Source organism: Celeribacter ethanolicus, from assembly GCF_002407265.1.
Lineage (GTDB): Bacteria > Pseudomonadota > Alphaproteobacteria > Rhodobacterales > Rhodobacteraceae > Celeribacter > Celeribacter ethanolicus.
In genome coordinates, this window is sequence record NZ_CP022196.1 from 3,775,842 (window position 1) to 3,884,511 (window position 108,670).

The 108,670-nt window shown below is 62.3% G+C and carries 117 protein-coding genes, 4 tRNA genes, 1 other RNA gene and 1 riboswitch (2 of these 123 only partly in view); of the genes, 67 read left to right on the plus strand and 55 right to left on the minus strand.

From position 1 onward, the window contains the following. The 3 genes from CEW89_RS18565 to CEW89_RS18575 all read left to right on the plus strand — a co-directional run. Positions 1–503, plus strand: the 3' portion of a protein-coding gene (locus tag CEW89_RS18565) for an SOS response-associated peptidase (RefSeq protein ID WP_096806906.1). It extends 175 nt beyond the left edge of the window; 503 of the gene's 678 nt are visible here — the last part of the coding sequence; its start codon lies off the left edge, out of view; its stop codon occupies positions 501–503. Further along, positions 500–916, plus strand: coding sequence for a PaaI family thioesterase (locus CEW89_RS18570; RefSeq protein WP_238379770.1), 417 nt, complete (start codon positions 500–502; stop codon positions 914–916). Before CEW89_RS18565 ends, CEW89_RS18570 begins: the two co-directional genes overlap by 4 nt. 82 nt (positions 917–998) lie before the next feature. Next, positions 999–1,205 carry a YgaP family membrane protein gene (locus CEW89_RS18575; protein WP_096806907.1) on the plus strand — a complete coding sequence of 69 codons (207 nt, stop codon included), beginning with the start codon at positions 999–1,001 and terminating at the stop codon, positions 1,203–1,205. Positions 1,206–1,341: 136 nt separating this feature from the next. On the opposite strand, the gene CEW89_RS18580 is transcribed toward CEW89_RS18575, so the two are convergent. After that, positions 1,342–1,415, minus strand: a tRNA-Gly gene (locus CEW89_RS18580). A gap of 194 nt (positions 1,416–1,609) precedes the next feature. Between CEW89_RS18580 and CEW89_RS18585 the strand changes: the two genes are divergently transcribed. Next, positions 1,610–2,758 carry a cytochrome-c peroxidase gene (locus tag CEW89_RS18585; protein ID WP_198403457.1) on the plus strand — a complete coding sequence of 383 codons (1,149 nt, stop codon included), beginning with the start codon at positions 1,610–1,612 and terminating at the stop codon, positions 2,756–2,758. Positions 2,759–2,808: 50 nt separating this feature from the next. Here the strand turns inward: CEW89_RS18585 and CEW89_RS18590 are convergent, their stop codons facing one another. The 10 genes from CEW89_RS18590 to CEW89_RS18635 all read right to left on the minus strand — a co-directional run bounded on the left by CEW89_RS18590 (position 2,809) and on the right by CEW89_RS18635 (position 11,091). Then, the gene (locus tag CEW89_RS18590; RefSeq protein ID WP_096806909.1) at positions 2,809–3,249 is read right to left on the minus strand and encodes a c-type cytochrome; all 441 of its coding nucleotides are present in this window, start codon (positions 3,247–3,249) and stop codon (positions 2,809–2,811) included. Positions 3,250–3,297: 48 nt separating this feature from the next. Beyond that, entirely contained in the window at positions 3,298–3,567 is a 270-nt protein-coding gene (locus tag CEW89_RS20965; protein ID WP_157779925.1) for a hypothetical protein, read from the minus strand. Between the two features lie 176 nt (positions 3,568–3,743). Further along, a complete protein-coding gene (locus CEW89_RS18600) occupies positions 3,744–4,295 on the minus strand; it encodes a maleylpyruvate isomerase N-terminal domain-containing protein (RefSeq protein WP_096806911.1) in 552 nt (183 codons plus the stop codon). Beyond that, a complete protein-coding gene (locus tag CEW89_RS18605) occupies positions 4,295–5,398 on the minus strand; it encodes a cupin domain-containing protein (protein WP_066708444.1) in 1,104 nt (367 codons plus the stop codon). The genes CEW89_RS18600 and CEW89_RS18605 overlap by 1 nt, the downstream gene beginning before the upstream one ends. 29 nt (positions 5,399–5,427) lie before the next feature. Next, positions 5,428–6,075, minus strand: coding sequence for a maleylacetoacetate isomerase (maiA, locus tag CEW89_RS18610; RefSeq protein ID WP_096806912.1), 648 nt, complete (start codon positions 6,073–6,075; stop codon positions 5,428–5,430). A 13-nt stretch (positions 6,076–6,088) separates the two neighbouring features. Beyond that, complete coding sequence (locus CEW89_RS18615) at positions 6,089–6,787, minus strand: fumarylacetoacetate hydrolase family protein (protein WP_096806913.1); 699 nt, start codon at positions 6,785–6,787, stop codon at positions 6,089–6,091. Positions 6,788–6,822: 35 nt separating this feature from the next. Next, the gene (locus CEW89_RS18620) at positions 6,823–8,043 is read right to left on the minus strand and encodes a 3-hydroxybenzoate 6-monooxygenase (RefSeq protein WP_096806914.1); all 1,221 of its coding nucleotides are present in this window, start codon (positions 8,041–8,043) and stop codon (positions 6,823–6,825) included. Between the two features lie 17 nt (positions 8,044–8,060). Then, positions 8,061–9,467, minus strand: coding sequence for a TRAP transporter large permease (locus CEW89_RS18625; protein WP_096806915.1), 1,407 nt, complete (start codon positions 9,465–9,467; stop codon positions 8,061–8,063). Continuing rightward, positions 9,460–9,957: a TRAP transporter small permease gene (locus CEW89_RS18630; RefSeq protein ID WP_096806916.1), complete on the minus strand. Its 498-nt coding sequence runs from the start codon at positions 9,955–9,957 to the stop codon at positions 9,460–9,462. The genes CEW89_RS18625 and CEW89_RS18630 overlap by 8 nt, the downstream gene beginning before the upstream one ends. Positions 9,958–10,050: 93 nt before the next feature. Then, positions 10,051–11,091 (minus strand): TRAP transporter substrate-binding protein, encoded by a 1,041-nt coding sequence (locus CEW89_RS18635; protein WP_096806917.1) that lies wholly within the window; start codon positions 11,089–11,091, stop codon positions 10,051–10,053. A gap of 164 nt (positions 11,092–11,255) precedes the next feature. Here CEW89_RS18635 and CEW89_RS18640 point away from each other — a divergent pair, with 164 nt between their 5' ends. The 10 genes from CEW89_RS18640 (at position 11,256) to CEW89_RS18685 (ending at position 21,242) form a co-directional block, all read left to right on the plus strand. After that, complete coding sequence (locus CEW89_RS18640) at positions 11,256–11,726, plus strand: MarR family winged helix-turn-helix transcriptional regulator (RefSeq protein ID WP_066708462.1); 471 nt, start codon at positions 11,256–11,258, stop codon at positions 11,724–11,726. A 185-nt stretch (positions 11,727–11,911) separates the two neighbouring features. Beyond that, positions 11,912–12,676, plus strand: coding sequence for an SDR family NAD(P)-dependent oxidoreductase (locus CEW89_RS18645; protein ID WP_096806918.1), 765 nt, complete (start codon positions 11,912–11,914; stop codon positions 12,674–12,676). Between the two features lie 12 nt (positions 12,677–12,688). After that, positions 12,689–13,456, plus strand: coding sequence for a crotonase/enoyl-CoA hydratase family protein (locus CEW89_RS18650; RefSeq protein WP_096806919.1), 768 nt, complete (start codon positions 12,689–12,691; stop codon positions 13,454–13,456). A 101-nt stretch (positions 13,457–13,557) separates the two neighbouring features. Beyond that, the gene (locus CEW89_RS18655; protein WP_244906102.1) at positions 13,558–14,601 is read left to right on the plus strand and encodes a TRAP transporter substrate-binding protein; all 1,044 of its coding nucleotides are present in this window, start codon (positions 13,558–13,560) and stop codon (positions 14,599–14,601) included. Positions 14,602–14,604: 3 nt separating this feature from the next. Next, positions 14,605–15,144: a TRAP transporter small permease gene (locus CEW89_RS18660; protein ID WP_096806920.1), complete on the plus strand. Its 540-nt coding sequence runs from the start codon at positions 14,605–14,607 to the stop codon at positions 15,142–15,144. Next, complete coding sequence (locus tag CEW89_RS18665; protein WP_066708474.1) at positions 15,144–16,466, plus strand: TRAP transporter large permease; 1,323 nt, start codon at positions 15,144–15,146, stop codon at positions 16,464–16,466. The genes CEW89_RS18660 and CEW89_RS18665 overlap by 1 nt, the downstream gene beginning before the upstream one ends. Positions 16,467–16,476: 10 nt before the next feature. Further along, positions 16,477–16,926 carry a MarR family winged helix-turn-helix transcriptional regulator gene (locus CEW89_RS18670; protein ID WP_066708477.1) on the plus strand — a complete coding sequence of 150 codons (450 nt, stop codon included), beginning with the start codon at positions 16,477–16,479 and terminating at the stop codon, positions 16,924–16,926. Positions 16,927–16,993: 67 nt separating this feature from the next. Continuing rightward, positions 16,994–18,808, plus strand: coding sequence for a feruloyl-CoA synthase (locus CEW89_RS18675; protein WP_096806921.1), 1,815 nt, complete (start codon positions 16,994–16,996; stop codon positions 18,806–18,808). An 11-nt stretch (positions 18,809–18,819) separates the two neighbouring features. Continuing rightward, positions 18,820–19,695: an amidohydrolase family protein gene (locus CEW89_RS18680; protein WP_096806922.1), complete on the plus strand. Its 876-nt coding sequence runs from the start codon at positions 18,820–18,822 to the stop codon at positions 19,693–19,695. Next, positions 19,692–21,242, plus strand: a complete 1,551-nt coding sequence (locus CEW89_RS18685; protein ID WP_096806923.1) for an acyl-CoA dehydrogenase family protein — start codon at positions 19,692–19,694, stop codon at positions 21,240–21,242. Before CEW89_RS18680 ends, CEW89_RS18685 begins: the two co-directional genes overlap by 4 nt. On the opposite strand, the gene CEW89_RS18690 is transcribed toward CEW89_RS18685, so the two are convergent. Further along, positions 21,239–22,093 carry a helix-turn-helix domain-containing protein gene (locus CEW89_RS18690; RefSeq protein ID WP_096807302.1) on the minus strand — a complete coding sequence of 285 codons (855 nt, stop codon included), beginning with the start codon at positions 22,091–22,093 and terminating at the stop codon, positions 21,239–21,241. The two genes, CEW89_RS18685 and CEW89_RS18690, sit on opposite strands and share 4 nt — an antisense overlap. Positions 22,094–22,181: 88 nt before the next feature. On the opposite strand from CEW89_RS18690, the gene pobA reads away from it, so the two are divergent. Beyond that, positions 22,182–23,357, plus strand: coding sequence for a 4-hydroxybenzoate 3-monooxygenase (pobA, locus tag CEW89_RS18695; RefSeq protein ID WP_096806924.1), 1,176 nt, complete (start codon positions 22,182–22,184; stop codon positions 23,355–23,357). 20 nt (positions 23,358–23,377) lie between these two features. Here pobA and CEW89_RS18700 read toward each other — a convergent pair whose 3' ends face one another. From CEW89_RS18700 to pcaD, 5 genes are all read right to left on the minus strand, one after another. Beyond that, complete coding sequence (locus tag CEW89_RS18700; RefSeq protein WP_096806925.1) at positions 23,378–24,433, minus strand: 3-carboxy-cis,cis-muconate cycloisomerase; 1,056 nt, start codon at positions 24,431–24,433, stop codon at positions 23,378–23,380. Between the two features lie 69 nt (positions 24,434–24,502). Beyond that, positions 24,503–25,108, minus strand: a complete 606-nt coding sequence (pcaG, locus tag CEW89_RS18705) for a protocatechuate 3,4-dioxygenase subunit alpha (RefSeq protein ID WP_096806926.1) — start codon at positions 25,106–25,108, stop codon at positions 24,503–24,505. Position 25,109: 1 nt separating this feature from the next. Continuing rightward, positions 25,110–25,850, minus strand: coding sequence for a protocatechuate 3,4-dioxygenase subunit beta (gene pcaH / locus CEW89_RS18710; RefSeq protein WP_198403458.1), 741 nt, complete (start codon positions 25,848–25,850; stop codon positions 25,110–25,112). Next, positions 25,847–26,227: a 4-carboxymuconolactone decarboxylase gene (gene pcaC, locus CEW89_RS18715; protein WP_066708508.1), complete on the minus strand. Its 381-nt coding sequence runs from the start codon at positions 26,225–26,227 to the stop codon at positions 25,847–25,849. The genes pcaH and pcaC overlap by 4 nt, the downstream gene beginning before the upstream one ends. Next, positions 26,224–27,006, minus strand: coding sequence for a 3-oxoadipate enol-lactonase (gene pcaD / locus CEW89_RS18720; RefSeq protein ID WP_096806927.1), 783 nt, complete (start codon positions 27,004–27,006; stop codon positions 26,224–26,226). Before pcaD ends, pcaC begins: the two co-directional genes overlap by 4 nt. 78 nt (positions 27,007–27,084) lie before the next feature. Between pcaD and CEW89_RS18725 the strand changes: the two genes are divergently transcribed. Then, a complete protein-coding gene (locus CEW89_RS18725; protein WP_096806928.1) occupies positions 27,085–28,002 on the plus strand; it encodes a LysR substrate-binding domain-containing protein in 918 nt (305 codons plus the stop codon). Positions 28,003–28,010: 8 nt separating this feature from the next. Here CEW89_RS18725 and pcaF read toward each other — a convergent pair whose 3' ends face one another. Genes pcaF through CEW89_RS18740 form a run of 3 tightly spaced genes read right to left on the minus strand, consistent with a single transcriptional unit; the run spans position 28,011 to position 30,621 of the window. Further along, positions 28,011–29,210 (minus strand): 3-oxoadipyl-CoA thiolase, encoded by a 1,200-nt coding sequence (pcaF, locus tag CEW89_RS18730; protein WP_096806929.1) that lies wholly within the window; start codon positions 29,208–29,210, stop codon positions 28,011–28,013. Further along, positions 29,210–29,902 carry a 3-oxoacid CoA-transferase subunit B gene (locus CEW89_RS18735; protein WP_096806930.1) on the minus strand — a complete coding sequence of 231 codons (693 nt, stop codon included), beginning with the start codon at positions 29,900–29,902 and terminating at the stop codon, positions 29,210–29,212. The genes pcaF and CEW89_RS18735 overlap by 1 nt, the downstream gene beginning before the upstream one ends. Continuing rightward, complete coding sequence (locus CEW89_RS18740) at positions 29,902–30,621, minus strand: 3-oxoacid CoA-transferase subunit A (RefSeq protein WP_096806931.1); 720 nt, start codon at positions 30,619–30,621, stop codon at positions 29,902–29,904. Before CEW89_RS18740 ends, CEW89_RS18735 begins: the two co-directional genes overlap by 1 nt. Before the next feature lie 105 nt (positions 30,622–30,726). Here CEW89_RS18740 and CEW89_RS18745 point away from each other — a divergent pair, with 105 nt between their 5' ends. Then, a complete protein-coding gene (locus tag CEW89_RS18745) occupies positions 30,727–31,497 on the plus strand; it encodes an IclR family transcriptional regulator domain-containing protein (protein ID WP_096807303.1) in 771 nt (256 codons plus the stop codon). Positions 31,498–31,505: 8 nt separating this feature from the next. Here the strand turns inward: CEW89_RS18745 and CEW89_RS18750 are convergent, their stop codons facing one another. The 6 genes from CEW89_RS18750 to CEW89_RS18775 all read right to left on the minus strand — a co-directional run bounded on the left by CEW89_RS18750 (position 31,506) and on the right by CEW89_RS18775 (position 36,672). Further along, a complete protein-coding gene (locus tag CEW89_RS18750) occupies positions 31,506–32,099 on the minus strand; it encodes an energy-coupling factor transporter transmembrane component T family protein (RefSeq protein WP_096806932.1) in 594 nt (197 codons plus the stop codon). Continuing rightward, complete coding sequence (locus CEW89_RS18755) at positions 32,093–32,770, minus strand: energy-coupling factor ABC transporter ATP-binding protein (protein WP_066708528.1); 678 nt, start codon at positions 32,768–32,770, stop codon at positions 32,093–32,095. The genes CEW89_RS18750 and CEW89_RS18755 overlap by 7 nt, the downstream gene beginning before the upstream one ends. A gap of 2 nt (positions 32,771–32,772) precedes the next feature. Continuing rightward, positions 32,773–33,321: a biotin transporter BioY gene (locus CEW89_RS18760; protein ID WP_096806933.1), complete on the minus strand. Its 549-nt coding sequence runs from the start codon at positions 33,319–33,321 to the stop codon at positions 32,773–32,775. Positions 33,322–33,531: 210 nt separating this feature from the next. Continuing rightward, on the minus strand, positions 33,532–34,782 hold the full coding sequence (arsJ, locus tag CEW89_RS18765; RefSeq protein WP_096806934.1) for an organoarsenical effux MFS transporter ArsJ: 1,251 nt from the start codon (positions 34,780–34,782) through the stop codon (positions 33,532–33,534). Next, positions 34,782–35,816: an ArsJ-associated glyceraldehyde-3-phosphate dehydrogenase gene (locus CEW89_RS18770; RefSeq protein ID WP_096806935.1), complete on the minus strand. Its 1,035-nt coding sequence runs from the start codon at positions 35,814–35,816 to the stop codon at positions 34,782–34,784. The genes arsJ and CEW89_RS18770 overlap by 1 nt, the downstream gene beginning before the upstream one ends. Then, entirely contained in the window at positions 35,809–36,672 is an 864-nt protein-coding gene (locus CEW89_RS18775; RefSeq protein WP_244906103.1) for an arsenate reductase/protein-tyrosine-phosphatase family protein, read from the minus strand. The genes CEW89_RS18770 and CEW89_RS18775 overlap by 8 nt, the downstream gene beginning before the upstream one ends. 195 nt (positions 36,673–36,867) lie before the next feature. Between CEW89_RS18775 and cydD the strand changes: the two genes are divergently transcribed. The 10 genes from cydD to CEW89_RS18825 all read left to right on the plus strand — a co-directional run bounded on the left by cydD (position 36,868) and on the right by CEW89_RS18825 (position 47,847). Further along, positions 36,868–38,571, plus strand: coding sequence for a thiol reductant ABC exporter subunit CydD (gene cydD, locus CEW89_RS18780; RefSeq protein WP_096806937.1), 1,704 nt, complete (start codon positions 36,868–36,870; stop codon positions 38,569–38,571). Next, a complete protein-coding gene (locus CEW89_RS18785; protein WP_096806938.1) occupies positions 38,564–40,246 on the plus strand; it encodes an amino acid ABC transporter ATP-binding/permease protein in 1,683 nt (560 codons plus the stop codon). Before cydD ends, CEW89_RS18785 begins: the two co-directional genes overlap by 8 nt. Positions 40,247–40,410: 164 nt before the next feature. Next, positions 40,411–42,012 (plus strand): cytochrome ubiquinol oxidase subunit I, encoded by a 1,602-nt coding sequence (locus CEW89_RS18790; RefSeq protein WP_066708551.1) that lies wholly within the window; start codon positions 40,411–40,413, stop codon positions 42,010–42,012. Positions 42,013–42,018: 6 nt separating this feature from the next. Beyond that, entirely contained in the window at positions 42,019–43,182 is a 1,164-nt protein-coding gene (gene cydB, locus CEW89_RS18795) for a cytochrome d ubiquinol oxidase subunit II (protein WP_066708553.1), read from the plus strand. A gap of 14 nt (positions 43,183–43,196) precedes the next feature. After that, the gene (gene cydX / locus CEW89_RS18800; protein ID WP_066708555.1) at positions 43,197–43,319 is read left to right on the plus strand and encodes a cytochrome bd-I oxidase subunit CydX; all 123 of its coding nucleotides are present in this window, start codon (positions 43,197–43,199) and stop codon (positions 43,317–43,319) included. A 154-nt stretch (positions 43,320–43,473) separates the two neighbouring features. Then, a complete protein-coding gene (locus CEW89_RS18805; RefSeq protein WP_096806939.1) occupies positions 43,474–44,790 on the plus strand; it encodes an NAD(P)/FAD-dependent oxidoreductase in 1,317 nt (438 codons plus the stop codon). A 12-nt stretch (positions 44,791–44,802) separates the two neighbouring features. Then, on the plus strand, positions 44,803–45,165 hold the full coding sequence (locus CEW89_RS18810) for a DUF5368 domain-containing protein (protein WP_096806940.1): 363 nt from the start codon (positions 44,803–44,805) through the stop codon (positions 45,163–45,165). A gap of 226 nt (positions 45,166–45,391) precedes the next feature. Beyond that, the gene (locus tag CEW89_RS18815; protein WP_096806941.1) at positions 45,392–46,132 is read left to right on the plus strand and encodes a glycosyltransferase family 2 protein; all 741 of its coding nucleotides are present in this window, start codon (positions 45,392–45,394) and stop codon (positions 46,130–46,132) included. A 4-nt stretch (positions 46,133–46,136) separates the two neighbouring features. After that, complete coding sequence (locus CEW89_RS18820; RefSeq protein WP_066708563.1) at positions 46,137–46,451, plus strand: lipid-A-disaccharide synthase N-terminal domain-containing protein; 315 nt, start codon at positions 46,137–46,139, stop codon at positions 46,449–46,451. Beyond that, the gene (locus CEW89_RS18825) at positions 46,417–47,847 is read left to right on the plus strand and encodes an ArnT family glycosyltransferase (RefSeq protein ID WP_096806942.1); all 1,431 of its coding nucleotides are present in this window, start codon (positions 46,417–46,419) and stop codon (positions 47,845–47,847) included. Before CEW89_RS18820 ends, CEW89_RS18825 begins: the two co-directional genes overlap by 35 nt. A 75-nt stretch (positions 47,848–47,922) precedes the next feature. Here CEW89_RS18825 and CEW89_RS18830 read toward each other — a convergent pair whose 3' ends face one another. Continuing rightward, positions 47,923–48,612 (minus strand): sugar transferase, encoded by a 690-nt coding sequence (locus tag CEW89_RS18830; RefSeq protein ID WP_096806943.1) that lies wholly within the window; start codon positions 48,610–48,612, stop codon positions 47,923–47,925. A gap of 557 nt (positions 48,613–49,169) precedes the next feature. Between CEW89_RS18830 and CEW89_RS18835 the strand changes: the two genes are divergently transcribed. Then, the gene (locus CEW89_RS18835; protein WP_096806944.1) at positions 49,170–50,156 is read left to right on the plus strand and encodes an efflux RND transporter periplasmic adaptor subunit; all 987 of its coding nucleotides are present in this window, start codon (positions 49,170–49,172) and stop codon (positions 50,154–50,156) included. Next, positions 50,149–53,430: an efflux RND transporter permease subunit gene (locus tag CEW89_RS18840; protein WP_096806945.1), complete on the plus strand. Its 3,282-nt coding sequence runs from the start codon at positions 50,149–50,151 to the stop codon at positions 53,428–53,430. Before CEW89_RS18835 ends, CEW89_RS18840 begins: the two co-directional genes overlap by 8 nt. Before the next feature lie 91 nt (positions 53,431–53,521). On the opposite strand, the gene CEW89_RS18845 is transcribed toward CEW89_RS18840, so the two are convergent. Both CEW89_RS18845 and CEW89_RS18850 read right to left on the minus strand, forming a co-directional pair. Continuing rightward, positions 53,522–55,591 (minus strand): methyl-accepting chemotaxis protein, encoded by a 2,070-nt coding sequence (locus tag CEW89_RS18845; RefSeq protein ID WP_096806946.1) that lies wholly within the window; start codon positions 55,589–55,591, stop codon positions 53,522–53,524. Between the two features lie 141 nt (positions 55,592–55,732). Then, positions 55,733–57,919, minus strand: coding sequence for an NADP-dependent isocitrate dehydrogenase (locus CEW89_RS18850; protein ID WP_096806947.1), 2,187 nt, complete (start codon positions 57,917–57,919; stop codon positions 55,733–55,735). A gap of 305 nt (positions 57,920–58,224) precedes the next feature. On the opposite strand from CEW89_RS18850, the gene CEW89_RS18855 reads away from it, so the two are divergent. From CEW89_RS18855 to CEW89_RS18870, 4 genes are read left to right on the plus strand one after another with little or no spacing between them, the layout of a single operon-like run. Beyond that, positions 58,225–59,649: a circularly permuted type 2 ATP-grasp protein gene (locus CEW89_RS18855; RefSeq protein WP_096806948.1), complete on the plus strand. Its 1,425-nt coding sequence runs from the start codon at positions 58,225–58,227 to the stop codon at positions 59,647–59,649. A 10-nt stretch (positions 59,650–59,659) separates the two neighbouring features. Then, positions 59,660–60,601 carry an alpha-E domain-containing protein gene (locus tag CEW89_RS18860; RefSeq protein ID WP_066708707.1) on the plus strand — a complete coding sequence of 314 codons (942 nt, stop codon included), beginning with the start codon at positions 59,660–59,662 and terminating at the stop codon, positions 60,599–60,601. Between the two features lie 5 nt (positions 60,602–60,606). Continuing rightward, a complete protein-coding gene (locus CEW89_RS18865; protein WP_096806949.1) occupies positions 60,607–61,428 on the plus strand; it encodes a transglutaminase family protein in 822 nt (273 codons plus the stop codon). Between the two features lie 15 nt (positions 61,429–61,443). Next, the gene (locus tag CEW89_RS18870) at positions 61,444–62,175 is read left to right on the plus strand and encodes a proteasome-type protease (RefSeq protein WP_096806950.1); all 732 of its coding nucleotides are present in this window, start codon (positions 61,444–61,446) and stop codon (positions 62,173–62,175) included. Here CEW89_RS18870 and tsaD read toward each other — a convergent pair. From tsaD to CEW89_RS18905, 7 genes are all read right to left on the minus strand, one after another. Continuing rightward, positions 62,172–63,164 (minus strand): tRNA (adenosine(37)-N6)-threonylcarbamoyltransferase complex transferase subunit TsaD, encoded by a 993-nt coding sequence (gene tsaD, locus CEW89_RS18875; RefSeq protein WP_066708579.1) that lies wholly within the window; start codon positions 63,162–63,164, stop codon positions 62,172–62,174. The two genes, CEW89_RS18870 and tsaD, sit on opposite strands and share 4 nt — an antisense overlap. Beyond that, the gene (locus CEW89_RS18880) at positions 63,161–63,754 is read right to left on the minus strand and encodes an L-threonylcarbamoyladenylate synthase (RefSeq protein WP_096806951.1); all 594 of its coding nucleotides are present in this window, start codon (positions 63,752–63,754) and stop codon (positions 63,161–63,163) included. Before CEW89_RS18880 ends, tsaD begins: the two co-directional genes overlap by 4 nt. Beyond that, entirely contained in the window at positions 63,751–64,350 is a 600-nt protein-coding gene (locus CEW89_RS18885; protein WP_096806952.1) for a hypothetical protein, read from the minus strand. The genes CEW89_RS18880 and CEW89_RS18885 overlap by 4 nt, the downstream gene beginning before the upstream one ends. Continuing rightward, a complete protein-coding gene (tsaE, locus tag CEW89_RS18890) occupies positions 64,344–64,805 on the minus strand; it encodes a tRNA (adenosine(37)-N6)-threonylcarbamoyltransferase complex ATPase subunit type 1 TsaE (protein WP_157779926.1) in 462 nt (153 codons plus the stop codon). The genes CEW89_RS18885 and tsaE overlap by 7 nt, the downstream gene beginning before the upstream one ends. 64 nt (positions 64,806–64,869) lie before the next feature. After that, positions 64,870–65,310 (minus strand): D-aminoacyl-tRNA deacylase, encoded by a 441-nt coding sequence (gene dtd, locus CEW89_RS18895; protein ID WP_096806954.1) that lies wholly within the window; start codon positions 65,308–65,310, stop codon positions 64,870–64,872. After that, complete coding sequence (locus CEW89_RS18900) at positions 65,307–66,236, minus strand: carbohydrate kinase family protein (RefSeq protein WP_096806955.1); 930 nt, start codon at positions 66,234–66,236, stop codon at positions 65,307–65,309. Before CEW89_RS18900 ends, dtd begins: the two co-directional genes overlap by 4 nt. 69 nt (positions 66,237–66,305) lie before the next feature. Further along, on the minus strand, positions 66,306–67,427 hold the full coding sequence (locus CEW89_RS18905) for a TFIIB-type zinc ribbon-containing protein (protein ID WP_096806956.1): 1,122 nt from the start codon (positions 67,425–67,427) through the stop codon (positions 66,306–66,308). Positions 67,428–67,519: 92 nt separating this feature from the next. On the opposite strand from CEW89_RS18905, the gene CEW89_RS18910 reads away from it, so the two are divergent. Then, positions 67,520–67,921, plus strand: coding sequence for a CZB domain-containing protein (locus CEW89_RS18910; protein ID WP_096806957.1), 402 nt, complete (start codon positions 67,520–67,522; stop codon positions 67,919–67,921). Between the two features lie 41 nt (positions 67,922–67,962). Here the strand turns inward: CEW89_RS18910 and CEW89_RS18915 are convergent, their stop codons facing one another. The 8 genes from CEW89_RS18915 to CEW89_RS18950 all read right to left on the minus strand — a co-directional run bounded on the left by CEW89_RS18915 (position 67,963) and on the right by CEW89_RS18950 (position 75,414). After that, a complete protein-coding gene (locus CEW89_RS18915) occupies positions 67,963–68,439 on the minus strand; it encodes a hypothetical protein (RefSeq protein WP_096806958.1) in 477 nt (158 codons plus the stop codon). A gap of 6 nt (positions 68,440–68,445) precedes the next feature. Then, entirely contained in the window at positions 68,446–69,561 is a 1,116-nt protein-coding gene (locus CEW89_RS18920; RefSeq protein ID WP_096806959.1) for an SPFH domain-containing protein, read from the minus strand. Positions 69,562–69,573: 12 nt separating this feature from the next. Further along, positions 69,574–69,951, minus strand: coding sequence for a lysozyme inhibitor LprI family protein (locus tag CEW89_RS18925; protein WP_081423958.1), 378 nt, complete (start codon positions 69,949–69,951; stop codon positions 69,574–69,576). Positions 69,952–69,987: 36 nt separating this feature from the next. After that, positions 69,988–70,941 (minus strand): DUF2927 domain-containing protein, encoded by a 954-nt coding sequence (locus CEW89_RS18930; RefSeq protein ID WP_096806960.1) that lies wholly within the window; start codon positions 70,939–70,941, stop codon positions 69,988–69,990. Then, positions 70,938–72,119 carry a toxic anion resistance protein gene (locus CEW89_RS18935; RefSeq protein ID WP_096806961.1) on the minus strand — a complete coding sequence of 394 codons (1,182 nt, stop codon included), beginning with the start codon at positions 72,117–72,119 and terminating at the stop codon, positions 70,938–70,940. The genes CEW89_RS18930 and CEW89_RS18935 overlap by 4 nt, the downstream gene beginning before the upstream one ends. A 17-nt stretch (positions 72,120–72,136) precedes the next feature. Then, positions 72,137–73,048: a 5-bromo-4-chloroindolyl phosphate hydrolysis family protein gene (locus CEW89_RS18940; protein ID WP_096806962.1), complete on the minus strand. Its 912-nt coding sequence runs from the start codon at positions 73,046–73,048 to the stop codon at positions 72,137–72,139. A 196-nt stretch (positions 73,049–73,244) separates the two neighbouring features. Then, positions 73,245–74,675: a pseudouridine synthase gene (locus tag CEW89_RS18945; protein WP_096806963.1), complete on the minus strand. Its 1,431-nt coding sequence runs from the start codon at positions 74,673–74,675 to the stop codon at positions 73,245–73,247. 118 nt (positions 74,676–74,793) lie between these two features. Next, the gene (locus CEW89_RS18950; protein WP_096806964.1) at positions 74,794–75,414 is read right to left on the minus strand and encodes an OmpW/AlkL family protein; all 621 of its coding nucleotides are present in this window, start codon (positions 75,412–75,414) and stop codon (positions 74,794–74,796) included. 210 nt (positions 75,415–75,624) lie between these two features. Between CEW89_RS18950 and CEW89_RS18955 the strand changes: the two genes are divergently transcribed. The 6 genes from CEW89_RS18955 (at position 75,625) to CEW89_RS18980 (ending at position 78,432) form a co-directional block, all read left to right on the plus strand. Further along, positions 75,625–76,074, plus strand: coding sequence for a nucleoside deaminase (locus tag CEW89_RS18955; protein ID WP_096806965.1), 450 nt, complete (start codon positions 75,625–75,627; stop codon positions 76,072–76,074). A gap of 115 nt (positions 76,075–76,189) precedes the next feature. Next, positions 76,190–76,597: an EF-hand domain-containing protein gene (locus CEW89_RS18960; RefSeq protein WP_096806966.1), complete on the plus strand. Its 408-nt coding sequence runs from the start codon at positions 76,190–76,192 to the stop codon at positions 76,595–76,597. A gap of 83 nt (positions 76,598–76,680) precedes the next feature. Beyond that, on the plus strand, positions 76,681–76,995 hold the full coding sequence (locus CEW89_RS18965) for a hypothetical protein (protein WP_096806967.1): 315 nt from the start codon (positions 76,681–76,683) through the stop codon (positions 76,993–76,995). A gap of 128 nt (positions 76,996–77,123) precedes the next feature. Further along, on the plus strand, positions 77,124–77,678 hold the full coding sequence (locus CEW89_RS18970) for an RNA polymerase sigma factor (protein WP_096806968.1): 555 nt from the start codon (positions 77,124–77,126) through the stop codon (positions 77,676–77,678). Between the two features lie 2 nt (positions 77,679–77,680). Next, on the plus strand, positions 77,681–78,016 hold the full coding sequence (locus CEW89_RS18975; protein WP_096806969.1) for a hypothetical protein: 336 nt from the start codon (positions 77,681–77,683) through the stop codon (positions 78,014–78,016). Continuing rightward, on the plus strand, positions 78,016–78,432 hold the full coding sequence (locus tag CEW89_RS18980; protein WP_157779927.1) for a hypothetical protein: 417 nt from the start codon (positions 78,016–78,018) through the stop codon (positions 78,430–78,432). Before CEW89_RS18975 ends, CEW89_RS18980 begins: the two co-directional genes overlap by 1 nt. On the opposite strand, the gene CEW89_RS18985 is transcribed toward CEW89_RS18980, so the two are convergent. Continuing rightward, a complete protein-coding gene (locus CEW89_RS18985) occupies positions 78,433–79,137 on the minus strand; it encodes a metal-dependent hydrolase (protein WP_096806971.1) in 705 nt (234 codons plus the stop codon). A 52-nt stretch (positions 79,138–79,189) separates the two neighbouring features. Between CEW89_RS18985 and CEW89_RS18990 the strand changes: the two genes are divergently transcribed. The 7 genes from CEW89_RS18990 (at position 79,190) to CEW89_RS19020 (ending at position 84,498) form a co-directional block, all read left to right on the plus strand. After that, positions 79,190–79,840, plus strand: coding sequence for a ceramidase domain-containing protein (locus tag CEW89_RS18990; RefSeq protein ID WP_096806972.1), 651 nt, complete (start codon positions 79,190–79,192; stop codon positions 79,838–79,840). A 37-nt stretch (positions 79,841–79,877) separates the two neighbouring features. Next, positions 79,878–80,165, plus strand: a complete 288-nt coding sequence (gene gatC, locus CEW89_RS18995) for an Asp-tRNA(Asn)/Glu-tRNA(Gln) amidotransferase subunit GatC (protein WP_096806973.1) — start codon at positions 79,878–79,880, stop codon at positions 80,163–80,165. 96 nt (positions 80,166–80,261) lie between these two features. After that, positions 80,262–81,752, plus strand: a complete 1,491-nt coding sequence (gene gatA, locus CEW89_RS19000; RefSeq protein WP_096806974.1) for an Asp-tRNA(Asn)/Glu-tRNA(Gln) amidotransferase subunit GatA — start codon at positions 80,262–80,264, stop codon at positions 81,750–81,752. A 34-nt stretch (positions 81,753–81,786) separates the two neighbouring features. After that, positions 81,787–82,503 carry an excalibur calcium-binding domain-containing protein gene (locus CEW89_RS19005; protein ID WP_096806975.1) on the plus strand — a complete coding sequence of 239 codons (717 nt, stop codon included), beginning with the start codon at positions 81,787–81,789 and terminating at the stop codon, positions 82,501–82,503. Positions 82,504–82,509: 6 nt separating this feature from the next. Further along, positions 82,510–83,202, plus strand: a complete 693-nt coding sequence (locus tag CEW89_RS19010; protein WP_096806976.1) for an N-acetylmuramoyl-L-alanine amidase — start codon at positions 82,510–82,512, stop codon at positions 83,200–83,202. A gap of 13 nt (positions 83,203–83,215) precedes the next feature. Beyond that, positions 83,216–83,617, plus strand: an RNA gene (gene rnpB, locus CEW89_RS19015) — RNase P RNA component class A. A gap of 170 nt (positions 83,618–83,787) precedes the next feature. Beyond that, positions 83,788–84,498 (plus strand): DUF533 domain-containing protein, encoded by a 711-nt coding sequence (locus tag CEW89_RS19020; RefSeq protein WP_066708663.1) that lies wholly within the window; start codon positions 83,788–83,790, stop codon positions 84,496–84,498. Positions 84,499–84,565: 67 nt separating this feature from the next. On the opposite strand, the gene CEW89_RS19025 is transcribed toward CEW89_RS19020, so the two are convergent. Then, entirely contained in the window at positions 84,566–85,453 is an 888-nt protein-coding gene (locus CEW89_RS19025) for a DMT family transporter (RefSeq protein ID WP_066708666.1), read from the minus strand. A gap of 76 nt (positions 85,454–85,529) precedes the next feature. Then, positions 85,530–85,702: riboswitch (FMN riboswitch) on the minus strand. Positions 85,703–85,921: 219 nt separating this feature from the next. On the opposite strand from CEW89_RS19025, the gene rpmG reads away from it, so the two are divergent. Beyond that, positions 85,922–86,089 (plus strand): 50S ribosomal protein L33, encoded by a 168-nt coding sequence (gene rpmG, locus CEW89_RS19030; RefSeq protein WP_009572866.1) that lies wholly within the window; start codon positions 85,922–85,924, stop codon positions 86,087–86,089. Between the two features lie 123 nt (positions 86,090–86,212). Beyond that, positions 86,213–86,833 (plus strand): GNAT family N-acetyltransferase, encoded by a 621-nt coding sequence (locus tag CEW89_RS19035; protein ID WP_096806977.1) that lies wholly within the window; start codon positions 86,213–86,215, stop codon positions 86,831–86,833. 4 nt (positions 86,834–86,837) lie between these two features. On the opposite strand, the gene CEW89_RS19040 is transcribed toward CEW89_RS19035, so the two are convergent. The 3 genes from CEW89_RS19040 to CEW89_RS19050 all read right to left on the minus strand — a co-directional run bounded on the left by CEW89_RS19040 (position 86,838) and on the right by CEW89_RS19050 (position 88,565). Then, positions 86,838–87,263, minus strand: coding sequence for an EamA family transporter (locus tag CEW89_RS19040; RefSeq protein ID WP_096806978.1), 426 nt, complete (start codon positions 87,261–87,263; stop codon positions 86,838–86,840). Positions 87,264–87,334: 71 nt separating this feature from the next. Continuing rightward, positions 87,335–88,072, minus strand: a complete 738-nt coding sequence (locus CEW89_RS19045; protein ID WP_066708672.1) for a Bax inhibitor-1/YccA family protein — start codon at positions 88,070–88,072, stop codon at positions 87,335–87,337. 280 nt (positions 88,073–88,352) lie between these two features. After that, complete coding sequence (locus CEW89_RS19050) at positions 88,353–88,565, minus strand: YjiS-like domain-containing protein (RefSeq protein WP_244906104.1); 213 nt, start codon at positions 88,563–88,565, stop codon at positions 88,353–88,355. A gap of 123 nt (positions 88,566–88,688) precedes the next feature. Here CEW89_RS19050 and CEW89_RS19055 point away from each other — a divergent pair, with 123 nt between their 5' ends. Both CEW89_RS19055 and CEW89_RS19060 read left to right on the plus strand, forming a co-directional pair. Beyond that, positions 88,689–89,567 (plus strand): LysR family transcriptional regulator, encoded by an 879-nt coding sequence (locus tag CEW89_RS19055; RefSeq protein WP_096806979.1) that lies wholly within the window; start codon positions 88,689–88,691, stop codon positions 89,565–89,567. Between the two features lie 94 nt (positions 89,568–89,661). After that, positions 89,662–90,042 carry a hypothetical protein gene (locus tag CEW89_RS19060; protein WP_096806980.1) on the plus strand — a complete coding sequence of 127 codons (381 nt, stop codon included), beginning with the start codon at positions 89,662–89,664 and terminating at the stop codon, positions 90,040–90,042. A 168-nt stretch (positions 90,043–90,210) separates the two neighbouring features. On the opposite strand, the gene CEW89_RS19065 is transcribed toward CEW89_RS19060, so the two are convergent. Beyond that, positions 90,211–91,170, minus strand: coding sequence for an NADPH:quinone oxidoreductase family protein (locus CEW89_RS19065; RefSeq protein ID WP_096807305.1), 960 nt, complete (start codon positions 91,168–91,170; stop codon positions 90,211–90,213). A gap of 372 nt (positions 91,171–91,542) precedes the next feature. Between CEW89_RS19065 and CEW89_RS19070 the strand changes: the two genes are divergently transcribed. From CEW89_RS19070 to CEW89_RS19085, 4 genes are all read left to right on the plus strand, one after another. After that, the gene (locus CEW89_RS19070) at positions 91,543–91,926 is read left to right on the plus strand and encodes a helix-turn-helix domain-containing protein (protein WP_066705813.1); all 384 of its coding nucleotides are present in this window, start codon (positions 91,543–91,545) and stop codon (positions 91,924–91,926) included. Positions 91,927–92,134: 208 nt separating this feature from the next. Continuing rightward, positions 92,135–92,944 carry a histidinol-phosphatase gene (gene hisN / locus CEW89_RS19075; protein WP_066705811.1) on the plus strand — a complete coding sequence of 270 codons (810 nt, stop codon included), beginning with the start codon at positions 92,135–92,137 and terminating at the stop codon, positions 92,942–92,944. 40 nt (positions 92,945–92,984) lie between these two features. Beyond that, complete coding sequence (locus CEW89_RS19080) at positions 92,985–94,325, plus strand: 8-oxoguanine deaminase (protein ID WP_096806981.1); 1,341 nt, start codon at positions 92,985–92,987, stop codon at positions 94,323–94,325. An 11-nt stretch (positions 94,326–94,336) separates the two neighbouring features. Further along, positions 94,337–94,837, plus strand: a complete 501-nt coding sequence (locus CEW89_RS19085) for a CAP domain-containing protein (RefSeq protein WP_096806982.1) — start codon at positions 94,337–94,339, stop codon at positions 94,835–94,837. Here CEW89_RS19085 and guaD read toward each other — a convergent pair whose 3' ends face one another. After that, a complete protein-coding gene (gene guaD, locus CEW89_RS19090) occupies positions 94,838–96,130 on the minus strand; it encodes a guanine deaminase (protein WP_096806983.1) in 1,293 nt (430 codons plus the stop codon). 137 nt (positions 96,131–96,267) lie between these two features. Here guaD and mgtE point away from each other — a divergent pair, with 137 nt between their 5' ends. The 6 genes from mgtE to CEW89_RS19120 all read left to right on the plus strand — a co-directional run bounded on the left by mgtE (position 96,268) and on the right by CEW89_RS19120 (position 102,719). Continuing rightward, positions 96,268–97,659 (plus strand): magnesium transporter, encoded by a 1,392-nt coding sequence (gene mgtE, locus CEW89_RS19095; protein ID WP_066705803.1) that lies wholly within the window; start codon positions 96,268–96,270, stop codon positions 97,657–97,659. Then, on the plus strand, positions 97,656–98,222 hold the full coding sequence (locus CEW89_RS19100) for a 5-formyltetrahydrofolate cyclo-ligase (protein ID WP_066705801.1): 567 nt from the start codon (positions 97,656–97,658) through the stop codon (positions 98,220–98,222). The genes mgtE and CEW89_RS19100 overlap by 4 nt, the downstream gene beginning before the upstream one ends. 36 nt (positions 98,223–98,258) lie before the next feature. Next, complete coding sequence (locus tag CEW89_RS19105; RefSeq protein ID WP_096806984.1) at positions 98,259–99,029, plus strand: HpcH/HpaI aldolase family protein; 771 nt, start codon at positions 98,259–98,261, stop codon at positions 99,027–99,029. An 80-nt stretch (positions 99,030–99,109) separates the two neighbouring features. After that, positions 99,110–99,922, plus strand: a complete 813-nt coding sequence (locus CEW89_RS19110) for a TIGR00282 family metallophosphoesterase (RefSeq protein WP_096807306.1) — start codon at positions 99,110–99,112, stop codon at positions 99,920–99,922. A 137-nt stretch (positions 99,923–100,059) separates the two neighbouring features. Next, positions 100,060–101,841 (plus strand): SLC13 family permease, encoded by a 1,782-nt coding sequence (locus CEW89_RS19115; protein WP_096806985.1) that lies wholly within the window; start codon positions 100,060–100,062, stop codon positions 101,839–101,841. A gap of 137 nt (positions 101,842–101,978) precedes the next feature. Then, entirely contained in the window at positions 101,979–102,719 is a 741-nt protein-coding gene (locus tag CEW89_RS19120; protein ID WP_066705797.1) for a YebC/PmpR family DNA-binding transcriptional regulator, read from the plus strand. 46 nt (positions 102,720–102,765) lie between these two features. Here CEW89_RS19120 and CEW89_RS19125 read toward each other — a convergent pair whose 3' ends face one another. After that, positions 102,766–103,647, minus strand: a complete 882-nt coding sequence (locus tag CEW89_RS19125) for a LysR family transcriptional regulator ArgP (protein WP_096807307.1) — start codon at positions 103,645–103,647, stop codon at positions 102,766–102,768. 75 nt (positions 103,648–103,722) lie between these two features. Here CEW89_RS19125 and CEW89_RS19130 point away from each other — a divergent pair, with 75 nt between their 5' ends. Then, on the plus strand, positions 103,723–104,328 hold the full coding sequence (locus CEW89_RS19130) for a LysE/ArgO family amino acid transporter (protein WP_198403459.1): 606 nt from the start codon (positions 103,723–103,725) through the stop codon (positions 104,326–104,328). On the opposite strand, the gene CEW89_RS19135 is transcribed toward CEW89_RS19130, so the two are convergent. Next, on the minus strand, positions 104,325–105,206 hold the full coding sequence (locus CEW89_RS19135; protein ID WP_066705796.1) for a DMT family transporter: 882 nt from the start codon (positions 105,204–105,206) through the stop codon (positions 104,325–104,327). The two genes, CEW89_RS19130 and CEW89_RS19135, sit on opposite strands and share 4 nt — an antisense overlap. Positions 105,207–105,390: 184 nt before the next feature. On the opposite strand from CEW89_RS19135, the gene CEW89_RS19140 reads away from it, so the two are divergent. The 5 genes from CEW89_RS19140 to CEW89_RS19160 all read left to right on the plus strand — a co-directional run bounded on the left by CEW89_RS19140 (position 105,391) and on the right by CEW89_RS19160 (position 107,007). Further along, positions 105,391–105,633: an HP1242/YdcH family protein gene (locus CEW89_RS19140; protein ID WP_096806986.1), complete on the plus strand. Its 243-nt coding sequence runs from the start codon at positions 105,391–105,393 to the stop codon at positions 105,631–105,633. Between the two features lie 234 nt (positions 105,634–105,867). Next, complete coding sequence (locus CEW89_RS19145; protein WP_066705874.1) at positions 105,868–106,509, plus strand: thermonuclease family protein; 642 nt, start codon at positions 105,868–105,870, stop codon at positions 106,507–106,509. Positions 106,510–106,572: 63 nt separating this feature from the next. Further along, positions 106,573–106,648: transfer RNA gene (locus CEW89_RS19150), tRNA-Val, on the plus strand. Between the two features lie 159 nt (positions 106,649–106,807). Further along, positions 106,808–106,884, plus strand: a tRNA-Asp gene (locus CEW89_RS19155). A gap of 46 nt (positions 106,885–106,930) precedes the next feature. Then, a tRNA-Asp gene (locus CEW89_RS19160) sits at positions 106,931–107,007 on the plus strand. A gap of 113 nt (positions 107,008–107,120) precedes the next feature. On the opposite strand, the gene CEW89_RS19165 is transcribed toward CEW89_RS19160, so the two are convergent. Both CEW89_RS19165 and CEW89_RS19170 read right to left on the minus strand, forming a co-directional pair. Further along, positions 107,121–108,518, minus strand: a complete 1,398-nt coding sequence (locus CEW89_RS19165; RefSeq protein ID WP_096806987.1) for a helix-turn-helix domain-containing protein — start codon at positions 108,516–108,518, stop codon at positions 107,121–107,123. A gap of 74 nt (positions 108,519–108,592) precedes the next feature. After that, positions 108,593–108,670: the final stretch of a multidrug effflux MFS transporter gene (locus tag CEW89_RS19170; RefSeq protein ID WP_096806988.1), read on the minus strand. 1,167 nt of this gene lie beyond the right edge of the window; the window shows 78 of its 1,245 coding nt (coding positions 1,168–1,245); the start codon falls outside the window, past its right edge; the stop codon is at positions 108,593–108,595.

Here is a 108,670-nt window from a genome sequence, read left to right on the forward strand (position 1 = left end):
TGCGCTGGGGCTTCATGCCGCGTTGGTATAAATCGCCCTCGGACGGGCCGCTGCTGATCAACGCCCGCGCCGAGACGCTGGCCGAGAAGCCGGCCTTTCGCGAGGCCTGCCGTCAGCGCCGTTGCCTGATCCCGGCAGACGGATTCTATGAGTGGTTCCGGCCTGAGGGCGGTGAAAAACTGCCGTGGTATATCCAACCTGCGGGGGAGGGGCCGATGGTTTTTGCCGGCATCTGGCAGGACTGGGAACAGAATGGCGAGCGGCTGTCCACCTGCGCCATGGTGACGACGGAGGCCACGGGTCGCATGGCGGAGATTCATCACCGTATTCCGGTCATCTTGCCACCGGAGCACTGGGGTAAATGGCTGGGCGAAGAGGGGCACGGGGCGGCGCGCCTGATGCAGCCCGCACCGGACGAGACCTTGCGATTCCACCGCGTCGGTAAGGCGGTGAATTCCAACCGGGCCAGTGGTCCAGACCTGATCGAGGAGATCGACGCATGAGCTATGACATGGACAACCCGGCCAGTTGGGAGGCGCTGTCGCTTGCCGCGCAGCACATCGGCATGGAGATGACCCATTGGGGGCCGGATGTGGCGCGGATGGAGATCGAGCTGCAAGACATCCACAAGAACCGTCACGGCATTCCCCATGGCGGCTATTACGCCATGATGCTCGATACGGCGATGGGCTATGCCGGGGCGTTCACGGGCGATCCGGAGGTGAAGAAAATGACCATGACTCTCAACATGAGCATCAATTACCTGTCGCGCCCGAAAGGCACACGGCTGATCGCCTCCGGCAAGCGCATCGGCGGCGGCGCCAAGACGTTTTTCACCGAGGGCATCATCGTCGACGAGACCGGCGAAGTGATCGCCACCGGGCAGGGCACCTTTCGGGTCCGTTCGGGTGTGTGAGCCACATTCATAATCTTGAATTTAATCGCGAGATTTGCTACATCTGTCGCAAATCTGACATCCCATTCACGGAGAAACCTCAATGTCCATCGACCGCGCTATGTTCCGCTTTGCCGGCGTCATGGTTCTGATCAGCGTCGTGCTGACCCAGTTCGTCAGCCCCTATTTCGTCTGGTTCACCGTTTTCATCGGTGCCAACCTGCTGCAATCCTCCTTCACCGGCTGGTGCCCGGCGGCCAAGATCATGGCCAAACTCGGCCTTCCGGCAGGCTGTGCCTTCGAGAAGTGATCTCGGGTGGAAAAGACCTGAAAAGCGGGGTCCTTCGGGGCCCCGTTTTGTTTTGAGTCTTTGTGCCATCAGAAAGCCGCAGATTCGCGCAGAAAGATGCGGCATCAGGTCAAAGGCGTTTGAATATGGGGGGATTTGGAGCGGGCGGCGGGAATCGAACCCGCGTCATTAGCTTGGAAGGCTAAGGTCTTACCACTACACAACGCCCGCGCAGTTGCGCCCTGTGTTTAGGCGAAGGAAAATGGAGCGTCAAGTGCTCAAGACAGCCATGAAAGGGCCCGAGCCGGATGGTGTGGCGGGATCACGATTTTGGCGCGGGGCTTGACTTCGGTCAAATTCCCGATTGAAAAGCTCGGGTAAAGCCGTCCTGACTCCTCACGCGCTTTGGAAAGCTGCCTATGCCGATGACAAAAACACGCTCGCTCCAAACTCTCGCCCTGCCAATTCTCTGCGCCCTGCTGAGCTCGCCGGTTGCGGGGAAGGCCGAAGACCTCGCCACGCTCGAAGGGCTGGGCGAGGCGCTGTTCTTCGACGAGAACCTGTCACAGAACCGCACGCAATCCTGTTCGACCTGTCACGATCCGGAGCATGCCTTCGCCGATCCGCGCGGTATGGCCTCGCCGGGGGATGATGGCGTGTCTCTGGGTGACCGCAACGCGCCGACCGCCACCTATGCGCATTTTGCACCGATGTTCGAAAAGCTCGACGAGGGCGTCTATCGTGGCGGTCAGTTCCATGACGGGCGCGCCGCGACGCTCGCCGATCAGGCCGGTGGGCCGCCGCTTAATCCGATTGAGATGGGCATGCCCGATGCGGCTTCTGTTGTGGCGCGCCTTGAGGAAAACCCCGCCTATGTCGTGGCTTTCAAGGATCTCTTCGGAGACGAGATTTTCACCGACAGCGATGCAGCCTATGCGGCGATGACCAAGGCGATTGCCGCTTTCGAGGAGACTGATCTGTTCTCGCCCTTCGACAGCAAATACGACCGCTATCTGCGCGGCGAGGCGGAGCTGACGCGCGAGGAGATGCTGGGTGAGACGCTGTTTTTCTCGCAGCAGTTCACCAATTGCAACCTCTGCCATCAGCTCAAGCCGCAAGCCGGGGCGGAGGGCGAGACCTTCACCAATTACGAATATCACAACATCGGCGTGCCGGAGAATGGCGATCTGCGCGATATGAACGGCGTCGGGCGCGGGCACCCGGACCTCGGATTGGCGCAGAATGGCATGCTGACCGACACGACGGGGCTTGAGGGCAAGATCAAGGTGCCGACGCTGCGCAACGTGGCGGTGACCGGCCCCTATATGCACAACGGCGTGTTTCAGGACCTGCGCACGGTCGTGCTGTTCTACAACACCTACAACACCAAATCCGAGGCGCGGATGATCAACCCGGAGATCGGCGAACGCTTTGGCCTGCCGGAGGTGCCGGAGAATATCTCGATGGAAGAGCTGACCACCGGTCCGGCGCTTGAGGATCGGGAGATCGACGCGCTCGTGGCCTTCATGAAGACCCTGACGGATGCGCGCTACGAGCATTTGCTTGAGGAATGAGCCTGCCCGGGGCGCGACGGCATCGCCGTCCCCCGGGCAAGCCACTTGCTTTACTGGATGCCGTTGGCGCGTTGCACTTCCCGGACATAGGCGACAATCGCTTTCAGATCGCCCTCTGTCAGCCCCTCTTGCGGCGGCATGTCGCCAAAACGCCAGTGATGCGCCTGCACCCCGCGCTGGGCGGCCATGACAAAGGCCATGTCACCGTGGTGCGAAGGTTCGTAAATCACATGGACGAGCGGCGGGCCGGAGCCTTCGACCCCTGCGCCATTGACACCGTGGCAGGCGGCGCAGGTGGCATCGAAGGCGCGTTTGCCGATCTGTGCATTCGTCGAAAGGCTGTCCGGCAAGATCACCGCGACGAGCGGGGCACCCGCGGCGGGGCGCGAGGACGAGGCGGAGGGGGCCGGTTCGGCGGACGGTTTGAACCCGAGATAGGCGCCCGTGGCCAGCACTGCGGCGGCGGCCACAGGCAGGATGATTTTCTTCATGGATGTTTCCGTATCGGTTCTGGGCGCAGCTGCGCCTTGAAAAAAAGGTCAGACGAAAGTGGAACCGGGACGGGGAGGGGGAAGGTCGAGCGCAGGCGCATAGGGCAGGAACCCTGCAATCGTCGGCGATGGAAAGCCTGCGGCATAGATGGTGCGAGAGAGGGAGGGCGGCTCTGTGCCGCTGACCGCGCACAAAAGGCAGGCGGCATGGGCGCAGAAGAGATGGCCCGCAGCCCCGGCGGTGTTCATTCCCGGGCAAGGGCAGCAGTCCGTGTGGTCATGCGACATGGCCGAGGCCACCGTCTGTGTCGGGGACATTGCCTGCTCGGCCTCCCTCCCCGGAACGGAGAGAAAGGTCATGGACCACAGAAGCAAAAGGATCAGAACCCGACGCATGATGTCCCCGATGTCGTGTGGGGCACTCTGAGCAAACGGGCCTTGTCGGTCAATCGGCTTTTGCGTGCCCGGCCCTGTGTCTCGGGCCGGGGAAGGGTTTAGCGCAGGCGCTCGGGCATGTCCTTGAGCCGCGGGCCATTGCCGAGGTCCATTGCGCCTTGCCAGATGCCTTTCGCCCGCATCAGGGGCAGGGCGCGGGGCGTGGTTTTGCTGCCGTCGATCAGCCTCATCTCCCTGTCCCATTGCGCCTCGGTCAGATCGCGAAAGCAGACGTTGAGATGCACTTCGGAATGCTGGAACAGATGCCGGAGCGCACGGGCCGGAAGCGTTGCCGCCAGATCGAGCGTCGGCAATTCCTCGGGCCGTTCCAGCACCTCGCCCTTGACCAAAGCCTCCAGAGCCAGCGCCTGATACCGGGCTTCATAGCTCACCCGCACTACCACATGGGCGCGGGTCAGGCCGGAGATCGCGGCAGGCTCATAGAGCGCCTCGTCGGTAAGCTCCATCAGCTTGCGCGCGAAATAGGCCGTACCGCGCCGGGCGAGCAACAGGTCCTCGGCGGGCGCGTTGGGGGCGTCGAACCGCGCCCCCTTGCCCAGACGCGCTTTCAAAGCCTCGCGGGCGGCCAGATCCGTCTCGGTGAGGGACATTACTGCCCCTCGACCATCTGACGCATGAAGCCGAGGCGTTCCATGATTGGCGCATCCGAGAAGCGGAACAGGTCGAACTGCGTCTCGGCCTGCAAGGACCACGGCACCCAGCTCGGCACCACGAACATGTCGCCTTTCTCCAGCTTGTGCGTCACGCCGTTCATCACGACCGCGCCTTTGCCTTCGAACACCTGGAAGACGGTGGAGCCGACCTCGTTGCGCGTCGCGGTTTCAACGCCCGCCCGCAGGCGATGGAATTCGCAGCGGATCGTCGGCATCACATCGCCGCCGGTGGTCGGGTTGACGTAGCGGATGGCGGCATGGCCCATCTCGACGGTGGCGGGCTGGCCCTCGTCTTCCAGCAAAAGCTGTTCGGTCAGGGCGCGGTCGGTGAATTCCCAGCGATAGGCACCGATCGGCGAAGACACGGTGTTCTGCAACTGCGACAGCGGGCGCAGGCCCGGATGGCACCAAAGACGCTCGCCACGGGAGAAATCCGGGGTGGCGTTGTCGGTCACACGGTCGGAACCGAACTCGAAGAACCCGACATCCATCTGTTGCGAGAACGGAATGTCGAGGCCGTCGATCCACGCCATCGGCTCGTTGGCGATGTTGTGGTGGCCGTGGAAGTTCCAGCCCGGCGTCAGCAACAGATCCCCGCGCGACATGCGCACCGGATCGCCGTTGACGACGGTCCAGACACCTTCGCCCTCGACGACGAAGCGGAAGGCGTTTTGCGAGTGGCGGTGCTCCGGCGCGTTCTCGCCCGGGCAAAGATACTGGATCGCGGCCCAGAGCGTCGGCGAGACATAGGCATGGCCGCCGAGACCGGGGTTCGCAAGACCGATGGCGCGGCGTTCCCCGCCACGGCCCACCGGCACGAGTTCCCCGGATTTTTCCGCCAGCGGCAGAAGATCGGCCCAACGCCAGACATGCGGCACGGCCTTGGATTTGGGCGTCATCGGCATCAGGTCGCCGAGTTGCGTCCAGAGCGGGATCAGGCTTTCGTCCTCGAACCCTTTGTAAAGGGCGCGCAGTTCCGGGGTGTCCTCCGGCTGCATGCCATGTTCGATGGTGTCGTGGCTGCGATCTTCGGTCAGCATCGTGAAATTCCTCCGGGATAGGGGCCGCCTCAGGCGGTGTCGGGTTGATTGGGCGGTGCGGCTTTCGTGAAGGCCGGGAGCTTGTCGAGTTCGGCGTAAATGCGCGAAATCACCGGCCAGTTTTCCAGCGGCACGCCAAAGCGTTTGTTGTTCCAGATCTGCGCATAGAGGCAGCAATCGGCCATGGTCGGCGTGTCGCCGTGGCAATAAAGCCCGGTGTCTTTCGAGGCGGAAAGTTCGGCCTCCAGCGCGTCGAAGGTGATGGTGACCCAATGGGTGAACCACTCCTTCTGCGCCTCTTCATCGGCACCGAACTGATCGCGCAAACGGAACAAAACGCGCAGGTTGTTGAGCGGGTGGATTTCCAGCGCGATCATGTAAGACAGCGCGCGGACACGGGCACGGCCATCGGCATCGGCGGGCAAAAGCGCGGGCTCCGGGTGGGTCTCCTCCAGCCATTCCATGATGGCGAGAGATTGTGTCAGATAGCTGCCGTCCTCGCGCTCAAGGGTGGGGACCAGCCCCTGCGGGTTCTTCGCCAGATACTCCGGCGTCCGCGTTTCCCCGGTGCGCAGCACATAGGGAATATAGTCATAGTCCAGCCCCTTGAGGTTCAACGCGGCACGGAGCCGCGTTGAGGTGGAGGACCGGAAGAAGTTGTGCAACTTCAAGGTCATCGGATCAGGCCTCTCAGGCTTCGCGTTTGCCGATCGGGGTCTCGATTTTGCCGAGACCTTCGATTTCGACCACGCAGGTGTCGCCTTCGACCAGCGCACCCACGCCCGCGGGCGTGCCGGTCATGATCAGATCGCCCGGCTGGAGCGTCATCGAATGCGACAGGATGGAGATGATTTCCGGCACCGACCAGATGAGTTCGTTCAGATCGGCGTCCTGTTTGACTTCGCCGTTGACCGTGAGCTTGATCGAGCCCTTGTCCGGGTGGCCGACTTTCTCGACCGGGAATACCGGACCGATGACGGCAGAGCGGTCGAACGCCTTGCCCCAGTCCCACGGACGGCCTTGCTCGCGCGCTTTGAGTTGCAGGTCGCGACGGGTCAGGTCGTTGCCGACGGCATAGCCCCACACATGGGACAGGCTGTCTTCTTCGGAGATGTTCTTGCCACCTTTTCCAATCACGGCCACGAGTTCGGCTTCGTAGTGGAAGTTCTCGGTCTCGGGCGGGTAGGCGACCACTTCGCCACTGTCCACCACGGCGTCCGCCGGTTTTGTGAAGAAGAAGGGCGGATCGCGATCCGGGTCCTTGCCCATCTCGCGGGCGTGGGCGGCGTAGTTGCGACCGACGCAGAAGATGCGGCGGACCGGCAGGCGGTCGTCAGTGCCGTCGACGGCCACGGAGGCCTGCGGGGCGGGGGGGAAGACATAGGACATGTGGGTTCCTTTTTGCGTTTCTTCGAAAGGGGAGGTTATTCGGCGGCGGTTTGCAGCGCGGCGTTCACAGTCGTGTCGTCGAGGCCGGTGGAGCCATAGAGCCAGGAGAGCTGGTCGTACCATTCATCCGGCGACATGCCCGACATGACGTGGTTGCGCACGGCGGCTTTCGCGTCGTCCGGGTGGTAGATGTATTCGCCGATGAGGCGGGAATTCATCTGAACGCGGGCGGTGCGGACCTTGCGCATTTCCTGATAGATTTGCAGCGCGCGTTCTACGTTCTCGCCGTAATGCTCAATGCAATGGGACATGGCGACGGCGTCTTCCATCGCCATACAGGCGCCTTGGGCAAAGTATTGCAGCATCGGGTGGGCAGCATCGCCCAAAAGCGCCACGCGGTTGTCGACCCAGTTGGAAATCGGATCGCGGTCGCAGAGCACCCAGAGTTTCCAGTCGGAGCCATGTTCGATGACCTGACGGGCCTTCGGGTGGATGTGCTCAAAGCCCTGCGCGACCTCTTCTTTGCTGACCGGACGGCCTGCAATCGCTTCTTGGACGTCGCGGTGGTAGGTCACGACGAGGTTGAAGACTTTCCAGCCCTTGAGCGGGTAGTGCACGATGTGACATTTCGGACCGGCCCAAAGCGTCGCCGCGTTCCAGCGCAGGTCTTCGGGCATTTGCTCGGTCGGGATCACGGAGCGGTAGGTGGTATGGCCGGAAATGCGCGGCTCGCCGTCGCCGATCATCTGGCCACGGATCGGGGAGCGCAGACCTTCGGCGCCGATCAGGAAGGAGCCTTTGATCGGATCGCGGTCTTTCACCTTGAGCGTCACGGAGGTGCCATCCTGCTCATAGCCTTCCACGACGTGAGAGGTGCGAATATCCACCAGCGGGTTGTCTTCGCAATATTTCAGGAGAACGCCATGCAGATCGGCGCGGTGCACCACGGCATAGGGGTTTTTGAAGCGCTCGCGGAACGGTTCGTCCAGCGGAATGGAGGTGATATCCTCGGCGGTTTGCGCATCCATGAGACGCAGCTTGTCGATATAGACCGCTTTCTCGCGGGCCTCGTCGCCAATGCCCAGATAGTCGAAGCAATGGAAGGCGTTCGGGCCGATCTGGATGCCGGCACCGATCTCGCCAAGCGCCGGTGCCTGTTCGACGACGATGGAGCGATGGCCCTTGCGCGCCAGACCACAGGCCGCCGCCAGACCGCCGATGCCGCCGCCTGCGATGATGATGGGAAGATCAGACATGAAAGTGTCTCCTTATGTCAGCCGCCAATGAGGCGTGGAATGGTGAGGGTGAGGGCGGGGATGAAAATGATCAGGCCCACACGGATGACCTCGGAGCCGAGGAAGGGCATGACACCGCGGAAGACGGTGGACATGGGCGTGTCCTTGGCGAGCGAGGAGATGATAAAGACGTTGAGGCCCACGGGCGGGGTGATCAGCCCAAGCTCGACGACAATGAGGGCGAGGATGCCGAACCAGATTTTCAGATCCTCGTTGGTCATGCCAAAGGCGGCCATGTCGGCGGTGACATATTCGCCGCCATTCATCGCGATCAGCGTCGGCCAGAAGAACGGCACCACCACGAGGATCATCGCGAGGCTTTCCATGAAACAGCCGAGGATCACGAAGGCCACGAGCATCAGGATCAGCACCAGCATCGGGTCCATGCCCGAGTTCGCCGCCCATTCGGACAGCGCCTGCGGCAGGCCGGAGCGGGTGAAGAAGCCCTTGAGCACTTCGGCGCCGAACAGGATCAGGTAGATCATGCCCGACGTGATCGCGGTGGCGTGGAGCGCGCGCTTCATGCCGTCCCAGTTCAGCCCTTCGCCGGTGCGCGCCCGCAGGATGAACCCGTAGATCGCGATCAGGAACACGCCGATGGAGGCGGCGGGGGTGGGGGTGAAAAGACCGAAACCGAGGCCGAGGATGATCGCGCCGAAGATGGCGATCACGGGGACGAGGCGTTTGAGCGCGCGGTTGCGCTCTTCGCGTTCCATCGGGCGCGGTTCGGGGGCCAGAGACGGGTTCACCCGCACCAGAATGGCGATCACGCCGATGAAGGACAACACGGCCAGAAGACCCGGCAGAACAGCGGCCTGGAACATCTTGAGGATCGAACCCTCAACGATGATCGCATAGATCACCAGCGCCACGGACGGCGGGATCAGGATGCCGAGCGTGCCGCCTGCTGCCAGTGCGCCCGCAGAGAGGCGGTCCTTGTAGCCAAGCGCCTTGAGCTCCGGCAGGGCCACTTTGCCCATGGTCGCAGCGGTTGCGAGCGAGGAGCCGCAGACCGCGCCAAATCCGCCGCAGGCCGCAATCGCCGCCATGGCCACGCCGCCTCTGAGACGCGACAGCAGGGCTTCGAGACCTTTGAACAGGTCCGACGAGAGCCGCGCCTCGGCGGCGATGTAGCCCATCAGAACGAAGAGCGGCACGACCGAGAGGTCATAGCTTGCGACGTTCTCCCACAAGAGCGTCTTGAACTGCCGGATATAGGGCACAAACCGGACATAGGGCAGGGCCAGAGACAGCGCATAGGTGCCGCCGATGCCGACGATGATCATCGCGATGCCGACGGGCATGCGCAGGATCAGAAGGCCGAAAAGAATGACGAGGCCAACAACTCCAATTTGGATGGGCCCGATGGTGATGAGATCAAGCATAGCGTGCGTCTCCGAACATCTGGCTGACGGACACGATGGCCCAAAGGATCATGGCGGCGATGCCGGGGATGTAGAACGGCCAGATCGGCCAGCCCAGCACACCGGCCTCGACGGCGTCGGAGCGCACTTCCAGCATGCCCTGCACCATCCACCAGGCGAGAAACAGCGCGACACCGGCGGTGAGCGTGAGCCACATGCGGTCCAGAAGCCATTTCACCGGCATCGGTGCATTGGCGACGAAAAGATCGACGGCCACATGGCCGCGCGAGGCTTGGGTGAAGGGAAAGAACATCAGAGCTGCGCCGGAAATGGCGAGCTGAACGAAATCTTCATAGCCGGGAAGGCCGGAGACATTGAGGCCAAACGGGCCGACGATACGATCGAGAATGAAAGCGCCTGTGTTCGTGGTGGTGACCAGAACGATGACAAAGAGGATGGCGCCTCCAAGCATGGCAAAGAAATCTGCCAGACGCGTGACAACAGCGTACATAGCATGCCTCCCGGTATTGGGTGCGTGTTTCGGGGTTATGGGGGAGAGACGGGTGCGACCCGCCTCTCCGGTCCTGGACGACTCTGAGGGTCGTTATTCGGTATGCGCCGCAGCGATCGCGGCACGTGCGGCGTCGACAAGACCAGCGCCGTCGATGCCTTTCGCCGTGACCTCATCGACCCAGCGCGCGACAACCTGTTCACCAGCGGTGTTGAACTTTGCGGCTTCTTCGGCGGAGAAGACATTGCGGGTCACACCGGCTGCGTCGAGCGCCGAGGTGCCGTCCTCTTCGAAACCTTCCCACATCGCGCCGATCTCGGCAGCGACATTCATGCCGGAATTGGCGTCGATCACCGCTTTCAGATCGTCGGGCAGGTCTTCGTAAACGTCCTTGTTCATCGCCACCATGAAGACGGCGGTGCCGAAACGGTCGCCGTCCGGAAGCTCGGCGGTGTATTTGTCGAGTTCCTGAAGTTTCAGCGCAGGCACGATCTCATAGGTGGTCATCGCGCCGTCGATCACGCCCTTGGACATGGCTTCGGGCACGGCCGGAACCGGCAGGCTCACCGGCTCTGCGCCGAGTGCTTCGATCAGCCAGGCGCCGGTTCGACCCGGTGTGCGCAGCTTCATGCCCGCGACGTCCTCGAAGGTGGTGACTTCCTTGCTGCCGGAATGGATCAGGTTGCCGTCATTGGCGTGGAGGAACAGGACGTGAATGTCTTTGAAATCCTCGGCCAGAAGATCGAGCGAAGCGTTAAGCGCAATGGTCGTGTCGGTGGCGGAGCCTTTGTGCACGGTCGGCAGTTCGAACACTTCGGTGCGCGGGAACACGCCCGGCGTATAGCCCAGAAGCGTCCAGACGATGTCGGCGGTGCCATCGCGGACCTGACCGTAAAGCTCGCCCGGTTTGCCGCCCATCGACATCGACGGGTAAATCTGAACGTCGATGCGACCATCGCTGTCGGCTTTGACCTTCTCGGCCCAGGGTTCGAGCATCACCTTATGGGCGTTGGACACCGGCGGTAGGAAATGGTGCAGGATCAGCGTGACATCCTGTGCGAAAGCGGACGTTGCGGTCACGGTGGCGATGGTTGCGGCGGCGATGGTGCCGAACAATTTGGCCTTAAGATTCATGTGAGCTCCTCCATTTGTCTCCGGGCGCACTCCCGTTGCGCCACAATAATGTGTATACTTACTATTGATCTGAGTCAATTCTGTAAGCATGCTTATTATTGACCTGTGTCACGGAGTTAAGGCATTGGGGAGAAATGCGCCGCAGGGGCAGGGAAAGGACACACATGGCACTCGAAATTCACAACATGGCGGGACATCTGATTCGTCGTCTGAATCAGATTTCCATGTCCGTCTTTACCGAGCGGATGAAGGCGCAGGGGCAGACCATGACGTCAGTGCAATTCGCCGCCCTGAACGCGATCCGCGCCCATCCGGGCATTGAGCAGGCGCGTCTGGCCGAATTGATCGCCTATGACCGGGCGACCATCGGCGGTGTGCTTGATCGACTCGAGGGGAAGGGGCTGATCCTGCGGTCGGTTTGCGAAACGGACCGGCGGGCGCGGCTCGTGTCCTTGACGGAGGTGGGGCAGGCGCTGCTCGATGAGATGATCCCGGTGGTGCGCGGATTTCAGGACGAGATCCTCTCTGGCCTGACACCCGAAGAGCGCGAAGACTTCCTGCGGCTTGCGGCAAAGGCCGCGGACGGGGGCAATCACCTGTCGCGCGCACCGCTGATTCTCGAAAAGAAAGTCTGATCTCCGCTGCTGCATCGCAGCGCACCCGACCCGATATGCCCGTGCCTTTTGGTGCGGGCTTTTTGTTTTTCGGGGAATTCCTGCGCGCCCGGTGTGTTGCATCTGCGAGATAGATCACCTATTTAATTGTTCATTGACAGAACAATTATCCTGCGACATGTTTCTCTCAAACGGGAGGAACATTCATGAAGATCGAAGGGCTTGTCGCAGCCGTCACCGGCGCGGGCAGCGGGCTCGGTTTCGCGACGGCAAAGCGTCTGGCGGAACAGGGGGCAAAAGTTGCCGTTCTCGACCTGTCGGGCGCATCCGCAGCGCGCGGCGCAGGTGAAATCGGCGGCCAAGGCTATGCCGTAGACGTCAGCGATCCGGCGGCGGTCGAGGCCACATTCGCACAGATCGAAGCAGAGATGGGCACGCCCCGCATAGTGGTGTCCTGCGCCGGGATCGGCACGGCGGCGCGTATCCTGCCGCGCGACGGCTCGCTCACCATCGACACATTCGCCAAGGCGCTGAACGTCAATCTTCTGGGCACTTACGCGGTGATGAACATCGCGGCGCGGGCCATGGCCAAGGCCGATCCGGTGGACGAAGACGGCGCGCGCGGTGTGATCGTCAACACCTCGTCTGTGGCCTTCGAAGACGGCCAGATCGGGCAGGCGGCCTATTCCGCCTCGAAAGGCGGCGTGGCCTCGATGACTTTGCCCGCAGCGCGCGAGTTGGCCCGGTTCGGCATTCGCGTCATGGCGATTGCGCCGGGTCTGTTCGAAACCGCGATGAGCGCAGGCCTTCCCGACGACATCCGCGCCGATATTCTGCAAAACGTGCCCTATCCCTCGCGGATGGGCGACCCGGATGAATATGCCCGCCTTGTGCAGGCCATCGTCGAAAACCCGATGCTGAACGGGACCATCATTCGCCTCGACGCCGCCGCGCGTATGCCGATCAAATAAGAGACCAAGACAATGACCAGCGAGATCCTCAAAATCGAGATCGAAGGGCCGATTGCCACCCTGACCATGAACCGCCCCGGCAAGCGCAACGCAATGTGCGACGAGTTGCTCGACGCCATCGACGGCTTTTTCTCCGCGCCCCCGGAAGGCGTGCGCGTGGTGATCCTGACCGGCACCGAGGGGCATTATTGCTCGGGCCTCGATCTGTCCGAACATGTTGCCCGCAATGCCGAGGGCACCATGCGCCACTCGCGCAACTGGCATTCCGTGATGGAGAAAATCCAGTTCGGCGGCCTGCCGGTGATCTCCGCCATGTTCGGCGCCGTCATCGGCGGCGGGCTTGAAATGGCCTCCGCGACCCATGTGCGCATCGCCGAGCCCTCGACCATCTTCCAACTGCCCGAGGGGATGCGTGGCATCTTTGTCGGCGGCGGTGCGACCGTCCGTGTGGGGCGTATCCTTGGAGCGGACCGGATGTGCGAGATGATGCTCACCGGGCGCAAATACAATGCCGACGAGGGGCTGGCGCTGGGGCTCACGCATTATGCCGTGGGCGAAGGCGAGGCGATGGCTCTGGCGCGCGATCTGGCGGCCAAGATCGCCAGGAACGCCACCCTGTCGAATTACATGATGATCCAGGCGATCAGCCGGATCGAGGATATGGCGAAGGCCGACGGTCTGTTCATGGAAAGCATGTGCGCCGCCGTGTCGCAAACCAGTGCCGATGCCGAAGAGGGGCTCAAGGCCTTCTTGGAAAAACGCACGCCGGTCTTCCGTTAACCGGTCTTTCGGTGACGTGCGTGGCGGTGAGGAGGCCGCCCGCACCAACAAAAAACAAGACCCGTAACACGGGCGCATGTCATGATTTGGGAGGATTACACATGACGACGATGACACGCCGCACGGCGCTGGCCACCATGGGCGCGGCTCTCGCGACCCCGGCCTTTCTCAAAAAAGCCCACGCCGCCGAGGTGACGCTGCGCGTGGCCCACTTCCTGCCGGGCGTTGCGCCGATGCAGACCCGGTTCTTCGATGTCTGGGCCAAGGAAATCTCCGACGCCTCGAATGGTGCGATCGAATTTCAGATGTTCCCCTCGATGCAGCTCGGCGGCAAACCGCCCCAGCTCGCCGATCAGGCGCGCCAAGGCATCGCGGACATCTCCTGGACCCTGCCGGTCTATACGCCGGATCGTTTCCCGGTGGCCGAAACCTTCGCGCTGCCGTTCATGGTGACGAATGCCGAAAAGACCTCCGTCGCGATGGATCAGCTCATGCAGGAGTTCGGCCAGAACGAATACAAGGGGCTGAAACCCTTGGCCTTCCACACCCATGACGGTGGCAAATTCCACACCCGTGGTCAGAAGATCAACACGGTCGAGGACCTCAAGGGTCTCAAACTCCGCGCGCCCAATCAGGCGACCGGCGAGATGCTGACGCTGATGGGCGCCGAAACCGTGTTCTTCCCGGTGACCGAGATGGTTGTGGGCCTGTCGAACGGTGTGATCGACGGCTGCTGTCTGCCCTATGAGGTGGTGCCGGCTTTCAAATTGCAGGAACTGACGTCCGTGACCAACGAACCCGAAGCGGGCGGGCGCGGCGTCTATTGCAACACCTTTGCCCTCGTCATGAACGAGCGCAAATATGAGGGCCTGTCCGACGATCTGCGCAAGGTGATTGACGATCATTCCGGCCCCGATCTGTCCCGCCGTCTCGGCGCGCAGTTCGATGAGTTCGAGGCTTTTGGTCGTTCGGTCGTCGAGAAGCAGGGTAACGAGATCCACACCATCCCGGCGGCGGAAATCGAGAAATGGCGCGAGATGGCCCAGCCGATCTACGACACTTGGGTCGAAAAGCTGAACAAAGCGGGTCACGACGGTGCGGCCATCGTGGCGCGCGCCAACGAACTTCTCGACGCGCAGGGCTGAGCCATGGCCGAGCGGCTTCATAACGACGACGAGCAGGGGGAGCACCCCCCCCTGTTTCTTCTCCTCCGCGCGGTCTGCCTGACCTCGGCGGGGATCGGCGGCGCGGTGATTTTTGCCGCTTCTCTGACCGTTACCCTCTCGGTCGTGATGCGCAACCTCGGGTTTGGCGGCATTCGCGGCGATTTCGAGCTGGTGGAACTGGCCTGCGCCGCCTGCGCCTCGCTGTTCCTGCCGCTCTGCCAATTCAACAAGGGCCATGTCATGGTCGATCTCTTCACTCTCTGGTTGAAACCCATCACCCAACGCCGCTTCGATGGCGTCTGGACCCTGATCTTTGCCGCCTGCTGGGCATTCGTCACATGGCGTCTCTCGCTGGGTATGGCGGAGATGCATGACTATGGCGACCGCACGATGCTTTTGCGCGCGCCCGTCTGGATGGTCTACCTGCCCGCGATCTTTGGCATGGGTCTCTCCGCCGTGGTTGCTTTGCTGCAATCCCTGCCGATGATGAGCGGCGCGTTTCGCGCGCTGGAGGTGCGCTGATGGAGCCTTTGACGATTGCCATTATCATGGTCGTGGCCCTTCTGGCGCTGATCTTCGCGCGGATGCCGATTGCGCTGGGCATGGGGCTTGTGGGGGCGGTGGGCTATGTCACTCTTGCCTCGCCTTGGGCTTTGATGGCCTATTTCAATACGGCCTGGGTCGACAAGTTCATGTCCTATGAACTGGCCATCGTGCCTTTGTTCATCCTCATGGGGCATCTTGCCACCCGCTCCGGCATCTCGGCTGCGATCTTCGCCGCGTCGAACGCCTGGATCGGCCATTTGCGCGGCGGGCTTGCGATGGCCTCTGTGGCGGGCTGTGCGATGTTCGGCTCCATTTCGGGGTCGTCTCTGGCGACCGCCTCGACCATGGCCCGTGTGGCGCTGCCGGAGATGCGCAAGCATGGCTACTCGGGCGCTCTGGCCTCCGGCTCTCTGGCGGCGGGCGGCACGCTCGGCATCCTGATCCCGCCCTCCGTAGTGCTGATCATCTACGCGCTGCTGACCGAACAGAACATCGTCAAACTGTTCCTCGCGGCCACTATCCCCGGCACGCTTGCGGTCATCGGATTTTGCATCGCCATCGCGGTCTATGTCCGCCTTTTTCCCGAAGAAGGCCCGACCCACGAACCCGCGAGCTTTGCCCAACGGATGAAGGCGCTCAAAGACATCTGGCATGTCGTCGCGATCTTCATCGTCGTGCTGGGCGGCATCTACGGCGGGTTCTTTACACCGGCCGAGGGGGCCTCCGTCGGTGTCGTCCTGATGCTCGTGACCGGGCTTCTGACCAAGGGGCTGAACGCCCGCGCCATCCTCGATTGCCTGATCGACACTGCGGGCTCGACCGCGATGATCTTTGCCATCGTCTTCGGCGCGGATATTTTCAACGTGGCGCTCGCTCTGTCGCAAATGCCCGCCGATGTCGCCGCCTATTTCGGGCAGGCCGATGTGGCCCCGATCGTGATCCTTCTGGGTATCATCCTGTTCTACCTGATCATGGGCTGCGTCATGGACAGCCTCTCGATGATCCTTTTGACCGTCCCGGTGTTCTTCCCCACCATCATGGCGCTCGATTTCGGCCTGATGCCGGAACAACAGGCCATGTGGTTCGGCATCATCTCTCTGGTGGTGGTCGAGGTCGGGCTGATCACGCCGCCGGTGGGCATGAACCTCTTCGTCATCTCCTCGATGGCCAGGGACATCCCGACGGCACAGATCTTTCGCGGCACCATGCCCTTCATCGTGGCGGAGGCCTTCCGGATCGTCATTCTGGTGAGCTTCCCCGTGCTGAGCTATTGGCTTGTGGATCTGGTGGCGAACTGAGGACAGACACATGAGCAAAATCGACAAGGATACGGTGATCACGGATCAGAAGCTGCGGCAATTCGTGGGCTACACGATGAAGCGCGCCTTTCTGACCGTGCGGGAGGATCTGGCAACGGTTCTGGAGCCGCTTGGGTTGCGGATGACCTCGTTTTCCGCGCTCGCGATCATTCACGAAAACCCCGACATCTCCCAGAGCCGCCTCGCCGAGGCGCTTTATATCGAACGCTCCGGCGTGGTGGTTCTGGTGGACGAGTTGGAGAGCGCCGATCTGATCGAGCGCGGACGTGTGGAGGGCGACCGGCGGCAATATGCGCTGCGCACCACGGAGGCGGGCGAGGCGAAATGGCAGGAGGCGGAGCGCGCCGTGCAGGCGCATGAGGATGCTCTGCTCCGGGATCTGACACCGGAAGAGCGCAGCACGCTGCGCGCGCTTCTGCGACGGGTCCGGCGAAGGTAACGGCCGCCCGCGCGGAGGAGCGCGGCAGGCCAGGAGACAAGGGCCGCAAAGGCCAAGGGAGGAACGCATGAAAGATACGATCACGGGGCTGACCATTGCGCCCCATTCGGTTCGGATGGAGCGGCGCGCGGAGGATTTCATCCTGACGTCCAACATCCCGCTCGATCCGGTCGTCGACCACACCGGCGTGTGGTTAGAGAAATGGGCCGTCGAGCGCCCCGATGCCGTTTTCCTCGCCGAACGCTCCGGCGCGGGCTGGCGCGAGCTGGGCTATGCCGAGGTGCTCGCACAGATCAAAGCCATCGCTTCGTCTCTCGCCGCGCGCGGTCTAAATGAGGCGACGCCGATCCTGATCATGTCCGGCAATTCGGTCGATCACGCGCTGATCTCCTTCGCCGCGCAATGGGCGGGCGTGCCCACCGTGCCTCTGGCCGAACAATATTCCCTGATCGAAGAAGCGCATTTCCGTCTGCAATACGCGATCAACAAGACGAAGCCCAAAATGGCCTTCGTCGACGATGCCGCGCGCTATGCCAAGGCGCTTGCCCTTCCCGATCTCGACGGGATCGAAATCGTGGCCTCTCTCCCGGAGGGCGCGCCACGCCCGGTTACCCCCCTGTCCGAGCTTCTCAAGGGGGATGCGGGCGTGGACCTGTCTGCCGTGCACGCATCGGTCGGCCCGGATACGCTGGCGAAAATCCTTTTCACCTCCGGCTCTTCGTCCGATCCGAAAGGCGTGATGACCACCCAGCGCATGATGTGTGCCAATCAGGCGCAAATGGCCTCCGTTCTGCCCTTCACCAAAGAACGCCCGCCACGCATCGTCGACTGGCTGCCTTGGAACCACGTGTTCGGCGGCTCGCACAACGTCAACATGATGCTCCTGCATGGCGGCTCCTTCTACATCGACAACGGCAAGCCGACGAAGGCGCTGTTCCAGCACACGATCGACAACATCACCGACAAGCCGGGCAATTTCGCCTTCAACGTGCCGGTGGGTTTCTCGATGCTGGTGCATGAGATGGAACACAACATGGCGCTGCGTGAGGCCTATTTCAAAGACCTCGACATGCTGTTCTATGCCGGCGCGTCGCTGCCGCAAGACATTTGGACCCGGCTCGAAGAAATGGCGATGGAAGTGCGCGGGCGTCTGCCCCTGATGATCTCGTCTTGGGGCCTCACCGAGACCGCGCCCGCCAACGTCATGGTGCACGAACATATCGGCCGCTCCGGCGTCATCGGCGTGCCGATCCCCGGTGTTGAGGTGAAACTCATCCCCGACGCCGACATGCGCTGCGAGATCCGCGTGCGTGGCCCAAATGTCATGCCCGGCTATCTCAACGATCCGGAGAAGAGCGCCGAGGCCTTTGACGACGAAGGGTTTTTCATCACCGGCGATGCGGTGAAATTCCTCGATGCCGATGATCCTGATCGGGGCCTCGTCTTCGACGGCCGCGTGTCCGAGGATTTCAAATTGCTGACCGGCACATGGGTGCAGGCGGGCAAGCTGCGTCTCGATGCTTTGGAGGCTCTGCGCGGTCTCGTGCTCGACGTCGTGGTCTGTGGTCACGACCGGGGTGAAATCGGCCTTTTCGTCTTCCCACGCCCGGATCACGTCCATGGCGACAACTGCTCCGAGGGGGCCGTGATCGACGAACATCTTCAGGCCGAGATTCACCACGTCTTGCGCAAAATGGCCCGCGCCGCCTCCGGCTCCGCCAAGCGCATTGCCCGCGCCATCATTCTCGCCGAGCCGCCCTCCGTCAAAGACGGGGAGATCACCGACAAGGGCTCGATCAACACCCGCAAGGTCATCACCCGCCGCGCTGATCTTCTCGAACGTCTCTACGACAACGAAGATCCGGCCCTCATCCGCGTGTAAGGAATTGAAATATGGTAGATTTCTCCAAAGTCAGAGCGATTGATTTTCACACCCATGCCGAAGAGGCCTGTGGCTGTCACCACGATGACGGCTATGACGATCTGCAATCCGCGATGGCGAAATATTTCGGCGCACCCTGGTCGCACCCGCCCACCATCGACGAAACCGCCGCGCACTACCGCGAGAAAAATATCGCCGCCGTGATCTTCCCGGTCGATGCCGAACGCGAAACCGGCTATCGCCGCTACAACAACTATGAGGTCGCCGAGGCCTGCGCCAAACATTCGGACATCCTCATTCCCTTCGCCTCCATCGACCCGGCCAAGGGCAAATTGGGCGCGCGCGAGGCGCGCGATCTGGTCGAGAACCACGGCATTCAGGGCTTTAAATTCCACCCGACGATGCAAGGCTTCTACCCCAACGACCGTTCGGCCTATGTGCTCTACGAGGCCATCGCCGAGGCCGGCAAGCCCGCGCTGTTTCACACCGGCCAGACCGGCGTCGGATCGGGCATGAAGGGCGGCAACGGCATGCGGCTCAAATATTCGAACCCGATGTATATGGACGACTTGGCGGTGGATTTTCCCGACATGCCGATCATCCTCGCCCACCCGTCCTTCCCGTGGCAGGAAGAGGCCCTGTCGGTCGCGACCCACAAGCCCAATGTCTATATAGACCTCTCCGGCTGGTCGCCGAAATACTTCCCGCCGATCCTCGTGCGCTATGCCAACACGATGCTGAAGCATAAGATGCTCTTCGGCTCCGACTGGCCGATGATCGCGCCGGAGAAATGGCTGGATGCCTTCGACAAGGCCGACTTCCGCGACGAGGTCCGCCCGCTGATCCTCAAGGAAAACGCCATGCAGCTTTTGGGGGTCTCCGAATGACGCCGTTCAAAGCGCCGCTCGATGACATCCTCTTCTGCCTGCGCCATGTGGCCGGGGCGGATCGTCTGCCCGAGTGGGACGCGGAGTTGGCTGAGGGCATCCTTGGTCATTTCGCCTCCTTCGCCGAGGGAGTCATCGCGCCTCTGGACGAGCCGGGCGACGCGCAGGGGTGCACCCTTTCCGAGGGCCGTGTCACCATGCCCGACGGTTTTAAAGACGCCTACACCCAGCTCGCGGAGGGCGGATGGCAAGGCCTCACAGCCCCCGAGGAGTTCGGCGGCATGGGGCAGAACGCGCTTTTGGCGGCGGGCGTCTCAGAAATTTTCTCCGGCGCCAACCACGCGATGCAGATGGTCTGCAACCTCGTACCGGGCGCCATTTCGACGCTGATGAAATTCGGTTCTGATGCGCAAAAACAGCATTGGATTCCACGTCTTGCGGCGGGCGAGACGCTCTCCACAATGTGCCTGACCGAACCGGGCGCGGGCTCCGATCTCTCTCGTATCCGCACCAAAGCCACGCCTTCGGGCGACAGCTGGCGGATCGAGGGGGAGAAAATTTTCATCTCCGGTGGCGATCAGGACATGTCCGAAGACGTGCTGCATCTGGTGCTTGCGCGCACGGGCGGCGATGGTGTCAAAGGCCTGTCGCTGTTCCTCTGTCCCTCCGAGGTGGAAGGCACGCGGAACGCGGTCACCGTGACGCGGATCGAGGAAAAGCTGGGCCTCCATGCCTCGCCGACCTGCCAATTGGCTTTCGATGGCGCAGAGGCCGAGTTGATCGGGGACGAGGGCGCGGGGCTGATGGCGATGTTCACCATGATGAACCACGCCCGGCTCGATGTGTCGCTGCAAGGCGTGGCCCATGCGTCGCGCGCGTATCACATCGCGGCGGACTATGCTGCCGAGCGTAAGCAAGGCCGCAAAGCCGACGGAACAGAGGCCTTGCTTGCCGATCACCCGGACGTGCAGCGCATGTTGGACGAACAGAAATCCCTCGCGCTCGGTGCCCGCGCGATGACCTATCTGACCATGGCCGAACTGACCCTCGGTCAGAATCGCGCGCTGGTCGATTTCCTGACGCCGATCTGCAAGGTCTTCTGCACCGAGGCGGGCATTCATGCCGCCGATCTCGGCATTCAGGTGCTGGGTGGCTACGGCTATCTGACCGAATACCGAGTGTCTCAAACCTGGCGCGATGCGCGGATCACCTCGATCTACGAAGGCGCAAATGGCATCCATGCGGTGGCGCTTGCGACCCGTGGTTTGCGTGCGGCGGAGGGGCCAGAGGCCTTTGCGAAACTGGTCGAAGAGCTGGCCTCCGGCGATCCCGACTGCCTCTCGCTTTTGTCCGAATGGCAAGACGCGCGCGCAGGCATGGCGGAGCAGGCTGTCGAGAAAGCTCATGATTTCATGGCGTTGACCGGCGAAGTCCTGTTCCGCGCGGTCTGGTGCAAACTCGCCGCGACGGGCGCGGCGGAGATGATCCGTCTCGCCAAACGCGTGGCGCGGCGTCCTCTGCCGGTGCGTTTGCCGCTCAGCGCTTAAAGATCTCCCGCGACCCGGGCGCGATAGGCCGTGGGGGTCTCCCCCATGCGCGCCCGGAAGCGGCGGGAGAAATACGGCGGGTCCGTGTAGCCCAGCCGATAGCCCACCTCTGCCACCGGCAGGCGCGTAAAGGCGAGGTGGCGACAGGCCTCCGTCATCACCGCGGTTTCGAGATATTCGGTCAGTGTCACCCCGCTGTCGCGCCGCACGATCCGGTTTAAATGACCGGCGGTCATGTGCAGCGCGCGGGCATAATCCGTGGCACTCCAGCCCTCTGTCATGTGATCGGCGATCAAGGCGTCCAGTTGCTGCATTTGCCGCGTCTGATCTTGGTCCGGAGTGTCGATCTGGGCGCTGTCTTCCGCCAATGTCACCAAGAGCGCATGCGAAAAGGCGACAAGCCTCTGTGCGCGAAATATACCAGATTTATCATGGAAGAGTGCAATCTGAGATAAGAGCCCTCTGGCTGTGTCGGAGAGGGGCGTGTGATGCGTGCTGTTGAGCCACGCCGTCAGAGGTTGCGATTGCGGTCCGAGACGCTGCACCACGGGAGAGGGCAGCGACAGCACAAGCCCTTCAGTGCCCTTGTCAAAGGTAAACCCATGCACAATTTTCGGTGGAACATAGAGAAATTCACCGTTTTTCAATGTGCTTTCAGATCCGTCCAGCGTGACCTGCGCAAAGCCCGTTTCAATGTGAAACACCTGCGCCATCTGGTGATGCCGATGCGGAGAGATTTTCCAACCGTGCAGCCGCGCCCGATCAAAGATGCGCTCGCAATGGATCACGTCCGGGAAGGCGCTGGTTTCGCCAAAGAGGTTGAAGGCGGGGATTTGGCTGATCTCACTCATGCCGGAAAAGTACCATTCATTGCCGGGCGGGTCCATTCCGATCTCGGGACATGCGTTTTAAAGTCTTCTCAAATCGGAGGAGACGCATATGACCACTTTGACCACCCAGGTCGCCATCATTGGCGGCGGCCCATCCGGCCTGCTTTTGTCGCAGCTTTTGAACCAAGCGGGCATCGAGACCGTCATTCTCGAACGGTCCACCCGCGCGCATGTTCTGGCCCGTATCCGCGCAGGCATCCTCGAATGGGGCACTGTCGAATTGCTCCGTGAGGCGGGGGTTGGTGCGCGAATGGAGGCGGAGGGCATTCCGCATGACGGCTGTTACCTGACCGACGAGGAGTTGATGGTGCACATCGACTTCAAAGAGCTGACCGGCAAACAGGTCATGGTTTACGGCCAGACCGAGGTGACGACGGATTTGTACAATGCGCAGGACGCCATGGGCACGACCGTGCTGCATGAGGTGTCCGACGTAGAAATTCACGATCTCGATCAGGCGAAATCTGTTGTCGAATTTACCCATGAGGGCACGCGCAAGCGGCTTGAGTGCCTTTATGTGGCGGGCTGCGATGGGTTCCACGGCGTGTCGCGCAAGACCATTCCCGAAGAGAAACGTCGGGAGTTCGAGCGCGTCTATCCCTTTGGTTGGCTTGGGATTCTGTCGGAAACCCCGCCGGTCAATGACGAGCTGATCTATTCAAATTCCCGCCACGGTTTCGCGCTGGCCTCGATGCGCAATGAGAATCTGGTGCGCTATTATGTGCAGGTGCCGCTCACCGATAAGGTCGAGGATTGGTCGGATCAGCGGTTCTGGGACGAGTTCTCGCGCCGTATTCCGTCGGAGGCCGCGAGCCGTCTCGTCACCGGGCCGTCGATTGAAAAGAGCATCGCGCCGCTCAGGTCCTTCGTCTCTGAGCCACTGCGCTGGGGCAATCTTTTCCTCGTGGGCGACAGCGCGCATATCGTGCCGCCGACCGGGGCGAAGGGGCTGAACTTGGCGGCCTCCGACGTGTACTATCTCTACACGGCGCTGATCGACGCGGTGAAGGGCAAGACGACTGGCATCGACGAATATTCCACTCGTGCGCTGGCGCGGATTTGGAAGGCGATGCGGTTCAGCTGGCAAATGACGACCATGCTGCACCGTTTCGACGGCGAAGACGCCTTTGCGGAGCAGATGCGCAAGGCGACTCTGAACCACCTTGCCACATCGGAGACCGCGCGGCGCGATCTGGGCGAGAATTACATCGGTCTTCCGTTCTGAGGTGAAGAAGGTCCGGCGGGTTACGCCGGATCGCCCAATCTCTGAATGTTTTGAATGAGTTCGATGGCCATGGAGAGCGACCGCCCCGTGGCCATCAGCATCTGTGGCAGGACCATCCACTCAAGGCTCCACGCGGCGCCGGAGCGTTCCTGTTCATGGACCACCGCATGATGCATGGCGCTGACCTGCGTGGCGTTGAACCGGGCGAGAGTGACCAAGAGCTCGGCGGACACCGGGTTTTGTTTATGCGGCATCGCCGACGATCCACCCGCGCCGGAAATCGACACGGTTTCAATGCCTTGCTGCGCCATGAGGGCAATGTCCTGCCCGATTTTCCCCAAAGATCCGGTCACGAGAGACAGGAAAGAGGCATAGCCCGCAATCCCGTGTCGCATGGTTTGCCAGGTCTTGTCCGTCGGCGCGAGGCCCAGTGTTTTCGCCACCTCAGCCACCACAAAATCGGCCTTGTCTCCAAGTGCTTTGCGGTCCCCCGAGGCTCCGCCAATTTGCACTTTTTCAACATCGGCGCGTTTCTGGTCGAGCGTTTTGAGGTGATCGGCTATCGGCAGGCGCCACGCCAAAACACGGTCCCGCACGGTCATCTCGGTCGCCGCCTGCATCCGGGTGCGTCCCATCAGTGGCGCATCTCCAAACCGGGCTTCAACCGCTTTCAGATGGGTTTCCAACTCCATCAACCGCCCGGCAATCAGGAAAGACGCTTCCCGCAGCGAGAGGATCATCGCCGTGTCCACCACATCTTGCGAGGTCGCCCCCTTGTGCAGGGCTTCGGCGGGGGCAATGGCTTTCAACTGTTTCACCAGACGCGGGATCGGCACGCCATCTTGGGCCATCCCGGTGGCAATATCGGCCAAGTCAATCTGCGCGGTCTCAATCGCCAGCGCGGCCTCTTCCGCCTTCGCCGCATCGAACAGCCCTGCCTTGCCACAGGCCCGCGACCATGCCGCCTCAAACGCCAGCATATGCGCCATCTGGCGCTCGGGCGCGAGGATCGCCGCCATCTCCGGATCGCCGAAAAGACCGGACAGCCAAGGGTGATCGAAAACGGAAAGGCTCATCGGATTTGTCCTTATCAATAGCCAAAGGGGCGGTCTCTGCCGCCCCTTATAGTTGATTTTGTGCAAGTCTTACAGATCGAGAAATACGGTCTCGTCCTGCCCCTGAAGGCGGATGTCGAAGCGGTATTTGCCGTCTCCGGTCTTCTTCGCGATCAGAGTGTTGACGCGCGGACGCTGTTCGATGCGCTTCAAAAGCGGATCGTCATCGTTGTTCTCGTCCTCGAAATAAATCCGGGTGTTGAGACCGATGTTGATGCCACGGGCCACGACCCAAAGCGAGATATGCGGCGCGCTCTCAACGCCACCACGGCCCTTGTAAGAACCGGGTTTCACGGTCCGAAGCGTAAACTCACCCGTCACTGCATCGGCGGCAAACCGACAATGCCCGGTAAAGGCCGGATCGGCCCCCTCTGCGCCGGGGAACATGCCCGCCGCGTCGCATTGCCAGCTCTCGATCAGAGCATCGCGCAGCGCCCAGCCGGTGCCATCGAACACCGAGCCGACGATCTCGATGATCTCGCCCTTGGCCTTGCTTTCGTCATGGAAGGGCGTCGTGCCGATCTCTTCCTCGTAATAGCCGCCATTGCCCGCATAGGTCGGCATCAAGCCGATATGGACGTAGGGGCCCGCCGTCTGGGACGCGGTTTCTTGCAAAACATCAAGTTTCTGGGTCATCTCACATGCCCTCCAGCTTGTTCTCGAACATGGTCTGGCGGCGACCGCGCAGCACGATGTCGAATTTATAGGCGAGGAAATCGAGCGGGCGCGATTTCGAGAAATCGAGCGGCGCGACCAGACGGTCGAGCGAGCTGCGATCCTTGATCGTTGCGGCGATCGGGCAGTGATTGATCAGCGGATCGCCCTCGAAATACATCTGGGTGATCAGGCGCTGGCCAAAGCTGTGACCATAGACCGAAACGTGGATGTGCATCGGACGCCAGTCGTTCGCGCGGTTCGGCCAGGGGTAGGCACCCGGACGCACGGTCAGGAATTCGTAATAGCCGTTCTCATCGGTGATGGTCCGGCCGCAACCGCCGAAATTCGGGTCGAGCGGCGCGAAATAGGTGTCTTTCTTGTGACGATAGCGCCCGCCCGCGTTGGCCTGCCAAATCTCGATCAGCGTGTTCGGCACCGGACGATTGTTTTCGTCCAGAACCCGACCGTGCATCAGGATGCGTTCACCCACGGCGGGGGCCGCGCCCTTGGTCCAGTTCAGGATCAGGTTGTTGTCGAGCGCACCGAGTTTGTTGTGACCGAAGGTCGGGCCGGTCTCTTCGGACGGCGAGCTTTCCATCGACAAAAGCGGCAGGTTCGGCGAACGCGACACGGATGTCTTGTAATTCGGGTCATAGGGCTCCGGGTGGATCGCGCGGTTGCGCGGGATCAGCGGGCCCTGATCGGTGATCAGGCTGGTCATTGGGTCTCCTCCATTTCCGCATAGGTCTGCTTGGCGAGCTTGAGCGCATGGTTCGCTTTCGGCACGCCTGCGTAGACCGCCACATGTTGCAGCGCCTCCGCCACATCGTCTTTCGACGCACCCGTGCGTGCGGTGGCACGGATATGCATCGGAATTTCCTCAAAATTCCCGGTCGCGGCCAAAAGCGCGATGGTCAGCATCGAACGTTCCCGGCGCGAGATCTTGTCCGAGGACCACACAGTCCCCCAGGCCCCTTCGGTGATGAGCGTCTGAAACGGCAGATCGAATTCGGTCTTCGCCGCTTCGGCCCGGTCGACATGGGCATCGCCCAGAACTTCACGACGGGTCTTCATGCCCTGATCGAATTTCTCGCTCATGCTGCGATCCTTTCCACAAATTTCACCAGCGCTTCCGTAAAGGCTTCGGGCGCTTCGATGGCGGGCAAATGCCCGGTCTCTTCAAACATCACCAGATCGGCGCGCGGCAGGTTGCGCGCCAACGCCTCAACCACCTCGGGCGGCGTCGCCAGATCGTGTTTGCCGCCGAAGACCAGCGCGGGCTGGCTGATCTCGCCCAAGCGCTCCGTGATGTCCGTCCCCGCAATCGCGGCGCAGGTGGCGATATAGCCCTCCTGATCGGTGCGGGCCAAAAGCGTGCGCCACAGGGGCGCGTTCGGATTGGCCAGCATCTTGGGGCCGAACCAGCGCGGCAGAATGCCCTCGGCCATCGCCGCCATGCCATTCGCGCGTACCCCGTCGATCCGCGCGTGCCACCCTTCGGCGGCCCCCAGCATCGAGGCGGTGTTCGACAACACCAGCCCCTGCACCTTTTCCGGCGCCATCAAAGCCACATGCTGCGCGATCAGCCCGCCGATGGAGCAGCCGACAAGAATGGCGCTTTCAAGCCCCGCATCGTCCATCGCAGCCATCACATCCTCGGCCAGCTCCGGGATGCCGTAACCAACCGGGGCGGTGTCCGAGAGGCCATGTCCCCGCTTGTCCATGCGCAAGGTGATCCAGCTTTTCGGCAGGTGGCCGCAAACCTCGTCCCACATGCGCAAATCGGTGCCGAGCGAGTTGATGAACACCAGAGCCGGACCCGTGCCGCCTTTGCGGCTCACATGCATGGTGCCCCAGTCGCGTTTCAGTGCGTGCATTCTTGTCTTCCTTTTTTCTCAATTTGCCATAATGTTTTTCATGTGAAAAATACAATATGATGCAAAAAGCATAACCATATGAATATACCAAACGGCATGAAGCTCCGCCATCTGGAGGCGTTTTTGGCGGTGGCGGAAGCGGGCACGATCTCGGCTGCGGCGCGGGCGCGGAACGTATCGCAACCGGCCTTGTCGAAAACCATTGGCGAGTTGGAGGCGCAGTTGGGCACAGACCTGTTCACCCGCACCGGGCGGCAGGCGGTTTTGACGCCTGCGGGCGAGGCGTTTCGCCGCTATGCGCTGTCGTCCTTGCAAAGCCTTGAGGCTGGGGTGCGGGCACTGACGGGCGGCGGGCGGATGGATGTGGTCAAGGTCGGCGTGTTGCCGACGGTGGCGAGCGGGTTGTTTCCCGCCGTGGCGCTGGAATTTTCCGAGCTGCGCCCGGATGCCCGCATTGCCGTGATCACCGGCCCCAACCGCTATCTGATCGACCGGATGCGCTCCGGCGGGCTCGATCTTGTGGTGGGTCGGATGGCACCCGCGCGGGAGATGACCGGGCTGTCCTTTGAATATCTCTACGACGAAACCGTCTATCTGGTGGCACGCAAGGATCATCCGGGGGTGATGCTCTCGCCCGTTGAGGCGCTGCGCCGTTATCCCGTGATCCTGCCCAACCCCGGGTCCATTATTCGCCAGCAGGTGATGCAATATCTCATCGCCTCGGGGCTTGATCAAACTGTGAATGTACGCTTCGAAACCGTGGCGCGCCCGGTCGGTCTGCCGCTCGTCGAGCGCTCCGACATGCTCTGGTTCATCTCGCGCGGCGTGGTCGAACGCGAGCTGTCGGAGGGCCGTCTTGCGACGCTCGATCTCGGCGTGGATTATTTGACGGGGGCGGTGGGGCTGACGCGGAAATTCGATTTCACGCGCGACAGCCCGGCAGACTTTCTGGCAAGCCTGTTGCATCGGCGGGCGAAGGACTTCTCCGCCCGCTGACGTTTCCTTTAGACCGCTTCGAGCGCAATCGCGATGCCTTGGCCCACGCCAATGCACATGGTCGAGAGCGATTTCTCGCCCGGCTTTAGCTCCAACATCGCCGTGCCGGTGATCCGCGCGCCGGACATGCCGAGCGGGTGGCCGATGGAGATCGCGCCGCCGTTCGGGTTCACACGCGGATCGTCATCCGCAATGCCCAGATCGCGCAGCGTCGCGAGGCCCTGCGAAGCAAAGGCTTCGTTCAACTCGATCACCGCAAAGTCTTCCTGCTTCAGGCCGAGACGCGCCATCAGCTTTTTCGACGCGGGTGCAGGGCCAAAGCCCATGATCCGCGGCGCAACCCCGGCCGCCGCCCCGCCAAGCACCTTGGCGATGGGTGTCAGCCCGTGTTTCTCCGCCGCTTCCTTGGAGGCAAGGATCAGCGCCGCAGCCCCGTCGTTCACACCTGAGGAGTTGCCCGCCGTCACGGTGCCGTCGGCTTTGACAAAGGTCTTCAGCTTTTGCAACGCTTCAAGCGTCGTGGACGGGCGCGGGTGCTCGTCCTCGGAGACCACAATCGGATCGCCTTTGCGCTGCGGGATCACCACCGGGACGATCTCTTTCGCCAGACGCCCGTTGGCCATCGCGGTCCCGGCTTTTTGCTGCGAGCGCAGCGCAAACAGGTCCTGATCTTCGCGGGAGATGTTGAAATCCTCCGCGACGTTTTCGGCGGTTTCCGGCATGGAATCCACACCGTATTGCGCTTTCATCAGCTTGTTGACAAACCGCCAGCCGATCGTCGTGTCATAGATCGCGTTCGCGCGCGAAAAGGCGGTTTCCGCTTTCGGCATCACGAAGGGCGCGCGGGACATGCTCTCGACGCCGCCCGCGATGATCAGATCGGCTTCGCCTGCTTTGATCGCGCGTGCGCCCGCGATGATCGCATCCATGCCCGAACCGCAAAGCCGGTTCATCGTCGTGCCGGACACGGAGTCCGGATAGCCTGCCAGCAAAAGCGACATGCGCGCCACGTTGCGGTTGTCTTCGCCCGCCTGGTTGGCGCAGCCGAAGATCACATCGTCAATCGCCGAAAGGTCCATCGACGGGTTGCGTTCCGCCAAGGCTTTCAAAGGGATAGCGCCCAGATCGTCGGCGCGGACGCTCGACAAAGCGCCGCCGTAACGGCCCACAGGCGTGCGGATATAGTCGCAGATGTAAACTTCGGTCATCACAGGTCCTCCGGGACAATCAGATCAAGAACGTCGCCGTCCGTGTGTAGCGTCGCCCCGGTGACGGCTTGCAGCGCTTCCATCGTGAGGCCCGACAGTTTCTCCCGCAGGATGAACTTGCCACCTTCGATGTCGATCACGGCGAGCGAGGTATAGATACGGGTCACACAGCCCACGCCGGTGAGCGGGAAGGTACAGGTCTCGACCAGTTTCGGCCCACCGTCTTTGGTGACGTGATCGGTGACCACGGCCACGCGTTTCGCGCCATGCACCAGATCCATCGCGCCGCCCACGGCAGGCACGCCCTTGGAACCCACGCGCCAGTTGGCGAGGTCACCGTTCTGAGCCACCTGATAAGCACCCAGCACCGCGAGGTCCAAGTGACCGCCACGAACCATCGAGAAACTGTCGGCATGGTGGAAAAACGACGCGCCCGGATTGAGCGTGATCGCTTTTTTACCGGCGTTGATCAGATCCCAATCTTCCTCGCCCTCGGCAGGCGCTTTGCCAAAGCCCAACACGCCGTTTTCGGTGTGATAGGTGACATCGCGGCCTTCGGGTTGGAACTTGGCGATCATTTCGGGAAAGCCGATGCCGAGGTTCACATAGGAGCCGTCTTCGATGTCTTGCGCGGCGCGCCAGGCGATTTGGGCGTTGGAGAGCTTGTCTGCCATAATGTTGAAATCGGACATCAATAGATCACTCCGGTGCGCACGAGCACTTCTTCTTGTTGAGGTTGTGTAACTTCTACAATCGCGTCGACGAAGATGCCGGGGGTGATGACCTGTTGCGGATCAATCGACCCCGGTTCCCCCAACTCGCTGACCTGCGCGATGGTTTTCGCGGCGGCCATCGCCATCAGCGGGTTAAAGTTCCGGCCCGCCATGCGGTAGGTCATATTGCCCACCGTGTCGCCTTGCTGACCTTTGATCAGTGCGAAATCGGCCTTCAGCCAGCGCTCGCGCACATACATCTTGCCGTCGAACTCTTCGATCGGCTTGCCCTCGGCCAGTTCTGTGCCAAAGGATGTCGGCGTGTAAAACGCCGGGATGCCAGCCCCCGCGGCGCGGATGCGTTCCGCGAGCGTGCCCTGCGGCACCAGTTCCAGCTCGATTTCGCCAGCGAGGAATTTCTCGTTGAACGCCTCGGCGTTGGACGAGCGCGGGAAAGAACAGATCATTTTCTTGACCATGCCCGCCTTGATCATCGCGGCGATGCCGATGTAGCCGTTGCCCGCGTTGTTGTTGATCACGGTGATGTTTTTCGGGCTTCCCGTGGCACGGAAGCGGTTGATCAGCGCGTGGATCAGCTCGATCGGCGCGCCGGAGCCGCCGAACCCGCCGATCATCACCTGTGCGCCATCGGGAATGTCCGCGACCGCTTCGGCCACGGTAGAGATGGTTTTGTCCATGAGACCCTCCAGTTTATGACGCCGATCTACGCTCGTGCCGCTGTCGCGACGAGTCTTTTTGTGCGCATCTTGACATTTGTTCGGATGTCGGGAAGTGTCGTGCGTATGGCGAACAAACCGACAAACAAATCCTCCGATACCATCTCATCGCTGGCCAAGGGGCTGCGCGTTCTCGAATGTTTCGGGGCGAAAACGCCGAAGCTGTCGATCACCGATGTCTCCAAGGCCACGGGGCTTGACCGGGCCACCTCCCGGCGCTGTCTCTTGACGCTCCATGCCGAAGGCTATGCCGATTACGATGGTAAATTCTTTACGCTGACGCCGCGCACCCTGCGCCTCGGTATGGGAGCAATCTCCGCCCTGCCGTTGCCGCAGATCGTCCAGCCCTGGCTCGATCAGCTCACCGAACAGATCGGCCAGAGCTGTTCCGTCTCGATCCTCGACGGCACCGAGATCGTCTATCTCGCCCGCGCCGCCCAGAAACGTGTGATGTCGATTGGCCTCATGCCCGGCTCGCGTCTTCCGGCGCATTGCACCTCAATGGGGCGCATCCTTTTGGGGGCCTTGCCCGCCGAGGAGGCGCGGGCGATTGTCGAGGCCTCCGATCTCTCGCCCCGCACGAGGTTCAGCGTCACCGATCCGGACGAGATCATGAAACGCATCGAGGAGGCGCATGTCCAGGGCTATGCGATCATTGATCAGGAAGTGGAGATCGGGCTGCGGTCTCTCGCTGTGCCGCTGGTGGATGGACACGGTCGGATCATCGCCGCGCTCAACACCGGCATGGCGGCGACGCAGGATAAGGCGCATGCGTTGGTGCCGACCTATCTGCCGAGACTTTTGAAGGTGCAATCGGGATTGCGCCGCGTTCTTTAAAGCGTGCTTTAGTCCAGAGACCGCGCGGTGATCGCCTCCGCGACCTCATCGGCGGTCTTCAATGTGCGCACCACCAGAGGCACGACAAGAGCCAGCATGTTGCGCTCCAGCCCTCGTGCCCGCTGCGCCTCGCGCACTTCGTCGAACTGCGCGCGGATCATCGGGATGAACCGCCACACCAGCGACATGGCGAGCGCGATCTTGTCCTTGGGCACCCAAGCGGGGGCGTGGGACAAAAGCGCGAGGATGCCCTCGGTAAACTCGCTCGCCCGTGTCGTATAGGTCACGAGAGCGGCGGCCATCAGCAACGCCATCAGCCGAAGCGTGACATAAATCGCCATTCCGAGGCTTTCGAGCCAGAGCTGGGCGGCAAAGATGATCACGAGGACGAACAGAGCGGGGAGGATTGCGGTCAACGCATCGCGGGCCGAGAGACCGGCGATCCCATAGCTCAAGGCCACAAGCACAAGCCCGGCCCCAAGCATCCCCGGATGCGTCACCACGAAGATCGCCGTGCAATAGACAAACAGGAGCGCCAGTTTCCAAGCGGGCCGCGCGCGGTGCAGTGCGCTGTCGCCGGGGATATAGAGATCGGTCAGCATCCGCCCAAATCTTCGCAGAGCGCTTTGTAGGCCGGGATCACGTCCTCTGGCCGCCCATCCGCATGAATGCGCCCGCCCGCGATATGCAAAATCCGGTCGAAGCCCGCCAAGAGATCGAGATCGTGCGACACCACCACGGCGGGCTGGGGTAGGGTGGCAAGCACCCGCATGAATTGCATCTTGTTGCGCAGGTCCAGAAGCGTTGTCGGTTCGTCGAACACGATCATCTCGGGTTCCGTCACCAGCACGCCCGCCAGCGCCACCATCTGTTTCTCGCCGCCGGAAAGCTGATGCGTCAGACGGCCTTTCAGATGCGTCAAAGACAGTTCGGAAAGCACCCGTTCGATCCGCGTCTCGCTCTCCGCTTTCGGTAGTTTGCGCGCCTTGAGACCAAAGGCGAGATCTTCCTCGACCATCGGGTAAACGATCTGGTTGTCCGGGTTCTGAAACATGAACCCGACATGGCGGCGCAGGTCGTCCGTGCTCTCTCCGAACCGGACCGTGCCCGTAGACGGCTTCTCCAACCCGTTGAAAAGCCGAAGAAACGTGCTTTTCCCGGAGCCGTTGTTGCCGATCACGCCGATGCGCTGTTCGGTCAGGCTCAGGGTGATCTCCGACAGGATCTCGCGCGTGCCTTTGGTCACGGAGACCCTGTCGAACTGCATGGTCATGCTCAGGCGGCCTGACCGATGATCGGGTAGGATTTCTTTACCGTCACCATGACAGCGGCAGCGATCAGCGCTTTGACGATGTCGCCGGGGATGAAGGTCACGGAGCCCATGAAGGCCTTGGAAATCGGCACGCCCGCCATGAGGGTGATGCCCGGAATGCCGACCGCATACATCACGCCGATGCCACCAATGACGCAGATCAGCGTGGCGGAGACAAAGGACAGCCCGTCCCAGAATTTTTCGGTCATCCAGCCGATGGCAATGGCGGCCAGAAGCCAGCCGAGAAGGAAGCCGGCGGTCGGACCGAAGAACACCGACAAGCCGCCGCGTCCACCTGACAGGAGCGGCAAGCCGATGGCCACCAGCACCAGCAGAAGAAGGATCGCAAGCCCGCCGCGTTTCGCGCCCAAGACGCCGCCTGCGAGCATCACGCCCAGCGATTGCGCCGTGATCGGCACCGGCAAAAACGGCAGGGTCACCGGCGGAAACACCGCCATGACCGCAGTGAGAGCGGTGAAAAGAGCAATCAGGGTGATGTCGCGTGTGGTCATTCGTTCCTCCGATGGGTGCGCCGGTTTCGCACCGGCTGTCTGAACCTCTGGGGCCGAGTGATAGTCACCAGTTCGATGTCGGGTAAACCCCCTTTTTCAGGTAGGGGTGCTTTGCTTTGCAAAATTGCGGAGAAGTTTTTCAAAACACCGTAGTTTTGCGCGGAGATGCAAAATTATGCAGGAAAACTCCCGTATTTTCCGATCTTTCGGTCAGGTTTCAAGCCGTCGCGCCGCCAGCAAACTCAGCCCCGCCATCACGCCTGCGCTTGCCAGACAGAGCGCCAGCCCCCCGGCCTGATAGGACAGCCCCGACAGGAGCGTGCCCAAAAGCCGCCCGGCGGCGTTCGCCATGTAGTAAAACCCTACATCCATCGTCACGCGGTCTTCACCGGAGAAGGCGAGGATGAGATAGGAATGCACCGAGGAATTGACCGCAAAGACAAAGCCAAACAACAAAAGCCCGGCGATCAGTGCAACTGTGAGCCAAAGCGTCGGCGCACCCGCGATCCACACCAGCCCTGCGAGCACTAAGGGAATGGGCGTCAAAAGCCCGACCCATTTCACCGCCATCCGCGCCCCCGCGTCGTCATCCCCCGCAGCCCCCTTGAGAAACCGCGGCGCGATGCCCTGGACAAAGCCATAGCCGATGATCCAGAGCGCCATGAAAGCGCCGACGATGAAAAATGCCCGCCGCGCGCCTTCCGGCGTGCCGTCGGAGAAGATCGCCTTGAAATAGATCGGGATGCCGACCACGAACCACACGTCTCGCGCACCGAACAGGAACATGCGGGCGAGTGAGAGCTGGTTGATCCGCCGGTCCTTCGACCAAATGGCGGAGATTTTGGTACCTTTTTTGCCGGTTGGCAGGCCCTTGGGCATGAACAGCGCCACGGCGACAAGGATCACCGCAAGTACCAAAGCCATGCCCCAGACCGCCGCCTTGAACCCCGCGAGCGCCAAAAGCGCCGCGCCGAGGAAAAAGCCAAAGCCTTTGACGGCGTTCTTCGATCCGGTCAGCACGGCGACCCATTTGAAGAGGCTGCCGTCGCCCTTGGGGGCAAGGATTTTGACCGCCGATTTCGACGACATTTTCGCGAGGTCTTTGGCGACGCCCGACGCCCCTTGCACCGCCATGACATAAAGCACAGAGGCCGACACCGACCACGCCGGATCAAGACCGGCCAAGGCCGCCAAGGCTACGATCTGGATCACCAATCCCGCGTAAAGCGTTGAGGTCAAACCAAAACGCGCCGCGAGCCACCCGGCGGAGAGGTTCGTCACGATCCCCGCGATCTCGTAGAACAGAAAGAGATACGCCAGTTGGACGGGCGAAAACCCCAGCCCGTTGAACTGCAACAGCACCAGCATCCTGAGCGCGCCGTCCGACAGCATGAACGCCCAATAGGCCGCCGTCACCGCCATATAGGCGCGTAGCGGGTTTTCCGCCGTAGCAATCGTCATCACATCGCCCCCGCGACCATCCGCGCAATATCTGCGAGACGGCAGGCGTAGCCCCATTCGTTGTCATACCAGGCGTAAATCTTCACCTGCGTGCCGTGGATCACCATCGTCGCCCCCGCGTCCACGATGGAACTGCGCGAGTCGTTGATGTAATCCGTCGACACCAAAGGCCGGGTCTCATAGCCGAGAATGCCCGCAAGCTCGCCTTCGGAGGCTGCCTTGAACAGGGCGTTCACCTCATCCGCCGTGGTTTCCCGCTCCACCTCAAACACGCAATCGGTCAGCGAGGCATTCAACAGCGGCACCCGCACCGCATGACCGTTCAGCCGCCCCTTCAACTCCGGGTAAATCAGCGTGATCGCCGTCGCCGACCCGGTCGTGGTCGGAATGAGATTGTTCAACGCCGAGCGCGCCCGCCGCATGTCCTTTGCGGGCCGGTCCACGATGGTCTGGGTGTTGGTCACGTCATGGATCGTCGTGATCGAGCCGTGCTTGATGCCGAGATTTTCGTGAATCACCTTCACCACCGGCGCAAGGCAGTTGGTGGTGCAGGACGCCGCCGTCACCAGATCGTGCGCCGCCGGATCGTAAAGCCCATGGTTCACCCCGTACACAAGATTGAGCGCCCCGCCGTCCTTCACCGGTGCCGAGACGACAACCTTCTTCACCCCGGCCTCATAATAGGGCGCGATCCGCTCGGCGGTTTTGAAATAGCCGGTGCAGTCGATCACCAGATCGACGCCCAGTTCCTTGAGCGGCAGGTTTTCGATCCGCGCCTCCCGCGTCAGCATCATATGCGTGCCATTTACCGTGAGGCTGTCCGCGTCATAGGAAATTTCCGCGCCCCAGCGCCCGTGCACGGAATCGAATTCCAGCAACAGCGCATGCTGCTCCGCATCCCCGGCGAGATCGTTCAGGAGCACGATGTTTTTGCCAAGCCCCCGGTCGAACAGGTCGCGCAGCGCTAGCTTTCCGATCCGACCAAGGCCGTTGAGGGCGATTTTGGGGGCAAAGTTGGGGGCGGTTTTAACCATGGTCATCCTCTTTCATCACGGAGAGATCGTCGATTTTCGCCTGAAGCGACATGCGGTCGAGTTTCTCGATGGGCAGCGCCGTGAAAATCTCGATCCGACGGCGCAGCGCGTCATAGGTCCGGGCAAAGGCCAGAGCGCGCTCGGCCTCGGTGCCCTCGACCTTCACCGGATCGGGCAGGCCCCAATGCGCCGAAAGCGGCTGGCCGGGCAGGGGATCGCAATCCTCTTGTGCCGCCCGGTCGCAGACGGTGAAGACGAAATCATAGCCTTCCTCACCGCGCTGCGCCTGGCTGAGCGATTTCGACCAGAGCCCGAGCGTGTCATGGCCTTCGCGTTCCAGAAGTGCGCGGGCCTGCGGGTGAATCTCGCCATTGGGCGCTGTGCCCGCCGAGACCGCCTCGAACCGCCCCGCGCCAAGGTCGCTCAGCAAAGCCTCAGCCATGATCGAGCGCGCGGAATTGCCGGAACACAGAAACAGCACGCGGAAGGGGCGATCACCACTGAGCGGCAGGGCATTGAGACAGATCTCGGGCCGCCCCCGGCAGCAATCGTTCACGAGATAGCCGACCAGCGCGTCACAGGTCTGAAGTGCGGCCTTATAATAGAGTGCCCGCCCGTCGCGTTCCACTGCGATCAACCCGGCCTGCTGAAGCTCCGAGAGATAACCCGAGAGCGTGTTGGGCTTCATGCCGAGCGCTTCGGCAAGCTCGCTCGGGCGCACCGGGCGCGGGGCGAAACGCATGATCATGCGAAAGGTGGAGAGCCGTCCTGCATGGCCGAGAGCGGCAAAGGCGCGGGTGGCGGAGGGTGAGTCGATGTTTATTTGTTCCATAATTCGCGAATACTCGAAATGCATGGCTTGAGCCTAGTGAAAGTTTTATGACGCTGGGACGTCGACCTGAATTCTCTGGGAAATTGCGGTGCGGAGCCTATCATAGGTGAGACACCCCGACGCAGTTGGGTGTTGCTGGATGGCATACGATTGCATCCCGTGGCGGGACGTGCCAGCAAGACCGCAACGACAAGAGTACACCTGCCGGATCACGCGCGCATGACACGAGAGACGAATAAGCAGCCCTCCGCGGACAAGCGGATGCTCAAGACGCTTTTGGCCCCGGGAGCCCGGTCGATCCGTCTGGCATCGCGGCTCACTGCGCTCTCCTCGCTTTTGTGGTTGCCGCAGGCGGCGCTGGTGGCGGCGCTGTTTTCCCGGCTTCTCTTGGGCGAGGGCGAGGTGACGGTCTTAACCGGCACGCTGGGGTTCCTCGGCTTCGCGGCTCTGCGCCTGATCCTGAATTACCTCGCCGAAGGGCTTCTTTTCCGCGCCGGTCAGGCCATCGTGACCACGACCCGTGCCCGCATCCTCGCCCGTGAGGCGCAGGCGACCTCGCATTCGGTCGCGGGTGGCCCCGGCGCGCTTGCGGCTCTGGCGGGCGAAAAGCTCGACGCGCTTCTGCCCTATCTCACCCGCTATGCGCCCGCGCAGCTCCGGGTGATGACCGTGCCTTTTGCCATTCTCGCCCTCGCGTTTTGGCAAAGCTGGGCCGTGGGCCTCGTGTTCGTCGTGGCCGGTCCGCTCATTCCGCTGTTCATGGCGCTCGTGGGCTATGCCGCGAAAGACGCCTCGGAGCGGCAGATGCAGGAAATCGGCACGCTTGGCGATCTTCTGGTCGACCGTCTGGCCGCTTTGGCCGACATCCGGCTTTTGGGCGCCGCTCCGCGTCTCATTGCGCGCTTCGATCACGCCGCCGACGATCTGCGCTCGCGCACCATGGCCGTTCTGCGCATCGCGTTTCTCTCCTCCACCGTGCTCGAGCTTTTCGCCGCCCTCGGCGTGGCGATGGTCGCGGTCTGGGTCGGCTTTTCGCTTCTGGGCGAGATTTCATGGGGCGCTTATGGCGCGGGCATTGCGCCCTGGGGTGGGATTTTCCTCCTGCTGCTCGCACCCGATTATTTTCAGCCCTTGCGCGATCTCTCCGCCGCCTGGCATGACAAGGCCTCGGCGCTGGCCGTCGCAGGAGAGCTTGCCGTCTGGGAAGAGCAGGAGACCGAAACGCTTCTGGGGCAGGGGGCCAAGGTCGCGCCGCTTCCCGGTCCCGCCTCTGTCTCTCTTTATAATATATCCACACAACGCGGCGGGCGGACGATTTCCTACCCCGACACCGAGATCGCTCCCGGCTCTCGTGTCGCGCTCTCTGGTCCCTCCGGGGCGGGCAAAACCACGCTTCTGCGTCTGATCGCGGGGCTCGAAAAGCCGGCCTCCGGTCAGATCGCCGTCGCAGGGCAACCGCTGACCGAGGACACCGCCGACGCCTGGCGCGCGCGTCTCGGCTGGATGCCGCAAGCCCCGATGTTTCTGGGACGCTCGCTGCGCCATAACATCGCTTTCGGCGCGGAACTGACACCCGATCTGATTGCCGACACGGCGCTCGACGGGGTTCTGGCCGCCCTGCCGAAAGGCGATCTGACCGTGTTGGGCGAAACCGGCGGCGGTCTGTCGGGGGGCGAGGCGCGTCGCGTCATGCTGGCCCGCGCGCTCGGCGCCGCCCCCGATCTGGTGCTCGCGGACGAGCCCACCGCCGATCTCGACCGGGAAACCGCCGATCGGGTGACCGAAGCGCTTCTTGCGCTCAAATCCCGCGGCGCCACCCTCATCGTCGCCACCCACGATCCGCGTCTGATCGCCAAGATGGATCGGGTGATCGAGATCGCCGCCCCGCAAGATCACGCAGAGGAGGAGATCGCCTATGCGTAACCTCTGGCATATCTTCCGCATCATGATGACCGGCGAAGCGGTGGCGCTGCGCCGTGGTCTCGCCCTGGCCGCACTCGTCTTGATCATGGGCGGATCGCTTCTCGGCCTGTCGGGCTGGTTCATCGTCGCCGCTTCTGCCGCCGGTCTCGCCGGGACGGGCGCGGTCTTCGACGTGTTCCGGCCCTCCGCCATGGTCCGTTTCCTCGCCATCACTCGCACCGCCACGCGCTATGGCGAACGCGTTCTGACCCATGACGCCACGCTGCGCGCGCTTGCGCGGCTGCGGGTTGCACTACTCTCCGCCCTGTCCCTGCGCTCCCATGAACGGCTGATCCGTCTCCGGGGCGCACAGGCGCTCAACCGCATCCTCGCCGATGTCGACGCGCTCGACGGTGTGCCTTTGCGGCTCTTCATTCCGCTGATCGCGGGCGGGGTGACACAGATTCTGGCGCTGATCGTCCTGTCATGGCTGGTCGCCCCCGCCGTCGCCCTCGCGATTTTCGCGATCTATGTGCTGGGCGGCTTGGCCGTTTTGATCTGGGGCATGTCCCGCGCCCGGATGCCCTCGCGCCGCGCCGAAGCGGCGGCACAGGCCTTCCGCACCCGCTTCATCGACCTCGTCACCACCCGCGAAGATCTTGCCGTCTACGGCCAGCTCCCGGCCCAGATTGAGGCCGCGCAAACCGCCGATGCCCGGCGTCAGGACGCCGCCACAGTCACCGACACCCGCGAACGTCAGGCCGGGGCCGCGCTGATGGTCGTCTCCGCTCTGGCGGGGGCTGCCGCGCTCTGGATCGGCGGCGGGCTGGCCGAGGCGGGGGAGATCACGCCCGCGCGTGCCGCCATCGGGTTTTTCACCGCGCTGGCGCTGATGGAAACCGTCGCGCCGCTGCGCCGCGCCGTGGCGGAGATCGGGCGCATGATCGGAGCGGCGCGCCGTGTGACCGAGCAGATGCAGGCCCCGTCGGAGCCGGTTCCCCACCATGTCCCCGACGCGCCCCTGACCCTGTCTTTCAAGGACGTCAGTTTTGCCCGCGGAGCGGCGCGCCCGGTGATTTCGGGCTTCGATCTGGCACTTTCTCCGGGCGACTGGGTGGCGCTGCAAGGCCCCTCCGGGGTCGGCAAAAGCACGGTGCTGCTCTTGGCCGCCGGGGCGCTCCGGCCCTTGTCGGGGCAAGTTCTTGTGGCCGATCAGCCGGTTACAAATTGTTTACCAGGTCTGGTTACGCTCGTCGGGCAAAGATCGGCGCTCATTCAGGGGACGGTTGCGGAGAATCTCCGCCTCGCCGCGCCCGAGGCCGATGATGCCGCGCTCTGGGCGGCATTGACGGCGGTGGCGCTCGATGGGGTCATTCGCGCAAAAGGCGGGCTGGAAGCCCGGCTGGGGCCGCGTGGCTCTGGTCTTTCGGGCGGCGAATCGCGTCGGCTCGTGTTGGCGCGGGCTGTGCTGCGCCGACCGCAGGTTCTGCTCTTGGACGAGCCCACGGAAGGGCTCGATCATGCGACGGCGGAGCGGGTTTTGCGCGGGATTCGCGCCGCTCTGCCGCATGCGGCGGTGCTGATGGCGGCCCACCGCAGTGAGGAACAGGGGGCCGCAGATCGCATTCTGCGTCTTCCGAACGCGAAAAAAACGGTCTCCGGAGCGGAGATTGCAAGCACGTTCACGAGCAAGTGATCTGGAAACGGGAGGGCGCGCCGCGATGTCGCGGTCACTTTAAGATACATCTGTAATATGGCATTCTTGATTTGGGTCAAAGTACCCCAGCGCGTGACGTTCTAATCCGGCGTTACAAAAGTGTATCTGCAAAACATGTTTTTGCAGGAAAGGAGCAAGGGAAAATGGAGTTCGGACTCGTTGAGCTGTCTCGTCTGCAATTCGCGATGACAGCCATGTACCATTTCCTCTTCGTGCCGCTCACGCTTGGTCTGTCGATCATCGTGGCGATCATGGAGACGGTCTACGTCATGACCGGCCGGCCTATCTGGCGGCAGATGACGAAATTCTGGGCAACTCTGTTCGGGATCAACTTCGTGCTCGGTGTGGCCACCGGGATCACGATGGAATTCCAGTTCGGCATGAACTGGTCCTACTACAGCCACTATGTCGGCGACATCTTCGGCGCACCGCTCGCCATCGAAGGGCTCATGGCCTTCTTCATGGAAGCGACCTTCGTCGGTCTGATGTTCTTCGGCTGGGACAAGATGTCCAAAGTCGCCCACATGATTGTCACCTGGCTGGTGGCCATCGGGTCGAACTTCTCCGCGCTCTGGATTCTCATCGCCAACGGCTGGATGCAAAACCCGGTCGGTGCCGAGTTCAACCCGGACTCGATGCGGATGGAGATGACCAACTTCTTCGACGTGGTGTTCAACGAAGTGGCCCAGGCCAAATTCGTACACACCGTTTCCGCCGGCTACGTGACCGCCTCGGTCTTCGTGCTGGGCGTGTCGTCCTGGTATCTGCTCAAAGGCCGTCACACGGAACTGGCTCGTCGCTCCATCGCGATCGCTGCCGCTTTCGGTCTGGCGTCCGCCTTCTCCGTGGTCATTCTGGGCGACGAGTCGGGTTATAACGCCACGCACACCCAGAAGATGAAACTCGCAGCCATCGAAGGCATGTGGGAGACTCAGGAAGCGCCTGCCTCCTTCACTCTCGTCGGTATTCCGGACCGTGAAGCGCGTGAAACCCATTACGCCATTCACATCCCCTATGCGATGGGCCTGATCGGCACCCGCTCTCTCACCGATCAGATCCCGGGCGTGGATCAGCTTGTGGCCGAGGCCAACGAGAAAATCCGCTCTGGCATCATCGCTTACGATGCGCTGATGACCATCCGCGAACAACGTGACGCGACCCCGGCTGAGGTGCGTGCGACGTTCGAGGAACATTCCGCCGATCTCGGTTTCGCCATGCTGCTCAAACGCTATGTGGACGATCCGCGTCAGGCCACCGACGAGCAAATCGCCATGGCCGCCGACGACACCGTGCCGGGCGTCGGGCCGCTGTTCTGGGCCTTCCGTCTGATGGTGGCTCTGGGCTTCAGCTTCATCGCCGTGATGCTCTACTTCTTCTACCGGGCATCTTTCCGGGGCATGAAATTCCCGCGTTGGGCGCTGCGTCTTGGCGTGATCATCATCCCGACCCCGTGGATTGCCGCGGAGCTTGGGTGGTTCGTGGCGGAATTCGGGCGTCAGCCCTGGACCGTGGACGGCGTTCTGCCGACGGCCCTGTCCGCCTCGCACCTGTCGATCACCGATCTGCTGATCACTCTGGCAGGCTTCGTGATCTTCTACACGGTGCTGTTCATCATCGAGATGGGCCTGATGATCAAATACATCAAAAAAGGACCGTATATCGACGTTGCCGAAACGGATGAATGGATGAAACGCCATGAAGCCCGCCTCAGCGCCGATGATGCGACCCTCAAGCCTGCGGAGTAACGAACGATGATCCTGCATGAATTCATGACTTTCGAAGTCCTTCGCGTGATCTGGTGGCTGCTTCTGGGCGTCCTGCTGATTGGCTTCGCGCTGACCGACGGGTTCGACATGGGCGTCGGTGCCCTCTTGCCCTTCGTCGGCAAGACCGACACCGAACGGCGCATCGTGATCAACACCATCGGCCCGGTCTGGGAAGGCAACCAGGTGTGGTTCATCCTCGGCGGTGGCGCGATCTTCGCGGCATGGCCGCCGCTCTACGCGGTGTCCTTTTCGGGCTTCTACCTGGCGATGTTCCTCGTCCTCGCCGCTCTCATCCTGCGTCCGGTCGGTTTCAAATACCGCTCCAAACGCGAGGGTGCGGCGTGGCGCCGGAACTGGGACTGGGCGCTCTTCGTGGGCGGCGCGGTTCCGGCCCTGATCTTCGGTGTCGCGGTCGGCAACGTGCTGCAAGGCGTGCCGTTCCACATCACCCCGGATCTGCTGATGCCCCGCTATGATGGCAACGCGATCATGAAGCTCCTGCTTCTGCTCAACCCCTTCGCACTGCTTGCCGGTGTGGTCTCCCTCTCCATGCTGCTGATGCATGGTGCGGCATGGCTCGGTCTGAAAACCGAAGGGGCGGTGCAGCAACGGGCGCAGAAGATCGGCACCGTCGCCGGCATCGTCGCCGCCGTGGCCTATGCTCTGGCCGGTGTCTGGCTCGCCTTTGGCATCAAAGGTTACCAGATCGTCGGTGAGGTGGTGAAAGACGGTCCGTCGAACCCGCTTCTTTCCGAGGTCACCCATGGTGGGTCCTGGATGCAGGCCTATTCCGATCGTCCCTGGATCGTCATCGCACCTGTGCTGGCCTTCTTCGGCATCGGTATGGCGGTTCTCGGTCTGCGCAAGGGCAAGGAAGTCTCCACCCTCTTGTGGTCGAAACTCGGCATCACCGGGATCATCTCCTCGGTCGGGCTCACGATGTTCCCGTTCATCCTGCCCTCGACCGTCGATCCGAACAGCTCTCTCACCGTTTGGGACAGCTCTAGCTCGCATCTGACCCTGTTCGTGATGCTGATCTGTGCGATTATCTTCGTGCCGATCATCCTCGCCTACACCGCATGGGTCTACAAAGTGCTCTGGGGTAAAGTCACCGAGGAAGAGCTCGAAACCAACGCTCAAAGCTACTGAGAAAGGAGCGACCTATGTGGTATTTCGCCTGGATCCTTGGGCTTCCGCTCGCCGCCCTCTTCGCCGTTCTGAACGCGATGTGGCTTGAGATGCGCGAAGATGCGCGCCTCGCAGACGAGCACGACGACACCGCCTGATCACGTCCCTTCTTCAGGTGGCATTGCTCCGGGGATGTCGTTCCACCATCCCCGGGGCGCCTATTCCAACGTTCCGCCCGCTGTCCGGTGGGCGGAATTTTCCGCACCAAAAAATATGCATACATATGCATGCAAATATATAATGGAGAGAGACATGCACTCACCCAATTCCCCCGCGGTGAACCGCCGGGGCTTCCTGGGGCTGGCCGCCGGCGCGACCGCGCTTGCCGCGACCTCCGGTGAAGCCCGCGCGGCCTCCGTCAAGACCAGCGCCAAGATCGTCATCATCGGCGCGGGCGCCGGCGGCACCGCGCTGGCCAACCGTTTGGTCGAACGCCTTGAGGGCGCTCAGATCACCCTGATCGACCCGCGCAAGAACCACCTCTATCAGCCGGGCCTGACACTGGTCGCCGCGGGTCTCAAACCCGCCGATTACGTGGTCTCCGAGACCACCGACTGGCTGCCGAAGGGCGTGACCCTCATTCAGGAAAAAGCCGCCGTCATCGACCCCGTCGCGAAAACCGTATCGACCGAGGGCGGCCAGACCCTCTCCTACGATTTCCTCGTCGTGGCCCCGGGGCTGATCCTCGATCACGACGCCATCGAAGGTTTTTCCCTCGACATGGTCGGCCAGAACGGCATCGGTGCGCTCTATGCGGGCCCGGACTATGCCGCCAAAACATGGCAGGCCGCGTCCAAATTCATCGAAGAGGGCGGTCATGGGGTCTTCACCCGTCCCGGCACCGAGATGAAATGCGCCGGTGCGCCGCTCAAACACACCTTCCTGATCGACGACCGTCTGCGTCGCGCGGGCAACCGTGGCAAGGCGGAGATCACCTATGGCGCCCATGACGGCGCGCTCTTCGGTGTGCCGATCGTGTCCGAGAAAGTGCGCATGCTCTTCCTCGATCGCGAGATCGCGCCGGTGTACCAGCACACGGTGAAATCCATCGACGCGGGCGCCAAGCGCGTGACCTTCAACACCGCCGACGGCACCGAGGAGATGGATTACGATTACATTCACCTCATCCCGCCGCAACGCGCCCCCGAGGTGATCCGTCAGTCCGGCCTGTCCTGGGCCGACAAATGGACGGACCAAGGCTGGGTCGAATGCGACATGGCCACGCTGCAACACCTGCGCTACCCGGACATCTGGGCGCTTGGCGACGTCGCCGGTGTGCCGAAAGGCAAAACCGCGGCTTCCGTCAAATGGCAGGTGCCGGTGGTCGAGGACCAGATCGTTTCCGCTATTGCGGGCACCACGCCGACCGAAACCTACGGCGGTTATACCTCCTGTCCGATGATCACCAAGATCGGCCGCGCCATGCTGGTGGAGTTCGACTACAACAACAACCTTCTGCCTTCCTTCCCGGGGATCATCCCGCCGCTCGAAGAGCTGTGGATTTCCTGGCTGATGAAAGAGGTTGCCTTGAAAGCCACCTACAACGCCATGCTGCGTGGCAAGGCCTGAGGAGAGAGCGACATGAAAGATCTTACGTTTCAGACCCTGATTGCCGTCTTCGAGGAAATATTCGGGCGTGGCCTGTTCTGGGCCATGGTGGTCGTCGCCACCGTGGTGACGCTGGCCTATCTATATGTGCTGATCCGCGACCGTGCGGTGAGCTGGCGCAAATTCCTCTGGGCCCAGCTTTCCATGCCGGTCGGAGCCGTGCTGGCCGTGTGGTTCGTCATGGCGATGACCCATTCCGCGCCCTCCGACATCGGCGGTGCGATCGACGTGATCGTTTTCCTCGGCGTCGCCGCGATGGGCGCGATCGGCATGGCCATTCTGGTCTATACCGTCCAGTCCCTCGTCAAACCGCCGAAGGCTGTGACCGAATCCTGAGGGTCGGTTCGTTCCGTTCGACCTGATGGGCGGGCGTCCCCGGTGTGCGGACCGGGGGCGCCTGTTTTTTGTCGTGAGGGTCGAAAGGGGCTGTCAGTGTCGCATGGCAGGCGAGCCGGAAAACGGGCTGGTCTGAGCCATGCATGCGGCGGAAGGGGCGTTTCACTTTACATCGCGGGGCGGCTCCGGTAATCGCGAAGGCGACTTGAGTTAGGGCCGTAAACGTATGTGTGACACCTCCATCATCATCCCGTGCCGCAACGAGGCGGAGAACATCGGGGCGCTGCTCGATGAGATCGCGGGCGCCTGCACGGAGATCGGACCGTATGAGATCATCGTGATCGACGATGCCTCCGACGACGGCATGGCGGATATTCTCTCTGCACGGATGCGGGCGATGCCGCAGCTTCGGGTGATCCGGCATGACGTTTCGGGGGGGCAATCGGCGGGGGTGCATTCCGGTGTGCGTGCGGCGCGCGGTACGATCTGTTGCACGCTCGATGGCGACGGCCAGAACCCGGGGACCGAAATCCCGAACATGATCGCGCCTTTTTCCGGGCCGAATGGCGCAAGGATCGGTGTCGTCGCCGGGCAGCGCGTCGGGCGTCAGGACACGTTTTCCAAACGCTACGCTTCGAAATTCGCCAATGCCCTGCGCGCGAAGATTTTGAAGGACGGCACACGCGACACCGGGTGCGGGCTCAAGGCGTTTCGCCGCGACGATTTTCTGGCGCTGCCCTATTTCGATCATATGCACCGCTATTTGCCAGCGCTGTTCGCCCGCGATGGCTGGGAGGTTGCGCATGTCGACGTGTCGCACCGGGCGCGCGGCGGCGGTCGGTCGCATTACTCGAACCTGCAACGCGGGCTTGTGGGCATTGTCGATCTGATGGGCGTGGCTTGGCTTTTGAAACGCCGCAAGAAATCGCGCCCGACCGAGGTGGTCGTGGACCGCGCGGAGGGCTGAGCCGATGCAAGGGCTGATGACGATCCTGCATGTCGAGACGACGGGCGAGCTCTGGTGGGTGCTGTTCGGCCTCGCGGCGCAGCTCATGTTCACCGCGCGCTTCCTTTTGCAGTGGATCGCCTCCGAGCGGGCGAAGAATTCGGTGATGCCGATCGCGTTCTGGTATTTCTCCCTCGTGGGCGGGCTGATGCTGTTTGCCTATGCGCTGTATCGCAAGGACCCGGTCTTCGTGCTGGGCCAGTCGCTTGGCGTGATCATCTATTCCCGCAACCTCTGGTTGATCTATGCAAACCGACGCGCCACAAAAGACGCCGCTTAAGGGCTGGTTGCCGCTGGCGCTGGTCTTTGCGGTCGTGGCGGTGGCGCTGCGGCTTGTGGCGCTGGCGTTTGATCGCACGGACCTGTTCGTCGATGAGGTGCAATACTGGTTCTGGGGCCAGAACCTCGATTTCGGCTATTATTCCAAACCGCCGCTGATCGGCTGGGTGATCCGTCTGGCCACCGATCTGGCGGACTCCGATGCGGCCTTCTGGGTGCGGATGCCCGGCGCGGTGCTGCACGGCATCACGGCGCTTTTGCTGGGCGCACTCGCGGCCCGGGTTCAGGGGCGCGCTGCGGCGCTCTGGACCGTGGCGATTTACCTGAGCCTGCCTTTCGTGGCGCTGGGTTCGGTGATGATCTCCACAGACACCGTCATGGCACCGTTCTATGCCGCGGCTCTGCTGTTCTTCTTTCGCACCGCCGAGACGCGCCGGGCAGGGGATGCGCTCGCGGTCGGTCTCTTTGCTGGGTTTGCCTTCATGGCGAAATATGCGGGGATCTATTTCCTGGTCGGCTCGGCGCTTGTCATGCTGAGCCAGCCTGCGCTGCGCCCCGGCTGGCGCAATCTCGGGCTGATGATCCTGGCTTTCGCGGTCGTGATCTCGCCGAATGTGCTTTGGAACCTGTCGCATGACCTGACCACCGTGTCGCATACGATGGACAATGCCGGTTGGGTGCGCGATGGCGCGGCGTTCGATCTCGGTTCGCTGGCGACCTTCCTCGCCAGCCAGTTCGGGGTGTTCGGCCCGGTGACCATGGGCGCGTTGATCCTCGCCTATTTGCGCCCGCACGGCGGGCTGCGTCCGGCGCTCGTGCTGTTCTCTCTTCCGGCGCTTGTGGTGGTGAGCGTGCAGGCGCTGCTGGATCAGGCCTATGCCAACTGGGCGATTGCGACCTATTTCGCGGGCACGGTCCTTGCGGTCACCGTCATGACACGGTTCTGGCGGATCGTGGCGCTGTCGCTCAATCTGGTGCTTGCCCTGAGCCTGCCAGTGCTGATCGTGCTCGCGCCCTGGCCGGAGATCGGCGGCAAGCCGGTTCTGGAGCGCTATCTCGGTCGCCATGCCCTCTCCGAGAGCATCCTCGATCTGGCGGAGGCGGAGGAGCTTCCGGTCGTGACCGGCAATCGCGATATTCTTGCCGATCTGTTCTACACCGGGCGGGATCGGGACGTTGCGCTTTATGCCATGCCGGAGATCGGGCGCGCGTCGAGCTATTATGCGCAGAACCAAGCGCTGCCGGACAGTATCACCGGTGAGGTCTTGGTGGTCGTGACCGGGACATTGCCCTGTGATGCCGCGCCCCTCGAAGGGCTCGATCTGCGCGGAATTTATGCCGGCCGTCGGGTGAAGATCGGGCGAGCCGCAGCGGAGTGCTTGCGCGAAACCCCGTAAATGTGCGGTCAGCGCGCCCATCCTCGGGTGCTCTGGTGAGTTTCGGGACTGATCTCCGCGATGGATTGCAGAGTGTCAGTGGCCGGTGGATTTAAGTACGACGGTGACTGTGCGCAGGATCAGGGCCAGATCGGCCAGAAGGCTGAGTTTGCGGTCATAGAGATTGTCGTAGCGCACGCGGGCGACAAAGCTGCTTTCGCCGCGACCGGAGACCTGCCAGACGCCTGTCAGGCCAGGGCGAAGACGGAAATAGGCCTCGCCCTTGGCAGCTTCATACATCACCTGTTGCGCGGGCAGAAAAGGGCGGGGGCCGACGAAACTCATGTCGCCCTTGAAGATGTTCAAAAGCTGCGGCAGCTCGTCGAGCGAAGTCTTGCGGATGAAATGGCCGATTTTCGTGACCCGAGGGTCGTGACGCAGCTTCTGATAGGTCTGCCATTCCTCGGCGATTTCGGGGTTCTCCCGGCACAGCTTGACCAGCAGTTCATCGGCATTGATGTGCATCGAGCGCAATTTGTAGAACTGGAACACCTTGCCGTTCCGCCCGACCCGACGCTGGGCATAAAACGCGGGTCCGCCATCGAGTTTGACGAGCCCGGCGAGGATGAGGATCACCGGCAGAACCATGGGGATGACCAGCAGCAGGAACAGGATGTCGAACGTGCGTTTGCCCAGGCTGCGGTAAAGTGAAAATTTCACCGGTGCGGCGGAGGAGACATTTGTCGTCGAGGCGAAGTCTTGATTGGACTTGGAAACATATGTCATTTTTCTGCCTTTAAATCGTTAAGCGCCCGATCGTGTGGAGGAAGGGCCGACCTGTTTTCTATGCTCTGATGCTGCGGGATTCGAGCTGAGATGCTGCAGTGCATACTCTACCCTAGCGTGTTTTTGTCACGATCATATGAGAACAACGCAAGGCCGGATGATAATTAACAATATACGATGCTTTTTTGATCCTTTCGGCGAATTTAAGCCGAAAATCAATAGGAAAATAGGCGGTTCGTGGCCAGATTATGGTTAACGTGGCGGCCGTGACGATGATCCGTAGGTGCTGTGCGATTCGGTGTGGTCGGGAGATCGAACGGATGAGGGGGGCTTGTGAAAGCCATGAGCGCGCTGCGTTGCGGCGTCGTGGGGTTGGTGCCTCACCCGGATGGGGGAGGGCCACGGTGAGAGGGTCTCGCTCCGAGGCGAATAGCCTATCATATTCTTCGATCAACAGTATACTTGCGTATGGTAGGGAATTTGCTACATATGCAAAAAGTTGAATATCAGGTCTGCGCCTGAGGGGGCAAAGACCGTTTCTCAGAACAGAGGTCCAAATGCGCCGCGCCTTTATGCTTACGATGACGTTCCTGCCGGGATTGCTCCTGGCCGGAAGTCCCGCCCTGTCGGAAACCCTCACCCTGTCGCCTCAATCGGTGACGGAGTGGAAACCGGTTTATGCCGAAGTCGAGACCCGGGATCAGGTTCCGGCACGTGCGCGGATCGGGGGAACGATCACCACGCTGGACGTGACCGAAGGCGATCTCGTCAAGGCGGGTCAACGTGTGGCGCTGATCGAGGACACCAAGCTGCAGTTTCAGATCGAGGGCATCGACGCCCAGCTCACCGCCTATGCCTCCCAACTTGAAAAGGCCCAGGACGATCTGGCCCGGGGGCAGTCGCTTTCCGAACGCGGGGTGATTTCCACCTCGAGCCTGCAAGCGTTGCAGACCAATGTGAACGTGCTCGAAGGCCAGATCACGGCGCTGCAAGCCGATCGTCAGGTGATTGCGCGCCAGATTGAGGAGGGCGAGGTTCTCGCTCCCGAAGACGGCATGGTGATCGACGTGCCGGTGTCGCGTGGTGCGGTGATCATGGGGGGCGAGAATGTTGCCACCATCGCCGCCGGAAACGCCTATCTGCGTCTGGGGGTTTCGGAACGCTATGCCGGCAATCTCAAACAGGGCGATGACATCGAGATTTACGAGATCGGCGGCACGCGCATGGGCAAGCTGGCCAAGATTTACCCGCTGATCGAAAGCGGCCGGGTCGAGGCGGATGTCGAGGTCGAGGGGCTGGACGCCAGCTTCATCGGGCGTCGGGTCCAGGTGCGCCTGCCGGTCGGCAGCCACGAAGCGCTTCTGGTGCCTGTGACGGCGCTGTCGCAGGAAGGCGGGCTCGATTTCGTGACCGTGGAAACCCATGGCCATGCCTCCGAACGGGTGGTCGTGCCGGGCAATACGCTGCATCTCGAGGATGGCGACTACGTGGAAATCCTGAGCGGGCTCTCCGCCGGCGATGTGGTGGTGACGTCTCATGAGTAATCCGCAGGGCCCGACGGGCTCGCTCGGCATTGCCGGGCGGCTGACCCGTTCCTTCATCCTTTCCCCCCTGACCCCGCTCTTCCTCTTGGCCGCTCTGGCCGTCGGGATGATCGCGCTGATCTCGCTGCCGCGCGAAGAGGAGCCGCAGATTTCGGTGCCTCTGGTGGACATCCATGTCCAGACCCCCGGCCTGAAGGCACAGGACGGGTTGAAGCTTGTAACCGAACCGCTCGAGACCATCGTCAAGGGCATCGACGAGGTCGAGCACGTCTATTCCCAAAGCAATGACGATTCCGTCATGGTCACCGCCCGTTTCGAAGTGGGCGTGCCGTCGGAAACCGCCATCGTGCGGGTGCGCGACCGGATCATGGCCAATCTCGACCGTTTGCCGGTCGGCATCGACGAGCCGCTTGTGGTCGGGCGCGGCATCAACGATGTCGCCATCGTGGCGCTGACCTTCTCGCCCAATGACAACAATCCGGACATGAGTGCGGCCGATCTCACCCGCGTGGTGAAAGAGGTCGAAACCCGGCTGTCGCAGATCGAGAACGTCGGGCTTACCTATGTGATCGGCGGCACCGACGAAGCGCTGCGGGTGGCTCCGGATCCGGAGAAACTGGCTCTTTATGGCGTCACGCTGCAACAGCTCGTCGGCAAGGTGCAGGGTGCGAATTCCGCCGCGCCGACAGGCATGTTGCGTGACGGTGGCGAACAGATCGGCTTGATCGTCGGCAAGACGCTGACCACGCCGGAACAGATCGGCAATCTCGAACTGACCGCGCGCGACGGGCGCACGGTCTATGTGCGCGATGTGGCCGATGTCGCCTTTGTTTCCGATCTCGACGAGCATTATGTCGCGACGCTGACCCGCGCTGGCGCGGATCAGATGGGGGAGGGCGAAGAGGCCACCGCGCATGCCGCCATAGATCTCGATGCGCCGGTGATCCGCCGCCCGGCGGTCACGCTGGCCATTGCCAAACGCGCCGGTGCCAATGCCGTAATCGTGGCCGATGAAATCCTGCACCGCGTGGAGACGATGAAGGGCGAGATCATTCCCGACAGCGTCTCCGTCGAAGTGACCCGCGACTATGGCGAGACCGCGAACGAGAAGGCCAACGAACTGCTGTTCCACCTGGGGCTTGCGACGCTGTCCATCGTCGGTCTGGTGCTGATCGCCATCGGCTGGCGCGAAGCCGTGGTGGTTGCGATCGTCATCCCGGTGACCATCCTTCTGACGCTCTTTGCCTCCTATATCATGGGCTATACGCTCAACCGCGTGTCGCTGTTCGCGCTGATCTTCGCCATCGGGATTCTCGTCGACGACGCCATCGTGGTGATCGAGAACATCGCGCGGCACTGGGGGATGAAACGTCCGGGGCAGAACCGCTTCGGCGCCGCCGTGGCCGCCGTGGCGGAGGTTGGCAACCCGACCATCGTCGCCACGCTCACCGTGGTGGTGGCGCTTCTGCCGATGCTCTTTGTCTCGGGCATGATGGGGCCGTACATGTCGCCGATCCCGGCGAACGCCTCCGCCGCGATGATCTTTTCCTTCTTCGTGGCGGTGATGATCACGCCCTGGCTCATGCTGAAAATCGCGGGCCGGGCGGAATTGCATCATGACGGTGCGCACGCGGAAGGCGAGGTGCCCGGGGGCAAGCTCGGCAAGCTTTATGCGGCCGTCGCACGCCCGGTGCTGCACTCCAAAGGGCATGCCTGGATTTTCCTGATCGCCGTGATCGTGCTGTCCTTCGGCTCGCTCGGGGCGCTCTACACCAAACATGTCACCGTCAAACTTCTGCCCTTCGATAACAAATCCGAGCTTTCCGTGATGATCGACCTGCCCGAGGGCTCCTCGGTCGAGGCGACCGATGCGGTGGCGCAGGAGGCGGGGCGTCTCGCCATGACCCTGCCGGAGGTGATCTCGGCCCAGACCCATGCGGGTACGCCGGGGGCGTTCAACTTCAACGGTCTCGTTCGGCACTATTATCTGCGGGAATACCCGCAGATGGGTGAGGTGCAGATCAAGCTTCTGCCGAAGGGGGAGCGGGACCGGACCTCGCATGACATCGCGCTCGAACTGCGTGAGATGTTGCGCGAGGGCATCACGGTGCCGCCGGGGACCGCGATGAAAGTGGTCGAACCGCCGCCGGGCCCGCCGGTGATCTCGACGCTTCTGGCCGAAGTCTACGGTCCCGACGGGGAGACCCGCCGTGCCGTGGCCGACAAGGTGCGCGAAGCGTTCGAAAGCGTCGATTTCATCGTCGACACGGACGACAGCTATGGTGAGCAGGCTCGGCGTTTGCGGGCGGAAATGAAGCCGTCCGACCTGAATTTCTATCAGGTGGCCGAGGCCGATGCGGCGCAGACCCTGCAATATCTCAACAGCTATTCCACGATCGGCTATTCGCATCGTGGCGAGGGGCGGCGTCCGATTCCGATTGTGGTCGGTCGGGACAAGACGGATCGCGTGCTGGATGCGGCGGCGCTTTCGACGCCGGTTCCGGCCAATGCTCTGCCCGGCGGGCGTGGCGTGGTCGAGTTGGGCGATGTGGTGGAGATCACGGAGGAAACCACCTCCTATCCGATCTTCCGGCACAACGGCTATGACGCGGAAATGGTTCAGGCGGAGCTGGCCGGGACTTATGAAGCGCCGCTCTACGGCATGCTGGCCGTGGCCGACAAAATCGACGAGATGGACTGGCCCGAGGGGATGAAACCGGAGATTTCGCTGCATGGGCAACCCACAGACACCTCGAAGCCCGTGCTTCTGTGGGATGGCGAGTGGGAGGTGACCTGGGTCACGTTCCGCGACATGGGGGCGGCCTTCGGCGTGGCGCTTCTGGGGATTTACATCCTCGTGGTGGCACAATTTGGGTCCTTCCGCCTGCCGCTGGTGATCCTGACGCCGATCCCGCTGACCTTCCTCGGCATCATCACCGGGCACTGGCTGTTTGGCGCGCCCTTCTCTGCGCCCTCGATGATCGGTTTCATCGCATTGGCAGGGATCATTGTGCGCAACTCGATCCTTCTGGTCGATTTCATCCGCAATGCCGATGACGAGGGCAAGGTGACGACGGAGATCCTGATCGAGGCCGGGGCGACGCGGTTCAAACCGATCCTTCTGACCGCCGTGGCGGCCATGATCGGTGCGGCGGTGATCCTCGCGGATCCGATCTTCCAGGGGCTCGCGATCTCGCTGTTCTTCGGGCTTCTGACCTCGACCGCCTTGACGGTTCTGGTGATCCCGGCGATCTACCGGATCTTCAAGATGTAAGAGCGGCAGGGTCGAAACACATGAGGGGAGCGCCTGGCGCTCCCCTTTTTTCATGCGCGGCATTTGCAGTGTTGCGCTTTGGGCCGAAGGCTCAGGCGCTACGGGCAAACGGCGGTTGCGACTGAACGGAGGCGGAAGGCGGCACGACGACGGAGAAGAAGGACAGGTCCTCTTCCATCGTGCCGACATTGTTACGCAGGTTGACCGTCGCCGCGTTGGTCTCCTCCGACATGGCGGCGTTTTGCTGGGTTGTCTGGTCGAGCTGGTTGATCGCCGAGCTCAACTCTCCTAGGCCGGTGGCCTGTTCCGTAGTCGAGGTCGCTACCTGTGCGATGCCTTCGTGGATTTTCTCGGCCACCTCGCGAATGCGGGCGAGGGCGGATCCGGCTTCGCGGACCAGTTCGACGCCGCCGGAGACCTGCGCGGTCGCGGTGGAAATCAGGGTCGCGATCTCGCGTGCGGCCTCCGAGGAGCGTTGCGCCAGCGCGCGCACCTCGGAGGCGACGACGGCAAAGCCCCGCCCGGCCTCGCCGGCCCGCGCCGCCTCGACGCCTGCGTTGAGCGCCAGAAGGTTGGTCTGGAAGGCGATGTCGTCGATCACGGAGGTGATCGAGGCCACCTGTTTCGATGAGGTTTCGATCTCGTCCATGGCGGTGATGGCACGGTCGACCACCTCTCCGGCCTGTACCGTATGGGTACGAGCCTCGCCGGAGCGGCTCTGGACCTGACTGGCGGTTTCGGCCACGCCCTTCACCGAGGCGACGAGCTGGTCGAGGGCGGCGGCGCTTTCCTCGAGGGTTGCGGCCTGATGCTCGGTGCGGCGGGCCAGATCGTCGGTGGCCTGACCGATGGAATCGGCTTCCGATTTGACCAGTTGCGCGCCGTCGGCAATGCCGCCGACAATCTCGCGCAGGCGCGAGATCGTGGCGTTGAAATTAACGCGAATGTCGTCGAACTCCCCAAGGTTCTGGTCCAGTTGCACGGACAGATCGCCCTTGGAGAGATGATCGAGCCCGGCCATGAGCGTGTCGGCGGTCAGGCGGTAAATGGTTGTGTCGACAGCGAATTTCACGACTTTCACAACCTCTCCCGCGGCATTGCGGATCGGGTTGTAACTGGCGCGGATGGTGACCTTCTTGCCGCCCTTGCCCAAGCGGTCGTATTCGTCACTGAGCGCTTCGCCCCGGCGCAGCTTGTCCCAGAACGCCTTGTAGTCGGCAGAGGCGGCATAGCTGGGCTCGACGAACATGGCATGAGGTTTGCCGATGATTTCCTGGTTGGTATAGCCCATGACGTCGCAGAAGATCCGGTTGGCATGTGTGATGGTGCCATCGGGGCTGAATTCGATCACGGCCTGCACCTTCTGGATCGCGTCGATCTGGCCGCGGGCGTCGGCCTCCATGTTTTTGGCCTTGGTGATGTCGAAGGCGTATTTCACCACCTTGAAAGGCCGCCCTTCCGGGTCGATCAGGGTCTCGTAGGTGGATTCGAGCCAGAGGATCTTGCCACCCTTGCCAATGCGTTTGACCTGGCCTTTTTCGGAGGAGCCCTTCGCGAGACGCTCCCAGAAATCGCGATAGGCCTGTGTGCCGGTCTCTCCCGCAGGCATGAAAATGCGATGGTGTTGGCCGCGGATTTCCTCGAGGGTATAACCGGTCGCTTCGAGAAACAGGGTGTTGGCCCAGATGATATTGCCCGTGAGGTCGAACTCGATATAGGCCATCGAGCGCTTGATCGCGTCCTCTTTCGAGCGGTTGTCGCGGCGTTTGAGATGCATTTCCGAGATCTCGCGGCCAATGACGTAGATCGCGTCGATCTTGCCATCCTTGTCCCGGTGCGGGCTATAGGTGGCGGAGAACCAGATTTCTTCACCTTTCTTGTTCAATCGCGGCGCGATGCCCTTGTGGATCTTGCCGGCGCGGACGCTGGCCCAAAGCTCGGAGGCGGTCTGTTTGTCCTTGGCGCGCACGAAGAAGCTGTAATCCTTGCCGATCGCTTCTTCGGCGCTGTAGCCGGTGGTTTCGCAAAACAGATCGTTCACCGTCAGGATCGTGCCGTCCGGAGCACAGCACACGACGACATGGGTCTCCTCGAGCACCTGTTCGAGCGGAGAGAGCGATTTCGGTTTGCTGTCGTGTTTCCTGTTGAAGATGGCGATCATACCGGCGGTCCTGGTTCTGGGATTTGCCAGAAACTTTACGCAATCCATCTTACTGAATGGTTTAAGCGTGCAGGCAACCGGAAACATCACGAAAAAGGGCGCCGCGAAGGGCGCCCTTTTCCTGTGATTTCAAGCGACTGATCAGCCGATGATCGCGTTCAGCGTGGCCGAGGGGCGCATGATGGACGCCACCTTGGCAGGGTCGGCGTGGTAATACCCACCCATATCGGCGGGCTTGCCCTCATCCGCTTTCAGCTCGTCGAGGATGACCGATTCCTTGTCGGCCAGCTCTTTCGCTATGGGGGCGAAATGGGCGGCCAACTCGGCGTCGTCGCCTTGGGCGGCCAGAGCCTCGGCCCAGTAGCGGGCGAACCAGTAATGCGAGGAGCGGTTGTCGTTCTGGCCGACTTTGCGCTCCGGCGATTTGCCTTCCATCAGGAGTTTGGTGGTGGCGTCTTCCACGGCTTTGCCCAGCACGGCGGCTTTCGGGCGACCTTTGGTGGCGAGGAAGTTGTAGCTTTCCCCCAGTGCACAGAACTCGCCCAAGGAGTCCCAACGCAGGTGGTTTTCTTCGATCACCTGTTGAACGTGTTTCGGTGCGGAGCCACCGGCACCGGTTTCGAACATGCCGCCGCCGTTCATCAGTTTCACGATGGAGAGCATTTTGGCGGAGGTGCCCAGTTCCAGGATCGGGAACAGGTCGGTGAGGTAGTCACGCAGCACGTTGCCGGTGATGGTCACGACATCCTTGCCCTTGCGCATCTCTTCCCAGGTGAAGCGGGTTGCCGTGCGCGGGTCCATGATCGGGATGTCCTTGCCAGCTTCTTTCAGCGCCGGTTCGACGTATTTGATCAGCTCGGCGTCATGGGCGCGGTTCTTGTCGAGCCAGAATGCGCCGGTGCCGGTGGCATCGAAACGCTCGATCCCGAGTTGAATCCAATCGAGGATCGGGGCTTTCTTCGCGGTGCAGGAGCGCCAGATGTCGCCTGCTTCGACCTCGTTCGACAGAAGCACTTCGCCGCTGTCCAGAACGATGGAGACGGTGCCGTCGGCGGACATCTCGAAGGTGGTCGGGTGGGAACCGTATTCCTCGGCCTTCTGCGCCATCAGGCCGACGTTGGACACGGCGCCACAGGTGGTGACGTCCAGCGTGCCGGTCTCTTTGAAATACTCGACCGTCTCGTCATAGACGCAGGCGTAGGAGTTGTCCGGGATGCAGCATTTGGTGTCGGCCGCTTTGCCATCCGGGCCCCAGCCGATGCCACCGGCCTTGATCACGGCGGGCATGGAGGCGTCGATGATCACATCCGACGGCACGTGCAGGTTGGTGATGCCTTTGTCACTGTCGACCATATACATCGCCGGTTTGGCCGCGAGTGCGGCTTTCAGATCGGCTTCCATCTCGGCATTGCCTGCGATGAGTTTTTCCAACGCGCCGATGCCGGAGTTCGGGTTGAAATCGAGCTTGTCACCGTGTTTCGCAAGGAAGTCTTCGAGGTAGACCGACACGAAATGGCCGAAGATGATCGGGTCGGAGACCTTCATCATCGTGGCTTTCAGGTGGACGGAGAACAGCACGCCCGGCTCCATACTCGCGACTTCATTCTTGATATAGGCGGTCAGCGCCTTGGCGGACATGAAGGTCGCGTCGACGATCTCGCCTTCGAGATATTTGAGACCGGATTTCAGAACCGTCTCGGAGCCATCCTTGGCGGTGAAGACGATTTTCGCGCCACCGGCCTGAGCGGCGGTGATGGTCGCGGCTTTCTCATTGGCGAAGAAATCCCCGCCCGGCATCGCGGCGACGGTGGTTTTCGAGGAGGATGTCCACTCACCCATGCGGTGCGGGTTGGCTTTCGCGTATTCTTTCACGGCCTTGGCGGAGCGACGGTCGGAGTTGCCTTCGCGCAGCACCGGGTTCACGGCGGAGCCTTTGACGGTGTCGTATTTGGCACGGACGGCTTTTTCCTCATCCGTCTGCGGATCGGCCGGGTAGGCCGGGATCGGGTAGCCCTGGGATTGCAGTTCCTTGATCGCGGCTTCGAGCTGCGGCACGGAGGCCGAGATGTTCGGCAGTTTGATGACGTTGGCGTCGGGGGTTTTCACCAGTTCGCCAAGCTCGGCGAGGTCATCGGACACACGCTGGTCGTCGGAGAGCAACTCGGGGAAGAGGGCGAGGATACGACCCGCGAGCGAGATGTCCTTGGTCGCCACGTTCACGCCTGCGGCCTCGGAGAAGGACTGGATGATCGGCAGGAGCGAGCCACGGGCAAGCTCGGGGGCTTCGTCCACGATGGTGTAGATGATGTCGGGGGTCTTGTCGGCCATTTGGTCCTCCACGGTCACGAACATGCAGCGGGGCAAAATGGCCCGGTCTGCGCTTGGCAAACCGGGTAGCGAGTTCGGCGCCGCAAGTCAATGTGTGCGAATGTATACCGATGGGGGCTGCGACGCTGAGTCCCCCGCCGTAGCGCTTTGGGGGCGACGCTTCGGGGCGCGGGGACGGGCTGGAAAATACCGGAGAATGTGGTTTGATCAAAAAACAGGCGAATGCGCATTTGATCACCGCTATCGTTTTGGGGAATGCGCGAATCCGATTGTGAAGCGCTTCGGGCAGGTTCTAAATTCAAGCTATGAGCGAGGACCAAATCTTTGATGAGATGTGGGGGCGCGACGATACGCTGCGCACACCCTACACGGAATTTCAGGGCTGGTTTCAGGACGAAGACCTGAAACGGCTCCGTGCAAAACAACGCGAGGCGGAAGAGGTTTTCCGCCTTACGGGCATCACTTTCAACGTTTACGGCCGGGCCGAGGCCGAGGAACGTCTCATTCCTTTCGACATCATCCCCCGGATCATTTCCGGGCGTGAATGGCAAAAGCTGTGCAAGGGGATCGAGCAGCGGGTGCGGGCGATCAACGCCTTTCTCTATGATATCTACAACCGGCAGGAGATCATCAAGGCCGGGCGTCTGCCGCAGGAGATGATCGCGCGCAACGAGGCGTTTTTGCCGCAGATGATCGGGATGATGCCGCCGGGCGGGATCTATACCCATATCGTCGGCATCGACCTTGTGCGCACCGGCCCCGACCAGTTCTATGTGCTCGAAGACAATGCGCGCACGCCCTCGGGTGTCTCCTATATGCTGGAGAACCGCGAGACGATGCTCCAGATGTTCCCGGAGTTGTTCTCCCGCAACCGGGTGCAGCCCGTCCAGAACTACCCGGCCAACCTGCGCCGCTCTCTCGCCGCCTGTGCGCCGAACCGCTGCGAAGGAGGCCCGACCGTCGCCGTTCTGACGCCGGGGATCTACAACTCCGCCTATTTCGAACACGCGTTCCTCGCCGATCAGATGGGCGTCGAACTGGTCGAAGGCCATGACCTTCGGGTGGTCGATGGCAAGGTCGCCATGCGCACCACTGAAGGTTACAAGGCGATCGACGTGCTCTATCGCCGCGTCGATGACGATTTTCTCGATCCGCTCAATTTCAACCCGGAAAGCGCGCTGGGCATTCCCGGCATCATGGATGTCTACCGTTCCGGTGGGATCACCATCGCCAACGCGCCCGGCACCGGCATTGCCGACGACAAGGCGATCTACAGCTACATGCCCGACATCGTCGAATTCTACACCGGCGAGAAGGCGATCCTCGAGAACGTGCCGACATGGCGTTGTTCGGACCCCGACAGCCTGGCCTATGTGCTCGACAACCTCTCCGAGCTTGTCGTCAAGGAAGTGCATGGTTCCGGTGGGTATGGCATGCTGATCGGGCCGACCTCGTCCAAGAAAGAAATCGCAGAGTTCCGCAAGAAACTGATGAGTAAGCCGGGCAATTACATTGCCCAGCCAACGCTCTCTCTGTCCACCGTGCCGATCTTCACCAAGGCGGGGCTTGCGCCGCGTCACGTCGATCTTCGGCCCTTTGTCCTCTGTAGCCCCGAAGGCATCAACATCACGCCGGGTGGTCTTACCCGCGTGGCGCTGAAAAAGGGCTCGCTCGTGGTGAACTCGTCGCAAGGCGGCGGCACCAAGGACACATGGGTATTGGAGGACTGACGCGATGGCGATGCTCGGCAAAACCGCAAATGGCCTCTACTGGATGTTCCGATATCTGGAGAGAGCCGAAAACACCTCGCGCCTTGTGGAGACCGGTCAGCGGATCGGTCTGACCCGGCTGGGGCAGGACGATGACGAATGGGCCTCCGTGATGCAATCGGCCTCGGTGCTTGATGCGTTCAACGAAAGCCATGACGAGGTGACGAAAGAGTCGGCGATCGACTGGATGCTGCGTTCCAGGGACAACCCGTCCTCGGTGCTCTCTGCGATCTCGGAGGCGCGCCAGAACGCCCGGATGGTGCGCACCGCGCTCACCGGCGAGGTCTGGGAGGCGATGAACGGCTGTTACATGGCGGCCCGCGAAATCCTTGCGCGCAAGGTTTCGGAACGCGACCTGCCCAAGGTGTTGGGCCTGATCCGGCAACGCACCGCTCTGGTGCGTGGCGCGACCCATGGCACGATGCTCAGAAACGACATCTACGATTTCGCCCGCATCGGCACGTTTCTGGAACGTGGCGACAACACGGCGCGCATCCTCGATGTGAAATATTACGTGCTTCTGCCCTCCGCGCTGTCGGTCGGCTCGTCGCTGGACAATGTGCATTGGGAAACCATCCTGCGCTCGGTCTCCGCGCGCGGCGGGTTCCGCATGGCCTACGGGTCTCAGGTCAACGCCCGCGACATTGCGCAATTCCTGATCCTCGACCGCCGCATGCCACGCTCGCTCAATTTCTGCGCCTCGAAAATCCATGATAACCTGCGCTATCTGGTGTCGGATTACGGCGCGGAAACGCCGTCCTATCACATGGCGCAGGCGCTGGTGGATCGTTTCGTGCATCACGACATCGACGCCGTGTTCGAGAGTGGCCTGCATGAATATATCCAGTCGGTTCTGATCGCCTTTGGCCAGCTTGGCGGCCAGATCGAAAAAGACTACCGTTTCTACGAGTGAGCCCGATGCGCCTGATCATTCGCCACACCACCCGCTATTCCTTTGAAAACCCGGTGACTTACGGGTTGCAACAGCTCCGCAAGACGCCGAAATCCAGCCATGGGCAGGAGGTGATCCGTTGGGAAACCTCTGTTCAGGGCGGCAAGAAGGAGCTGAGCTACCACGATCATATGAACAATCTCGTGGAGCTTTTGTCCTTTGAGCGCGACACCCGCGAACTGACCGTGTCCTGTGAGGGTGAGGTGGAGATCGCCGAGAACCACGGTGTGGTCGGGCCGCACACCGGGCCTTCGCCGCTCTGGCTGTTCGAGACCGTCACGCCCTTGACCAAAGCCGGGCCGGGCGTGCGCGCCTTGGTCAAAAAGGTCGAGGGGGAGACCGAACTTGAGCGCCTGCATGCGCTGTCGCGTCTCGTCGGCGAGGCGGTGCGCTACGAGATCGGCGCTTCCCATACAGAATGGAGCGCCGAGGAGGCGCTGGCCGAGGGCAAGGGCGTCTGTCAGGACCACGCGCATGTGTTCATCGCCTGCGCCCGTGAAATGGGCTATCCGGCGCGCTATGTCTCGGGCTATCTGATGATGGACGACCGCACGCTTCAGGACGCGACCCACGCTTGGGCCGAGGCCCATGTTCCGGGGCTCGGCTGGGTCGGTTTCGACGTTTCTAATGAAATTTGTCCGGATCAACGCTATGTGCGTGTTGCGACAGGGCTGGACTACCGGCAGGCTGCACCTGTAACAGGGACTCGCTATGGCGGGGCAGGGGAGACCCTCTCCGTCGAGATCGAAGTGTCTCAGCAGCAAGTGCAACAACAAGAGCAACAATAAAGGCGAAGCGGTCCGATGACCTATTGTGTGGGGATGATGCTCGAAAAGGGCCTCGTAATGATGTCTGACACCCGGACCAATGCCGGTGTCGACAATATTTCCACCTTCAAAAAGATGTTCACATGGGAAGTCCCCGGTGAGCGGGTTCTGACCGTGATGACCGCAGGCAATCTCGCGACCACGCAGGCGCTGGTCTCGATCCTCGACGAACGCACCAAAGCGCCCGCAGAGCGGGAGCCTGATGTGCTCACCGCGCCGTCGATGTTTCAGGTCGCCCGCCTTGTGGCCGGAACGCTCAAGGATGTGATCGCCGCCAATGCCAACGAGGGCCAGCGCGCCGACAGTGCGTTCAACGCCACCGTGCTGTTGGGCGGCCAGATCAAGGGCTCACCGCCGCGACTGTTCCTGATCTATCCCGAGGGCAATTTCATTGAAGCCGGCAAGGAAACCCCGTTTTTCCAGATCGGCGAGACGAAATATGGCAAGCCGATCCTCGTGCGGGCCTATGATCCGAAGATGTCGTTTGAGGATGCCGTCAAGCTCATGCTCGTCTCCTTTGACAGCACGGTGAAGGCGAACCTTTCGGTGGGGCTGCCCTTCGATCTTCAGGTGATCGAAAGGGACAGCTACCAGATCGCCCATCAGCGCCGCATCGAGGCGGACGATCCCTATTATCACGAGATTTCTACAAGCTGGGGCGAGGCGCTCAAATCCGCGATGGACAGCCTGCCGAGCTTCAAGTTTTAAGGCGTCTCAAGGCTGAGATTGGGTTTCGGCATCAGATCGGGCTGCAATCCCCGCTCGACGTAATCCCAGGTTGCCATGGCGATCATCGCCGCATTGTCCGTCGCCCATTTCATCGGCGGCAGGCAAAGTTCAACCGCATGCTTTTCAGCCACTTTCCCCATCGCCTCCCGAATCTGCGGTGAGGCGGCAACACCGCCGACGATGACCAGAGAGCGCGGCTTGCACTCGGCCAAAGCCCGGTCGGCCTTGGCCGTCAGAACATCGACACAGGCGGCGACGAAAGAGGCGGACATATCCTCGATGGACACTTCCGGATGCTGCTCGATATGGCGCGCGACCGAGGATTTCAGACCGGAAAAAGAGAACTCATAGCCCTCGTTCTTCATCGGGCGGGGCAGGCGCAGCACCGGCGTGCCGAGTTTCGCCGCCCGGTCGATCGCCGGACCGCCCGGCATGCCCAGATCGAGCATCCGCGCCACCTTGTCATAGCTTTCGCCCACGGAATCGTCGCGCGTCGTGCCCAGAAGGCGATAGGACCACGCGTCCTTCAACTCCGCGATCAGCGTATGCCCGCCGGAGACCAGCATGATCACCGCCGGAAACTCCGTCCGTCCGCTCTCAAGCTCGACCGAGCGAATATGCCCGCGCAGGTGGTTCACCCCATAAGCGGGCACGCCCCAGCCCATCGACAACGCTTCCGCACTCGCCAGCCCGACCAGCAGCGAGCCGATCAGTCCCGGCCCTCGGGTGACGCCGATGGCGGTCAGATCCTTTGGCGTGACCGAAGCCTCTGCCATCACGCTTTCCACCGTCGGCAGGATCGCTTCGAGATGGGCGCGTGAGGCCAGTTCCGGGTAAACCCCGCCAAAGGCCTCGTGAATTTCGAATTGCGACACGGTCTTGATCGCCGCGACATGGCCCGAACGGTCCACAAGTGCCACGGATGTGTCGTCGCAAGAGGTCTCGATGCCGAGGATCAGCCCGCTCATGCCAGGGTCTCCGCGATTTGCGCGGCGGAGACAACGCCGTGGCGCTCGATCTCGACCGGGGTGACGGTGCAATTGACGATGGTCGAGGGGGCAGGGGCCGCGCCCTTGCCCGGCACGGTCAGATCGGGTGCGCCATGGAGTTGCGCGAGCGCATCGTCGGTGGTCGCGGGCGTCTCCGCGCCGGAACGGTTGGCGGAAGTCACCATCAGCGGCCCGGCCAGACGCAGCGCGTTCAGCAGTAAGTCATTGTCCGGAATGCGCACGGCAATCTCGCTGCGCCCGTCGAGCCATGTGGGCGCGCGCTGGGCATCGACCGGCAGGATCAGGGTCAAAGCGCCGGGCACATAGGGGCTGGCCAGAAGTTTTGCGGCCTCAAAGGACACATCCGCCCCCAGTTCGAAAATCTGGTCGGCATCGGCCACCATGATCGGCAGGTTCTTCTGTCGCGGGCGCTGTTTGAGCGCGTAAATCTTGTCGACGGCTTCGGGGAAGGCGGGCGAGGCGGCGAGGCCCAGCACGGTGTCCGTGGGCAAAAGCACCACGCCGCCCTGTCCCAGAACCTCGGCAATCTGTTCGGCAGACGGGATCATTCCAACACCTCCACAATCGGCCAGGCCCGCGCGTCCAGCCCCGGCAGCGGCGCGGCCAGAGCCCGCCGCAGCATGCATGTCATCGTCGCTTTGTTGGTCACGGGCGCAGCATGGCCCGCCACCTCGATATTTCCGGCGAGATCGTAATCCTCCATGTCGGAGAGCTGATCCAGCGCGGAGGCTTCGGTACAATGTTCGTAAAGTGCAAGTTTTTCATCGGCGTAAACCCCGAAATGCACATGCGGCCGGGCCGCGCGGCGCAGGATCGCGACGGGTTTGTCCCGCGCCACCTCGGCACCGAGCAATTCGAACGCCGGGAGTGCCAGAACCGGAATGCGACGGGCAAAGCCAAGCGCATTGGCAAAAGCGGCAGCGGTGCGGGTGACGCCCAATCCGCCGGGGCCGATGTCACAAGCTATGCGTGTGATGTCGGATAGATCTGCGCCGGTTGTCCCCAACCCGGTTTCCAGAATCAGCCGGTAATCGCGCGAGCCGGACAGCGCCTCGACCGCGGCGCTGTCGAAGACAATCGCATCCCCGCGTCCGAGCGCCAGAGAGGGCACGCCGCTCGAAGCCTGAATCAAAAGCGTCAGCATGACAGTGCCTCCAGTACCGGGGTCCAGCGCGGGCTGTCCGAGGTGAACGTGAGCAGGCGCGCGTTCTCCGTGTCGCCAAAGCCGATATGGATTGCCAGCGGCGCGTCAAAGAAATCCCCGATCCGTTCACCCCATTCGATCACCGAGATGCCGCTGTCGAAATAGTCTTCGAGGCCGAGGTGATAGAACTCCTGCGCGCCTTTGAGCCGATAGGCATCGACATGCAACACCGGCCCGTGCGGCGTCTCGTAGATGTTGGCGATGGTGTAGGTCGGGCTGGTCACCGCCTCCTCGGAGCCGAGCGCGCGCACCAGAGCACGGGTGAAAAACGTCTTGCCCGCCGCCAGAGCGCCATCGAGCAGGATCACGTCGCCCGCGCGCAGGTGACCGGCCAGCGCGGTTGCGATCCGCGCGGTGTCCATCTCGTTTGCAAGTGCGATGCGTCTCTCAGTCACCATGACCTCTCACATGTTGAGAGCGCTTTAGGACAAAGCGGGCCAAAGGTCCATGGGGGGGCGGTTACGTCTCCGTGTCGAGCCAGATCGTCACCGGCCCGTCATTGATCAGTGAGACTTTCATGTCCGCTCCGAATTCGCCAGTCTCGCAGGGCACCCCCTCGGCGATCAGACGCTCGGTGAAATAGCTGTAGAGCTGTTTGCCCAGATCGGGGGCGGCGGCGGTGGAAAATCCGGGCCGGTTGCCTTTGGTCTCCGCCGCCAGGGTGAACTGGCTGACCACCAGGGCAGTGCCGCCGATGTCGCGCACCGAGAGGTTCATCTTGCCCGCCTCATCCTGAAAAATCCGCATCTTGGCGATTTTGGCGGCGAGCTTGTCGGCCTGTGCTTCGGTGTCATCGCGCATGGCGCAGACGAGGACGAGAAGACCGGGGCCACTCTGGCCGATCACCGCGCCATCGACGCGCACGGCGGCTTCGGAAATACGTTGGATCAGCGCTCTCATCTTTTCTCCAATTCATGTGACCATGGCGGGTTCGCCCCCGCCCGGCTGACCGTTACGGCTGCGGCTTGCGCGCCGAGTGTCAGTGCTGCGCGCAGGTTGTCTTCGTCGAGATCGGCCACGGCGGTTTTCGTCAATTTACCCGCCCGCTGCAACCCGGCAAGGAAACCGCCGTTGAACGTGTCACCGGCGCCGACAGTGTCCACCACCGCGACCTTTTCGGAAGGAACAAAGGTGGTGCCGCGCTTGGTCACGCCCTTGACACCCTCGGCGCCCATGGTCAGGCAGACAATCTTGACGCCCTTGTCCAGAAGCGTGGCGATATGGGTGTCGATCGCGCCATCTCCCATGAGCCACAACAGGTCCTCGTCGGACAGTTTCACAATATCGGCATGGGTCAGCATATGTTCGATTCGTGCACGAAACCGTGCTTCATCGCGGATAAATCCGGGGCGAATGTTCGGATCCATCATAGTAACACAGCGCTCGGACGCCGACACAAACAGCGTTTCATAGGCCGTACCACAGGGCTCGACGGGCAGGGAGATGCCACCGCAGAACACGGCTTCCACGTTGTCGGGCAGTGCGGGCAGTTCGTCCTCCGTCAGCATCCGTCCGGCGGTGTTTTCGTCATAAAACGCATAGGTCGCATGGCCGTCGACGAGTTTGACGAAAGCCAAGGTGCAGGGACGTTCGGCGGTGACGGCCAGTCCTGTGTCGACATGGCTTTCCGCCAGCTTGCCCTTCAGGAGGTCGCCGAAGAAATCGGACGAAAAGCCGGAGAAGAACCCCACATCGGCCCCAAGCCGCCCGAGCGCGATGGCGGTGTTGAACACCGCCCCGCCCGCATAGGGCGCATAGGCGTCTTCATTCAGGCTGGACCGACGCGGCAACATGTCGATCAGGGCCTCGCCCGCACATAAGATCATGGCTCTTCCTCCCGCTGTTCTGCCCGATTGATAGCGCTATCTGTATCCGAAAGACAGTCAAAGACGGTCTTAATACCCGCCCTGATTCTGCAACGCATAGACATAGCCGATCACACCGGCCGCGATCAGGCCGAGCAGCACGGCAAAGGCGATCTTCCAGGCGGAATAGGGCCGTTCGCCCTGTACCTGACCGGTGCGCCCGTTGATCACGAAACGATAGGTCTTGCCCCGGAATTTATAGGCGGCGAACCAGACGGGCAGCAGGATGTGTTTATAGGTCACCTCCGAATAGCGTGTGTCGACACTGTGAATGCGCTGACGGTCGCCGCCGATGTCGAATTTGATGTCGCGGGTAATGATCCGGGCCATCTGCGTCTGGGCGTCCTGAAACCCTTCTTCGAGGGTAAAAGTATAGGCTTCTGAGGTGTAGCCCGCGAGATAATCCGGCAGGTAGGGTTCGAGCCCGGACAGGTCCCAGGGCGCAAGACCACGCACATATTGCAGGGGCAGCGCGGTTGAGGCCACGACCAGCACGTCATCGAAAAACCGCTTCACTTGGCCGCTGACATGACGCCAGCGGGTGCGGCGACGGGTCTGGCGCTGGCCGTTGACCATGACGCTTTCATGGTAATCGGTGCCGCGCTCGCCGGAATAGCGGCTCTGGGTCTGGGTGTCGAAAGTCCAGTAGGGCATGTAGACGCCATTGAGGCGCCGCCCCTTGCGCGCGTATTTCTTGAGCGCGTTGGGCGCGAACCACAGCGAGCCGAGCCAGTGTTTCAGCGCCGCCTGCGCCGTCTCCTCGGGCACGGCAAAGGGCAGGACGCCCTGCGGTTTGATCTGGCGGCGGTGGCCGGTGTCGGTGACCACTGGGGTCGCGCAATAGGGACATTCGGTGGCATGGACCGTGTCGTCGAACTGGAGAACCGCGCCGCAATTCGGGCAGGTCGAGGTGCGAATCTCCTCGGTCTGGTCCGCCTCAAGCAAATCACCATGCGACGACAACCCGCCGCTGACCGCCATATGGAAATCGAGCTCACGGGGGCGCGGCGCCTGGCCGCTCTCGATTTCCTCGCGTGCGCCGCAATGATCGCAGACCAGCATGCGGGTGTCCGGGGCGAACCGCAAATCGGCCCCGCAGGTGTGGCAGGGGAAACGATGCTCTTCGGCGGCTGTGACGCTCTGGTTTTCCATACTTTTCAGACTTTACTGGGCATTAAAGGTCTCATGCCATTGTGAGCACGAACGCGCAGGGCATTCGTGATGGCGATGGAGCTAAGATTAAGATGATGACGGTGACAGAGACGGGAAAAGGCAATGCGCAGATTCGCGATGCAATCTGTGCCCATGCGGATTGGAAACGACGCCTGTCCGAGTGCATCGACAAGGGCGCGCTCGAGAAGACCGCCGACGAGATTTCGCGCAACGATCAATGCGCCTTCGGGCAATGGCTTGCCAGCCTGTCCACCGATCCGGACGACCCGTCCATGGAGAAATTCGAGATGATCAAGGGGCTTCACGCGCGGTTTCATCGCGAGGCCGGGAAAATCGCGGTCAATGTCGAGGGCGGAGACCGCTCGGCGGCACGAGAGCTTTACGAGTCTCCGGGGTTTCGGCGGCTGACCAATTCCCTGATCCTCAATCTGAACGATTGGCGTGAGGACTTCCGCGACATTCTGAACCGCTGAGCCGGTCTGCGGCAGCGAAGCCGTGGCAGGGTGGGGCCGTCTCATGCGGTCTCGACCTGTTCGAAGCTGACCACCTGCGCAATCCGGGCCTGTGAGGGATCGGTGAAGCGCAGCACATGACAGAACAAGGCGGGCGGCTGGCCATCGCGGGTCAGTCGTCCGGACACCGTGGCGGTCTTGCCCTGAGCGACGATCTGGGTGACGGCGAGGCTCACCGGCGGTTTGAGCCCGACCTGCCGACGCAGGATTTCCCGGCCGCCGACGAGGGTGGGGGCTCCGGTCCGGTCCCAGCTCGCGCTGTCCGCAAGCCGTTCCGGGGGCAAGGCACCTACGCCGAGAAAACTCAGCGCCAGGGTTGCAAGCTTACGCTCGTCCTCCTGTAGCGGCATGTCCAGGGCGTAACGTACCTGAGTGGCGCGCGTGGGCTGGACCGCTGCACAGGCCTCGTGCGCTGCCCATAAGGGCAGTTCCGCCTCCTGGTCTTCGAGACGTGCCGGTTGCAGCGGTCTGCGTGCCATGCGGCCTCACACCCCCGGCGGCGGGGGCGGGGGCGCGATGGTGAAAAGCTGGGCCAGTTCCGTGACCTCTTCGGCCTTGAGCCAGCCGTCCTGACCGGGGGTCCAGACATAGGTCTCGCGCTTCAAGGCACCCTTGGCGGCCATCTGGCCCATTTCCGCCTTGGAATACGGTCCCTTGGTCGCGCCATTCTCCGCCACATGCCAGACATGCTCGACCGGCGGCGGGGGCGGGGTTTGCGCGGCGGGAGCGGCCGCGGCGGGACGTGCGCCCCATGGACCGGCCTGTGTTTGCTGCGCCATCGCCATGCCCATTCCGGCGCCCATGCCCGCCCCCATCGAGGCCGCCATGGCGGAGTTCTCCGCGCCCATGGCCTCGGCGGCGTTGAACTTCATGTAGCTGTCGAGATTGCCGACGATACCCATCGAGGTGCGCTTGTCCATCGCGGCCTCGACCGCTTCGGGCAGGCTGATGTTTTCAATGTAGAATTCCGGAATGGTCAGGCCGTATTCCGCAACCACTTTGGAAATCTCGGTGGCCACCATCTTGCCAAGATCGGCGGTGTTCGCGGCCATATCGAGAACCGGAATGCCGGAGCCCGCAACGATGCGCGAAAACGCCTGCACGATGATGTTGCGGATTTGGAACGAGATCTCGTCCATGGTAAACTCGCCATCCGTGCCGACGATCTCGGTCAGGAACAGCGCCGGGTCGGCGACCTTTACCGTATAGGTGCCATAGGCGCGCAGACGCACCGGACCGAATTCCGGGTCGCGGCACATGATCGGGTTTTTCGTCCCCCATTTCAGGTCGGAGAACCGCGTGGTGTTGACGAAATAGACCTCGGATTTGAACGGCGATTTAAACCCGTGATCCCAATGCTGCAACGTCGTCAGGATCGGCATGTTGTTGGTCTCGAGCATGTAGAGACCCGGCGTAAACACGTCGGCCAATTGCCCCTCATGCACAAAGACGGCGGCCTGCCCCTCGCGCACGGTCAGCTTGGCGCCGTATTTGATCTCATGCCCCTCGCGTTCGAACCGCCACACCATCGTGTCGCGCGTGTCGTCCGTCCAATGGATGACGTCGATGAATTCGCCGGAGAGAAAATCGAAAATACCCATGTTGCTGTTCCCTCAATATTCGCTGAGTTTCCTGCTCGCGCAGCCGACGCTTATACATTCGGTGGTGCGCGCCTTCAGGAAATCTGCCCGTTCCTGCGTGATGGACAATGCACAGTCTACATTGACCGTATGTGGTTCGGGCATGCAGGATGTGTCTCGTTTTTCGATCCAGTTCAACTGCGCTGTTTTCAGGATGTTGCGCTGGTCGGCGTTCAGATGACTGCGCAGTTCGGCATAGTTGTCGTTGAGGCGTTTGTCTTCCCCCATGAAGACCTTGGAGAAACAATAAACGCCATCGAAACCGGTGAGCTGACCTGTGTCGCAATTATCTGCAAAGGCGAGTACTGGGGCAAGGCTTAGAAAAGCTGCAAAAGTGAAGTGGCGTATCATTGGAACCCTCTGCAAATGATGAAACTGGTATTGGTGTCAGATGTCCTCGCCCATCAGCTCATAGGCGATCCGTGTCGCGATCGGGCGGGCGGTTTCGGGGCGCATGCCGGGGGCAAGGCGCGGGTCGTAGAGAATGCGCAGCAACAACTCGTCATGCCGGGTCAGAAGCGCGAATTCCTCGTCGTCGTTGAAGATCGAGGGGCGGGCATAGGGGCTGTCATTGGCAAGGCCCAGTCCTTGCGCGATTTCCTCGTGGAAACAGGATTTGCGCAACAAATCGGGATGTTCGGCGCGAATGATCGCCACGGCGGAGCGATAGGCGCCATCGTTCGCCGGGTCCGATGCCAAGACGAGGCAATAGGAGGAGCGCGGCATATTGACGACCGAGCGGATCGCATCCTGACCGATGCCTGGGATCATTTGCGACAGGCGCGGACCGATCTGGCGGCGCTCGTCTTCGTTGAGCACGAGCACGTGGAAATTCGCCCGCGCGGAGGTCATGGCGACCGAATGGCCGGAGGCGGTTGCCAGACGCGACACGAGGCCCGCGACCGTGGCGCGGTCGGTGGCGCGGACGTTCTCCGGCACGGTCGGGCCGAATTCCAGCCCGATCCGCACCGGGACCTGCCAGCGGTGCAGGTTCGACGGCGTCATCTGCGCCACATATTGCCCGTTGAGCGAGGTATATTCGTCATTCAGTGCGATGGCTTCGAAATTCGCCGCCAGTTGCCTTGCGTTGAACGGCGTGTCGGGCCCGCCCAAATCGGTGCGCAACAGATCGTTGCTCAGAAGATCCGCCTGCATCCGCGCATAGTATTTCTCCAGCGCAAAACTGATCTCGCTGCGTTGGGGCGGGGCCATGACGGTGGGTTGCACCTGTGAAGTGGGGCGGGGCTGCGGTTTGATGTCCGGGACGGGCGTACAGGCCGAGAGCGCGAGGAAAATCCCCGCGCTCCACCCTGCGATCTGTCGTCCCGAACCCGTGCTCAATTGGGCACCGCCGGGCCGGAGGCATTGCCGGTTGCCTTGGCGGCGGCAAGCGTGTCGCGCAGTTTGGCTTCCAGGCCCTTGAGCTCGACCTCGGCCTCGGCGCGTTTGCGCTTGCCCTCGTCGGCGATCTGGAGGCTCTCCTCGATGGTCGCGACCAGTTCCTCGTTGGCGGCCTTGACCGCCTCGATGTCGAACACGCCGCGTTCCATTTCCTGCCGCACGACCTTGTTGGCTTCGCGCAGGTTCTTGGCGTTGGCGGTCAGAAGCTCGTTGGTCAGATCGGTCGCGGCCTTGATGTCCTTGGCGGCTTCCGAGCTGCGCTGGATCGTCACGGCCTGCGCCAATTGGGTTTCCCAAAGCGGCACGGTGTTGACGAGCGTCGAGTTGATTTTCGTGACCAGCGATTTGTCGTTTTCCTGGACCAGACGGATCGAGGGCAGGGACTGCATCGTCACCTGACGGGTCAGTTTCAGATCATGCACCCGGCGTTCAAGGTCGTCGCGCGCGGCGCGCAGATCGCGCAGCTCCTGCGCCTTGATCACCTGATCGGCTTCGGGGGCGGCGTCCACTGCGGCGGCCAGCGCCGGGATTTCCGTTTCGTCCAGCTCTTTAAGTTTCAGTTCACCGGCGGCGATGTAGATCGCCAGTTCGTCGTAGAAGGTGAGGGTTTTGTCATAGAGGTGATCGAGCGATTTGATGTCCTTCATCAGCTTGTGCTCATGCTCAAGCAGATTGTCGGTGATCTTGTCGATCTGGCTTTGCACATCCTCGTAGCGCGCGACGAATTTCGCCATGGGGGCGGCGCGGCCCAGAAGTTTCTCCCACCAGCTCCGTTCCCGGCGCACATCAAGTTCCGACACGGAAAACCCGCGGATCGTGGTGACGATGTTGCGCAGGCTGTCACCCGCCGGACCCACGTCCTTGTTCTTCACATCCTGCAACATGGCCTGCGAGATGACCTGCAATTCGGCCTGCGCGGCAGAGCCGAAGCGCACGATGGAATTGGTGTCGCCCATGTCGATCTCGGCCTTGGCCTTGGCGATCTCGGCAGATTGCGGCGCCTCGGCGATGGCCGTCGGGTCGATCAGCTCACCCTTCGGTTCGGCCAGCACCACGGAGGTGATCTCTTCAACGTCTTTCAAGGCGGCTTCGGCCTTTTGGCGCACGGTCTCGGACATGGTACTTCCCCTGATCTTTAATTTTTCAAGTCACTTGCAACGCCCTCGCGCGCCAGACGGTCGCGGAGCACTTCGATCTCGATGTCGAGATCGGTCTTATCATCCAAAAGCAACGCTTTGTGACGGGCATCGAAATTCGCCTCCAGATCGTCCAGGAGCGAAAACCAGTCGGCGCGGGCCTGCGTGTTGCGGGTCTTTTGCCAGAGATTGGCGAATTTCACCGTCGCATCGCGCGCACCCAGCAGATAAACGCCAAGGTATTTCCGCGCCGCCGTCAGATCGCGCGGGTCGTCTTCGACCGTGCGGAACATGGCGCGGGCGGTCGCGATGAATTTTTCCAACCGGTCTTCGGCCTGCCGGTCGCCGGTTTTGTCCAGCGCCTCGCGCATGGATTTCAGATGGGCTTCGGCTTCATCCACCGCCTTGGCGACGCGGTCCTGTTGAAACAGGTCGATTTCGTCGAAACCTTTATTTTTCAAAGGATCAATCCCGAAGGCGAGGCTGTGAAGCACGACGCCCAGCACGGCAAAGATCAGGGTCTCAAGCGGGCCCCAGCCGAACCAGCCGACAATCCCGAGACCGATCCCGGTCAGCACCGAGCCAAAGATCTTGCGCGGAATGGCGGGGCGACGGGCGACTTTGCGCGACTCGTAAGCCTCCTCGGCCTTCAACCCCTCACGGGTCAGAAACGCCGCGGCCACGAGCGCGCCCAAGGCCACGAGATAGGCTGCCATGGTGACGGGGCCGGCGCCAAAGGCCTTCCACGCCAGCGGCAGGGCTGCGAAGAACAGAAGGTTCGACCGCGCGCCGACACGGGTCGGTTTCTTGCCGTCGAAGGGACGAGGAGAGGGGGCGGAGCCTGCGCTTTGCGAGGCAGTCCCGGAAGCGTTGCCTTTGGGCGAATAGGTGGAGCCGTAGCGTTTCGACATCACAAGCCCTGCGCCTTGATCGTGACGTAGAAGGTCAGCGCCACCAGAAGGTAATAGGCGAGTTTCGAAAACCCACTGTTGCTCATGATACCCCTTTCGACCCAAAGCGCTTGTCCGCTTTCAGATATAGAAAGGAATCGCGTGCCATGAAAGGGTTAAGGGGACAAGCTTGTGCGCTTTCCCCCTCCGCTCCGGATCAGGACCGAGATTTGGGCGGTTTGCCGCCACCCGGGCGCGCGCCCGAAGGTTTTCCGCCCGAAGGTTTTCCGCCCGAAGGTTTTCCACTGTGCGATTTGAACCCGGCCGAGCGCGGTTTGCCGCCCGCGCCGCCGCCATGGGATTTGAACCCGTGGGATTTGAAGCTGCCGGGCTTGCCGCCGCGCGCGCCGTCGCGCTGGTCTCCGCCTTGGCCGCCCCGGTCGTCACGTTTGCCAAACGGTTTGCCGCCCGGCTTGCCATCACGCGCTTTGCCCTTGAAGCCCTCACCGCGCGGTTTGAAATCGCCGTCGCGCTTGCCTTTAAAGCCTTCGCCCCGGCCTTCGCCGCGCGGTTTGAAGCCGCCCTCCCCGCGCGGCTTGAAATCGCCATCACGCGGTCCGGAGCGATCTCCGTCACGTTTGCCTTTGAACCCTTCGCCACGCGGCTTGAAGCCGCCTTCGCCACGCGCGGGGCGACCGCCCTCGTCGTCATGGCGTTTGAAGCCGCCGGATTTGCCTTTGAAGGCCGGTTTGTCGCCCGGCTTTCCGCCTTTGACGGGGCGGTTTGGGCGCGCGTCGCGGCCGAGCGTTTCCTTGCGCGGACCGCCCGGTTTGCCGCCACGCGACACTTCGCGCCGCCCTTGGCTCGCGCCAAAGCCGTCGGTGCCGGTCTCAAGGCCCAATTGGTCGCGCAGCACACGGCTCCGCACCTCTTCGACTTCGCCCGGTTGCAGCGTGTTCAAACGGAACGGCCCGTAAGAAATGCGAATGAGCCGGTTCACGGTCAGGCCGATGTGCTCCATGGCGCGGCGGATCTCGCGGTTCTTGCCTTCGCGCAGCCCGACGGTCAGCCAGGCGTTCGCGCCCTGCTGGCGGTCGAACATGACCTCCATCGGCTGAAAATCCTCGCCGTCAATCGTCACGCCCTTGCGCAGCGGCTCAAGCATGGCTTCGGTCGCCGTGCCTTTGACCCGCACGCGGTATTTGCGCATCCAGCCGGTGTCCGGCAGTTCCAGACGGCGTTTGATCTCGCCATCGTTGGTGAGCAGAAGCAGACCTTCGGAATTGAGATCGAGACGCCCGACAGACATCACGCGCGGCAGCTCTTTCGGGAGTTGGTCGAACACCGTGTCGCGGCCTTTTTCGTCCTTGGCCGTGGTCACCAGACCCGCAGGCTTGTGATAGAGCCAAAGCCGCGGCGGCTCCGGTTCGCCGACCTCTTTGCCATCGACCGTGATCCGGTCCTTCGGCAGCACGTTGAGCGCAGGCGAGGCGACGACGCGGCCATTGACCGTGACACGGCCCGCCTCGATCATTTCCTCGGCCTCGCGGCGTGAGGAAATGCCAGCCCGCGACAGCACCTTGGCGATGCGCTCGCCCGGAGGGGTCTTTTTCGCGGTGGGGGTCGGGGTCTTGGGCGTGTCGGTCATGGGAAAGGCCTTTCGTTGGCGCGCTCATACTCTGAGACAGGTCACATGAAAAGGGCAAAGAAAATCGGCCCGCATCGCTGCGGACCGATATTTCGGGCTTGGATCGGTGTGAACCGTCTCAGAACGACATCACGTAGGAGACGCCGAACACCCAGGGGTCGATCTCGGCCTTGCCGGATTTCACGCCGTCGATTTTCACGTTGCTGTCGATGTCGATCCAGCGCACATCGGTCCGCAACGCGGCGCGGTCGCTGATCTTGTAATCGAGACCGGCATGCAGCGCGACGCCCCAGGAATCGCTCAGATCGAGATCGGCCCCGGCAATGGCGCCTTTCGAGGTTTCATCGAAGAAGGCGGTGTAGTTGATCCCGGCGCCGATGAAGGGGGTCAGGGTCGCACCGGTGTCGAAGTGGTATTGCAGCGAGATCACCGGCGGCAGGTGTTGCGTGGTGCCGACTTTGCCAAGGCCATCCGCTTTGATGTCGTGTTTGAACGGCCATGCGCCGAGCACTTCGATGCCGAGATTGTCGCGGATGAAATATTCGAAGGTGATGGTCGGGCGCACGTTGTCGCCGACATCGAGGTCGGGACCGCCGTAGAGGCCACCGTTGTCGGACTTCGGCATGACACTGCCAAGGCCGAGGCCGAGAGTCATCGTGCCCGCATCCTGCGCCGAGGCAAGGCTCGGCAGAGCGAGGGCAAGGGCCACTGTTGCGGCGAGAACGGAAGTCTTTTTCATAGTCTAGGTCCCATGGTTGTCTTGGCGCGAGGTGAGTCCGCGCGTGATGGCACAGTTGCCGGGAGCCGGAGACGGAGACTTTGATTTGCGTCAAATCGTGGCGGGCTGCGACACTCTGTCGTCAGACCGTCATAAAATTGTCACGCGAACGGTCCGTGTCCGGCCAGAGACCCGCTTGCCTTTGCCCGGCAAATCGCGGCAGGAAAGGGGATGTCGTTTCGCTCTTATATGGAGATCGCGCTCGAAGAGGCGCGTGCCGCCGCTGCGCGCGGTGAGGTGCCGGTCGGTGCCGTTGTCGTGTCGCCCGAGGGCGAAATCGTCGGGCGGGGCGGCAACCGGACCCGTGAGGACAACGATCCCACCGCGCATGCGGAGATTGTCGCGCTGCGTCAGGCCTGTGCCGCTCTCGGGCTGGAACGCCTGCCGGGATACGATCTTTACGTGACCCTGGAACCGTGCCCGATGTGCGCCGCCGCCATGTCGAACGCCCGCATCCGCAGGCTGTATTACGGTGCAGAGGACCCGAAATCCGGCGGCGTGGCTCATGGCGCAAAGGTCTTCAGCCATGCGCAATGTCATCACGCGCCGGAGGTCTATGATGGGATTGCGGCGGTGGAGGCGGAGGCGCTTTTGAAGAATTTCTTCGCCGCCCGGCGCTGAGGCGCAAACTCTTCCGGACAGATCGAAAAGAAAAACAAAAAACGACGGGCCCCGCGTAGGGCCCGCCTTTGCGCTCCGTAATCTTGGGTAATCGACGACGCAAAGGAGACACCACATGCGCATCCGATCCCTCACCGCGCTCGCCGCGCTTGGCCTGACCTGCGGCCTGACAACCCCGGCTTTCGCCGCCACGAATGTTCTGAGCTATGACAGCAATGGCGACGGACAGATTTCCCGTGAGGAATTCCAGAACCTGCAAAAAGCCACGTTCAAATCGCTCGACAGCGACGGCAACGGGTCCGTCACTCTGGCCGAAATTCAGGCTCTGCCTGCCGCGCAGGGCCGCAATGTCGATGGCACGCGCCTGATGGCTCGCGACAGCAATGGCGACGGCATGGTGACCGAGGCGGAATACCTGTCCAAGGCCGACGGCTTCGACCGTGCCGACCGCAACAACGACGGCGTTCTGGCGGGCAATGAGATTTCCCGCGTCAACAAGTTCCTGTCCAAGGCCAGCTTTTAAGGCCCGAGACCACTTTGCCCCCGATCCCTCTGAAAGCCGGATCGCTTCTTTGACCCTGCCCTCATGATACAAGGACCGTAACGATGAAACATGTCACCAAAACCGCCAAAACCCTCGCCCTTCTCTTGCCTCTGGCCTTCGCCACCCCGGTCTTCGCGCAGAACGTGACGATCACCAATGGCAATGGCGGCACCGTCGAGAAAACCCGCGATTGCGTGCGCGAAAACGGCAAGGTGGTCTGTGGAACCTCCACCACGGCGACCACGGCAAATGGCCAGACCGTCACGAAAGACCGTCAGCGCACCACCACCAGCGAGGGGACGACCTCGACCATGACCTGCGTCGGGCCGACCGGAGAACCCGGGCCCTGTTCGCGCACGGTTCAGATCACCCGCTAAAGCGGGGGAAGGCCCGGGTCGTTCTCCATCCCCCCCCTGACGGGCCGGGCCACTTTTCAGATGTGTCAAAAGTGTATTTGGTAAACCCGGGCCATGCCGGCCCGTTCGCGCAAGTTGAGAGATCGGGTATGGACCCACGTCAGGCAGAGGCCGCCGCCGCGATGGCGGCGATGGTTCAGGGTGAGCGCGCGGCGCTGGCCCGCCTGATTGCGCTTTATGGCCCGGGTATCCGGCGTTATGCGGCGCAGATTCTGCTCAATGCGGCGGAGGCCGAAGATGTGGCGCAGGAGGTGTTCCTCCGGGCCTGGTCCCGCGCCACGAGTTACGATCCCGCGAAAGGCGCGGTGTCGAGCTGGCTTTACCGGATCGCGGTCAATCTCTGCATTGACCACAATCGCAGGGGGAGGTTTCGGCGGTTCGTCGGCATCGACAGTGTCGCGGAGCCCGAGGACGATACACCGGGGGCGGAGGCCGAGCTGGCCGCGCGTCAGAGGCTTGCTCTGACCCATGCGGCAATCCGGACATTGCCGGAGCGTCAGCGTCAGGCGATCTTGCTGAAGGCAGCCGGAGAGCTGTCGGGCGCGGAGATCGCGGCGGCGCTGAAGACGAGTGAAGGGGCGGTGGAACAATTGCTGGTGCGGGCGCGAGCGGCGCTCCGGGCCCGGCTGGAAAAGGAGGACTGATCATGCCGGATCAGAAAACGAACCCCAGGCTGTCTGCGGCGCGGTCCGCGGATGACGCTTTTGACCGCGACCTCGCGGCGCTTTTGAAAATGCCCGGCGACGAGGATGTCGCCCTGATGTCCCGAACGGTTCTGAGCCAGCTCGCCGACGCGCCAGCCAGCCGCGACCACCCCATGGCAGAGGTGCTTTCCGAGCCCCTGCCATGGGCCATGGGCTTTGCCGGGCTGATGGGGCTGGGCGTGCTGTTGGGCTATCTCCTGTCGTCGGGCGTGATCGGCGACAGTTTCCTCGCCTTTCTCGCACTGGGCGATTTCTTTGGCCTTCTGGGAGGGTTCTGATGTCTGAGCATGTGGCAAAACACCGTCGGTCCTGGGGTCGTATGGCGCTGATCGCCGTGCTGGGCCTGTCGCTTCTGGGCAATGCCATGACCTTCGGCGTGGTCTGGCGGTTTCAGCAGGTGCGCGGCAGCGTCATGGGCGACGCAGGGCCCGAGACCGTCAAGGTGCCGACCTTCCCGCGCGAGATCCGCAAGGCGCTGCGCGCGGGCTTCGTCGCGGACGAGGCGCTTCAGCAAAGCCTGCGCGAGGCCATCGAAGCCCGCCGCGCCGTCGTCGCCGTGAGCACCGAAGAGCCCTTTGACAAGGCTGCGACCGAGGCTGCGATGGCCGAGTTCCGCGCCCGGTTCATCGCAAGCGTCGACGAGCTTCAGGATCTGGTGCTCGAGGTGATCGAGGCCGAGGCCGCGAAGGACTGATCAGATCTCGATCGGCACCAGAACCTCGGGCACCTGCACCACACCGTCTTCGAGCGCATAGACCAGCTCGTCGCAGCTCTGCGCCAGAAGCGGGAAAGTGCCCCAGTGGCACGGGATCACCGTCTTGAAATCGAAGAATTTCTGACAGACGTAAGCGGCCCGCGTCATATCCATCGTGTAATGGCCCCCGGCGCAGAGGAGACCGATGTCGGGCCGGTGCAGATCGGCGAACCATTCCATATCGGCCATGATGTCCGTGTCGCCGGAGACATAGATCGTGTGCCCTTCGCCCGAGATCATGAAGCCCGCAGGCTGCCCCGCATATTGTGGCGCACCGTCCTTGAAGTCGATGGAGGAGCTGTGCACGGCGTTGACCATGGTCACCTTGACCGCGTCCTCGCCTTCGCCCAGCGTGATCGTGCCACCCTTGCCGAACCCCGTGACCTGCGCGCCTTCCGCGCCCAGAATGATCGACAGTTCGTGGATGCAATAGATCATCGCATCGGTGCTGCGGGCGACGGGCAGGGTGGTCGAGGCATGGTCGCCATGACCATGGGTGAGAAAGATCGCCGTCGCGCCCTCGGTCGCCTCGTCTGCGCGCTCTTCGGGGAAGGCCGGGTTGCCCTTGATCCACGGGTCGATCAGCAAAACCTGATCCGCGATCTCGATGCGAAAGCCGGAATGGCCGAGCCAGGTGATTTTCATGACAAAACTCCCTATGTTTCGGGGTAACCTAACACGGGATTGTCACACGTCCATGTTGAGCGAACAAATCGACGTCTATTGCGAGCGCACGGATTTCAGCTTCTGGTCGGAGCCGGTCAATGCGTTGACCAATGCCGCTTTTCTGATCATTGCCGTGATCGTCTGGCCGCGGACGCGCGGCAATCCCATGGCGCGGGCGCTCACCGTCATTCTCTTTGTCATCGGTCTCGGTTCCTTCGCCTTTCACACCACGGCGACGCGCTGGGGCGCGATGGTGGATACGCTGCCGATCCTCGGGTTCGTCCTGCTCTATCTCTTTGCCGCCTCCCGCGATTTCCTCGGGATGCGCGCGGGTAGGGCGCTTCTGATCTGCCTTGCTTTCTTCCCCTTCGCCTTTGCCTGTACCTTGGTGTTTTCCCATTTCGGCCTCGGCTCCAGCGCCGCCTATAGTGCCGTGCCTCTGCTGATTTTCCTTTATGCGCTCCTGCTCAGATCCCGCGCCCCGAAAACCTCCCGAGGTCTCGCCCTCGGCGCCACACTCCTCTGCCTGTCGATCTTCATGCGTTGGCTCGATGATCCGATCTGCGCCACCTTGCCGCTCGGCACGCATTTCCTCTGGCACATCCTCAACGCCACCATGCTGGGCTGGATGATCCATGTTTATCTCACGCATATGCTTGAAGGCCGGGCGCAGGGGCGCTAAAGCCTCATGTGACCAAGAAATCAGGGAGCATTGCCCCATGTCGATCGACATTGATACCGCCCGCCGGGTGGCCAAGCTGGCCCGCATCCGCGTCGAGGAAGATGCGCTTCCGGCGCTGGCCGCCGAATTCAACGCCGTGCTCGGCTTTATCGAGCAGCTCTCCGAAGTGGATGTCGAGGGTATTGAGCCGATGACCTCCGTGACGCCGCAGCGCCTCAAACGCCGCAAGGATGGCGTGACCGATGGCGAAATGCAGGACAAGATCCTTGCGAACGCGCCCGATGCGCGCGAGGGCTTCTTTGCGGTTCCGAAGGTGGTTGAGTGAGCGGCGTCCCGGAAACGCTCCGGGGGAGCGTTTCAGCCGTGAACGGGCGGAGCCCGATTGGCGTGGACAACGCGACAGTGAGAAAGAATTGATCCGATGACACAAGACCTGAACAAACTCACGCTCTCCGCGGCCCGCGACGGGCTGCGCGCTGGCGATTACACCTCCGCCGAACTGACCGAGGCCTGTCTGACGGCCATCGAAGGCGCTGGCGCTCTGAACGCCTTTGTCCACAACACGCCCGAGATCGCGCGCGCGCAGGCGAAAGCCGCCGATGTGCGCCTTGCCGCCGGCGACGCCCCCGCGATGTGTGGCCTGCCGATCGGGATCAAGGACCTCTTCGCGACGAAACACGTCCCGACCCAGGCTGCCTCCGCGATCCTCGAAGGGTTCAAACCCGAATACGAGTCGACCGTGACCTCGAAACTCTTCGACGCGGGCTCCGTTATGCTGGGCAAGCTCAACATGGACGAATTCGCCATGGGGTCCTCGAACGAGACCTCGACCTATGGCGATGTCATCAGCCCCTGGCGTCGCGGCAACGAAGACACGCCGCTCACGCCGGGCGGGTCCTCCGGTGGCTCCGCCGCCGCCGTTTCCGCCGATCTCTGCCTTGCCGCCACCGGCACGGACACCGGCGGCTCGATCCGCCAACCCGCCGCTTTCACCGGCATCGTCGGCATCAAACCGACCTATGGCCGTTGCTCGCGCTGGGGCATCGTGGCCTTTGCCTCGTCCCTCGATCAGGCCGGTCCGATGACCAAATCCGTGCGCGATGCCGCGATCATGTTGGAGGCCATGTGTGGTCACGACATGAAGGACTCGACCTCCGCCGATCTGCCGGTGCCGAATTTCGAGGCGCTTTTGACCGGCGACATTCGTGGCAAGAAAATCGGCATCCCGAAAGAATACCGCCTCGAGGGCACGCCGGATGAGATCGTCAAGCTTTGGGACGATGGCGCCGCGATGCTCAAGGACGCGGGTGCCGAGATCGTCGACATCTCCCTGCCGCACACCAAATACGCGCTGCCGACCTATTACGTCATCGCGCCGGCTGAGGCCTCCTCGAACCTCGCGCGTTATGACGGCGTGCGCTACGGTCACCGCGCCACGCTGGCGCAGGGCGAGGGCATCAACGACATGTACGAGAAAACCCGTGCCGAAGGCTTCGGCAAAGAGGTGCAGCGGCGTGTCATGGTCGGCACCTATGTGCTCTCGGCCGGGTTCTACGACGCCTATTACAACAAGGCGCGCAAGGTCCGGACTCTGATCAAAAAGGACTTCGAGGACGCTTTTGCTGCTGGTGTGGACGCCATCCTGACGCCCGCAACACCCTCGCCGGCCTTCGGTCTGGGCGAGGTGTCGGACAGCGATCCGATCCAGATGTACCTGAACGACGTCTTCACCGTCACCGTGAACCTCGCGGGCCTGCCGGGCATTTCCGTGCCCACCGGGCTTTCCTCCACCGGTCTGCCGCTCGGGCTTCAGCTCATCGGCAAACCGTGGGAAGAGGGCGATCTGCTGAATATCGCGCATTCACTGGAAGGTGCAGCGGGCTTTGTTTCCAAGCCCGAGAAATGGTGGTAAGGGACAGTCTGACTGACCCTTACGGAGCTTCGCGATGCGTCGTGCCTCACCCCGTGTCTTTGTGACATTTGCATCTCTGGCCGCTCTGGCCGCCTGCCAAACCGCCGTGCCCGACAGTGGTTCGGGGGTGGGGTTCGGCTCCTATGCCGATTATCAGGCCCAGAGAGAGGCCGAACTGATCGCCCATGGCGAAGGGGCGGGCAACGGTTCCGTGAGCGTGTCCTCGGCCGCAGCGGCGCTCGACACGCAGGCGATCTCCAACGAGGCGCTCGAAGGCATTGAGGCGGCGGAAAGCGGGGCGACCAGTGCCCCCGCCGCGACAGGCCAGGCCCCCGCGGCGGTCTCCAACGCCATGGGAATTTCGGCCGAGAACAGCTTCGATGCCGTGTCTTCCGAGCGCTCGATCGAAGAGGATGCCGCCCTCGTTGCCGCCAACAAGGAAGCCTATGTCACGATCCAGCCGACGGCCCTGCCGTCGCGGCCCTCATCGGATGCGGGCACTATCGTAGAATTCGCGCTCTCGACCACCAACACGGTCGGTCAGGCGCTTTACTCGCGCCTCATTCCCGGGGCCGATTCCCGTGCGGCGCGCAACTGCGCGAAATACCCGTCGCCCGATCTGGCGCAGGAATATTTCCTGAAAAACGGCGGCCCGGAGAAGAACCCGCAGGGGCTCGACCCGGATGGCGACGGTTTTGCCTGTAGCTGGGACCCCGCGCCCTTCCGTCTGGCCGCCAAAGCCCGGCAGTAAGCCCTCATGACGTTGGTGATCCATGACCATCCCTCGCCGAATTTCGGCGAGCGGCGTGATGGCGCGCGTCCCGATCTCGTGGTGATCCATTACACGGCGATGGCGACGGCCGAGGCGGCGCTGGAGCGGCTTTGCTCGCCGGACTTCGAGGTCTCTGCGCATTACCTGATTTGTGAGCAAGGGCAGGTGTTTCGCCTTGTGGACGAAGACATGCGCGCTTGGCACGCGGGCGCCGGTCAGTGGGGCGAGGTGACGGATGTGAATTCGCGCTCCATCGGCATCGAACTGGCCAACCCCGGAACGGCGCCCTTTGCCGCTGCGCAGATGCAGGCGCTTGAAAGTCTTCTCGCGGATATTCTCTCCCGTCACGCGATCCCGCCTGAGCGCGTGATCGGCCATTCCGACATGGCACCGCTGCGCAAGATCGACCCGGGTCCCCGTTTCGACTGGAAACGGCTGGCTTTGCAGGGATTGTCCGTGTTTCCCGCCTCTCAGGGTGAGATCGAGCCCCATGAGGTTCGATTTGTGCAAGACTTGCAGCGCTTCGGCTACCCCGATGCCCCGGTCGAAGCGCTGGTCTCTGCCTTCCGGGATCGTTTTCGCCCCCGTCATCACGGCCCGCTCGACGGGCGCGACATGGCGCTGGCCCGCGATCTTGCCACCCGCTTTCCCATTGACCGCCGCTCCCCTCTCGCCTAAGTCGCTCCCCGACGCGGATGGCCGGATAACCGCCGCTTCTCTTTGATGAGGAGGGGAGGAAAGTCCGGACTCCCTTGAGCAACGGTGCCGGGTAACGCCCGGCGGGGGCAACCCCAGGGACAGCGCCACAGAGAACAGACCGCTCCGCAAGACGGAGTAAGGGTGAAACGGTGGGGTAAGAGCCCACCGCGGGACGGGCAACCGGACCGGCACGGCAAGCCCCACCGGGAGCAATGCCAAATAGGGGTTTCGCGCGGGGTTCGTGTGCGGCAACGCAGACCGCCCGCAGGGTCGCTCAAGCCCGAGAAACCCGGGTTGGCAGCTTGAGCCGTCTGGTAACAGGCGGCCTAGAGGAATGGTTATCGAAGGGGCGCAAGCCCCGGAACAGAATCCGGCTTACAGGCCGTCCGCGTCGTATTCCCGTGTTGTAGAGAAGGGGCTTTGCCCCTCTTGGCCTTTGGCCAATTCACCTCAGGATATTTCAGGACAAAAGAAACGGCAGGCCCGGGTGTTTTGCCCTGTTGGCAGAATGGGTGTTTCGTCGCACTATGCGTGGAAAGATTTGTCAGCATAGGGAGTTGCCCAATGAGTTTCGTGAAAACCCTGACCACGCTCGCCATCGGTTTTGCCGCAGCGAAAGGCGTTGAAAAAGTCAAGAAAATGGGCGGCATGGAGGGCGTGCGCGAAGCCATGCGCCAATCCGGCGCGCCGGGCGGCATGGCCGATCAGATGGGCCAGATGGCGGAGAAATTCGGTTTCCCCGGCGGCGCGGATGCGGTGCGTGACATGATGGGCAAGTTCGGCAATCAGGCCGCCGATATGTCGGAAGCGACCGAAGCCGGGCTCGGATCGCTGTTCTCGGCGATGTCCGGGGCGGCGGCGACGGGGATGACCTCAATGTCGGACATGTTCGAATCCGTGACCAAGGGCACGGCGGTCGGTGCGGCCTCCGAGGAGAACGCCAGGCTGATGATCCGGGCGATGATCATGGCGGCGAAGGCCGACGGCCAGATCGACGCCGAGGAGCGTACCAAGATTCTCGACGCGCTGAATGATGCCTCGGAGGAAGAGATTGCCTTTGTGCAGGCCGAGTTGGACGCGCCGGTCGATCCGATGGCCTTGGCGAAAGACGCCGGGACCACGGCTGCGGCACAGGTCTATGCCGCGGCTCTGATGGCGATTTCGGTCGACACCGAGGGCGAAAAAACCTTCCTCAAAGGTCTGGCGCAATCGCTGATGCTCGACGAGGCGAAACAGGCGGAGATCCATCTGTCGATGGGCAAGCCTGTGATCTGATCTGACGATCTTATGCAATCAGAAGGGCGGCCATGAGAGCCGCCCTTTGTCGTTGGGGCCGGGTCGTTTAAGCAGGCTGTTCCGCGCGGCTTTCCTGACGCAGCAGATAGAAGGACGCCGCCAGAATCAGCGCCGCCCCGAGCCACATCGAACCCGGCGGCACAAAGCCGAAGGCCATGACCCCGAATCCCACGTTGAGCGGCAGTTTCAGGTGATCGAAGGGCTGGAGATAGGCGGCATCGGCCACCGTATAGGCCTTGGCGATGGCATATTGCGCCAGAGCGGTCAGAAGCCCCGCCGCAATGAGGATGAGCGCCGTCAGCCCGCCGCTGAGCGCCACGCCCTCGCCCAGAGCCAGCGCAAAGTTCACCGGGCTCAGAAGCAGCAGCAGATAGACCGTCAGGCTTTCCGGGCTTTCGCTCCGGGTCAGGCGCTTGGTCAAAAGCGAGGTGATGCCCCAGAACAGCGCGGCTGCCACCGGATAGAGTGCATAGAGCGAAAACGCATCCGACCAGGGCGCAAGGATGATCATGCCGCCGACGAACCCGGCGGTGACGGCGAGCCAGCGCGCCGCGCCGGTCTCTTCGCCGAGGAACAGTCCCGCACCGAAGGTCACGAAGAAGGGCGAGAGCATGATCAGGGCAATCGCCTGCCAGATCGGCACATGGGCAAGCCCCGCGACCCAGAGCTGAACTCCGATCACGGCGGCAGCGACACGGGCGATATGAAGTGCGACATGGCCGGTTTTCATCGCGGACAGACCGTGGCGCACCACCCATGGCAGCGAAAACAGCAGCGCGATGGCATATTGCCAGAACGCCATGCGCGCGGAGGGTACATGCAGCATCATCGTGGCATATTGGGTCAGAAGGTTGATGACGGCAAAGAGCACGCCGGCTGCGATCATCAGGAGGGCGCCGGAGCGGGCCGGGCCGAGATTGGTAAAGCGAGTCATGTGTCGTCCTTTCTTCACACATAACCCAAGGCACGAGGGCAGGGCGCACGCCGCCGCGAGACGGCAAAGCGGCCCTGTCATCTCTCTTTCATCCGGACTGTGACCGTCGGCTCCGGGATCGCACCGGATCTGCTGTCCCAGCGTGTCGTGAACCGACGCGCGTGGCGCTCGCGGGCTGATCGGAAAGGCCTCACATGAGATCTCCGAAACACCGCCGGTGGGGAATTGCACCCCGCCCTGAGAGGTTCGCGACCCGATTTGGTCGCCCGCTCTCCTTAGGCCCGAAGACCGGTCTCTGCAATCGCTCAGGGGTGCAGGGCCTCTGTGCAGCGTTTTTGGCTGGCGCTCGCGGAGGTTTTCTGAGAAAAGCCCATTGACTCGGAGACCCAAAGGCTTAAAAGGCGGGCTTCAAGGATTCCACGGGTTGGCCCGACCGCCCGTTGCACGAGATAACTGGAGTAACGAAAAATGGCGAAGCCGACGACGATCAAAATCCGTCTCAACTCGACCGCGGACACGGGCCACTTCTACGTGACCAAAAAGAACGCCCGCACCATGACCGAAAAGATGGTCGTAAAGAAATACGACCCGGTTGCGCGCAAGCACGTCGAGTACAAAGAAGGCAAAATCAAGTAAGCCCTTCCCAGACGACGAAATGCAAAAGCCGCGTGACCCGAGAGGGAAGCGCGGTTTTTTATTTGACCGGCCCCTCTCCCCCGCGGATCAGGTTTTGAGACCATCCAACGTAAGGAGAGAACCATGTTCGGATGTTATGACGACGACTTCAGAGAGCGGGAGCGGCCAGACAGCTCCTGCTCGTTGCCTTCCAGCCTGAGCGAGGCTCTGGCGGTGCGCACGCAGGAGATTCGCAAGAGCGTGCCCTTCACCGTGCGAGCCGCCATGCCGGCCGATACCGCGGAGATCGACGCGCTCTTTCGTGCCTCCTACGGTCAGCTCCTGAAACAGCATTATGCCGCCGCCATTCTCGACGCCGCATTACCTGCGCTCTTGCATACGGCACCGCGCCTGCTGAACTCCGGCACGTTCTTCGTCGCCGAGACCGGGGGTGGGGAGATCATTGCGGCGGGCGGCTGGACCCAGGCCACGCCCTTCGGCGGCGTCGGTCCGCGCGAGATCGGCCATATGCGGCGGGTCGCTGTGCATCCGGATCACGTCCGGCAAGGGATCGGTTCGGTTCTCGTGGAACATATCCTCGACAACGCCCGGCTGACGGGGGTGGAGCGGATGTGCTGTCTCTCGACGCTCACGGCGCGGGAATTCTATGAGGCGCATGGCTTCAGCGCCTCGGGGGACGTTGATCTGGCGCTGAAACCCGGTGTCTACCTGCCCGCGATCCAGATGGCCCGCGATTTGGTCTGATCGCTCAGGCGATGGCCATCACAACGGCGCCGGTCGAAATCAGGCCGACGCCGACCCACCCCAGCGGGCTCAGTTCCTCGCCCAGCACGAGCGCTGCGAGGATCGCGACGAAGACCACGGAGAGCTTGTCGACCGGTGCCACCTGCGACGCTTTGCCGATCTGCAACGCGCGGAAATAACAGAGCCAGGATGCCCCGGTCATCAGCCCCGAGATCGCCAGAAACCCCGCGCCTTTCGCGCTGAGGTTCGACAGCGGCTCGATATCGCCCAGCGACCATGCAAACAGCCCCGAGGCGAGGAACACCACCCCGGTGCGCAGGAAGGTCGCGAAGTTCGAATTGATCTCCGTCACCCCGATCTTGGCGGTGATCGCTGTCAGCGCCGCGAAGAGGGCTGAGAGCAGGGCCCAGAATTGCCAGTTGTCGGTCATGCGCCTCTCTCCCGGATCGCCATAAAAAAAGGCCGGTCGAAACCGGCCCTTGTCTTCTGAGTATGCCCCGATCACTCGCGGTTGCCAAGGAACCGCAGCAGGAACATGAACAGGTTGATGAAGTCGAGGTAGAGGCTCAGCGCGCCCATCACGGCGGACTTGCCCAACCACTCTTCGTCCATCGCATGCGCATGGGCGATGTAGTCGGTCTTGATCTTCTGGGTGTCCCAGGCGGTCAGACCGGCAAAGATCAGCACGCCGAACACGTTGATCGCGAAGTAGAGCATGCCGGAGTGCAGGAACAGGTTCACGATCGAGGCCACGATGATGCCGATCAGGCCCATGGTCAGGAACGCGCCCATGCCGGAGAGGTCTTTCTTCGTGGTGTAACCCACGAGGGACAGACCGGCAAAGGAGATCGCGGTCACGAGGAAGGTCTGGGCGATCGAGACGCCGGTGAAGGCGGCGAAGATGTAGCTGATCGACAGGCCGAAGAGCGCTGCGAAAGCGTAGAAGAACAACTGTGCGCCCGCGGCGGACAGGCGGTTGATCGCGGCGCCGAAGGCAAACACCATGCCGAGCGGCGCGAACATCGCGATCCAGCCGAGAATGGTCGGGCGCAGCGTGATCGGATCGTTGAAGATCGACAAAAGCGCGTCATTGGAGCCCACGGCCCAAGCCACGAGCGCCGTCAGCAACACGCCAATCGACATGGTGCCATAGACCTTGTTCATATGGGCGCGAAGGCCGGCGTCGATCTCCGCCGAGCGTGCGCCGACACCAGCGTTGATCGTTCTGTAGTCAGCCATTGAAAGGTATCTCCTGTGCGTCAAAATCCCTGTGCCCCCGCGACATGCGGAGGTGTCCCTTCCGATATTGGCAGGCGGGGTGCGGATTTCAACCCGTGGAAAACGGAAAACGGACTGTTTTTGTCGGCCGCGTCTGTTTTGTGGGCGGTTGGCCGTCCGGCGGCTTGGTCTATGAAAAACAAAGAAAAACCGCGATGCAGGGGAAGCATCGCGGTCAGGCGCGCGGGGACGGGCGGGCAGGTAAGGGGGGGGCGGGACAAGCTGTCGCGGTCATCCGGGGTTATTTGGTCCAGTGGCGCGGCGCATCCCAGACCGGGCGCTGGCTTTCGGCCAGAACCTCCTCGCGGGTCAGTCCGATGTCATCGAGCAACGCATCGTCAAGCGCGGCCAGGGCGCGGCGTTGACGCGAGATCTCACGGGCTTTCATGAAACGGGAGAACAAGGAGGGGGCGCGACGCGCGCCGGAGGGGCGGGACAGGGTCTGGATGGGCATCGTGTCGTCCTTAACAAATGGTGAATGTTTGGCAGGAATGAATCATTTCCCTTGATATGTATCGTCCACCGTGTTCAATAAGTGAAATGAATGATTGTTGAATTTTGCATCACGGGACATGATATGCCGCGCAATCTCGATCTGACCGCCCTGCGTTCCTTCGTCACCGTCGCCGATTGCGGCGGGGTGACCCGTGCGGCGGGGACGCTCAACCTGACGCAATCCGCCGTGTCGATGCAGCTCAAGCGGCTGGAAGACAGCCTCGACGTCAAGCTTCTCGACCGCAGCGCTCGCAAGATCGCCCTGACCGCGCCGGGGGAGCAACTCCTGTCCTATGCGCGCCGGATGCTCGAACTCAACGACGAGGCCTTCAGCCGCCTCACGGCGACGGAATTCGAGGGCGAGATCGTCTTAGGCGTGCCGCATGACATCGTCTACCCCTCGATCCCGCTGGTGCTGCAGCATTTCCATGCCGATTACCCGCGCATGCGGGTCAATCTCGAATCCTCCTTCACCACCCGGCTCAAGGAAAAATTCGCCCGTGGCGAGTGCGACATGATCCTGACGACCGAGGACGATCTGGACGCGGGCGGCGAGACTCTGGTGGAACTGCCTCTGGTGTGGATCGGGGCGCCCAATGGTGTGGCCTGGCGGCAACGTCCGCTGCGGTTGGCCTTTGAACACCGCTGCATCTTCCGCAAGAGCGTGCAGGAGGCATTGGACAATGCGGGCATCCCGTGGGAAGTCTCCATCGAAAGCGACCAGAGCCGCACTATCGAGGCCTCCGTCTCGGCCGATCTCGCGGTGCATGTGATGCTTGAGAACACCGCACCGCCCTATTCCGAGCCGATCCAGCACGGTGGTGCTTTGCCAGAACTCGCCTCGAAAAAGATCAATCTCTACATGTCGGAGCAGATGAAGGGCGAAGCGGCGGAGCGCCTGCGCGACCTGATTCGGCAAGCCTACCGCAACCACGCCAGCGCAAGGATCGCGGCGCAGTAGGGGAGCGGCTGTGAATGGCGGGAATGAGCCCATATTGCACATTCGAAATCCCAACCATATTGATGATTCAGATGCTGATTGGAGCTGATGCGGTATGACCAAAATTTGGGTAGGCTATTCTGAAAGTCTGGGCTTCCGGGATTTGATCATTACGTACATTGATCCGTATTTTGGACCAGTTGAAGAGGAAGATGACGAACCCGTTGGTCTGCTCGAGCTTGAGTTTGGGGCTTCACCAAACGGTCCAGGCTCTTTTGAAGTCTATGAAAAGACGTCGGAAAACGAAAACCTGTTTGGTTTGGACCTCGTTCTGGCCCGGTTCCCATTTGAGGAAGTGCCCGTTGGCTTGCACACCATCAACTGGAGTAAAGCAAAAACTGTGTTCTTCATCATGAATGACAAAGAACCGAAACGAGCAACTGATGGAAGCGTTTCGATCACAGATGTTTTGAACGTCAAGTTCGAGTGGGAGTGAACGGTAGCTCCGTCCCGCAAAGCAGTCCTTCGCATCTCTGACGCTAACTTTCTCCACTCTCTCTGAAACCTCAATCGTCTGATGTCTGGCCTGATCGCGCCCCTGCGCGTGCCCGACAAAAGTCCGACGCAAATCCGACGTTTTGCCGACAGTCGTTTCCGGCCTGCTTCACGGCTCCAGAACGACCTTCCCCGTCGCCTGTCGGCTGCGGATCAATTCGAGCGCCTCGGCAAATTGATCGAGCGGCAGGCGATGGGAGATATGCGGTTTGATCCGTCCTTCCGCCGCCCAGTCGAACAGCGTGGCGAGCGAGGCGCGCAGCGGTGCCGGGTTGAAATTCAGGTAAGCGCCCCAGTAAAACCCGATGGCCGTGATGTTTTTCACCAGCATATGGTTCGGTTTCATCTTTGGTAGATCGCCGCCCGCAAACCCGATCAAAAGGATGCGCCCGTCGGGGTTGGTGGCGCGAAAGCACGCCTCGTACAAAGGTTCCCCGACCGCGTCATAGACCACATCCGCGCCGCCAAGTGCTTTGATTTGTTCACGAATATCCGGACTGTCGGCGTCGATGAGATGATCGGCCCCGGCGGCTTTGGCAATGGCCAGTTTGTCGGCGCCGCGCGCGATGGCGATGACCTCCGCGCCCATCAGCTTGCCGATTTCCACCGCTGTCAGCCCCACGCCGCCCGCTGCCCCGGTGACGACAAGGCGTTCGCCGGGTTGCAGTCGGGCTTTGTAATCCAGCGCCATATGCGAGGTGCCGTAAGCGATCTGAAGCGCCGCCGCCTCGGCATAGCCCAGCCCTTCGGGGATGGGGATGCAACGGTCGGCAGGGAAATTCCCGGCCTCGGCCAGCCCGCCCTGACCGGAATAAATCGCCACGCGTTGACCGGCTTGAAATCCCGTAACCCCTTCACCGATCTCAATAATTTTGCCGGAGAGTTCAAGCCCGAGTGTAAAGGGCGGCTCCGGCGTATCCTGATAGCGGCCTGTGCACATCAGCGTGTCGGCAAAGTTCAAAGCCCCGGCACGGATCGCAACCTGGATTTCGCCGGCTGCGGGGGGCGCAAGAGCGGTGTCGGCGAGCTGCGGAGGTTGATCGAAGGCGGTGACGCGACAGGCGCGGATGGTTTTAATCTGTGACATAGCATATTTTGTGACGACTACATGCGGTTCTGTCCATGTGAAAGGCGCTGAAAGCGAGTCGATTTTGCCCGGTCCGCATCGGTTGGCATGACTGATCCGGTGGCGGAAGATTTTGCAAAACGCAACAAATGATCAAAAAACACGCGCAGGTTTAGTGCTGTCCAAGCCGTGCCAGATCGTCACAGGACGGAATCTCAGGCGTTGCTTCGATATAAAATTTCATTTTTACAGACGGTTGGGGGATTTGGTCAAATCCTGCCCAAAAAGACAGGTTGAGACATCGGGCCGGTCCTAAGAAATGTGCTATACACGCATAGGTTAAGGGCGTGCAGCACGATACAAGGAGCGGTCAGTATGAAACATCCCGTGGATGTCCATGTGGGAAAGCGGATTCGCCATCGTCGGTGGATGGTCGGCATGACGCAGCAGCAGCTTGCGGAAAAGGTCGGCATCAAATTCCAGCAGATCCAGAAATATGAAACTGGCATGAACCGCGTGTCTGCCTCCCGTCTCTGGGACATTGCCGAGGCGCTGTCCGTGCCCGTGGCCTTCTTCTTCGAAGGTATGGATATGCCTGTCGAGGCACAGTCCGTCGCTCATCAGGAGGATGCCTCCGTCCCGGCCGATATTCTCGCCGACAAGGAAGCGCTCGAACTGGTGCGCTCCTATTACGCGATTCCGGAAAATCAGCGCCGTCGTCTGTTTGAGCTGGCGCGGGTGCTCTCCGACGTCGCCTGATCCGGGGACGATCAGGGCCTGAACCGACCCGAGCTGCAGAACCGGCCCCCGCGTCTCTGACGCCGGGGTCGTTTCTTTTTTGCGCAGCCGCCAGGTGGCACCTTCGGCGGTGTTGTGAAGACCCGGCGGGTCGCTTGACCTGTCGCGGCTGAGGGGCTACCGCGAAAGGGACGCGCCCAAGGCGCAGAAGATCGGAGCAGGAGAGAGCATGAACGTCTCGGAATTGAGCGCAGAGATGCGCGCGGAGATTATCGCAACGGCGGATGCGGCGGCAGAGGCCGCGCGCGAGATCACGCTCCGCTATTTTCGGGGGGGCGCGCTCGCTACGGAGTCGAAACAGGCGGTCGGGTTCGATCCGGTGACGGTCGCCGATCGCGGTTCCGAGCAGGCCATGCGCGCGGTCATTGAGGCGCGTCGCCCGGACGATGGCATCGTCGGCGAGGAATTCGGTCCCAAAGCGGGGACGTCGGGTCTCACCTGGGTGCTCGATCCGATCGACGGCACCCGCGGTTTCATTTCCGGGACCCCGACCTGGGGCGTGCTGATTGCGCTGCGCAATGCCGACAGTGTGGTTTATGGTGTGATTGACCAGCCCTATATCGGTGAGCGCTTTGTCGGGGGGCTTGGTCTGTCGGAACTGACCGGTCCGCTGGGCAAAAGCGCTCTGGCGGCGCGGCGCGGCGTGGCGCTTGACGATGCGGTGATCTATACGACCTTCCCCGAGGTCGGCAGCGAGACGGAAGGTAAGGCGTTCCACGATCTCGCCGGACGCTGCAAGCTGACGCGCTACGGCATGGATTGCTATGCCTACGCGCTTTTGGCTGCGGGGCAGGTCGATCTTGTGGTTGAGGCCGGGTTGCAGAGCTACGACATTCTCGGTCCCATCGGGGTGATCGAGGCGGCGGGCGGCATTGTCACCGACTGGCAGGGCGGCCCCGTTCTGGAAGGTGGCCGCGTGCTGGCGGCGGCGAGCAAAGAGTTGCATGAGGCGGCATTGGCGGTACTCTCAACCTATTGACGCCGCCGGGAGGAGCCGGCGGTCCCTCAGGGAGGCCCCGATGCACCATTGTTTCCTGATCCGCAATGCCGATGTCGTCCTGACCATGGACGACGACCGGCGTGAAATCAAAGGCGGCGACATTCTCATCCGCGACGGGGTGATCGAAGCGGTCGGGCAGGGGCTTTACGATGACGATGCGCAGATCCTCGATGGGCGCGGGTGCCTCGTCACCCCCGGCCTCGTCAACACCCACCACCATCTTTACCAGACCCTCACGCGGGCAGTGCCGGGCGCGCAGGATGCGCTCCTGTTCGGCTGGCTCAAGACGCTTTACCCGATCTGGGCCAAATTCGGCCCGGAGCATATGCGAATCTCGGCCCTGGTTGGGCTTGCGGAACTGGCGCTGTCGGGCTGCTCGACCACCTCGGATCACCTTTATCTCTACCCCAATGGCGCTCGGCTGGACGATACCATCGAGGCGGCGCGCGCCATCGGGCTCAGGCTTCATGCCACGCGTGGCTCTATGTCGATCGGCGAGAGCCTTGGCGGGCTGCCGCCCGACAGTTTGGTCGAGCGCGAAGAAGACATTCTCAACGATTGCATCCGCGTGATCGACGCTTTTCACGATCCGAACGCCGGCGCGATGATCCGCGTCGGCGTTGCGCCCTGTTCGCCGTTTTCCGTCTCCCGCGAGCTGATGCGAGACAGCGCCATTCTGGCCCGCGACAAGGGCGTGATGCTGCACACCCATCTGGCCGAGAATGACGAGGATATCGCCTATTCTCTGGAGAAGTTTGGCATGCGGCCAGGGCAATATGCCGAAGAGCTGGGCTGGACCGGGCCGGATGTTTGGCATGCCCATTGCGTGATGCTCGACCGCGAAGAAATCTCGCTGTTTGCGCGTACCAAGACCGGCGTGGCGCATTGCCCCTGTTCGAATTGCCGTCTGGGCTCGGGCATTGCGCCGGTGCGCCCGATGCGGGACGCGGGCGTCAGAGTGGGCTTGGGCGTCGATGGGTCGGCCTCGAACGACACGGGCAACCTGATCATGGAGGCGCGCACCGGCATGTTATTGCAACGGGTGTACTATGGTGCCGACAAGATGAGTCCGCGCGAGATGCTGGAAATTGCCACGCGCGGCGGTGCGGAAGTGTTGGGGCGCGATGACATTGGTATTCTGGCGCCGGGCAAACGCGCGGATATCGCGGTCTGGAATATGTCGGATGTGGAAGCGGCCGGGAGCTGGGACCCGGCGGCCTTGTTGCTGGCCGGGCCGATGATCGTGAAAGACCTGTTCGTCGAGGGGCGCCATGTGGTCGCCGACAGTTGGGTGACGACCATCGACATGGGCACGACACTGGCGCGGCAAAAGACCTTGGCGCTGGGGCTGAGAAACTAGGGGATGCCAGAATGAACCATAGAAAACGACGTGTCGGGGTGGTGCTGTGCGCTGCACTCGCGCTGATGGCCTGCGGGCCGGAGACCGGGGCGGGGTTCAGCCAGATCACCCCTGTGACGACCGCCGCGCCCCATGCGCTGGAGCAGGAGGCGCAGATCATCGCCCTGATCAATGCGGAGCGTGCGCAACAGGGGCTTGGCGCGCTCGGTTACAACGCCGCACTTGCCACGGCGGCACAACGGCACGCCAGCGATCTCGCGGCGCAGAATTATTTCTCCCATACCGGCAAGAACGGTTCCTCTGTGGGCGACCGGGTGCGGGCGGCTGGCTATGGCTATTGCTACGTGTCCGAGAACCTCTCGGGCGGTTATCCGACGGCGCAGCAGGCGGTGCAGGGCTGGATGCAGTCCCAAGGCCACCGTGCCAATATTCTGAGCCCGAAAGCCCGTGACATCGGTATCGGCATCGCGCCGGGTGGTATTCGCGTGGCGGTATTTGCCCGCGGCTGCTGATCAGACCGCCGCGCGCTCGCCCATGACATAGGAGGCGACGATCGCCCGGTCGTCGCCCATCATGATGGTCGGGAAGACCTCTTCCCAGATCGTCTCCGCCCGGATCGCGCGCTGGGCGATGGCGGGGGTGGAGGCCAGGTCGATCACCGCGAAATCCGCTTCCATGCCGGGGGCGATGCAGCCGATTTTATCCTGCATGTGAAGCGCCTCGGCGGAGCCATAGGTCGCGAGCCACAAAAGCTGGGCTGGGTGGATCGCGGTGTGGCTGAGCTGGCCGATTTCATAGGCCGCCGCCATGGTGCGCAGCATGGAGAAGGACGATCCGCCGCCGGTGTCGGTCGCGAGACCCACGCGCAGACCTTCGCCCTTGCGCGCGCCCATGTCGAAGAGGCCCGAGCCGATAAACGTGTTCGAAGTCGGGCAATGGATCAGCGAACAATCCATCGCCTTGAGATGCGCGATCTCGCGCGGTTCGAGATGGATCGCATGGCCAAACAGCGCGCCCTCGCGTACCAGCCCGAATTGCTCATAGGTGTCGAGGTAATCGCGCGCCTCCGGATAGAGCCCCTTGACCCATTCGATTTCGTCGAGCTGTTCGGAGAGATGCGTCTGCATCAGGCAGGAAGGGTATTCGTCCCAGAGCTTACCCAGAGCGTCGAGTTGCGCGGGCGTGGAGGTGGGCGAGAAACGGGGCGTGATCGCATAGGTGGCACGGCCTTTTTCGTGCCAGCGCCCGATCAGGGCCTTGCTCTCGTCATAGGCTGCCTTTGCCGTGTCGCGGAGGAATGCGGGGGCGGTGTCGCGATCCATGCAGGTCTTGCCCGCCACGATCCGCATGCCCCGGTCCTCGGCGGCCTCAAACAGCGCATCGACGGAGCCGGGATGGATCGTGCAGAACGAGGTGACCGTTGTGGTGCCGTTGGCCAGAAGCAGGTCGAGATAGCGCCCGGCGATGTCGCGGGCATAGGCAGGATCGGCGAATTTCGCCTCCTCCGGGAAGGTGTAGGTGTTGAGCCAGTCGATCAGCCGCTTGCCCCAACTGGCAATCATGGCGGTCTGCGGATAATGCGCGTGGGCGTCGATGAAACCGGGCACGATCAGCGCCGGACCGTGGTCGAAGAAGGCGGCTTCCTGATGTTTGGCGCGCATGTGATCGCGCCCGCCGATGGAAACGACATGCCCGTCCCGGATCAGGATTGCTGCGTCGGTGAGCACCTGAACTGCCTCCTCGGCGGGAATCTCGAAAGGGTTGCCGTGATAGGTGACGACCTGTCCTGCAATCAGCTTGTCCATCGGGGGCCTTTTTGATTAACCGCTTTTAACCTCGAGGGCAGATTAGGCGCTGGGCGAGGCAAGGTAAATCAATCTTGCCCCTGTTTCTCGCAAGGAAGCTGTCATAAGGTCCGGGGTGACGAGCAAACGGGCAGGGTATGGTCGAAGACAACGCGGATATCAAAGAGGAAGCCGATCTCGAGGAGGACGGCTACACGTTGAGCGCCAAGGTGCTCAGCGCCATTCTGTTTGCGGTGGACACCGGGGATCGGGCGAAGCTGATCGAGCTGATGGAGCCGCTGCACGCTGCCGACATCGCCGACATGCTCGAACAGGTGAACGCCTATGACCGGCGGCGGCTGATTCTGCTCTATGGCGAGGAATTCGATGGGGAGATCCTGTCGGAGCTTGACGAGGGCATCCGCGACGAGGTGATCCACGTCCTCAAGCCCGAAGTTCTGGCCGAAGCGGTCCGGGACATGGAATCGGATGACGTCGTCGACCTGGTGGAGGATCTCGACGAGGAGGCGCAGGAAGCGGTTCTCGCGAGCCTCGAGGATGTTGATCGTCTTGCGGTCGAGAAATCCCTGTCCTATCCGGAGTTCTCCGCCGGTCGTCTGATGCAGCGCGAGGTCGTGATGGGGCCGGAACACTGGACCGTCGGGCAGGCGATTGATTTCATGCGCGAGGCGGAGGAACTTCCGGACGATTTCTACCACATGGTGCTGACCGATCCGAAGATGCACCCCGTCGGCCACGTGACGCTCGGCAAGATCCTCGGTGCGCCGCGCAGTCAGCCGCTGATCGAATTGCTGGAGCCGGGGTTTCGCACCTTCCGCGTCGATGAGAGCGAAACCGACGTGGCCTATGCGTTCAACCAGTATCACATGATCTCTGCCCCGGTTCTCGACGAGAACGACAGGGTGGTGGGGGTGATCACCATCGACGACGCGATGAACGTCCTGGATGAGGAACACGAAGAGGACATCATGCGCCTCGCCGGTGTCGGCGAAGGCTCTCTGGCCGACCGGGTGAGCGATACGGTGAAACAGCGTCTGCCTTGGTTGGCGGTCAACCTCGTGACGGCGATCCTCGCCTCCATGGTGATCGCCCAGTTCGAAGATACGATCGCGCGGTTCGTGGCTCTGGCGGTTCTGATGCCCATCGTCGCCTCGATGGGCGGCAATGCGGGCACGCAGGCGCTGACGGTGGCCGTGCGCGCCATCGCGACGCGCGACCTTACCGGCGCGAACGTCTGGCGCGTGATCCGACGCGAGGTGCTTGTGGGGCTCGCCAACGGCTTGGTGTTTGCCGTGATCATGGGGGTGGTGGGAATCGTCTGGTTCGGGTCTCCGGCGCTGGGCGCGGTGATCGGTACGGCCATGGTGATCAATCTGGTGATTGCGGGGCTGGCCGGCATCGGGGTGCCGGTGCTGCTGGAGCGCGCTGGGGTCGATCCGGCTCTGGCTTCGGGGGCGTTCGTGACGACGGTGACCGATGTTGTGGGGTTCTTTGCCTTTCTCGGGCTGGCCGGTGTGGTGCTGCTGTGAACGATATTCGGGATGTGAAGGCGCAATTGCGCCAACGGGCGAAAGCGGCACGGGATTTGGCGCATGCGCAGGATCTGGGCGCTGCGGATCAGGCAACCAAGATGCTTCTGGGGTTCCTGACCCCGCATAAAGGCAAGGTGACGGCAGGCTACATGCCTTTGGGCAGCGAGATCGACCCGCGCCCGGCGATGAGCGTTCTGCATGGGCGCGGCCCCGTCGCCGTGCCGGTGGTGGAGGCCAGGGCGCAACCCTTGCGGTTCGACCGCTGGACGCCAGAGGGTGCGATGGTGGAGGGCGCGTTCGGCGCGCTGATCCCGGCGCAGTCCGAGCCTGTAATCCCGGAAGTGGTGATCGTGCCGATGCTGGCGTTCAACCGGGCGGGGCACCGGCTGGGCTATGGCGGCGGCTTCTATGACCGGACGCTGGAGAAGCTGCGGGCCTCGGGGCCGGTCTTCGCCGTCGGTCTGGTCTATGCGGCGCAGGAGCTGGCGGACCTGCCGGTCGAACCGACCGACGCGCCGCTCGATGCGATTGTGACCGAGCGCGAAGTGCTTACGTTTTAATGCGCGCGACGTGCTCATCTTTTGAAAGAGAACGCCATGGAACTTCCCGTCAACCGGTTCAAACAGGCCCTCAAGGAGGGGCGGCAGCAATGGGGTGTCTGGCAGACCTTCGGCGGGCCGGACATGACGGAGCTTCTGGCCGCAGCGGGCTATGACTGGGTGCTGATCGACGGTGAACACGGTGCCTTCGATGTGCCCGAGGTGCGCCCCTGCCTTCAGGTGGTCGCGGGGTATCCGGCCTGTTCGGCGGTGGTGCGCGTCTGTGAACTTAACACCGCATTGATCAAACGCCACCTCGATCAGGGCGCGCAAACCCTGATGGTGCCGATGATCAATTCCGCCGAGGAGGCCCGCGCCGCCGTATCCGCCATGCGCTTCGCCCCCGAGGGTGTGCGCGGCTACAACAGTGCGACACGGGCCGGGCGATACGGCGCGATTGCGGAGTATGGCGCGAAGGCGAAGGACGAGCTTTGCCTGATCGTCCAGATCGAAACCCGCGCGGCTCTTGAGGCGCTCGAAGAGATTGCCACGGTCGAAGGCGTGGATGCGGTGTTTATCGGCCCGGCCGATCTTGCCGCCGATCTGGGGTATCCGGGCAATCTTGCGGCGCCCGAAGTGCAGGCGGCGGTCGAAGGGGCGATTGCGCGGCTTAAGGCACTGGGTGTGCCTTCTGGGATCGTGACGGTGGACGAGACGTTGCTCGAACGCTCCATCGCGACGGGCACGCGCTTTACCGCTCTGGGGATAGATGCGGTGATGATGATGCAGGCGTCGCATGGGCTTCTGAGCCGGTTTCGCGACGTCTGAGCGCGCATTTTCGAGTATTTCCGGCACAAAGGAAACGGGCTGTCTTGCGCGTGGCCGCGCTGGGTCTTATGGCTGACGCCATGAAAATCCTGTTTCTCGGAGATATTGTCGGCAGCGCCGGGCGCAAGGCCGTCATGGAGCGCATGCCGCAGTTGCGCAAGGACTGGGGTCTCGATTTCGTCGTGGTCAACGGCGAGAATGCGACCAATGGCATGGGGCTTTCGGGCGATCATGCGAAAGAGTTGCTTGCGGCGGAGGTCGATTGCTTGACGCTAGGCGATCATGCGTTCGACCAGAAGGACATGATGCAGTTTTGCGAACGCGAAACCCGCATCGTGCGGCCGATCAATTTCGCCAAGACGGCGCCGGGGCGCGGGGTGCGGATATTTGAGGATCGGCGCGGGCGGCGTATCCTCGTGGCGCAGATCCTTGGGCAGGTGTTCATGAAACGCGCCTTCGACGATCCGTTTTCGGCGATGGATCAGGTGTTCATGACCCACAAGCTGGGCGGCGCGGTGCAGGCGATTCTGGTCGATGTGCATTGCGAGGCGACGTCGGAGAAGATGGCCATGGGGCATTTTTGCGACGGCAAGGCGTCCGTCGTGGTCGGTACCCATACCCATGTCTGCACGGGCGACGCGCAGATCCTTCCGGGGGGCACGGCCTATCTGACTGATGCGGGCATGTGTGGCGATTACAATTCGGTGATTGGCATGGACAAGGCCGAGCCGCTGCGCCGGTTTGTCACTGGCATGGGCAAGGGGCGGTTCGAGCCCGCAAAGGGCGAGGCGACACTGTCGGGCGTCTATGTCGAGACCGATGATCGCACCGGCAAAGCCACGCGCGTGAAGCAGATTCGCGTCGGCGGGCGTCTGGAGCAGAGTGCGCCGTAACCGGATTTGCTGGAAAATTCTTCGCGTTTTTGACTGTTTGGCCGGAATTTCCGTCCTTGGACGAGGCGTTTTGACGCTTGTGCCCCGGTGGGCGGGGCGGGCATATTGGTGCCGAAGACCACAGCGCACGGGGCCCCATGGAACTGTTTCATTTCAGCGAGACGACCGAGGCGGTGCTTGCGCTTGTCGTCGTGGGCCTCATGTTCGCCATGTTCGTGCGCGAGATCTTCCCGACGGAGGTTGTGGCGATCACGGGGGCGGCCCTGATGATCGTTCTGGGCATCCTGCCTTATGATGCGGGGCTCAAGGTCCTGTCGAACCCTGCGCCCTGGACCATCGCCGCGATGTTCATCGTCATGGGGGCGTTGGTGCGCACCGGGGGGCTCGAATGGTTCACTCGTCAGGCCGGGAATTATGCCGAGACCCATCCCTCCGTGGCCATTGCCATGTTGCTGGCCGTGGTGGTGGTGCTCTCGGCCTTTGTCGCCAATACGCCGGTCGTGGTTGTGATGATCCCGGTCTTCGTGCAGCTCTCCGGCAAGCTCGGCATTGCGCCCTCCAAACTTCTGATCCCGCTGAGTTATTCTGCGATCATGGGGGGCACGATCACGCTTCTGGGGACCTCGACCAACCTGCTGGTCGACGGTGTGGCCCGGGCGCAGGGCATGGCGCCCTTCACGATTTTCGAGATTGCGCCCATCGGGCTGGTGGTGACGGCATGGGGGATGCTCTATCTGGCGCTGTTCGGACGGCATCTCTTGCCCAATCGCGACAGTCTGGCGGCGATGCTGTCGTCGAACCGGGCGAAGATGAAATTCTTCACCGAGGCGGTGATCCCGCCCGAGTCCAACCTGGTCGGGCGCGAGGTTCTCGGTGTGCAGCTTTTCAAACGCGAGGGCGTGCGTCTGATCGACGTCATTCGCGGCGACAAATCCTACCGGCATGAACTCGACGGGCTGACGCTCGAGGTCGGGGACCGGATCGTGCTGCGCTCGAAGATCACCGAGCTTCTGAGCCTGCAACGCAACAAATCTCTCAAGCGCGTCGATCAGGTGTCGGCGGTCGAGACCACCACGATGGAGGTGCTGATCACGCCGGGCTGCAAGATGGTCGGGCGGTCGCTGTCCTCGATGCGTCTGCGGCGTCGCTATGGCGTCTATGTGCTCGCGGTGCACCGCCGAAACCAGAACCTCGGCCAGCAGATCCAGGACCTCGTGGTGCGCGTCGGCGACACGCTTCTGCTCGAGGGCGCACCGGCGGATATTCAGCGCCTCGCGACCGATATGGACATGGGCGATGTGTCGAAACCGACCGAGCGCGCCTATCATCGCAGCCACGCGCCGATTGCCCTTGCGGCGATGTTCTCCATCGTGTTGCTGGCCGCGCTTGGCGTGGCACCGATCCTGATGCTTTCGGTGATTGCCGTCGCGGTGGTTCTGGTCACCCGCTGCATCGACGCGGATGAGGCGTTTTCCTTTGTCGAGGGGCGCTTGCTCGCGCTGATCTTCGCCATGCTCGCGGTCGGTGCGGCACTCGATGCCTCGGGTGCGGTGGAGATGATCGTGAATGTGATCGCGCCTCTGCTCGATGGTTTGCCGGTGTTCTTCGTGGTCTGGGCCATCTTCCTGATGACCTCTTTCCTGACCGAACTGGTGTCGAACAACGCGGTGGCCGTGGTGGTGACGCCGATCGCGATCGGGCTCGCGAATTCGATGGGGCTTGATCCGCGCGGCCTCGTTGTGGCCGTGATGGTCGCGGCTTCGGCCTCTTTCGCGACGCCGATCGGGTATCAGACCAACACCATGGTCTATGGTCCGGGGGGGTATAAATTCACCGATTACATGAAGGTCGGTATTCCGCTGAACCTCACCATCGGGCTTATTGCCTCGGCTGTCATTCCGCTGATCTGGCCGCTTTGAGGCGATTTCGGGCGGAATTGAGTATTTGAACCATCAGAAAGACGGGCGCAAAGGCCTGTGGCGGCCTTGCAGGTCGGGGGCGCGCTGCTTTATAGAGACGCGAAAGCTCACACACTCGACATTTTCGGAGGCGCCACATGGCAGGCCATTCTAAATGGGCAAACATCCAGCACCGTAAAGGACGCCAGGACGCGGCCCGCTCCAAACTCTTTTCCAAGCTCGCCAAGGAGATCACCGTGGCGGCGAAGATGGGCGATCCCGACCCGGAAAAGAACCCGCGTCTGCGTCTGGCGGTGAAGACGGCGAAAACGGCGTCTTGTCCGAAAGACGTGATCGACCGTGCGATCAAGAAAGCCATGGGCGGCGATGCGGAAAGCTATGACGAGATCCGTTACGAAGGCTATGGCCCGGAAGGCATCGCCTTCATCGTCGAGACCATGACCGATAACGTGAACCGCACCGCCTCGAACGTGCGGTCCTATTTCACCAAGGCCGGTGGCAACCTCGGCACTTCGGGCTCGGTGTCCTTCATGTTCGACCGCGTGGGCGAAATTGTCTACGGGCCGGAAGCGGGGGATGCCGACACGGTGATGATGGCCGCGATCGAGGCCGGTGCCGAGGATGTGGAAAGCGACGAGGAAGGTCACTGGATCTATACGGTCGATGGCGATCTGGCGGCTGTGTCCGATGCGCTCGAAGCCGTGCTGGGCGAGTCCAAGGAGTCCAAGCTGATCTGGAAACCGCAGAACCGCACCGAGGTGGGGCTCGAGACGGCGCAGAAGCTGATGCGCCTCGTCGAGACGCTGGAAGACGACGATGATGTGCAATCCGTCACGGCCAATTTCGATGTGCCGGACGACGTGGCCGAACAGCTCTGAGCGTGTCTGAAAAGACTTTAAAAAGCCCCGCCTTGCGCGGGGTTTTTTATGAGATGAGCGCGGTTCGTGCGGCCTGTCTGACTGCGGCGGTGAGCGGCGCAAGGATCGGGGCCGCGAGCCGCGAGACATGCCAGTAGAGCGCGATGTCCGTTGGAGCCGGGGACAGGGGCACGAGACGGCCCGCTTCAAGATGCGGGTGCAAAAGCACCTCCGGGTTCAACCCCCAGCCGATCCCGGTGAGGGCCGCATCGACAAAGCCCTGCGTCGAGGGGATACGATGGGCAGGCAGGGCGATGCGCCGCCCGGTTTGCGAGCTGACCCAATTGTCCTGAAGCCGGTCTTTTCCATTGAACACAAGCGAGGGGGCCTTGCTCAGCGCCTCTGACGTGATGCCTTCGGGGAAGTGCCGCGCCACAAAAGCGGGTGTGGCGACGGCAAGATAGCGCAGTGCGCCGAGCGGATGCAGATCGCAGCCCGGAACGGCCGTATCGCGTGCAGAGACGGCGGCCATCACCTCGCCGCGCTTGAGCCAGTCGGCACTGTGGTCCTGATCGTCGAGCGTGAGCTGAAACAGCATCTCCGGCAGGTTCGCCATGGCGGGGGGGAACCAGGTGGCGAGGCTGTCGGCATTGACCGCCAGCGGCACGCGTAGGGCAGGACCATCGTTTTGCCCGAGATCGTGGGCGAGTTGTGCCTCCAGAATTCCGATCTCGTCCATGTGACGCGCCAGCCGCCGTCCGGTCTCCGTGCCCTGCGCCGGTGTGCCGCGCAGCACCAGAGGCGTGCCCATGCGTTCCTCCAGGGCCTTGATCCGTTGAGAAATCGCCGAGGGCGTGACGGAAAGCGCATGGGCCGCCGCGTCGAACGAGCCGTGGCGCAGGACGGCGGCGAGGGCACTCAGGGCAGGGTAATCGGATGGATTAAGCATGGCTAATTTGTTCATAGAAAGATTAATTTGTCTAATCTTTCCGCTCTGGTTACCCCATGCCGGAAAGGATTTCACATGTTGCACGCCACGCTCATCGGCTTTCTCACGGGGCTCAGCCTCATCGTTGCCATCGGGGCGCAGAATGCCTTTGTGCTGCGGCAGGGGCTGCGGCGGGCGCATGTGCTGCCTGTGGTGCTGGTCTGCGCGCTTTCCGATGCGCTGCTGATCTCTCTGGGCGTTTTCGCCTCCGCACAAGTTTCGGAGGCCTTTCCGCCGCTTTTGCCGATTCTGCGCTGGGGCGGGGCGGCGTTCCTGATGTTCTACGGTGCGAAGGCCGCGCTGGCCGCCTATCGCGGGGGTGGGCATCTCGAAGCGGCCACACAGGGGGCGCAAAGCCTGAAAACGGTGGTGCTGACCGCACTGGTGCTCACTTGGCTCAACCCGCATGTCTATCTCGATACGGTGGTGCTTCTGGGCGCGATCTCCGCCCGGTTTCCCGAGGCGCGCGCGGGATTCGCCACGGGGGCGATCATGGCGTCTTTTGCCTTCTTCTTTTCTCTGGGATTCGGGGCACGTCTGCTGGCACCGGTGTTCGCACGCGAGACGTCCTGGCGCGTGCTCGATGGTGGGATCGCGCTTGTGATGTGGTCGATTGCTGTAGGGTTGATCCGGGGCGGTTAAGTGGCTTTCTTGCGTGCTTCGCGCCAGGTGATAAAGGAAATCGCCGCGATGATCATGGCGCCGCCGAGAATCACGTAGGGATCGACCGCCTCGCCGAACAGCAGATAGCCGAAGCTCACCGACCAGATCAACTGGACGAAGACCACCGGTTGCACCACGGATTGCGGCGCACAGGCGAAAGCGCGGGTCATGGCGTAATGGCCCAATGTGGCGAAGGCGGCGGTGAAAAAGAGCAGCAGCAGCTCATGCAGGCTTGGCGTTTCCCAATGCAGAAACGCGAAAGGTGCGATCACGAGGGGCACGGTCACCGACATCAGGAACACCACGACGGCGGCGGGCAGTTCCTTCACCAACCGTCCGGCGATCAGATACGACCCGGCAAAGGCCATGGCCGAGAGCATCATCGACAGGTGGCCGGGGTCGATCTCGCGAAACCCGGGGCGCAGGATGACAAGCCCACCGAGGAAGGCCACCACAAGCGCCAGAATCCGGGGCAGGGCGATCCGCTCGCCGAACAGCAGCACCGCGCCGAGAGTGATGTAGATCGGGTTCATGAAGTTCAGCGCGGTGACCTCCCCCATCGGGATGCGGGTCATGGCATAGAACCAGCAGGACATCGCCAGAGCATGAAACAGCGCCCGACCGAAGGTGAGTTTCCAGATCCGCGGCGTGAAGCGGACCTTGCGCACCGCGCCGAGCGCCGGGATGAGAAAGACGAGGCCCAACAGGAAGCGCAGGAAGGCGCTTTCCAGAACGGGCAATCCGTTGCCGACATATTTCACGAGGACGTTCACCATGACGAAGCACAGCGTCATGAACAACATCCAGAGAATGCCGGTCACGGATTTCGAGGGGGCGGTCAGGGAGGGTGCGCTCATGCGCGGACAGTGAAGCCTCGCCCCGGCGATGGCAATTCACTCAAAGCGCACGCGTCCGGCTGCATATTTGCACCTCGTTGTGCGGAACAGGGAGCAAGCCGGGTATCCCTTGATCCGTGTCAAGGCGTGTGGCCGTCCTCTGTGGCCAGACTGTAGCAAAGGCCATCAGACTGAGGAGACGCGCATGTCCAATACACCGCACCAACTCGCCGCTGATTTTCCGGATCTGGCCGGAAAAATCACTGAACGCAAAGCAAGCGATGCGCATTTCGCGACCTTGGTCGGGGAGTATGACGCCTTGAACGACGAGGTGCATCTCGCCGAAACCGATGTGCAGCCGATGGAGGATATGGCGCTGGCCGAGTTGCGCAAGAAACGGATGCATCTGAAGGATGAGATCTACCGGCTTGTGACCGCTCCGGCGTGACGGCTGCCTCTATTTCGAGAGCGAGGGCGCGTTAACCGGCAGGTTGCGCGTCCTCTTGCATTCGGAGAACAAATCGCGCACAAATCGCGCGTGAGGTTGGGTAGAATACCATATGTTGCGGCTCTATGGGCCGCGGTGGGTCTTGGGATGACCCTGCTTCCGATTGAAACGGTCGAGGCCGTGAGCGATCGGAACACAGTTTTGCCATCTTCGTCGAACTCTCTCCGACTTGACTTGACTGCGACCGAAGAACCTGCCGAAGTCGCGATCCTGACGACGCCGGACAATGGTGCACTGCGGGTGATCGACGGGGACACGCTGGCCATTGGCGAGACCCGCATCCGGCTCTACGGCATTGACGCACCGGAACTGTCGCAGAGCTGTTCCGACATGCGGGGGCAGGACTGGGCTTGTGGGCAATGGTCGAAAGCGGTGCTCGCGAAACTGGCCGTCGGATCGGTGCGCTGTGTTGCCCGCGACACCGACCGCTATGGCCGCACTGTCGCCGTTTGCACATCGAAGGCGGGGGACATCAACGCCGCCTTGGTCGCCTCAGGCGCAGCCTATGCCTATGCGAAATACGCCCGCGATTATGTCGCGCTCGAAGAGGTTGCTCGGGCCGAGGGGCAGGGGCTCTGGCGGGCGGGGGCGCAGGCGCCTTCGGCCTACCGCGCTGAGAAACGTGGGGCACAGCCGGAACAAACCCCGCCCGGAGCCTGCGCGATCAAGGGCAATATCTCCGGTTCCGGCAAGCTCTACCATCTGCCCGGCGGGCGCTGGTACGGCGGCACGCGGATCAACGAGGCACAGGGCGAGCGCTGGTTCTGTTCCGAAGACGAGGCGCGCGCGGCGGGTTGGCGCAAGGCGCAGGGATAATCCCGCAGCCCCTCTGTCTGCCTCTTGCAAGGCGCGGCGTTTTCCCTTAGACGACGGTCCACCGGGTCGTTAGCTCAGTTGGTAGAGCGCTTCGTTTACACCGAAGATGTCGGGAGTTCGAGCCTCTCACGACCCACCATTTCCCCTCCGTCTCTCCTGCAAATCCTCCGTGCTGAAAAGACCGTGAAGTTTTTTCTTCTGCCCCGACACTTTTTCGCGATTCCCGGCTTGACGGGACCCTGCACTCCCCATAGAACGCCCCTCACGCTTCGGGGCGCAAGTCCCGGAACGGCAGCGAGCGGTTGTAGCTCAGTTGGTTAGAGTACCGGCCTGTCACGCCGGGGGTCGCGGGTTCGAGCCCCGTCAACCGCGCCATCGCTGCTTCACATAGCCCTTAGGGGCACGCTTTGAAAAGCACTGCGCGGTTGTAGCTCAGTTGGTTAGAGTACCGGCCTGTCACGCCGGGGGTCGCGGGTTCGAGCCCCGTCAACCGCGCCACTTTTCAGAAAAAGCAAACAAAAACGCGTCCGGTTTCGGGCGCGTTTTGTCTTTTGATCATCTCGCTTCCGGCTGGTTTTCCGATGGCCAAATACTCAGCCGTACCGAAAGATTCACTCGATCCGATAGGGTAGAGTGCCCCGGTTGTTCGGGTCGATGGTCAGGCGCCGCTCCAGAGGCGGTACGGAGCGTTGATGACAATCGCGCCGTTCGCAGATCCGGCAGGAGATGCCGATCGGTTGGAACGCCGCCGGTTTGGTGACATCGAGATCGTCGGCATAGACCAGTTCCGAGGCGTGGGTGACCTCGCAGCCGAGGCTGATCGCATAGCGCCGCACCGGCGCATGGAAGGCGCCACCGGGTTTTGAGACGTCGCGGGCAATCGAGAGATAGCGCACCCCGTCCGGCGTCTCCGCCAGTTGCCGCAGGAAATGACCGGGGCGCTCAAAGGCCTGGTGCACGTTCCAGAGCGGGCAGGCGCCGCCGTAGCGCGCGAATTGCAGCCGCGTGGCGGAGTGACGTTTGGTGATCGTGCCGGCCTGATCGACGCGCACGAAATAGAAGGGGATCCCCTTGGCACCGGGGCGTTGCAGCGTGGAGAGCCGGTGCGCGACCTGTTCGATCGAGGCGCCGAAGCGTTCGGCCAGCATCTCCAGATCGTGCCGGGTTTCCTGCGCGGCCTCCAGAAAGGTCGTGTAGGGCAACAGTGCCGCGCCTGCGAAATAGTTCGCAAGCCCGATGCGGGCGATCTCGCGGGCCTCGTCGGAATGGAAGCGCGCCAGATCGAGCGTGGCGTCGAGCAGCTTGCCCTGCGTGACAAGGGCGAGCTGGTGCAGGATCTGGAAGCGGCGGGTGGCCCCCGAGGCGCGTGACGAGATCGTCAGTTCGCGCAACTCCGGATCGAAATGCCGCAAGTCGCGTTCGCCGCTGCGCACGGTGATGCCATGCTGTTCGAGCATGTCGAGCGCGGTTTTCATCACATCGCGGCCGCGAGTTTGATTGCGGGCGATATTCTCGGCGGCGCGGTCGACCGCGTCGATATAATTGTCGCAATAATGGAAGAAGTCGCGCACCTCTTCCCAAGGGCTGGGGCGCGACGGCATGTCTTCGCGACCCAGAGCCTCGTCCATCGACGCGAGCCGTTCGGTCGTCTGGCGATAGGCGCGGTGCAATTCGAGGAAGGCGCGGGCGAGCGCGGGGGCGTTCGAGGCGGCCAGGCGCAGATCGGCCAGAGGCGGTGCGCCGTCGGAGAACACCGGATCGGCCAGAGCTTCGCGCATGTCGGTGACCATGCGTTCGGCATCGCCCGACGAGAGTTCGGTGACATCGAAGCCGAACTCCTGCGCCAGCGCCAGAACCACGCCGGTCGAGACCGGACGGTTGTTGTTTTCCATCTGGTTGAGGTAGGGCAGGGAGACGCCGAGCTTTTCGGCGAACGCCCGCTGCGTCAGCCCGAGACGGGTCCGCGTTTCGCGCAGCTTCGCGCCGGCATAGAGTTTCTGCTGGGCCATGCTCTTCTCTCTTTCCCTTTTGCAAAACGAGGTTTGCCAGTGCAAACCCGTTCTGACAAGAGGGGAAAGCGCGCTCAGCCCTCGCGGATCAGCTTGCGTTCGCGCAGCACTACCCAGAGGGCTGCCGCGATGGAGGAGAGCGAGGCGCAGAG

Excerpts from the sequence above, each read along its gene's own strand:
- CEW89_RS19050 (WP_244906104.1), bottom strand. The coding sequence starts at position 88,565 with ATGCCCATCCAGACCCTGTCCCGCCCCTCCGGCGCGCGTCGCGCCCCC.
- CEW89_RS18660 (WP_096806920.1), top strand. The coding sequence starts at position 14,605 with ATGGCCGAGCGGCTTCATAACGACGACGAGCAGGGGGAGCACCCCCCC.
- CEW89_RS18770 (WP_096806935.1), bottom strand. The coding sequence starts at position 35,816 with ATGGTTAAAACCGCCCCCAACTTTGCCCCCAAAATCGCCCTCAACGGC.
- CEW89_RS18860 (WP_066708707.1), top strand. The coding sequence starts at position 59,660 with ATGCTCGGCAAAACCGCAAATGGCCTCTACTGGATGTTCCGATATCTG.
- cydB (WP_066708553.1), top strand. The coding sequence starts at position 42,019 with ATGATCCTGCATGAATTCATGACTTTCGAAGTCCTTCGCGTGATCTGG.
- CEW89_RS18630 (WP_096806916.1), bottom strand. The coding sequence starts at position 9,957 with ATGTACGCTGTTGTCACGCGTCTGGCAGATTTCTTTGCCATGCTTGGA.
- CEW89_RS18980 (WP_157779927.1), top strand. The coding sequence starts at position 78,016 with ATGTCTGAGCATGTGGCAAAACACCGTCGGTCCTGGGGTCGTATGGCG.
- CEW89_RS18805 (WP_096806939.1), top strand. The coding sequence starts at position 43,474 with ATGCACTCACCCAATTCCCCCGCGGTGAACCGCCGGGGCTTCCTGGGG.
- pcaC (WP_066708508.1), bottom strand. The coding sequence starts at position 26,227 with ATGAGCGAGAAATTCGATCAGGGCATGAAGACCCGTCGTGAAGTTCTG.
- CEW89_RS18880 (WP_096806951.1), bottom strand. The coding sequence starts at position 63,754 with ATGATCCCGTCTGCCGAACAGATTGCCGAGGTTCTGGGACAGGGCGGC.
- CEW89_RS18650 (WP_096806919.1), top strand. The coding sequence starts at position 12,689 with ATGACCAGCGAGATCCTCAAAATCGAGATCGAAGGGCCGATTGCCACC.
- CEW89_RS18675 (WP_096806921.1), top strand. The coding sequence starts at position 16,994 with ATGAAAGATACGATCACGGGGCTGACCATTGCGCCCCATTCGGTTCGG.
- CEW89_RS19140 (WP_096806986.1), top strand. The coding sequence starts at position 105,391 with ATGTCCAATACACCGCACCAACTCGCCGCTGATTTTCCGGATCTGGCC.
- CEW89_RS18985 (WP_096806971.1), bottom strand. The coding sequence starts at position 79,137 with ATGAAAATCACCTGGCTCGGCCATTCCGGCTTTCGCATCGAGATCGCG.
- CEW89_RS18700 (WP_096806925.1), bottom strand. The coding sequence starts at position 24,433 with ATGAGCCTTTCCGTTTTCGATCACCCTTGGCTGTCCGGTCTTTTCGGC.
- CEW89_RS18950 (WP_096806964.1), bottom strand. The coding sequence starts at position 75,414 with ATGAAAAAGACTTCCGTTCTCGCCGCAACAGTGGCCCTTGCCCTCGCT.
- CEW89_RS18885 (WP_096806952.1), bottom strand. The coding sequence starts at position 64,350 with ATGCTGACGCTTTTGATTCAGGCTTCGAGCGGCGTGCCCTCTCTGGCG.
- CEW89_RS18955 (WP_096806965.1), top strand. The coding sequence starts at position 75,625 with ATGTCGTTTCGCTCTTATATGGAGATCGCGCTCGAAGAGGCGCGTGCC.
- dtd (WP_096806954.1), bottom strand. The coding sequence starts at position 65,310 with ATGAGAGCGCTGATCCAACGTATTTCCGAAGCCGCCGTGCGCGTCGAT.
- CEW89_RS18600 (WP_096806911.1), bottom strand. The coding sequence starts at position 4,295 with ATGTCCCTCACCGAGACGGATCTGGCCGCCCGCGAGGCTTTGAAAGCG.
- CEW89_RS18825 (WP_096806942.1), top strand. The coding sequence starts at position 46,417 with ATGCAAACCGACGCGCCACAAAAGACGCCGCTTAAGGGCTGGTTGCCG.
- pcaF (WP_096806929.1), bottom strand. The coding sequence starts at position 29,210 with ATGACCGAAGTTTACATCTGCGACTATATCCGCACGCCTGTGGGCCGT.
- CEW89_RS18845 (WP_096806946.1), bottom strand. The coding sequence starts at position 55,591 with ATGATCGCCATCTTCAACAGGAAACACGACAGCAAACCGAAATCGCTC.
- CEW89_RS18965 (WP_096806967.1), top strand. The coding sequence starts at position 76,681 with ATGAAACATGTCACCAAAACCGCCAAAACCCTCGCCCTTCTCTTGCCT.
- CEW89_RS18870 (WP_096806950.1), top strand. The coding sequence starts at position 61,444 with ATGACCTATTGTGTGGGGATGATGCTCGAAAAGGGCCTCGTAATGATG.
- CEW89_RS18690 (WP_096807302.1), bottom strand. The coding sequence starts at position 22,093 with ATGAGTGAGATCAGCCAAATCCCCGCCTTCAACCTCTTTGGCGAAACC.
- CEW89_RS18960 (WP_096806966.1), top strand. The coding sequence starts at position 76,190 with ATGCGCATCCGATCCCTCACCGCGCTCGCCGCGCTTGGCCTGACCTGC.
- CEW89_RS18575 (WP_096806907.1), top strand. The coding sequence starts at position 999 with ATGTCCATCGACCGCGCTATGTTCCGCTTTGCCGGCGTCATGGTTCTG.
- CEW89_RS18815 (WP_096806941.1), top strand. The coding sequence starts at position 45,392 with ATGTGTGACACCTCCATCATCATCCCGTGCCGCAACGAGGCGGAGAAC.
- CEW89_RS18830 (WP_096806943.1), bottom strand. The coding sequence starts at position 48,612 with ATGACATATGTTTCCAAGTCCAATCAAGACTTCGCCTCGACGACAAAT.
- CEW89_RS18740 (WP_096806931.1), bottom strand. The coding sequence starts at position 30,621 with ATGGACAAAACCATCTCTACCGTGGCCGAAGCGGTCGCGGACATTCCC.
- CEW89_RS18670 (WP_066708477.1), top strand. The coding sequence starts at position 16,477 with ATGAGCAAAATCGACAAGGATACGGTGATCACGGATCAGAAGCTGCGG.
- CEW89_RS19130 (WP_198403459.1), top strand. The coding sequence starts at position 103,723 with ATGTTGCACGCCACGCTCATCGGCTTTCTCACGGGGCTCAGCCTCATC.
- CEW89_RS19005 (WP_096806975.1), top strand. The coding sequence starts at position 81,787 with ATGCGTCGTGCCTCACCCCGTGTCTTTGTGACATTTGCATCTCTGGCC.
- CEW89_RS18635 (WP_096806917.1), bottom strand. The coding sequence starts at position 11,091 with ATGAATCTTAAGGCCAAATTGTTCGGCACCATCGCCGCCGCAACCATC.
- CEW89_RS19115 (WP_096806985.1), top strand. The coding sequence starts at position 100,060 with ATGGAACTGTTTCATTTCAGCGAGACGACCGAGGCGGTGCTTGCGCTT.
- CEW89_RS18835 (WP_096806944.1), top strand. The coding sequence starts at position 49,170 with ATGCGCCGCGCCTTTATGCTTACGATGACGTTCCTGCCGGGATTGCTC.
- CEW89_RS18810 (WP_096806940.1), top strand. The coding sequence starts at position 44,803 with ATGAAAGATCTTACGTTTCAGACCCTGATTGCCGTCTTCGAGGAAATA.
- CEW89_RS19120 (WP_066705797.1), top strand. The coding sequence starts at position 101,979 with ATGGCAGGCCATTCTAAATGGGCAAACATCCAGCACCGTAAAGGACGC.
- CEW89_RS18615 (WP_096806913.1), bottom strand. The coding sequence starts at position 6,787 with ATGTCCTATGTCTTCCCCCCCGCCCCGCAGGCCTCCGTGGCCGTCGAC.
- CEW89_RS18605 (WP_066708444.1), bottom strand. The coding sequence starts at position 5,398 with ATGCTGACCGAAGATCGCAGCCACGACACCATCGAACATGGCATGCAG.
- CEW89_RS18990 (WP_096806972.1), top strand. The coding sequence starts at position 79,190 with ATGTTGAGCGAACAAATCGACGTCTATTGCGAGCGCACGGATTTCAGC.
- CEW89_RS18905 (WP_096806956.1), bottom strand. The coding sequence starts at position 67,427 with ATGGAAAACCAGAGCGTCACAGCCGCCGAAGAGCATCGTTTCCCCTGC.
- CEW89_RS18820 (WP_066708563.1), top strand. The coding sequence starts at position 46,137 with ATGCAAGGGCTGATGACGATCCTGCATGTCGAGACGACGGGCGAGCTC.
- maiA (WP_096806912.1), bottom strand. The coding sequence starts at position 6,075 with ATGACCTTGAAGTTGCACAACTTCTTCCGGTCCTCCACCTCAACGCGG.
- CEW89_RS18645 (WP_096806918.1), top strand. The coding sequence starts at position 11,912 with ATGAAGATCGAAGGGCTTGTCGCAGCCGTCACCGGCGCGGGCAGCGGG.
- pobA (WP_096806924.1), top strand. The coding sequence starts at position 22,182 with ATGACCACTTTGACCACCCAGGTCGCCATCATTGGCGGCGGCCCATCC.
- CEW89_RS19080 (WP_096806981.1), top strand. The coding sequence starts at position 92,985 with ATGCACCATTGTTTCCTGATCCGCAATGCCGATGTCGTCCTGACCATG.
- pcaH (WP_198403458.1), bottom strand. The coding sequence starts at position 25,850 with ATGACCAGCCTGATCACCGATCAGGGCCCGCTGATCCCGCGCAACCGC.
- rpmG (WP_009572866.1), top strand. The coding sequence starts at position 85,922 with ATGGCGAAGCCGACGACGATCAAAATCCGTCTCAACTCGACCGCGGAC.
- arsJ (WP_096806934.1), bottom strand. The coding sequence starts at position 34,782 with ATGACGATTGCTACGGCGGAAAACCCGCTACGCGCCTATATGGCGGTG.
- CEW89_RS18685 (WP_096806923.1), top strand. The coding sequence starts at position 19,692 with ATGACGCCGTTCAAAGCGCCGCTCGATGACATCCTCTTCTGCCTGCGC.
- CEW89_RS19135 (WP_066705796.1), bottom strand. The coding sequence starts at position 105,206 with ATGAGCGCACCCTCCCTGACCGCCCCCTCGAAATCCGTGACCGGCATT.
- CEW89_RS18940 (WP_096806962.1), bottom strand. The coding sequence starts at position 73,048 with ATGTCGAAACGCTACGGCTCCACCTATTCGCCCAAAGGCAACGCTTCC.
- CEW89_RS18745 (WP_096807303.1), top strand. The coding sequence starts at position 30,727 with ATGGCGAACAAACCGACAAACAAATCCTCCGATACCATCTCATCGCTG.
- guaD (WP_096806983.1), bottom strand. The coding sequence starts at position 96,130 with ATGGACAAGCTGATTGCAGGACAGGTCGTCACCTATCACGGCAACCCT.
- CEW89_RS18910 (WP_096806957.1), top strand. The coding sequence starts at position 67,520 with ATGATGACGGTGACAGAGACGGGAAAAGGCAATGCGCAGATTCGCGAT.
- CEW89_RS19085 (WP_096806982.1), top strand. The coding sequence starts at position 94,337 with ATGAACCATAGAAAACGACGTGTCGGGGTGGTGCTGTGCGCTGCACTC.
- CEW89_RS18680 (WP_096806922.1), top strand. The coding sequence starts at position 18,820 with ATGGTAGATTTCTCCAAAGTCAGAGCGATTGATTTTCACACCCATGCC.
- gatA (WP_096806974.1), top strand. The coding sequence starts at position 80,262 with ATGACACAAGACCTGAACAAACTCACGCTCTCCGCGGCCCGCGACGGG.
- CEW89_RS18850 (WP_096806947.1), bottom strand. The coding sequence starts at position 57,919 with ATGGCCGACAAGACCCCCGACATCATCTACACCATCGTGGACGAAGCC.
- CEW89_RS18925 (WP_081423958.1), bottom strand. The coding sequence starts at position 69,951 with ATGATACGCCACTTCACTTTTGCAGCTTTTCTAAGCCTTGCCCCAGTA.
- CEW89_RS18620 (WP_096806914.1), bottom strand. The coding sequence starts at position 8,043 with ATGTCTGATCTTCCCATCATCATCGCAGGCGGCGGCATCGGCGGTCTG.
- CEW89_RS18725 (WP_096806928.1), top strand. The coding sequence starts at position 27,085 with ATGAATATACCAAACGGCATGAAGCTCCGCCATCTGGAGGCGTTTTTG.
- CEW89_RS18640 (WP_066708462.1), top strand. The coding sequence starts at position 11,256 with ATGGCACTCGAAATTCACAACATGGCGGGACATCTGATTCGTCGTCTG.
- CEW89_RS18975 (WP_096806969.1), top strand. The coding sequence starts at position 77,681 with ATGCCGGATCAGAAAACGAACCCCAGGCTGTCTGCGGCGCGGTCCGCG.
- gatC (WP_096806973.1), top strand. The coding sequence starts at position 79,878 with ATGTCGATCGACATTGATACCGCCCGCCGGGTGGCCAAGCTGGCCCGC.
- CEW89_RS18755 (WP_066708528.1), bottom strand. The coding sequence starts at position 32,770 with ATGACCATGCAGTTCGACAGGGTCTCCGTGACCAAAGGCACGCGCGAG.
- cydD (WP_096806937.1), top strand. The coding sequence starts at position 36,868 with ATGACACGAGAGACGAATAAGCAGCCCTCCGCGGACAAGCGGATGCTC.
- mgtE (WP_066705803.1), top strand. The coding sequence starts at position 96,268 with ATGGTCGAAGACAACGCGGATATCAAAGAGGAAGCCGATCTCGAGGAG.
- CEW89_RS20965 (WP_157779925.1), bottom strand. The coding sequence starts at position 3,567 with ATGTCCCCGACACAGACGGTGGCCTCGGCCATGTCGCATGACCACACG.
- CEW89_RS19125 (WP_096807307.1), bottom strand. The coding sequence starts at position 103,647 with ATGCTTAATCCATCCGATTACCCTGCCCTGAGTGCCCTCGCCGCCGTC.
- CEW89_RS18915 (WP_096806958.1), bottom strand. The coding sequence starts at position 68,439 with ATGGCACGCAGACCGCTGCAACCGGCACGTCTCGAAGACCAGGAGGCG.
- CEW89_RS18970 (WP_096806968.1), top strand. The coding sequence starts at position 77,124 with ATGGACCCACGTCAGGCAGAGGCCGCCGCCGCGATGGCGGCGATGGTT.
- CEW89_RS18840 (WP_096806945.1), top strand. The coding sequence starts at position 50,149 with ATGAGTAATCCGCAGGGCCCGACGGGCTCGCTCGGCATTGCCGGGCGG.
- CEW89_RS19165 (WP_096806987.1), bottom strand. The coding sequence starts at position 108,518 with ATGGCCCAGCAGAAACTCTATGCCGGCGCGAAGCTGCGCGAAACGCGG.
- CEW89_RS18750 (WP_096806932.1), bottom strand. The coding sequence starts at position 32,099 with ATGCTGACCGATCTCTATATCCCCGGCGACAGCGCACTGCACCGCGCG.
- CEW89_RS19110 (WP_096807306.1), top strand. The coding sequence starts at position 99,110 with ATGAAAATCCTGTTTCTCGGAGATATTGTCGGCAGCGCCGGGCGCAAG.
- CEW89_RS18585 (WP_198403457.1), top strand. The coding sequence starts at position 1,610 with ATGACAAAAACACGCTCGCTCCAAACTCTCGCCCTGCCAATTCTCTGC.
- tsaD (WP_066708579.1), bottom strand. The coding sequence starts at position 63,164 with ATGAGCGGGCTGATCCTCGGCATCGAGACCTCTTGCGACGACACATCC.
- CEW89_RS18735 (WP_096806930.1), bottom strand. The coding sequence starts at position 29,902 with ATGTCCGATTTCAACATTATGGCAGACAAGCTCTCCAACGCCCAAATC.
- CEW89_RS19020 (WP_066708663.1), top strand. The coding sequence starts at position 83,788 with ATGAGTTTCGTGAAAACCCTGACCACGCTCGCCATCGGTTTTGCCGCA.
- CEW89_RS18920 (WP_096806959.1), bottom strand. The coding sequence starts at position 69,561 with ATGGGTATTTTCGATTTTCTCTCCGGCGAATTCATCGACGTCATCCAT.
- CEW89_RS19070 (WP_066705813.1), top strand. The coding sequence starts at position 91,543 with ATGAAACATCCCGTGGATGTCCATGTGGGAAAGCGGATTCGCCATCGT.
- CEW89_RS18785 (WP_096806938.1), top strand. The coding sequence starts at position 38,564 with ATGCGTAACCTCTGGCATATCTTCCGCATCATGATGACCGGCGAAGCG.
- CEW89_RS18760 (WP_096806933.1), bottom strand. The coding sequence starts at position 33,321 with ATGACCACACGCGACATCACCCTGATTGCTCTTTTCACCGCTCTCACT.
- CEW89_RS18775 (WP_244906103.1), bottom strand. The coding sequence starts at position 36,672 with ATGCATTTCGAGTATTCGCGAATTATGGAACAAATAAACATCGACTCA.
- CEW89_RS18625 (WP_096806915.1), bottom strand. The coding sequence starts at position 9,467 with ATGCTTGATCTCATCACCATCGGGCCCATCCAAATTGGAGTTGTTGGC.
- CEW89_RS18665 (WP_066708474.1), top strand. The coding sequence starts at position 15,144 with ATGGAGCCTTTGACGATTGCCATTATCATGGTCGTGGCCCTTCTGGCG.
- CEW89_RS18790 (WP_066708551.1), top strand. The coding sequence starts at position 40,411 with ATGGAGTTCGGACTCGTTGAGCTGTCTCGTCTGCAATTCGCGATGACA.
- CEW89_RS18900 (WP_096806955.1), bottom strand. The coding sequence starts at position 66,236 with ATGATCTTATGTGCGGGCGAGGCCCTGATCGACATGTTGCCGCGTCGG.
- CEW89_RS18865 (WP_096806949.1), top strand. The coding sequence starts at position 60,607 with ATGCGCCTGATCATTCGCCACACCACCCGCTATTCCTTTGAAAACCCG.
- CEW89_RS18590 (WP_096806909.1), bottom strand. The coding sequence starts at position 3,249 with ATGAAGAAAATCATCCTGCCTGTGGCCGCCGCCGCAGTGCTGGCCACG.
- cydX (WP_066708555.1), top strand. The coding sequence starts at position 43,197 with ATGTGGTATTTCGCCTGGATCCTTGGGCTTCCGCTCGCCGCCCTCTTC.
- CEW89_RS19105 (WP_096806984.1), top strand. The coding sequence starts at position 98,259 with ATGGAACTTCCCGTCAACCGGTTCAAACAGGCCCTCAAGGAGGGGCGG.
- CEW89_RS19025 (WP_066708666.1), bottom strand. The coding sequence starts at position 85,453 with ATGACTCGCTTTACCAATCTCGGCCCGGCCCGCTCCGGCGCCCTCCTG.
- CEW89_RS19035 (WP_096806977.1), top strand. The coding sequence starts at position 86,213 with ATGTTCGGATGTTATGACGACGACTTCAGAGAGCGGGAGCGGCCAGAC.
- pcaD (WP_096806927.1), bottom strand. The coding sequence starts at position 27,006 with ATGCACGCACTGAAACGCGACTGGGGCACCATGCATGTGAGCCGCAAA.
- CEW89_RS19045 (WP_066708672.1), bottom strand. The coding sequence starts at position 88,072 with ATGGCTGACTACAGAACGATCAACGCTGGTGTCGGCGCACGCTCGGCG.
- CEW89_RS19055 (WP_096806979.1), top strand. The coding sequence starts at position 88,689 with ATGCCGCGCAATCTCGATCTGACCGCCCTGCGTTCCTTCGTCACCGTC.
- CEW89_RS19060 (WP_096806980.1), top strand. The coding sequence starts at position 89,662 with ATGACCAAAATTTGGGTAGGCTATTCTGAAAGTCTGGGCTTCCGGGAT.
- CEW89_RS18570 (WP_238379770.1), top strand. The coding sequence starts at position 500 with ATGAGCTATGACATGGACAACCCGGCCAGTTGGGAGGCGCTGTCGCTT.
- pcaG (WP_096806926.1), bottom strand. The coding sequence starts at position 25,108 with ATGACCCAGAAACTTGATGTTTTGCAAGAAACCGCGTCCCAGACGGCG.
- CEW89_RS18855 (WP_096806948.1), top strand. The coding sequence starts at position 58,225 with ATGAGCGAGGACCAAATCTTTGATGAGATGTGGGGGCGCGACGATACG.
- CEW89_RS18945 (WP_096806963.1), bottom strand. The coding sequence starts at position 74,675 with ATGACCGACACGCCCAAGACCCCGACCCCCACCGCGAAAAAGACCCCT.
- CEW89_RS18655 (WP_244906102.1), top strand. The coding sequence starts at position 13,558 with ATGACGACGATGACACGCCGCACGGCGCTGGCCACCATGGGCGCGGCT.
- CEW89_RS19040 (WP_096806978.1), bottom strand. The coding sequence starts at position 87,263 with ATGACCGACAACTGGCAATTCTGGGCCCTGCTCTCAGCCCTCTTCGCG.
- CEW89_RS18935 (WP_096806961.1), bottom strand. The coding sequence starts at position 72,119 with ATGTCCGAGACCGTGCGCCAAAAGGCCGAAGCCGCCTTGAAAGACGTT.
- CEW89_RS19010 (WP_096806976.1), top strand. The coding sequence starts at position 82,510 with ATGACGTTGGTGATCCATGACCATCCCTCGCCGAATTTCGGCGAGCGG.
- hisN (WP_066705811.1), top strand. The coding sequence starts at position 92,135 with ATGAACGTCTCGGAATTGAGCGCAGAGATGCGCGCGGAGATTATCGCA.